Raw genomic sequence first — 115343 nt, forward strand, 5'->3', positions numbered from 1 at the left:
CTAATTTACAGTCTTTCTAACCAGCGGCTCATAAAAACATTGTAAACGGAATAGCTTTTGCCTTCGAGTGAAAGTTCTTCTAGCAAAAGTTCCTTATCGACAAGGGACTCAACTATTCTCTTTACTGCTGCAGAGGTTCCTAGCTTGTATTTAGATATAAATGCTCCGGAAGTCGGTTGTGACACATAACCTTCTTTCGCAACAGCTTTCAAAAAAAGCCACTGTTTATCCGTAATCAAATTACGCCGTTCCAAGAATCCAGGAATTCCTTCATCCAAAAGCTGTGCACAAGCTTTTTTTACCGTCTCTAAACCAATGGCTCCTGTTGAAATTTTGAAAATTCGATGGCACAGACTCTGCGTATAAAAAGTATGTCCCCGAGTCCATTCCATAATAAAATCCAAACTTTCGTCATCTATTGTGAATTTGCCCATTGCAAATAATTTTTTGATAAAACGAACATACTTATCGTGCTCAATTTTGCCTAAATAAATACAATGGGTGCTTTCATAAAAAGGACTTTTGGCGTTAGTAAACATGTCTGTCATCACATGTTTTTTAATTGCCCTTGTTTAACAAAATGTAATATACAAAATGTTAACTCCAAAGTCAATAGTAACGAAAAACAAATACCCTTTAATTCAGCACCACGAACGGGACCCAGCGTTTGTAGAATTTCTCTTGGAATTTTAAGGGAGAAAGTATGGGGTTATGGTCACCCTGCACAATAAAGCGTACATCTGGATGCCTTTTCGCAAGGTCTGCAACGAGTTGCAATGTGCCGGCCAAACGTTCGGTATAGACAGAATCCACTGCGGCAACATCTATCCTATAGGGATCCTTGAAGCACGGCAACGGGAACTTGGTATCTAGCGTGGTCCAGGCGATAAAGCGCAAGGCGGAATCACCGAAGCTCACGGCAGCCGCAGAACCGAGCAGGCTATCGAGTAAGGCTGCAGACTCGCGGTCTGTGCGCGACTCCACCCCAGAATTAGCCGAAATACCGAAGAACGTTTCTTCAAAGCCCACGTTGCGAATGTACTTGTTACGCATTTGCACTAGGCTATCGCCACCATAAATAAACTGCGTCTTTACGCCTTGCGCCCGCAGCACCTGCGGTAAGAACACAGTATCGCGGCGGCCCGTTGAATCACGCGTGACGCTATAAATCAAGTCTTCACGTTCGGCGGTCCTTGTGCGGCTATACATGCGGTGGTGCGCCCCATGCGCCGGCATCGGGATTCCATCGAAAATCTGCAACTGTCCTGCGAAGCGGTTGCTGTCTAAGGGGATTCCCCAGCTTTCTACGAGTACCAACACATTCGTGCGGGTCGAATCGATAAAGCCGCGCGTAATCGTCGCCGAATCGGTCGTAAAATACTTTGCTTTAAACGATTCAGGCAAACTATCGCGAGCGACCGGCTTAGGAGCGGTGCGGCTCATATAGTCCACCACCGGGAACTGCGCCAAAGGCTGCGCCGCATAATGGTTATAGGCAAACAGGTGCGCAATCAACGCCACGAAAAGAATAAACGAAATGGCGCTTATGCTAAAAGGCTTTACCTTCCACATCATGGCAACGGCGAGGCCACATGTGACAAAAGGCAACACGCCGTACCAGCCCGTAGCCCAGCCCTTAATGGCAAGCAAGTTTTGCAAATCTAGCCAAGCGACAGCAAATAGCGCTGCGACGACAATGCCCAATACTATTGTCATGCCCGCGAAGGCGGGCACCTCCTTTTTATTTGCAAAAGAAATTTTTGTTAGTTTATTCTTAACGTATACAAACAGCAACAGCAGCGCAAATTCTTCAAAGCCAAAGAGACCACGAACAATATCTTGCCCCTTTTCGAAAGTCAACAGGAACGGCACAATCGTAATCAGGGCACTCGCAATTAACGGGTATAGGAGTCTATTCATTATTCAGCCTCCTTTGCCGCAGAGTCGGTCTCTACCAAGCGGTACTTGAAGAATTCCATTTCTCCGATAACCCTGAGAGTATCCACCGCTACGCTATCGTAGTAATGGCGCTGCAAAAAGTCCTTCAATCTACCCTCATTAATCACAATCACGTTGTCATGAACAACATCTTTCATGGGGTTCGTGACGCCGAACTCCGCAAGTGCCCGAGTAATCTCCGGCAAGTACGGGGTCCAGTAACCCAATGACACCGTGCGGCGGTAACTACCGATGGGTTCCGCCAGGTAAGGCGGATTCTTATGATGGCTAAAACGCATGTAGGCGTTCATGCTCAGCAAGAACATCTTGTCAGGTTGGCTATCAATGTAAGCGAACACCTGTTCGTAGTCCGTAGAATCTTCAATGGCCAAGGTGCGCAATTCGCCAGAACCCGGACCGCGCACCAAATCACCGCTAGTAGCATAAACAAATACGTTCGCAAGAGCAATCACAGCTATCGCTGCAACCATCAACTTGCGTGGCAACTCATAACGGAACCGCCCCCACAAAGGCACTGCAAGCACCGCCGCATAAAGCCAAAAGCCGCTTTCTACGCGGTACACCAGGCGGTTCATGGCGAGCAGCATGGACATCAGGTACAAAATCACGCCAAGACTTGCCCACAGATACAAGAACTTTTTGCGGTCGGTCGCCCCTATCAGCAAGCAGAAAATGAACCAAGTCCAAAACAACGGCGAACGCAACGAATGCCCCAACGCACTCAACAAAAGCCGCGGAATATCGCCCCGTTCGATTTTGTCGCGATATTGTCCGATAACATCGACTATAGCCTGCATACTGTCGACAGCAAACGTCTCTGTATCATAAAACGTCCATTCAGTGAGCATCTGGTAATCTATACCGGACTTCCCCATTTCTTCTAGATCTTCATAAACCGCATTCTGGTTATAATTAGACACATCACCGAGTACCACACGGGGACCTTGAATATCTATATAAGGCGCATATTCCGCATTTCTATATAGCGAAACATCAAAGTTGTGCATGGCGTACGCCCCTGCAAACATCACAGCAAAGCCAACCACCATCGCCCATTTAAACTTCCAACACTGTTTCAGGTTGAACAACAACCCCACCCCAAAGAAAGGCATTCCCATCAAGAACGCCTCCCAACGCATCACCGAGCCCCAAAGCAACAGAACAACTCCGATTGACAACACTAGAGCCTGCCCCGGACTTGATCCGGGGGCATTGCGAGCCCCTTTAGGGGCGCGGCAATCCACCACTCCATACCCAAAGAGCAGCATTCCCGCAGCGCTCAAAATCGAGGCGCACTGCGTAAACTGCAAAACCAAATAAAAATCGCTAGCGAACATGGCTGTAAAAAGCATCGCCAGCAGAAGCCCCCAACGTTCGCCACACCGCCGCAACAGTACATAACCGACAGCTGTAAAAGACACGAACACCGCAGTCATTTCGCCAATGTAATACCACCCAATCTTCGGGAACAAGTGGTACAGCGGCAACAACGCGTAGCCGTAAATTGCGTTCACAAAAAGTAAGTGCGGGTTATAATCCGTGCCGTGGGCACCGGTCAGCACCGCCGCCATAAAGTAGTCGTCTATCGCCCCGAACTTGATGTCGCCAAAAACAAGGCAAAGTACCAAAAAGAACAGGTTGATTGCGACCGAATACAAAAACGCACGTTTAAAAGGCATGTGAGAAATATATATTTTGTAACGTATGGATACACAATGGACCACCGTCATCAAGCCCAAAGCAAGCCTTCTCTCGGTAGACTTTGGCGAACTTTGGCAATACCGCGATTTGTACCGCATGTTCGTCAAGCGCGACATTGTCACTTGGTACAAGCAGACCATTCTCGGGCCGCTGTGGTTCTTTATCCAACCCATCATGACGACTATTATGTTCATGGTCGTGTTCGGCGGTATCGCGAAAATCTCGACCGACGGATTACCGCAGCCGCTGTTCTACCTCGCAGGCATTTGCCTGTGGACCTATTTTTCGGAATGCCTGAACCAGACCAGCAAAACGTTTATCGAGAACGCGAACATGTTCGGCAAGGTGTATTTTCCGCGACTCGTGGTGCCGCTCGCCACCGTCACGAGCAACCTCGTGCGACTCAGCATCCAGATGGGCCTATTTTTCCTGGTGTTCGCGTACTACCTGATTTTTACCGACGCTCCGGTGCACCCTAATTTGTACGCACTGCTCACGCCTGTACTTATCGTGCTCATCGCCGCGCTTGCCCTCGGTTTTGGCGTGCTGTTCAGCAGCCTCACCACCAAGTACCGCGACCTCACATTCTTGCTCACCTTCATTGTGCAGCTTTGGATGTACGCAACGCCCGTGATTTACCCGCTCAGCACCATCGAAGACCCGCGCCTCAAAACGCTCATGCAGGCAAACCCGCTCACCAGCATCATGGAAACGTTCAAGTTCGGCATGCTCGGCGTGGGCGAATTCAGCTGGGCCGCCCTCGGCTACACCGCCGGCTTCGCCGCCTTCATCCTCGCGCTCGGCGTTGTCGTATTCAACAAAATCCAGCGCACGTTTATGGATACGGTGTAATATTACACTGCATAAAGCGGAATATTGGTAAGGGAATCTTGTTCCTTATAGGGGCGCAGCGAATAACGGATAGCCCTAAGCCCAGGTGTTTTTTGCAATAACATCGAAAGTGAGTTTGAACGCACAGATTCACCCGATTTTACTTCAATGGGTAAAAGGTGACCATCCGACTGTATTAGGAAATCCAATTCTAACCTTGAATCATCCGTTGAGTGATAGTAAATCGGATCAATTCGTTCACTTTTCATTTGTTGCAAAATAAATTGTTCCGCAAGTCCGCCATTGAATTCTGCAATTAAGTCGCTCTTAATTAGAATTTGAGAAGAGTCCGTATTCGCCATCGCACCCAACAGTCCCACATCCAGCGTATACAGTTTGAAAATGTTCATTTCTTCGTATATGCTTAATGGCAGAGCTGGCTTAGACACGCGAGACACCTTGTATAACAGGCCTGAATCAACCAACCACTCGATAGCCTCTTCGTATTGCGTTGCACGAGCCCCTTTACGGAGTGCCCCATAAAAAAACTTCTTATTTTCCTTGAATAGTTGCGAAGGGACACTTTTCCACACGAGCTTTATTTTTGCAACTTGATCTTTGGGAGCGTGTTTAGAAAAATCCTGCTCGTACCCGCGCAAAATACTTTTCTGTATTTCACGCACGCCTTGCAAGGCTTTCGATTCGGCATACAACTTAACCGCTTCGGGCATTCCACCCACATAATAGTATTGCCTAAGCAGGTCCACAAATTTCTCGTGCAACGGGGCAATTCCGTCAAAGTCACTATTTTCCAACAACTTTAGCGACTCTTGTTCGCCAATAGCATCAAGGAACTCCATAAAATTCATCGGAAAAACGTTCAGTTCGTCAACCTTGCCAACCGGAAACGAAACACCCTGGTGGAGCGATATTCCAAGCAGTGATCCCGCTACGGCAATATGGTATTCGGGAGCCTGTTCGTAAAAGTATTTCAAAGCCTCAATCGCCTCGGGAATATCCTGCACCTCGTCTAATATAATCAGCGTATCGCCAGGGGTAATATCAACCTTGCTCAAGGCACTCAAATCACGTAAGATTCGACCAATATCGAAATCCCGGGCAAAAACCTGTTTGGCAAGATCATTCTTTCGGCAAACAATATAGGCTTCCTTTTCATATGCAGTCTTGGCAAATTCACGCAAAAGCCAGGTTTTTCCAACCTGACGAGCCCCGTTTAATATTAGGGGCTTGCGGTTTGCGCTACTTTTCCATTCAAGCAGATTTTTTAAAGCAATTCGCCGCATATTACATTTTTCCACACGTACTTTCAATTCAAATATACATTTTTCCACACATAAAAGCAACAAAAACCATCATTTTTAGACAGATAATGATGTCCAAACCCCTCTATTTCGAGGGGTTTAAACCCAAAGAGGGGTCGAATTCGATCCCTTAAAATGTACCGAATTCGGTATAAATAGACCTACACAGCAACCTAAGGATTCCTTACTTTTGTCAAATCCAGCATCTCCTTAGCGCAATCAACAGCCTGCGATAAAGTTATCCCTTTGGCAAACGGGTTCTTGGTAACAAATCTTCTCCAAAAGTCATTTTGAACCAAATCCACTTTAATCGATTCTAGGATTTGCGGATATCCTTCCAAAGTTTTGAACGTATTCCGCCGGCGAGAAGTCGCTTCAAGAGCAATCCTTAGCGTTTTGAAGTTTATTTCATCTTTCTTCAATACATAAAGCATATACACATCATAAAAGTCTCTGGTTCGTGTATTAGCCGCACCTCTCGAAACAATTGTATCAAGTTTTTCCGCAAAAACATTCTCTAGTGGATAAGCCAAAACCGGAATTGCCTTATCGTCAAACACGCACTTATACATGTATTCTACTTCCCGGGGAATGATGGTATCTCCAGTTGTAAGGTCGACAGTCAAAGGAACTTTCATCTTTCCATAATGGCATTCAATAAAAACCCTGAGTCCTAGATAATCATCTTTTTCCCGAATTTCCTCGATACGACCGAACAAAAAAATCAAATGGTCAACAATATCTATGCTGCAAATTTCCTTAAAAACTTTATCGACATTTTCAGAGCTGACGCTAAAGTCTTTCACAGTCGCATCGATGTCCATCGTAGAGCGGCTCCCGATTCCAAGAATAGAAGCAATCAAGAAGCCACCCTTAATAACAAAATGTTTGCGAAACCTAGAAGCAGCAATTCTGTCCAGTAAACGTTCAAGGCAATACATTTGCAAAGTTGCCTGAGGCGTGATTCCATACTTTGATGACAAATTCTTCAATAGCGCCTTTAGCTGCATTTCGTTATTCGCAATCACAGCAGCACCTCTAAATACGCTCTGAGTTTTTTTTCTACATGAAAAGTCTTTGCAAGTTGCATCAGTTTCGGAATATTCTTTTCTTTACGGCCGACGTACGTTTTAATTGCATAGGTTATTGTCTGGATATCGGCCGCAACTTTGGCCGTCATGATTTCGCACAAGGTTCTTTCGGCAGAATAGGTGCGCACAACGTTACCTAAGGGTGTTTTGACCTCTACGATCTCAAGCGGATAAAGATTCTTCGATGAATGCTTTACCACAATTCCATTTTTTGCTAGAGAGGGCGAATGGTAGAACCCCTTAAACGTCATGGTCCACATAAACGGCGCACGTTCTGTCAGAGAATGCAAGAACAAAGCCGTTTCGCACGAGAATACGCCCGTCGGGCAACGATGCTGCAAATTCAGGAGTTCGTCCTCTTGCGCCGTTTCCAACTGATACACTCCTCGCGCAACCCTTACGATTTTCCCGGCATCGGAAAGCTGTTTCAGGAACATCCTGTGGATACCCGCAAGAGAAGCCTGCTTCGCGGTAATCCGCCCACCCTTTTCCAAGAGAAGATTCATTAGTATCTTTTCTTTGTTATTGACAATCATACTAACAAATATACAAGATATTAGTACAAACGTCAATATATCCGTTTCCTTCATCTTTCACTCCTCCCCGCAAACAGGCTTGAAATTGCGGGTCTTCAGTCGGTTTTTGCGAGTAAAACTACTCACTTGTGCACTAAATATAATTTCTCAGGGTATCTTTGTCAATAGGTCCGATACATTTTTTTTGAACAGCCCTCCCGGCAGCCCCTTTTAATCTATATTACTCAACAAGATGACCGCCATCGAGTTGCAGAAACCCTTATCGCTCGACCGTGTCCAAGCAAGCTTGGCCGTGACACTCGCTCATAGGGTTTTCGAGAACATCAGCAAGCAGTACCGCCTGGGGCTAGTGGGCTCCGGGTTCCACCCGGCGAAGCCGTACGCGAAGCGATTGTCAACGCAATATGCCACCGAGACTACACAAGCAACGCCAGTGTACAAGTGATGCTGTTCAAAAACCGTCTCGAGATTTGGAATCCAGGACAGTTGCCATATGAATTGACCACGCAACAGCTTTACAAGCCTCACAAATCGCACCCCAACAACCCATTGATTGCAGAACCCCTGCAGCGTTCGGGGTTCATAGAAAAGGCTGGAACAGGCACCGGCGAAATCGTAAAACTTTGCCTACAGCATGGCCTGAAAAAGCCCCTATTTGAGCAAGATGGCGACTTCAAGGTGATTATTTGGCGACCTGTCCCCCAAGATGGCACCCAAGATGGCACCCAAGATGGCACCCAAGATGGCACCCAAAAGCAACTAGAAGAGAAAATCATCAGCCTTATAAAAGTAAACCCTAAAATTTCTAGAAAAGACATCGCCACAGCAACTCAAACATCGCCACGCACAATAGCAAGAAGAATAAAAGAAATGAACGATAAAATTCGTTTTGTAGGAAGCGGCTATAGCGGTCACTGGGAAGTGATTGGTTCAAAGGATTAGGTGTTTCATATGCTAAAAAACAGAAAAGCCATACCCTTCCCTCGAAAATGAAAACATACGAGAAATATTTTCCATATCTGATTCTTCTCGCTGCGGGATTTATCATTTTTTCGTTTTTTGCTCCTGCCATCTTTGGCAACAGTAATGGCATTGATCACATGATTCCCTTTATTGCTATTGCTGCAGCAATATTGACTTTTCTAGCGTTCTTAATACAACATCAAGCAAACGTTCAGCTTTCAAACGATAACAAAAAACAGCAACTTGAACGTCAATTTTACGAAATGCTCAAAATACACTGCGATAACGTTAAAAATTTGCATGCGGAATCACTTTATACAGATCCAACTACTGGAAATCATTCTCAAAAGACCGCCACTGGTCATGATTTCTTTAAATGCTTACTTGAAGAATTCGATTTAATCTACGCCAAGATCTACGAATCAGAAAAAAAAGAAGATATTTTTAACAAAGCATACCGCACATTTTTCTTTGGAATAGACTCTGCGGCAAGGGAACTAAAAAAGGAAACCGTTGAAACCTTTCGCAGTTTCGTCTTTCAAAACACCAATACACTTTTTTGGCAGAATCACCCTAAACTAATTCCTATAAGAGATTCTCTTTTCACGGGACGCATGGACCAATTGGTTCCATATTATAGGCATCTCTTTTTGATGGTGAAAACCGTTGCCCAATTCAATGACGAATTATTCTCTTACGCAGACAAACGCCAATTCTTGAGAATTCTTCGCGCCCAATTATCCAGCGCGGAACAGACCTTGCTATACTACAACTGGAAATCCGGTTGTGGCGAGAAATGGGAAGAAGATTCTTCCATAACAAACGGCAATCACTTTTTCACTGATTACCGAATAATCCACAACATCATTCCTAAAGACTGCCGGGTGTTCAGTTCTGATGAAATCCTGCAATCTCTATTAGAGAAAAATCCCAACTATATGAAAATTAATGACAATGACACTCTATTCGAACTGATTTCTTAATTTTATCAAAATTTTCGACAACATCATTCCTACAGTTCAACCCCCAACTTGTCCTTGCTGCCGAAGGCTATGTGGCTTTCGGCGTTCTTTAGCAATAGGATGTTCAAGAACTCGACATCCTTGCCGCATAATGGTTTAATGTCGAATCCGTAATCTATGGGCTTTTTGTCTTGATTAAACGAGACTTTTGCCGGCTTCAGCATATAGCCGTTTCCAAAACCAAGTACATCTTGAATAGAATTCTTGGCAATCGTGAATCTAGGATTGTCGGCCGTCAATTTAAAAAAAGGACTCATGCACAAAACAGCCATGTCTTTTGAGAGCGGGAAGACGGTATAATCATGAGGCGTTAGCAAAGAAAGAATTTGATAAAAAGAACTTTCACGATACTTCTTCACCATTTCACACATCATATTAAGTTTTTCCCACGCAAGGCGACCTTCAAACCAAGCATTTCCTTTATCCGGAATTAGAAACTCCTTGCCGCAATCTGTAGATTTAACAAATATTAAGTAGGAACCGAGAATATCTTTGACATAGGCTGTTAATGATAGATTTGTGTCACCATATTCATAATTGTAGAACTTGGTAATTTCTGTTATCGTTTTGCATGTAAGAATTTTACTTATATTCTCAAAAAAATCACCAAATAACTTAAGTCTATTGGCATCACCTATTTCTGAATAAAACTTTTTATCATTTTCATCAACCAGATTGTAACGAAGAACGGAAATAAGCAGGAACTTTTTTAACAAGAACATTTCTGCCGCAGATAAAGTCAACTTCCCCGCAGACGAGACAATCTTTTTGTGGACAACGGCAAAATCCCGTTCAATCTTATCGCAAAGGTCATGTTCCAACTGTTCCGGATAATAGCCATACTCACAGAAAACAGACCGCGTATTTCGGGACTCCATCTTTTTTGATGAAATATCCATGTATTGAATCCGGTCGTCTTCGCAAAAGGCTCGGAGAATAAATTGTGGGATATAATGGGAACGAAGCATAGATGAATGAGTTTTGGGTTCAGCCTACATAAAATATACACCCTATTCCTGCTTTTTTCTTTTTTTTCAAAAAAAAACGGACATTTTCTTGCCGGTGGTACCCCTCTTTGGTGGCATAAATCTATATTACTCAATAGAATGACAACCGCGATCGAATTCGAGAATATCAGCAAGCAGTACCGCCTGGGGCTAGTGAGCACCGGGACGCTCAGCCACGACCTGAACAGGTTCTGGCAGACCAAGGTACTGCGCCGCGAGGACCCCTATCTCAAAGTAGGCGAAGTCAACGACCGCGCGCACAAAGGCGAAAGCGAATACGTCTGGGCTCTCAAGGACATCAATTTCAAAGTGGAACAAGGCGATGTCGTAGGCATCATCGGCAGGAACGGAGCTGGCAAAAGTACGCTCCTCAAACTCCTCAGCCGAGTGACCGCCCCCACCACCGGCACCATCCGCGCACGGGGCCGCATCGCAAGCCTCCTCGAAGTGGGCACCGGATTCCACCCCGAGATGACCGGCCGCGAGAACATCTACATGAACGGCGCCATCATGGGCATGAGCCGCGCCGAGATTACCCGCAAGCTCGACGAAATCGTAGACTTCAGCGGCTGCGAACGCTACCTGGACACTCCCGTGAAGCGCTACAGCAGCGGCATGACCGTACGCCTCGGGTTCGCCATCGCGGCACACCTGGAACCCGAAATATTGGTGGTGGACGAAGTGCTCGCCGTGGGCGACGCCGAATTCCAGAAAAAAGCCATCGGCAAGATGCAGGACGTAAGCCGCGGCGAAGGCAGAACAGTGCTGTTCGTGAGCCATAACATGGCGGCAGTCAGAACATTGTGCAAAAGAGGAATTGTTCTGAAAAAAGGCACTTTTGCTTTTGACGGAGACGTTGAAAACGCTATATCTCTTTACTTGGAAGGTGTGAGAACCGGAACTTTTGCACACACCTTAGTCAGTGACGATGTCCGCGTAGGCGGTCACAACAATAAGCACCGATTTGACTACCTTGAAGTATCCATGCTCAACGATCCCGAGAACATGGCAACAGAAGAACCTCTAAAATTGCGATTAAAAATTAAGCACAATGATTGGAACCAAAAGTCTTTCCAAGTTGGAATTTTTATTGCCAATCAAAGCGGTCAAAGAGTCGCATGCTGCTATACGGATCCAGTTACGGCCCCACCAAACAAGGAAATTTTCGAAGCGCTAGTTAGTGTTCCCCATCACAATTTGGCCAAAGGTTTTTATACGGTCGATCTTAAACTATCCGAATTCAACTATATTAATTACGGAACTGAATACGACCAAATAGCAAAAGTTTTGGCCTTTGAAGTTAATTATGTTGACGAAGCCCATACAAAACCGTTTGGCAACTGGATTCCAAATTATGGTAGCAGTTGCATGCGTGATGTATCGGTAGAATTATTGGAGAATTGAAATGCTTCCTATAAAGTTAGATTTACCAAAAAATTTTCTTGATGAGGAAGTTCGATGCGGATTCACTGTATCACACAAAATGAAAAAAGTGTGGGCGGTAGAGCTAGACTTACTCAACGAATTTACCCGAGTTTGCAAAAAAAACAGCCTTCAATTTTTTACTGATTCTGGAACAACCATTGGCGCTCTTCGTCATCAAGGGTTTGTGCCATGGGACGACGACATAGATGTAGTTATGATGCGAGATGATTATGAAAAATTGAGGCGCATTGCAAAAACTGAATTCAAACACCCTTATTTTTTTCAAATTGAAGATACTGATCCAGGTTCAGCTAGAGGTCATATACAACTTCGCAATAGCGAAACAACTGGTATTTTAAAACACGAACTTGAGCACAAATATCAATTCAATCAAGGAATATTTATAGACATTTTCCCACTAGATGCCGTTCCTGACGATGACCAACTATTCAAAAAGCAAATAGAATTATGCGAAGATTTAAAACAAAAAATGATGCAAAAGAGATTTTTGGTAGAAGAGTATTTTCTGTTTAAACGATGGAATTTTATAGCTAAATTTATCAATAAAATTAGATACAATCGCTTCCACAACCCTCAAAAATTCCCTGTAGGATATAACTTTTTTTTCCAAAAATATGATCGAGCAATTTCTCAATACAATGGCGAACGCACAAATCGTGTTGCAAATTTGAGTCTTATGCCATACCAAGAACATAGATTAAGATGGAGAGAAGATTACAAGTCTTTTTTAATAAAGCCTTTTGAGTTTATGAGTGTGCCCGTTCCTGTAGGCTATGACAGAATTTTATCAAAAGTCTATGGTAATTGGAGAGAACCGAAGCATTCTCCATCAGGACATGGTAACATAATATTGGATGCAGATCAATCATATCTATATTTAATAGGGGGAAAACATCAGGTATGACAAAAGTACTTACGGTTGGTGTATTTGATTTGTTACATCTTGGCCATGTTCTATTATTCAAAAGAGCAAGGGAACTTGGAGATTTCCTCATTGTCGCAGCGCAAAGAGACGAATTTATAACAAAATTTAAGCCAAATGCAAAAGTAGTTTACGACATTAACGAACGTTTATTTATGATAAATTCAATAAAGTATGTTGACAAAAGCGTCGCGTACACAGATATAAGCAAGTTGATGTACGAAGTCGATTTTGATATTTGGGCGAAAGGTCCTGACCAAAACAACTTTGCTTGCCAAGCTTTTGAGCAGTGGTGCATAAAAAATGGTAAAACAATCATTGTTTTACCAAGAACAGAAGGCGTATCTTCTTCTTCGTTACGAGAATACCTCAAAGACAAATAGGCTATTTATATGCGAATAAAGAAAAATATAGAAAATATAAACTACGACGAGACGCAGTTTTTTTTCCAGAATAGAGCTAAAAAGTATAATTCAAGCTATCCATATTCAGTCACAATGTATCAGGATTCACACCCTGAACTGACAGAAAAACGAAATATCCAAGAAGTAAAAAAATTAAGGGACTTATTAAGATTAGATAGTTCATCAAGAATTCTTGATTTAGCCTGCGGTATTGGACGATGGGCAGAGCAAATTGATTCAAACATCGATTACTACTATGGAGTTGATTTCGCAAGCAATCTCATTGAAATTGCCAAAAAAAGAATCACAAGTGAAAAAAAACATTTTTTAACCGGGGCAATTACAAATATTCAGAAAGTTATTCCAAACAAAACGTTCAATAGAGTTCTTATAATTGGAGCTCTTGTATATTTAAATGACAACGACATTATCCAGATGTTTACACAAATAGAACATCTATGTGAAAGCAAATGCATCATCTGCATTAGAGAACCTATTGCACTAGAAGAACGGTTAACTCTAAAAGACTTTTTTTCTGAAGAATTAGCGTCTAATTACAACGCAATTTACAGGACAAGGCCAGAACTAATAAATCTTCTAACGCCTTCTCTATTAGAAAACGGCTTTTCAATTTCGCATGAAGGGTTTCTTTTCGAGAATGAGACGCAGTTAAATAACCGAAAAGAGACTTCGCAATATTTTTTCATTTTGCAAAGATGATTTTTACCCCAAATTACCTGTTTTGATGATATGATACTACAAAATATACTTTTCCCTAAAGAAGATATCTGTAAAGAAACAGAGTTGTATTACAGGCATCCATCAAAACAATTTGGCAAAAAAATCATTCTGCCTCCCAACCAAACAATTTCTTTTGATACATATTTTAACAGTTTCTCTATTCAAAAATGGAAAGAATATACAGTCATTCAAAATCTGAACTTAAACTTAAAAGTTTCAGGACAATGTAGAATATCTTTATATGAAGCAACTTTAATCAAGGACGAAGTACATACACGATTGCTTTTAAGCAAAGATAAAAATTCTAAAGAAAACGAAATTACGCTTTCTTTTCCAGATGTTCGAAATCTTCATGGAATCTGTTATTTTACAATAACCTCTGATGATGGTCATTGCGAAATAATAGATGGATTTTATGGAACAGAAATTGATTCAAAATCGATTAACAGAGTAAAAATTGGAATAGGAATTTGTACCTATAAAAGAGAGCAATTCATTTTAAAAAACCTAAAAGCCATTCAAGATGCAATATTTGACAATCCAGAATCAGAATTACACGACAACTTGGAGATAATAGTTTCTGACAATGGTGAAACGCTACAAAATTACAATTACACCCATCCAAAGGTCAAAATATTCCCCAACATAAACGCCGGAGGTTCCGGTGGATTCACGAGATGTATGATTGAGGCGATTAAAGCGCAAGAAAACCTCAATTTAACGCACTTTCTTTTGATGGATGACGATATAGTCCTTGATCCAGCCGTTTTGACTAGAACATACAAACTTCTTCAATTGTTAAAGAGTGAACACCAAGATAAATTACTTGGTGGTGCTATGCTAAAAATTGAAAAACCAAACGAACAACTTGAATATGGGGCGAGAAGATCGTCAAATCTTAACAAAAAATGGATTAATCAAAATAATTATAACTTCAACCTGTCTGATTTTTTTTATGTATTAAAAAACGATTTAACACACACCTTCCCACCAGAATATAATGCCTGGTGGTTCTGCTGCATTCCTTTTAAATTGGTCAAACCAAATAATTTACCATTACCTTTGTTCATTCATGGAGATGACATAGAATATGGCTGCAGAATAGGAAAAAAAATAATCCTTATAAACGGAATCGTTGTGTGGCATTCATTTCAAAACAAATACACTCCATCTATTGTCTATTACGACTCAAGAAATAGACTCATTACTTCTATAATTAGAGACCCATCAACAAGTACTACGACCTATCAATTATTAAAATTTATTTTAGCAAACTATATTTCCTTTGTATGTCGTTACATGTATAACGATTGGGATTTTTTTTCCTTCGCCATAAAGGATTTATGCAAAGGAGCAAAATTTTTTCAGGAAGCTGATCCTATTCAGTTGCATTTTTCTCTTATGAAATCTGCTGAAACAAAAAGGAAAACTTGTGAAGGATTGCCAAGGAGATTCCTTTCTGAGGAGAGGATCGAAAAGACGTACCCAAAAATGCAGGATTTTACAATTTCTCAAAAAATTTTACTAATGTGTTCAATTCTAAACGCATTTTCTCCTTTAGGAAAATGGGCGCCTATTTGCACAAACAATCTCTGTTTTCAATCGCTTCTAGGACATAATTTTATCGTTTGGAAAAATACCGAAAACGCAACCGAAGGAATTCGCCTAAAGAAATCCCCGATAAAGGCAATAAAGGCATTTGTTAATATGCTTGCACTGCAAATATTAATCATGCGAAAATGGAATAAAATAAAAAAGGAATATATTGCAGTAGCCCCCGAGCTCACTTCTATCGATTTTTGGGAACATTACTTGAAATTAAAGAAGGAATAACTTTACACGTCTTTTATTTGGAACACATGTTCTTTTAAGGGATTTATTTTCAATACAATTAATGTAAATCCCGCCGCTATAATTATTCTCATGAAAATTTGGAAGAACGGAAGATGTTCCAAAGGAATATGATGTAGTATGGCAAACCCTCTCCAATTACTAAGGTTCACCTCAATGCAATGGATGCAATAAATCACTAAGCTGTAGCGTCCACCCCAGTGGATTATTTTCCAAAAAAGCGATTCCTTACGATATAAATTTTTCACAACAACATATAGTGTAAAGAAAGCACCAAGAGCACCAAACAGACTAAACACATAGCCAGTTGGAAAACGACAATGCACCATGGAAATGGTTTCTTTTTGAACCCAACAATACAACCAAAGGAGGAGGAGGAATGGAACGATTATTTTGACTCTGTCCATTTCAAGTAATCTAAATTTTTTTACAAGAAATCCGGCGTAGATAAATCCTGTAGCAGATATGCCCTGCGGTATGCAATAAGGGACGAAAAAGAATCTCTCAAGATACATCCCTAAAATTCCCAAAAGAAAGAATATAAAGAAAAGTAGTCTATTAGACTTTATTTTACTGACAAGGGGGACTGTAATACATCTTGCAAAAAACATGGCAAGAATGAACCTGCACGCGCCAATATTACCGTTTAGCCACTTTGGAGTGACTTCTCCGTTATATCCAAGTAAGAGTTTAATGATAAAACCCTGTGAAAAAGAACCGTCTGCCCATGTGTAATTAGATAAGTCTATGCAAATTGCTATCACGCTTATGCAAACGGCCGAAAAAATATATGGTACAATAAGTCTTCGTATATTTAGACGTAGTTCATCTCGGAATGGGCGGATTTTCAAAAAATATCCAGCAACGAAGAAAAAAAGTGGCATGTGAAAGGAGTAAATGAACGGATATAAGGGATAAACCTCGCAATGGCCTAATATCATTAAAAAAATGGCGATTCCCTTTAAAACATCAAAAGTTTCGTCTCTTCCTCCGTTTGAATGCTGTGCCGCCCCCACTTCGTTCATTGAAGAGCAAATGGGCTCATGTCCTTGATTCAGAAGGAGTGGTTGATTGAGTCCATTAAACCAGTTCTTGAGAATTTTTTTCATTTTCGTAAAATTCATTCTATAATAAACACAGCGAGGCTAATTCATTCAATATATAACAATATCTAGTGAAAAATATGATCTAATCGTCTTTAAATACATGCCTTTGCGGCATGTCCTCATATAATTCAAATCCAAAACACATCCCAACTAGCTTGTTGGCTGTATTTTATATATTTAATCTAGCAAGACCTCTCAATTTATCGTCTTATCTAGGTGGACTATGTACTGCTATCTCATCATCGGCGCAGGTCTTTTCGGAGCAACTTTTGCTAATCTGGCCAAGAAGGCGGGCAAAAGCGTTCTCGTCATTGACAAACGCCCGCACATTGCAGGCAACTGCTACACTGAAAATGTTGAAGGAATCAATGTTCATAAGTATGGTGCGCACATTTTTCATACCTCCAATAAGGAAGTCTGGGATTTCGTCAATTCCTTCGTTGAATTCAACCGCTATACAAATTCGCCTATAGCCAAGTCAAAGGGGCGGTATTACAACTTGCCCTTCAATATGAATACGTTCAACCAAATGTGGGGTACGGCAACGCCTGAAGCGGCAAAGGCAATAATTGAAGAACAAAAAGCGGAAATTCTTAAGCGACTCAACGGACGAGAACCGGCAAACCTTGAAGAACAAGCACTAAGCCTTGTGGGTCGAGATATTTTTGAGACGCTAATCAAGGAGTACACTGAGAAACAGTGGGGGCGCAAATGCCGCGATCTTCCGTCGTCCATCATCAAACGCCTTCCCGTTCGCTATACATTTGACAACAACTACTTCAACGATTTATACCAAGGCATCCCTTGTGGTGGTTACACACAACTAGTGGCAAGGATGTTGGACGGAATCAAAATCCATTTGAATACAGATTTCTTTGAGCATCGCTCCGAACTGGAGGGTGTTGCAGAAAAAATCATCTACACGGGCCCCATTGATGAATTCTTTGATTACCAATTTGGGACTTTAGACTACCGCTCGCTAAATTTTGAAACAGAAGTTCTTGACAAAGACAATTTCCAGGGAAACGCAGTAGTGAACTATATTGACGAAGATGTTCCCTACACTAGAATTATTGAACACAAACACTTTGAGTTTGGTCAGCAAGTAAAGACTGTTATCACACGCGAATACCCCCAGGCCTGGACTCTAGGTAAGGAACGCTACTACACTATTAATGATGAAAAAAATTCCGCCCTATATGCTAAATACAAAGCATTGGCGGAACAGCAATCTAAGGTCATTTTTGGCGGAAGACTTGCCGAATACAAATACTACGACATGGATGACGTCATTGAACGGGCGATGGTCGTCGCAAAACGGGAATTGGGGATTTAAGATGTCAGAAAAACTTCTATCCGTAGTCATCCCCACTTACAATATGGAAGCTTACTTGCGTAGGTGCTTGGATTCCGTTACTCGCGACGACGTACCACCTAGCTTGGAGTTGATTGTTGTCAATGATGGAAGTACTGATAATTCCCTTGCCATTATGCAAGAATATGCGAAAAAACGCCCCGATATTGTAAACATCATTGACAAGCCTAATGGTCACTATGGATCATGCGTGAACGTTGCACTCAAGGTTGCGACGGGGAAATATTTCCGCATTTTGGATGCCGACGACTGGTTTGATACGGATGGATTGATAAAGCTATTAAACGAAATTGAAAATATTTCAACAGATATTATTGTCACACCATATAAAAAAATTCGTAAGACAAAGACTATAGAGTATAAACCCAAACAAGTATTATACAACCACGTGTATAGTCTTTTGCAAGAATCTATTTGGACGAATCAGGATTTTGAATTGTTTGTTATGCATTCTATGACCTTCAGGACATCTGTATTGCGAGATGTCGATCTTCATCTTTCTGAAGGAATCTGCTACACAGACAACGAATTTCTAATTTATCCCACCCAAATGGCTGGGTCTATCATTTTCTTAAAATCCTTACTCTACAACTACGACATGACAAGAGAAGGCCAGTCAATGGATCCTGCTGTTCAAGCGAAGAATAGCGGGCACCTCGCTATAATAATAAGACGTTTTACAGAAAAGATTGACAAACTTGGAGCATTTTCAAGGCGATTCTGTTCGCGAGTCCTGATTTCTTATTATTACAGACGCCTGTTTGCATGCGTTGATGATAAAGAATTAAAAGAAATGGACCGCTTGGTAAAAATAAGTGCTCCCTATTTGTTCAAAGATGTTGATGCCGCGTTATTGCATGCGCCTAGTCTTTGGCGAAGATTCGGTTTGCACTTCGTATTTTATGAGAAACTAAAAAGACTCTTCAATATAGATCGATAAAGATTACGAAGTGTAAATTGCTTTTAAAATAGGCAATTGCTTCATGATATCGTAATCAGAACTGAGTTTTTGTAAAAAACGCCTTTCGCTTTTTTGTGGACTGATTCTTGAAACCCACAAAGACAAATCAAGTGGGAGACATTCTGTTTTTGGGGATATTCCAGCTTCCTTTGTGATATATTCGCTCACAAAACATGGCAATCCAGCGTATTGCGCTTCAACAAGCGTTAAAGGCAGCCCTTCCCACAGCGAAGGAAAAGCAAACACATCCATAACGCTATAGAACGGAGCAGGCTCTTTCTGAAGTCCAGCAAATATAACAGCCTCAGCAAGCCCCAAAGATTCTACTTTCTGTTTAATCTTTTCTTGCAGAGGTCCGTCACCGAGTAAAAGCAACTTGGCATTCGGTTTCTGTTTGTGGACCTCACTAAATACATCTATCAAAAAATCGTGATTCTTTTGCGGATAAAAGCGTCCCACATGCCCCACAACAAAATCATCTTCGGCAATTCCATATTTTGCGCGGATTTCGCGGCGGGCAGATTCACTAAACTTGAACCGTTCTGGATCGATTGCGTTAGGGAGCATCGTCACCTTGCCTTTTTTCACGGCACTTTTTCCCCAACCATTGATGGCAGCAGCTTCGCCGCAGGCTAACCAATGGGTGGCAAAGAGTTTGCAGGGGATGCGGAATAAAAAACAAAGAAAATTCTTTACAAGGTGGTTCGGCAGGCTCACCAACCTTGTTTTCGGCCCTTCGACGGGTTCTTGAGCAGTATAAGCTTGGTGATGGTGGGCTATTCTTTTTTTGATTCCGGCGAGCATCGCCAGAAAGCACACGTAGCTGTTCATGAACCAATCCAGGTGACTATGGACTACATCGTATTTGCCTTTTCTAAAGATTCTGAACATCGTCCATAAGTGCTTTAGCGGATGATGCACCTTGTCGGGAATCTGGATGCAGTTGATTCCGGCCTCATTGAACCGTTCCAAAATTTGCGGATTCGGTTCGTACTGGTACAGCAAATCAAAATGTATGTCCCGCATGCGCGAACAGTAGTTCAGAACCACCTGTTCCGAACCACCGCCCACAATCCCGTGCAGCACCTGACAAACGAGAATACTCATAACAGAAATAAATATATATTTTCTATATGTCCTTCAAAAGAGCCATAACCTATTCCGTAGCCATCAACCTATTCTTCTTGGCGTTGTGCCTGATTTTTGGTGACCTCAAGTTCGGGGCGATTGACGACTACTTCATGGCAGCAAGACTCACCGGCGCCCTGGGCACGGACTACAACCCACACCTAATTTTCGTGAACGCCATCTACGGCTATGCGCTGTTGCCGCTGTACCACCTTTTCCCGAAAATTGGATGGTACTATATAGGCGAGATGTTTTCGGTTTTCCTGTCGTTCACTGTCATCGGCTATGTGTTGCTACAGCGTTGTGGCGAGCGGTGGGGAGCGATTTTGGCGGCGCTATTTACGGCTCTATTCGCGAGCGACTTTTATTTGGTGGTGCAGTTTACTCAGTGTGCCTCGATACTGAGCGCGGCAGGGATGCTGCTGTTTGCGTACGGGGTGGTTGAAAAACGCGCTACCGCACCTTTCGTTCTCGGCATAATCCTAATGCTGTGGGGTTCGGTGATGCGATGGCAGGCATTCTTGATGGGGATGCCGTTTTTCTGCCTCGGGATGCTGTTTATAATTAAAGATTGTTGGAAAGCCAAGTGGCATGTGACCGCAGGCCTCGCCGTTATGTTCGCAGGCGCTTTTGCCATGCACTGCTGGGACCAGAACATCTACAAGGCTCCTGAATATCAGGATTTCGTAGAATTTCAGGGGCCGCGAGCCACATTGGGCGACAAAGGCAATTATAATGAGAATGCTGTATACGAAGATGCTGAAGAAATGGGATTAAGCGGACAAGACTATCACATGCTCACACAGTGGATATGGTACGATACAGAAGTTTTCTCGGTCGACAGTTTAAAACATTATACAAACATGATTCATCCCTATACGAGGGAATATCATATCCGGGAATTCCCCCACAAGATACTTGACGCCATTACGCACGCATCCCAAGCCCCCCTATTCTGGACATGGGCATTCTTCTGTCTCGCGCTCTTTCACACGCGTCGGTCAAAATCACTTTATATTTGGGCGAGTCTTGCACTAATAATCGCATTCATGCTCTATCTGTTATCCATGGGGAGACTAGTCTATCGAGTTGAAAATGGTTTCTGGCTCTATTCAGCAATTCTTGCAATTCCCCTATTCGGCAGATTCACATTCAACATTTCCCCAAAAATTGTCGCTTTAATTATAACCATTATTTTCCTTTCCAATATTGCAACCTACGCAAACTCAGGCAATATCGTTCGTGATCCATCCTCAGGCGAAAAACGAACATTAGTAACGAAAGATTCTACAGACTACAGCCAAGTCTTTGAATACATTGACCAAAATCCAGACAAGTTATTCCTCTTGAGCATGGACGCCTTTATGAAGTTCAGCCACCACAAAAATCCTCCATATTTGGCTGAACCAATCGGGAGTTATCGCAGAACCATATCTTTAGGCTACTGGACTCCCTATCTTCCAGAAATAGAAGCAACTCTGCGCGATTTTAATGTTGCAAATCCGATAAAAGATGTAATCAACGATAACGTAATAGCCCTTGACGCATCTCATCTAACAGGTTTCTTGCAAAGGCACCACTACGACAGTGTTGCAGTAAACACCTTGAAAACTTTCGGTGAAATGAGTTTCTGCAAATACAGGCTCGTCAACAAGGAGGAACAATGAAGAAAATATTGTACTTCTTGGTTGCAACCGCTCTTATAACGATAGTCCCCTTTCTGTTCACCTTCGAAAAGGGACAAGACCTCGTTCGCGGACTTTTCGGGTATGAATATTTCGCCTTATTGCTGTTTATTGTTTTTGTTAAAGGGAAATTATACAGAGCAAAAACGTCATTGCGATTGGACAAAGCCACATGGCTATTCCTTTGTTTACTAGTCTTAATCATCGGCCTTGTCTCCGTCGCTTGGATCGATTTGCAGAACCTTCTAGCAATAAAAGGATGGTGTACCAGCTGGTATGCGATTCTTCCATTTGTCACTTGCGGATTAGCAATCGTGATAGTCTGGAAAATTCCTACCTTCCATTTAACAGATATCAGCCTCATTCTTTTCGTAACGCTGATAACATATTTTGCCGCATACAATCTCTTTCCGTCGCAACCTCTAGTACAATTTCCCATAATAGACTATTTTGTCCGCACATCACCGCAACCGCCCCAACGCAAAGAAATAGACGATATTTTTAAAGACAAGTACATAGTGACCGATTCTGCCAGCATTACACGAAATTTTGTAGACACAACAAGAAGCAACGTCATAATCCTTATAGAAAGTTGGGGCGTTCCACTCGATATAAATCGTTTTGATAAGCAACTAAAAATATTCGATGGGAAAATTGCCGCTGCCGGTAGCCATCATCGCATGTACAGCAGGACAAGGACTGCAGAACGCGAGGACCTCATACACGAAATACATCGAGACTCAAGCGGCCATCGAGACACAACATTTTTACCCCAAATTTTCACTGAAAAAAATTGCAAGACAACATTCTTTTTCGGGGGAGACAGTTTAAAACATCAACGTTTCAAATACATTCATAATTTGGGATTCGAGGATATTCACTTTATAGAAAAATCTTCCGATGCCGAAATCGCCAACCAAATTGACGACCTATTGAACGACTCTTTAAAACATTTCATCGCATGGACTACAAGAGATACTAAATTCCCAATCATCGAAACAAAGTCCATCTATTATGCGAATACAAATGTGGTCGATTCAATATACTCAAATCGTCTAGAGATGTCATTGCGATTGATTGCAAATCTAGCGCAAAAGCACCCTAACGTCCGTTTCATTATTCAGGGCGACCACAACCCAATTCTTTCACCCGTTCCGTTCCAGGAAAAATTTTACAAAAGATGGGTTCCATACATTGCATTAAATTAAGATAATCTAGTTCAAAATCACCAATGGGACCCATCTAAAATAAAAGGACTGTACAAAATCCGATTGCTCAAGCGACCCCATCGGACGATGATCTCCACGAATTACAAAACGATAATTCGGATACTTCTGAGCCAGTCGAACCAGATATCGAGCCGTATTCTGTTGTAATGTAAAGTAAGTACAGTCAATGTCAGAAAGGGCAAGAGATTCACAAGCAATCGATTTTTCTCGAATCTTCGCAAATTCATACGGTGGATGGGCATCAAGAGTCGTCCAATAAATAAATTTAGGCAATGAATCCGCAAGCAACGAATCTATAAAGACTGCTACAGACGAATCACAAATACCTTTAAATCCATATTGACAACTCGAAAAATTTCGTTCCTCAAAATCTTTTTTAAAAAGAAGGTGATCGAAACCGAATTTATCATAATTCTCATCGCGTTCGTAGAAATCTCCATCATATCCATGAAGGAACCATGTTTCTAATCCATTTGCTTTAAATTGTTGAGGAACTATTTTTTCATTTAAACTTCCTTGCGGAGCGCCAAAATCCTCCCATTCAGCCCCCTGTGTATGAGCCGCATCGCGCGGGAAAAGTCCAATAAAGGAAACTTTTGAATTTTTATACAGAGCAAGCAAAGAATCCGTATAAGCCATAGATTTGTTAACACCAAAACTTTCAATGAGCACAACAACCGTTGGCTTTGAAAAATCAGTAATCACCGCTTTTTCTTTTTCCCAGACAGGAAATGCCGCCTTAATATCTTCTTGCAGATACAAATTATGCCCAATAATCCCAGGAGTACAAAGTTGCCACATCCATTTTTTTACTGAAAAATCTAGAATGGGCTGTTTAAGCTGTAACGCACTTATGCTAAAATTAAGTCCAATTACCAAAGTCGCAATGACATATGCCGTCAAATGCGAAATTTCCAATCGTTCTCCCCACAAAATTTTGCGAGCAAAAAAAACTTCCAATAAAATTTGCAATAACGGTATCAGCAAAAAAAGACACGGACCCCACCAAAAGAACTTTGCCAACCCCCAAACATCTGACAAAGTAAGGACAAATGTTGCATAAAAGAAATTTGCCCAATCAGCAATCGAAGAAAACAAGGCAAGCACAATGAATGCTGGCAACAAAAATTGGCGATTACGCGGAATCGCAGCCGACAAAACAACTAGGATGAAGACAATTCCTGCTGTAGCATAAGCGTCAATAGAGTTCGACGCAATGGCGTAAATCCATACGATGATGACAAACGGCATTTTCCATAAAAACTTTCCCCGTGGCAATAAAAAGAACAGCAGCAAAAAGAGCACATCAACGGAAAAGAATCCATGCCCTTGCGGCGTAACAAACAAGAAAGAAGCTACGCCAGTAAGAAAAGACGCACAAACAGGGATAATAAAGAAATAAATTTTTCTCATTGACGGAAGAACACTCAGCATTTATACGAAAAAAAAGAACCCCCCTCTTTTACAGAAGGGAGCTCTTTCATTTTTTTTCGAACTTAGTTCAACGTAGCTCTGTCAGAAGAGAACGCAGCAAAGTTCGGCGTGAGAGACAGGCACTTGGACTTGTTGGTCAGGCCAGCATTATAGACAACGGAGCCGCCAGTAGAGCTATTAGCAGCGATGTCGAGATGCCACTTGCTCTGGGCCGGACAGTCATTCAAAGTAGACTTTGCAGTAGCCTTCCATGCATCAGTCTTAGCTGTCGTAATGGAGGTCTTGTCGTTAGCGCCCTTATAGCCATCATAGTCGAAGTTGGAAGACTTCGGCATCGTGAAGCCAATCAGTTCCCAAGAACCATAGAACACGCCAGTTTCAGCAACGTAAGCGTCCTGGAGCTTGATGTATTCGCCAGCAGACGGGCCGACTTCGGAAGCCTTGGACTTAGCGATCATGCCGAACAGTTTCGGTACTGCGACGGCGGCCAAGATGCCCATGATCACGATCACGACCATCAATTCGATAAGGGTAAAACCTTGCTTTTTCATAGTGTACTCCTTGTTGTTTGTTACACACTTGTTTGGTCTTAGGCCCGTCAGTGGGCGTTCAACCGGTTTATGTCTGTAATATAAACAATTTTTTTCAGAAAAGCAATAGTTTTGCAAAATTTTTTGCATTTTTGTGTAAAAATTGTCAGACTTTTGTCACTAATTTTTACTTTGTTCGCAAAATTCTATCGTTTTCACATCAAAATCGCCATATTCCAGCCAGAACTTTGATGATGTATATATACAAATTTTTTTGAAAAAAAACATTTTTTTAAGAAAAAAACTGAAAATTTTTTATTCCAACTTAAATTGAAAAAGAGAAAAACCCGGCTTTCGCCGGGTTGTCAAGGTAATTTCAAGTGAACATGGAAGCTATTTCAAGGCAAAGCCTTCAGCGATAATCTCTTCCGGAATACCTTTAGAACGAAAGAATTCTGCCATTTTCAACTTTTCAGCATCATTCTTTTCACGTTCCTGCCGTGCGCCATTTGCTTGGCCCTTCAAGAAGGCTTCGGCTTCGAGAGCTTCGTATTCATGACGGTCGAACATGTTTGCCTCCAGTGCTTTCAAAAGTTCAGGGTTCATGCGGCTTACGCGCAGGCGGTCAAGTGCATTCGCAAAGATCGGGTCTTCCGTTTCGGGAACCTGGAGCGGTCCTCTTGAAATGAGCCGGAGCCAGAAATCTTCGCGGGTTTTTACGCCTTTGCGCAACTGCAAAAAGTTGGGCAGATCAACGATAATATACCTATTTTTCCGAGAAATGGGAAGGGCGTTCCCTAACTTGACTTCGTATTCGCTATAGGTGGTCCACACATCCTTGTAGATTTCCTTCGACCTGAGTACCGGATTGTTGCAGAGCTAAATGGATACCGTTTCCGGAAGTTCGTAGTACCGGTACCGGCGTTCTTCTTCCGGCAGGCCCAGGAAATAGTCAGAACGGTTAAACTCGTACTTGCCGCGCAGCGTGAGGTACGAATTGTAGAGCTGCATGCGGTCGAAAAAGAACGAGTGCACTTTATTCTGCATCTCAATGTTGAGATACCGATTGTCCCGGGTGTGTACCCAGACGTCGAGGCGCGCGGGGTCGTTTTCGGGCATAAAGATGTCGATGGGTTTCTCGAATTCATATTCGAGGTCAACAATTTCATGGTCATGGTCCAGCTGAAGCAGGCTGTTGAGTACGTCGCGGATTGTGTCCTTGTCGTCCATCAGGATGCGGAAAGTCGCCGCGTATTTGGGCAACAGAAATTCTTCGCCCTGTTCGTTCGTGACGATGTAGTTTTTTGTAGAATGATTGGTATTGTCAGACATGTGTTTCCTTTCGTGTTAAGTTACGGGCACCCCCTATTACTTAACACGCTTTTTTAGGGCGTTTGAATACCAATTCTTTGTAAAACTTTTGTAAAAACGGAAAGATGCACATTTTTCCCAACGTCCCTATGTTCCAAGTTGGAATAAGAAAAAAATCATATTTTTGTTACAGATCACAGACTCGTGTAAAAAATTGTTTTATATTTACGCTGTTAGGCCTCAGTTAAGAAGGAGGTTTTTATGCTGATTGGAATTTTAAAGAAAATTGGCGAGTTCTGCTCGCTCAAGGTCACTAAAGACGCTGACCGGAACAAAAGGAAGGCCGGTTTTACCCTCGTTGAATTAATGGTGGTAATCATTATTGTAAACCTGCTTTCAGGCGTTGCAGTGCCCCAGCTCACCGACTACATTGAAAAGACAAGGCAAAAAATTGACCTAATGAAGCTTTATTACCTTCGCGACGCCCTTAACAGAGCCTTGTACGAAGATGACGTATTTCGTATGGACGAATCGAACTCCTGTGGTAGCGGAAAGAACAACAAGGATAATTTACGCAATTGGTTAGCCAGCGATAACGGTGTAACACTGTTTATTATCGAACTGCACGACATTCTCCCAGCCAATTTCCAAGCAAACAACACGCGTAGAATCAACGACAACCAAAATATGTGTGGGCTCCTTACAAGTGACGGATTTTGGAGAGACGCTCTTAAAGACGCCGGATTCGGCGCTGTCGCCGACATTCTCTACGCCAGACAGCACAGCGGCAACAACATCAAATCTACCAGTACTTTCACCGCCTATCAAACTAAAATCAATAACGAAACATGGTGGAGAACGTTCCCCACTAAGCCTCTTTTTGTCAGTAGAGCAATGAACGGAGACTCAAACGCCGCAAAAACCGGAGTCGGCGGACAGAATAGATATAATTTTAAAATTAGATGGTTGAACAAAAACGAAAAGACCCATTCTCTTGAAGTTTTCGTACAGAGCGCCCAGGGCTCAGATAAAGGAAAGCCGTTCACGACGCGTCAAGGAGTCTGTTTTTCGACTGAAACAGGCCTCTGCAATTAGAATTTCTACCAACAGCCCATTCCCCTTTCCAGCCGCCCTAAAAACGGGCGGTCTCTCTTTTTACTACTTTATAGTCACTATGAGTGAAAACTGTCTTTTCTGCAAAATCATCAAGGGTGAAATCCCTTCCAAGAAAATCTACGAAGACGACGACGTGTTCGCCTTCTACGACATTGTCCCGCAGGCCCCGGTGCACTTTCTGGTAGTGCCCAAGCGCCACATTTCGACCATCATGGACATGCAGCCGACTGACTGCGAACTGGTGGGCAAAATGCTTTACCGCGCACAAATTATCGCGAAAGAACTGGGTATCGAAGAATCGGGCGCTCGTTTTGTGTTCAACTGCAAGGCCGACGCAGGCCAGACGGTGTTCCACATTCACCTGCACGTGCTTGGCGGCCAGGTCATGGGTTGGCCTCCGTTCCCTGCTAAGTAAAACAAATCAATTTCCCAATATCCACTCACCGAAGAACGGGTCTTCAAGTTCATAGCCGACTGTTTTGATTACGTACCCCTGCTTCAACAGGCGTTTGATAGAACTGAACGAGGTGCTAGTGGGTACAGACCTGTCTGTTATGGGGTTTTTCTTGTTGGCAAGCGAGAGCATCACCTTGCGATCGGTACGGTTCATGTTCGCCCAAAGACGTTCGTAGTCCAGGGAATGTTCCTCCACCTGCCTCTTTACGGCATAGACGACGACATTTTCCGTTATCTTGCCATACACCAAAGCGTTATAAACTGCAGCAGCCAGCTGTTGCGTGTAGTAGGGGTGAACATCCGTAAACTTGAGAATTTCTTCGGTGATGGAAGCCTTCTGCGAAGCGGGCATCTTTGGCAGGCGACTTTCGACATAGCGATAAAAATCGTCGTACGGAATTTTCTTCAAATTCATGCGTTCACCAAAATGGAAGAACGGGGACTTTTTCTTCTCGAAAATTTCCTCCATCATGGACTCTTGACTCCCCATGAATATATAGTTCAGCCCCTTCTGCCGTTGCATAATGGCACGCAGCTGCTTCGCCAGCGTCTTGTCAATGGAGTTCACCTCTTGGAATTCATCGAACACCACAATGAGGCGATTCTCAGCAGAAGACACCTTCTCCAACAATTCCAAGGAGTCTTCCAACATCGCAGAAGATTTGCCCACTGAGGGGACAAAACTCACGTCCATGCCATCTGTCATCGGATTATAAGAGAGTGTGGGCACGACGCGGAAATGTTTCATGAAATGTTTTACCTTCTCAAACTTATGAAGACGGAACACCTGACGCAAAACTTGTGCTGCCAAATCCTCTACATTCAAGACCTTCATGAAATCAATAGTAATGGACGGGCGACCGATTTGTTGCAAGGCCTTTGCCACCAGGCTACTCTTGCCAAATCGACGGGGAGATATCAAGACCAGGTGGTTCTCGCTATCCAACATCTGCTTGATTTGTTCCAGTTCGTTCACGCGGTCTGTGAAGAACTCATCTTCTACGATTGTGCCGAATTTAAAAGGATTCATAGTCGCTCCAGCGCCAAAAGTTTCATTGCGAAAAAATTCGTTGCGAAAATTTTCGCATCATACACAATATAATATATTCACCCCTTTTTCGCAATACAGTCTAGCGTTTTTTTGGATCAACTGCCTTTCTTTTTTCTACCTTATACTCATTATGAGTGAAAACAGTCTTTTCTGCAAAGTAGAAGGCCGTAAATGATCAAAACTCAGGCGATAGTGCTGCACCGGTTTGCGTACAGCGACTCGAGCTTTATAGTGAAAGCGCTCACGGAAGAGTGTGGCGTGGTGAGTTTTATTATCAAGGGCGCTAAGCGCAAGGAGTCTCCCTTTAAAGGGGCGCTCGACCCGCTCGCCCTTTCAGAGGTGGTGTTCCGGCAAAACCCGGCCAAGGAGTTGCAGTTCATTAAAGAGGCGTCTATCGTGAACTGGCATGCGCACTTGCGGGCGTCGCTGATGGACTTGGCGATTGCGCAGGTGATGGCTGAGATTGTGCTGCGTTACGCGCCACCGGCCACTCCGATTCCCGAGGAGTTCGCCTTGCTAAAGCAGGCGCTTGCGGAGTTCGACTCGCCCGCTGCAAGTGAGAAGGATCAATCATCCGCCGACTCGGTATTCAGCCGCTGGTTGCTGGACATTTGCGACTTGTGGGGCTACCACCTGGAACTTGGCGTGTGCAACCGCTGTGAAAAGGTGCTTACGGAACCCGCAGCGGACTTTTTCCCGGAATCGGGCGCGCTCATTTGCAAGCAGTGCCAGGGTGTACAGAGCGCACGTGCCCGCGCAGAGACATTGCAGGGACTCTGGGAACTGAATTTAACGCAAAACAACCCCGAGCAGGCGCTACAAAAACTCACGGGGCGCGTCTTTGTGGAGAATGCTTTGCTATCTTATCTGCGCAATCACATCGGATTCCTGAAAGAAATCCATTCCCTTTCATGGCTACAGGAGGTTCGTAAATTATGCTCAGCCCAATCGACATAAAGAACAAGAAAGCTAAAGGCGAAAAAGTTTCAATGATTACTGCCTACGACTACGCTTTTGCCCAGATGGCAGAGGCGGCAGGCGTGGACCAGATTTTGGTAGGCGACAGCCTTGCAAACACGATGCTCGGCTACAAGAGCACTCGCGAAATCGGCATGAACGAGATGCTGATTTTTGTGGCGGCGGTTTGCCGCGGGGCACCGAACACCCACGTGGTGGCCGACATGCCCTACTTGAGCGACAAGGATCCGCAAACGGCCTACGATAACGCTCGCCGCTTTATGGACGTGGGAGCTTCTTGTGTAAAAATCGAGGGCACCCCCACGGGCGTGCACGAATATTTGCTGAACCACGACATTCCTATTTGTGCGCACCTCGGACTTTTGCCGCAGACGGCCGAAAACTTTAAGCAGAAGGGCCGCACCGAAGAAGAAGCGGCCGCAATCATCAAGGCGGCCAAGTACGTAGACGACCTGGGCTGTTTCGAGATTGTGCTGGAACACATTCCCGAAGAGCTCGGCACCAAGATTACCGGCATGGTGAACGCGGTGACGATCGGTATTGGCGGCGGAAAGTTCACCGACGGTCAAGTGCTCGTGATGCACGACGCCTTGGGCATGCACCCGCGCAAGCTGCCACCGTTCGCAACGAAGTTCGTCGACATGTATAGTCTTGGTGTCGAAGGATTCAGGAAGTATATAGATAGCGTGCAAAGCTCAGGAAAGTAATTTCGCAAGAAAAACTTAGGAGCAAAATTGATGGTTCGAAGTTCGTATCTGATTGATATTCTTTAAGTTACGAACTCAACCAGCGTTTTGCAGCCCCTTTACGAGCCCTTTATTTACGCGGTTCCCGGCGATGTCGGGAACTTTTTTGTTTGAGTGTATTTTGGTTGACAAAAACTATTTTGACGCGTTACAAACAAACTAACAAAACGTTTTAAAAGTGAATTGCATCACTTGCATAATCTTTTTTTTGTAAAAAAACAACTTTTTTTTAATTTTTTTTGAAAAAGGTGTTGATTATTTGTGAAAATAAGTTATTTTATACACAGCTAATTCACAACATAACCATAAGGAAGAAAAAAATGGCTACTACAAAGACTGCAAAGAAGCCGGCTGCTAAGAAGCCCGCTGCTAAGAAACCCGCTGCCGCTAAGAAGCCGGCCGCTGCTAAGAAGCCCGCTGCTGCTAAGAAGCCGGCTGCTAAGAAGCCCGCCGCCAAGAAGCCGGCCGCCGCTAAGAAGCCTGCTGCTGCAAAGAAGCCCGCCGCCAAGAAGCCGGCCGCCGCTAAGAAGCCCGCTGCTGCAAAGAAGCCGGCCGCTGCTAAGAAGCCGGCCGCTGCTAAGAAGCCCGCTGCTGCAAAGAAGCCGGCCGCTAAGAAGCCCGCTGCTAAGAAGGCTGCAAAGAAGTAATCAACATAATTCTCCTTTGTTGGCGAGCCTCGGATTACTCCGAGGCTCGTTTTCTATTTTTGGGTTATGATTTCTGAAAAAGACCTTGCCGAATTGGAAAAAATCCCCTATGAACAGCGCATCGAGCGCGTGGAAAAACTTTTAGAAGGCAAAACGGAACCCCGCGCCTTTGAGCTGGGATTGCTGTTGGCCTTGAAAATGGGGCAAGAACTCCGCGAAGGTAAAGAACTGGGTAGCGAATCCGGCGATTTGGTCGCCAGCTGGAACGGCAAGCACCCGAATTCTATTATAGAAGAAGCGATTGCATTTGCAAAGGAGTTCTTGATGAACCCGGCGAAAATCGCAGAGAAAATTAAGAGCGGTATGCTGAAAGCCAAAGACGAAGCGGTCTCTGGCTCCGATGAGGCATCACCCACGTGTCATCCTGAGCGAAGCGATAGCGAAGTCGAAGGATCTAGCGAGGCTTCCAATGGATAACAAACTGGTTGCCACAGTCGACATCGGGAGCCACAGCTGCATTCTCTTGATTGCGGCGTTTGAGGAGGGGATGCTAGTTCCCAAGCTCCAGAAAGTCGAAGTCTGCCGACTGGGCGAAGACATTTACGAACACGGCGCCATTACCGAAAAACGAATCAAGGAACTGGAAGCCATCATGACGAAGTTCCGCATGGATTTGCACGCCTTGGGTGCAAACCTCAAAGCCGCCGTGATGACCGAAGCCATGCGCAACGCTGAGAACCCGGACGAAGTCATTGCCGCAGTCGAAAAAGCCTTATGGATCAAGCCGCGAATTATCAGTGGCGAAGAAGAAGGCAAGCTCACCTACCGCTCGGTCAAGGAATGGCACGGCGAAGGCCTCGTCACGATTGACATCGGTGGCGGTTCGACCGAACTCAGCAATGGGGACAATACGTTCTCGATTCCGGTGGGCGCCCTCAAGATGTTCAAGGCCATGGGCCCGATTCCTGGCCCGGAATACAAGAAGTTCGTGAAGGAAACCTTCAAGGAAGTCAGCTTCAAGGGCATGACCAAGAAGCCGGTTTACCTGATTGGCGGCACGGGCACTGCCCTCGCCATGGTCTACCTGAACAAGCAACAGTTCGACTATAAGGCCATCGAAGGTTTGGAACTTTCGATCAGCGACTTGGACGCTATCACTACGCGTATTTCCAACTTGTCCAAGGAACTCCGCGCCATGCTCCCGGGCCTGGAAAACGGCCGACACGAAGTCATTATTTGCGGGCTTTTCTGGCTCAAGTCGCTCTTGGAGAAGCTCCGCGTCGAAACATTTAAAATCAGCACTGCGGGTCTTAGGTTCGGACTGCTTTATGAGGATAAAAAAGCTGATGCCGGAAAAAGCTGATTCCGGGTCAAGCCCAGAATGACAATCAGCCTGGATGACCTAATCACTAACCACTGCCTACTGTCTACTTCCTACTGCCTACTTTCCTATGCGTATCAACAAATACATCTCTCTCTGTGGAATTGCGAGCCGTCGCGCCGCCGACACCTTGATTGAAGAAGGCCGCGTGCAGGTGAATGGCGAAGTCATTAAGGACCTCGGCCACCAGGTTGACGAAAACGCCGACGAAATCCTAGTCGACGGCAAGCCCGCCAAGCTCCCCCGCAAGACGACGACCATCATGTTCCACAAGCCGGCCGGCTGCGTTTGCACCAAGACCGACCCGCAGGGCCGCCGCACCGTGTACGACTACTTGCCGCCCGCCTACCAGAGCCTTAAGTATGTGGGCCGCCTGGACTTGCAGAGCCGCGGACTGTTGCTATTTACCGACGATGGCGAACTCTTGCACCGACTCACGCACCCGAGCTACGAAATTCCGCGCAGCTACTACGTGTGGACAGACCGCCCGCTCAGCGAGCACGCCGCGCAAAAGCTGGTGGACGGCGTAGACATCCGCGAAGAAGGCGCCGAGCAAGAAGAAATCGCATTCGCCACCGACATTTATTTGGAAAAAGGATTCGCCGAACTCGTGCTGATCGAAGGCAAGAACCGCGAAATCCGTCGCATGATGCGCGCCGTAGGCTACGAAATTCGCGACCTCAAACGCGTGAGTTACTGCAAACTCACCTTGGGCGACTTGCCCGCCGGTGAATTCCGCGAACTCACCGCCGACGAACTCAACAAAATCCGCCAGGCAGTTCACGTTTAGATCCTTCGACTTCGCCTAACGGCTTCGCTCAGGATGACACTTTAGTTATGAATAGTAGGACTCTTTATATCGGTGATGTGCATGGTTGCGCGGATGAACTCGAGCACATTGTAGACGCATTCGGTTTTGTGCGCGGCAAAGACACCTTGTACCAGACGGGCGATATCATCAACAAGGGCCCCGACATGTTGCGGGCACTGCAGTTCGTGAAAGACAACGGTATTCTCACCGTGCGCGGCAACCACGAAGAGCATTTGATTCGCGCACTGGAACTGCCCGAAAGCGGCTGGACCGAAAAGCAACGCGCCCGCTTCGCGAAGCTCCCGATGGAAACCTGGCACGCCATTGCCGCCGAGGTAAGCACCTGGCCCCTGTGGCGCGACACTCCACACGCGCTGCTGGTTCACGCCGGTTTGGAACCGGGCAAGGTCAGACTAGAGGACATGGACCGGGAAGTTATTTTGTCCGTAAGATACTGGAACGACCGTCCGTGGTTTGAACAAATTAATTGGAACAAAACGGTCGTTTTCGGACATTGGGCCAAGATGGGATTCGTGAACCGCCCCGGATTCATTGGGCTTGACGCGGGTTGCGTTTACGGCAAAAAGCTGATGGCCTGGTGCCCCGAAGAAGACAAATTCTACGAAGTGCCCGCCGCCCGCGAATATTCGCCGGTCAAAGACAAGGCGAAAACCGCCATCGATGCACCTTGCATTGTGCCGGGCGATCAACTGCCCGAAGCCAAGCAGCCCAAAACATTCGAAGATATCAAGGCAAAAATTGCAAGCGGCGACATCACACTCGCCGACGACAGCGAACACGCCAAAGAAATCCGCAAAGCCTCGCCCAGCGTTGCCGCCGAGTGGGCCGGGTACATTTAAAAGTCGCAGTTTTTAACGCAGCGGTTCTGTTCGAATACAGCTTCAAGAACTTTCAAGCCTTTGCTATAGCGGCGGTACGTTCCGTGCCGAAGCCCATGCTCCAAAGTCATTTCTTCTTTGAGGCTACCTAGTTCGTCGAAAACTTTTGCAACGCCGTGCAGATGCCCACGCACATACGGCAGTTTACGTCGAAGAGTTCCCTTGTCGTCCCACTCTTCGGTGAGGCCATCCAAGATTCCGTTCTTGTAGGATTCACGGGATTTTTTCATTCCGTTTTCGAAGTAGACTGTCGTGAACCCTTCTTCGATGCCATCTTTGTAACCAACGGTTTGCCAAAGTTTTCCGTTGTCGTAATAACTCCTGAACACGCCGTCGAGTTTGCCGTTTTTGTACGGAGCCTCGATTGCGATTTTGCCGTTCGGGTGATAACTATAAGCTATACCCTCGCGGACATCTGTTCCCTTCTGCACCGTATAGATGCGGGACAGCGAATTGTCTGCGTAAAATTCTTTTATCGTATCAAGCGCCACCGCCGGCGAATTTTGCGCCAGCGCAATCGAGCAAAGCCCGCATAGAGAAATACACAACGAAATCAACGCTTTCATCGAAACCAAATGTAGCTTTATCATCGATAATTATGTATTTTGCCATTGCTTATGCGCATTACTTTTTTAAATCCCCCATTTCATCCGATGTTCAGTCGCGAGTCGCGCAGTCCGTGCGTGACCAAGTCTTCTACCCTTTACTGGCCCATGTTTTTGAGCTACGCCGCTGGCACTGTCGAAGCCGACGGTAACGAGATTCAGCTCATCGATAGCCCGGCCATGGAACTTGACCTCGCGCAGACTCTGGATGGTATCAAGAAGTTTGACCCCGAGCTCGTGGTTTGCAGCACGAGTACTCCGAGTATTTTGAACGACCTCAAGGTGGTGCACGCCATTAAAGAAGCGCTTCCGAAAACGAAGATCGCTATTATGGGTACGCACGCTACTGCCGAGCCACTCGAATCTATGGAAATGGAACCGAGCCTCGACTTCGTGATTATCGGCGAGGCGGACTACACCGCCAGGAATCTCGCCCGCTACCTGCGCGGCGACATCAAGGACATTTCTAGCATCGCGGGCCTCGCCTTCCGCAAGGCCGACGGTACAGTAGATTTTCAGCCCGAAGGTCCGAAGATTGAAAACCTCGACGAAATCCCGTGGGTGTCCAAAGTTTACCGCAAGTACCTGTACAGTTGCTACAAGAAGTATTTCTACGGCGCGAACCTGAACCCGCTGATTGTGATTCTGTCGGGACGCGGTTGTCCGAACCGCTGCAGTTACTGCGTGATTCCGCAGACGCTGAACGGCCACAAGTTCCGCCGCCGCTCTCCGAAAGATGTGGTGGACGAACTGCAGTATATCAAGGAAAACTTTGACGACCTCGGCGAAGTCTTCTTCGAAGACGATACGTTTACCGCAAGCCACGAACACGTTCGCGAAATCTGCAACCTGATTCTGGAACGCGGCCTCAAGATTACTTGGAGCTGCAACGCTCGCGCCGATGTGCCGCTCGACTTGCTCAAGCTCATGAAAAAGGCCGGCGGCCGCGAAATGTGCGTGGGATTTGAAAGCGCTTCGCCTGTGGTTCTCGAAAACATCCACAAGGGTGTCAAGAACACCGACAAGGCAATCGAATTCACGAAGAACGCCCGCAAGGCGGGACTCCTGGTGCACGGCTGCTTTATGGTGGGTAACCCGGGCGACACGCCGGAAACGCTCCGCATGACGCTCGACTACGCCAAGAAGTTGAACCCGAATACGGCTCAGTTCTACCCCATTATGGCATACCCCGGCACCGAGGCTTACAAGGAAGCCTTGGAAAGCGGCGCATTACAGACAAAGGATTACAACCAGTGGCTCGACAAAGACGGTTTCCACCGCACCACCATCCAGCGCGGCGAACTCACCAGCCAGGCACTTGTGGACTTCTGCGACAAGGCCCGCCGTGAATTCTACCTGCGTCCGAGCTATATTCTGCGTCAGGGCATCATGGCGATCAAGAATCCGCGCGAACGCTACCGCGTGATGCGTGGATTCGGCACGCTCGTGAAGCACCTGTTCCGTAAGCATGGGCAGCTCGCCCCTGTGGCTCGCCAGGCCCCGACGGTGAAAGAATAAAGCGCACGGCTTTGCTGCGTATCGCTTTTGGCGGTGGAAACAGACGAAAGTTTGATTTTCCACCGCCAATTTTTTATTGATGGCTCCGTTTTGCATTCGCCACAGAAGTTATCAGCGGTGAAAACAGCCCTTTCCAACAAAACACACCGCTAAAAAGCGGCAATAAAAGGCAAACAAACTCAAGTTGGTACTTTTTGGGCGGTGGAAACGGGTATTATCAAAAAGATTCCACCGCCTTTCGAGGCATTTTCACCGCACTAAAGAAGAAATTTCCTCACCACGCGTTCCACATACACCGTGTTCAGCGGATGCTCATACGATTCCTGAGATGTCAGCAAATTCACGCCTGCAAAAAAATCGTTCGCCGCATACAATTCCAACTTGGCAATCATATTCTTGGCGTAGCCACTATCTTCAATCAAGCCAAAATGCTCCCAAATAAACTCTTGGCGCGTTCGAACATTCAGGCATGTAAAATCAGGGTAAACTGTTATACGACGATTTCCATCGCGCATCTTGTACGGAAATTCATAGCGATAAGGAACTCCAAGTCGAAACAAGGTGTCAGCGATAATGATTTCTGACTTTGAACGGACTCGCTCGCCCTTTGCAGACATTAGCTGCGGCGCGGCGTCATCAAATCCGCGACCCTTGTACTCAATGCTCATCCACAAGCGGGAATATTCATCGTCAGGCAACACGTAAGGCTTGACTAAGGCGCGCCGCGCCGGATGCAGTTTTTGCCAAAGCAAGCCAAATTGCTCCGGTTTGCACGCAGGAATACATTTGTCAATCGCTTTAAGTTGTTTTTGCAATTCGACAAGCAGCGCCTTGTCATAATCACGCTGCGAGAGTTTTTGGGCGAGCGAGCGTTGCTCTTTTGAAATATAGCGCCCCTTCTTCCCGGTACTAGGCAACACCCGATAGTACTGAAATGTTCCTTGGTGAGGTGAGACATTGAGCGTTCCCGCTGGCGCCGCCTTCAAAGATTTCTTCAGGGTTTCAATCAACGAAAGCATTTCTTCTGCATGTGACTGGAGAAGATTGCGCAAGGAACTTGTGACAAAACGATAATTCAAACTTTCCATAAATTTTAATGAGGTATTGAAGATTTCAAATTACATTACGACAGTTATAGCAGGTATGTTTTTGAACATGTTTTTACAAAACGAATCATTTTGTCGCATATAGTTGACATCTAGAAAATGTACGCGCAAAGTACATGAACAAAAAAAGACCGCGGCATATTCGTCGCGGTCCCTATAGTCTTTATGTTATGAATGTTACTTCACTGCCTTGGAAGCTGCTTCAAAAGCCTTGCCGAGTTTCGCAAGCGCCTCTTCGCATTCCGCGGCGCTCACGTTCAGCGGCGGAAGCATACGCAGCACGTTACCCTTGGCAGAAAGCACCATGAGCTTTTCTGCGCGAGCGGCGGCGATGATGTTACCGACCGGCATGGATTCGTCGAGAGCCACGCCGAGAATCAGGCCTTCACCGCGGATTTCCTTGGCGAAGCTGTACTTTTCCACAAGGGCCGCCAAACCCGCCTTCAGCTGGGCGGAACGTTCGGCGACATTCTTCAACAGGCCCGGAATCTGCTTCACGACAGCGAGACCTGCGGCGCATGCAATCGGGTTACCGCCGAATGTAGTTCCGTGGTCGCCGGCCTTGAGCTGGTCGGCAATTTTCTGGCGCAGCAGCACCGCACCGAGCGGGAGACCGCCGCCGATTCCCTTAGCCAAAGAAACGAGGTCCGGATTCAGGCCGTACTTTTCGAAACCGAGGAAGGTTCCGAGACGGCCCACACCCGCCTGCACTTCGTCAACGATGACGAGGCAGCCGAATTCCTTCTGCAGGCTATTGATAGTCTGCACCATTTCGGCAGAGAGAGTCATCACGCCACCTTCGGCAGCCAGCGATTCCAGCATGATGGCACAGGTATTGCCATCCACTTCAGCCTTCAAGGCAGCGCAGTCGTTCCACGTGACGTGCACAAAATCACCCGGCATGGAGCCGAAGCCTTCGCGGATAGCCGGCTGACCCGTCGCAGAAAGTGCGGCATACGTCCTTCCGTGGAAACTGTTCACGAACGTGATTATCTTCTGCCGATTCTTTTCGCCCTTCCGGTCGAAGTACTTACGTGCAAACTTAATTGCACCTTCATTAGCTTCGGTACCGGAGTTGCAGAAGAAGGCCTTATCGAACTTGGTGATTTCAAGGAGGGCCTTGCCGAGATTAATCTGCGGGTAGTTCGGGTAAAGGTTGCTGATGTGGTTGAAGTGGTTCATCTGTTCCACCACCGCATCCTTAATCGCCTGGTTCTGGTGACCGAGCGCGTTCACGGCGATGCCTGCCACGAAGTCCAGGTACTTGTTGCCCTGGTCGTCGTAGAGGTAAGAGCCCTCGCCCTTCACGAAGTTGATGTCTGCCTTGCCGTAGAGCGGCGCGATAATTTGTTTATCCTGTTCGAGCAGGTTAGCGCAAGATTGTGCCATAATTTAAATCTCCATTAATTTGTTTGCCAAAGTGTTCCGCGTCCTTCCAACCCACGATGTGGATGCTCTTGAGTCCTCGTCGGATCGACTTGAAACTCTCGCGGACTTTGGGAATCATACCGCCGGAGATGACGCCAGCCTCGATCAGCTTTTCGGCGTCCGCTTCGCTCAGTTCGGGAATTACATTCTTGTTTTCGTCCATCACGCCCGGCACGTCGCTCACCAGCACAAACTGGTCGGCTTCGAGCGCCACAGCCAGTTCAGATGCAGCCGTGTCGGCGTTCACGTTCCAACTCACGCCGTTGCCGTTAGCATCTGGACCGATTGAAATCGGGCTCACCACGGGAACAAACCCCGCACCCCAGAGCGCGGTCACAATGCCCGGGTTCACCTTCTTGATTTCGCCCACCAGGCCAAGGTCCACCTTGCCCTGCTTCTTGACCACCTGGAACAGGTTCGCATCTACGCCCGAAATACCGACGGCACCGCAACCGTTGTTCAGGAGCATGCGCACCAGCTTCTTGTTCACGTGGCCAGAGAGGGTCATCTCCACCATCTTCATGATACCGGGGGTCGTGACTCGGAGGCCGTCGATGAATGTCGGTTGTTCCTTGAGCAAGGCGATATTCTCGTTGATGTCCTTGCCACCGCCGTGAACCACGGCAACCTGACAGCCACTACCGGGGAGGGTAGAGACTGCCGACACAAAATCAGCCAGCTTGGCTTCGTCGATTGCCAGGCTGCCACCAATTTTTACAACCACTTTTTTCATCGTGTGCGAGTTCCTCTCGTTTTATTTTTACGGAGACAAATTTAGAAAAGTAGACAGTAGGCAGTAGGAAGTAGACAGGAAAAAGCCCTCATTATCCCTTTTTGAATGTTTTTTGTAATTTTTCAACTTTTCCTTTTTTAACAGAACAAGATTTTGTTATATTGCATATATAAATTCAACCTAAGACACAAAGAGGTATATTATGGCAATCACGAAAGTTTGGCTGGACGAATCCAGTGACGAATGCGTCTCCTGCGGCGCTTGCGAAGCTACTTGCGACGCAGTGTTCAGCGTTCCCGAAAAAATGCAGGTGAAGGAAGGCGTTGACTATTCCGCTTACGAAAGCGAAATCAAGGACGCTGCTGACAGCTGCCCGGCCGGCGTTATCAAGTACGAGTAGTAAGTTGCGACGAGAGTCGCCGTCTACCGAAAACTTTTAAAGCTCTGTCTTTTAGACAGAGCTCTTTTTTTATTTGTGAATTAGATCCTTCGACTTCGCGCCACAGCGCTCCGCTCAGGATGACACTTTCTTACTTTGCGTATTTTTCGTATTCGGCTTTGACCCATTCAGCGGAGCGGGCGACCGATTCAATCTTAACTTCGTCGATGGCGCCATTCCAAGTATCGTTCGGCACTTCGGAGCCGCCAATACGGAACGGCAGCGAGGCAGCAACTTTCTTGGGCGTAAACGGAACACCGGCCTTGTTGCTCACGAGTTCGCCGTTAATGTAGAAGTACAGTTTGCCACCTTCGTTAACGAGCACCAGCAGCGACCATTCATTCATAGGCAGCGTGCCACCACGTTCGACATTGCCCTTGGCAAGCCATGCATAGCCATAGCCCGACAAGTCCATGCCATCGCCCACAGCAACAAAGGAACTCGTCATAAATTCATACTGCAGCTGGAACCTGGACAATCCGGCAACCCAGTCTTCACGTTCTGCAAAGAGAAGCTGGTAAATGCCATCGCCACGGTAACCGCTCCACTTGGTCCATGCGCTCATGGTAAAGTCACCTGCACAGGGGTCAATATCGCCCACTTCGACGAACTGACCAACCTTGAGCAGAATGCCCTTGCCCGACACACCTTCCACGTAGTTCACGGAATCGGCGACCGAGCCGTCATTGTTATAGACCTTAGCAACACTATCAGAGCCATCCATGTGGAGGTTCAAGGAAATCGCAAGTTCTTCCGTAGTATCGACAGCGGAAGTATCTTTTGCAGTAGTGTCAGGCGCCACCGGTTCCGGCGTAGCGGTATCTTGCGGAACAGAGATACCATCGGGCACGTTCACCATAATGCCACCGTAAGCGGCGCCACTATAGTAATGGTAATCCGAAATCGTGAGCCAGCCTTCGTTCTTGTTTTCAAGAGACGGAATCTTGAGAGTGTCGCCCACGACAGCCGTCATGAAGTTGAAACGGGCCTGTGACTGATCGCTTTCCACATACACCAGCGAGATTTCGCCCACGGGCATGGATTCAAATGCAAACGAACCATCGGAATTGACGGGAGCGACTTCGCTACGGCCCACAATGCGCATGTAACCGGACTTGGCCTCGGCAACACTGCTTTCGAGTCTGCGCGGGTGACCGACCATCACGAGGGCTGCACCACTATGCTGAATACGGGAAAGGCCTGATTCGGAACCGTTCTCGGCGAACAGCACCACAGAGCGCGTACTGTCAAACTTCAAACTGAAAATACCGTTGTCGTCGGCTTCCACCACCACAGAATCTTCGATGGAGGTTTTATTCCAGTTGTCGTAATAGGCTACCACGCGGGCACGGGCCACGGGTTGATTCGCCTCGGTCACCACGATTCCGCTTGCAATGGAGTTACCGATATCGGTCACGCCACCGGCAGTTTCGTCACTCTTGGAACAAGATGTCAAACCAGCCGCAAAAAGAGCTAAAGCCACACCAGAGGCATATTTGAACAAAGTATCCATTATTTTGCCTCCTTTTCAATCTTCTTACTCATCGGGAACGCCACAAGCATCATCTCGTAAACCCGCTCCACATTAGGATCGTTCGCCGCCTTCGCAATAATCTTCTTGCGGGCGTCTTCAAGAACTTCGACAGCGTAATTATAAGAACTTTCACTCATGGCCAAGGTGGTGAACGCCGCAAAACGTTCGTTCTTGGGCATGGATTCTACAGCACCGATAGCATGCTGAATGTATTCGCGGCGAATCTGGCGCAAAGAAATCGGCGGAATTTCGGCGGCATCGAGCATTTGCGAAGTTTCTTCGTAATGGTCGCCCACCTTCTTGATCAAATTCCATTCCAGAAGTTTCTTGACAGCGTCGCGGGCCTCTTCGGTCGTGATTTGCGGCGTAAGCATGCGGGCAAGCACCATATAGTCGTCGTGCCAGTCGGCATTCACCGCCATTTCGCGAACCACCGGATAGTACCACTTGCTAAAGTAGGCCTGTTCACGAGTAGTCACGTGTGTAAATTCGATTTGTTTGCGGATTTGGACAATCTGTTCCCAGGCGTTTTCGCGCTCGTTCACCTGTTGCGCCTGGTTGTACTGCACCAGGGCCTCGAAATACGCCTTCTGCAACGGCTCGAAATCCATCGCCTTCGCAATTTTATCGATAGACTTTGGCGTGAGGTTAAAGCGCCCGCGGATGACGTTCAGGCAGTAAGACGAACTGCTGAATCCCGCCTTCGCCGCGAAGAATCGGTGCGAAAAGACGGCGCGCATCTTTTTCTGTTCCTCGAAGTAGTCTTGCAGGAACTTGCGGAAGTCGTCGTAATCAAACAGATGTTCTAGCGCAATACACATAATCCTAAAATAAATAATTTTTACACACCAGGCAATAGCCCGAGAAAATTTTTACACACCCCAACGACCCTTAATGGGCATATTTTGATGTTCGTCACACAACCGAGACGAATCATGCCACAGAGGAAATTGTAAGAAAAGTTTACACAGCCGCTTTTGCCAACGTTTCGATTACATATTCACTGTACTTGACATCGCCCTTCGCGGCATTGCGCTTGAGGCCTTCAATTATCCAAACAGGCAAACGGAAAGACGCCATTTTGGTCTCGTTGCGTTTATGGCGCTCCTTGATCGCCTTGACGGTTTCTTCCCAGGGGCCGTCCGACACGATAGTTGAACCATTAGCAAGCCCTTCACGGAACTCGTCGGCCATATTACCGGCATATTCAAGAACTTCATCCTCAGTCATTATAGGATTTTGAGCTATTTTAAATTTTTCCATAGAATTTCCTCATCTTTATGAGCTCTACGAGCCGTAACGAATCTTTCAAAAGCGTGGTCTATGATTTTCATATTAAATTTACAATTTGTAATACATTTTGTCAATATTTTTGTAAAGGGGCTCAAAATAGTCACTCCATATACTATACACGCTTTTTTCGGGCCTCCGAGCACCTTCTTAAACAAAATTTTACAACCATACAGAAAAAGCCCGCATCTAAAATGCGGGCTCAGTCTTTTTGGAGTAGGTATTAGTTAGGTATTACCTACATTCCCTTCTTCATGTTTTTCAACAAGGCGCTCATCTTGCCGGGCATGGCAGCGGCTTTTTTCGGAGCTGCACCGGGGCGGTCCTTACCAGCGATTTTCGCCTTAAGGTCTGCGAGGGTTGCATGGCCCTGAATGCCGCCCTGCGGGCGGGCATTGCCGCGACCATCGCGGCCGTGGCCACCGAATCCGCCGCGGTTACCGCCTGCGCGCTGGCCACGCGGGCCATTTGCACCGGCACCGGCGACGCCGTCGGCAGTTTCCTGCTTCATCGAAAGGCTAATGCGCTTCTGGCCCACATCGACTGCGACCACGCGCACCTTCACGATATCGCCCACGGTAAGCACCGTCTTGGCGTCTTCCACGAACTTGTCGCTGATTTCAGAAACGTGCACGAGGCCGTCCTGGTGAACGCCGATATCCACGAAGGCACCGAAGTTTGCCACGTTGGTGACAACACCTTCCATCCAGCTGCCCGTAATCAGGTCCTGAATGGTGCGAATCTTGTCGTCGAATTTGGCGTAACGGAATTCCTTACGCGGGTCGCGGCTCGGCTTCTGGAGTTCCTTGATAATGTCGTCCAAAGTAGCCTTACCCACTTCGTCGCTCAAGAATTCTTCGAGGTTGATCGCCTTCACGGCTTCGGCGTTACCCACCATGTCCTTCACCGACACGCCGGCCTTTTCGGCCATCTTTTCGACAAGGGCGTAGTTTTCGGGGTGAACGGCAGAATCGTCGAGCGGGTTTTCAGCACCCGGAATGCGCATGAAGCCGGCGGCCTGTTCAAAGGCCTTCGGGCCGAAGCCCTTCACGTTCTTCAAGGCTTCGCGGCTAGCGTAGGCACCGTTTTCTTCGCGGTATTTCACGATGGCTTCGGACAAAGTATTGCTCAGGCCTGCCACGTGGGAAAGCAGCGGAGCAGAGGCGCTGTTCACGTCGACACCCACCATGTTCACGCAGCTTTCCACCACTTCGTCCAAGCGCTTCTTGAGTTCGCGCTGGTTCACGTCGTGCTGGTACTGGCCAACACCGATAGACTGCGGGTCCACCTTCACCAATTCGGCCAGCGGGTCCTGCAAACGGCGGCCAATGGAAATCGCACCGCGAGTGGTCACGTCTTCCTTCGGGAATTCCTGGATAGCAATCATGCTTGCGCTGTACACAGATGCACCTGCTTCAGAAACGATCACGCGCGGCGGAACCTTGCCCTTGAACTTGGCAGACATTTCGGCGCAGAAGGCATCGGTCTCGCGGCTAGCGGTACCGTTACCAATAGCAATCAAGTCAATCTTGTACTTGTCGATAAGGCCCATCAGGTACACGGCGGCACCGGCCTTGTCGTTCCACGGTTCATGCGGCTTAATGATGCCATGGTCCATGAACTTGCCGTTTTCGTCGAGCACGGCCACCTTGCAACCCGTACGGAAACCCGGGTCGAGAGCGAGCACAGCCTTGTGGCCGGCAGGTGCGGCGAGCAACACATCCTGAAGGTTCTTGCTGAACACCTTGAAGGCTTCTTCTTCGGCGGCGTCCTTGAGCATCAAGCGCACTTCGCTTTCCATGCTCGGCTGGAGCAAGCGTTCCCAGGCGTCCTGGCACATGGCTTCCAGGTAAGGAGTCCAAGTGGTGTTGCCCTTGATAATCTGCTGCTTGAGGTAGCCGACCATTTCTTCGTTCGGCACTTCGATAGAGAGGCGGAGCACCTTTTCCTTTTCGCCGCGACGCAACGCTAGCATACGGTGGCTCGGAATCTTGGACACCTGTTCGCTGTAGTCGTAGTAATCCTTGAACTTGGTTTCCTGGCCTTCGAAATCTTTCTTGACTTTGGAAATCATGACACCGGTCTTTTCCATCTTGTTGCGCAGGTACTGACGGAATTCGGTATTGTCGGCCACTTCTTCGGCCAGAATGTCGGCGGCACCCTTGAGGGCGGCCTTCGGGTCGGCAAGGCCCTTTTCTTCGGACAAATAAATTAACGCAATCTGTTCTGCCGTGTTGCCGGTTTCTTCTTGCGCCCACATGAGGCGGGCCAAGGGTTCCAGACCCAGTTCCTTGGCGGCCGTGGCGCGGGTGCGCTTCTTGGGCTTGTACGGGGCATAAATATCTTCGAGGAGGGTTTTGTCCTTACAGGCTTCGATCTGGGCCTTGAGTTCGGGCGTGAGCTTGCCCTGTTCTTCGATGCTCTTGAGAATCGTTTCTTTACGGTCTACCAGTTCTTGCAGGTAGTCGCGACGGTGACTGATGTCGCGCAGTTCAATTTCGTTCAGCGTACCCGTCTGGTCTTTACGGTAACGGGCGATAAAGGGGATGGTACCACCCTGGTCCATCAGTTCGAGCGCCTTGGCGACGCGCCATACTTCAAGGTTAAGCTCTTCGGCAATAATTGCAGAAAAATCCATAATATGTAGTTTCCGTTTTATATTTCGGTTTGAGGGTCTTAAAGCCCTAAGTTCAACCCAGCACCGCAGTGCGAGGTACCCCGGCAATTTTCCCGAGGTAAAGGGAATATAGATAATTTTCTATCTTTGGGTCGGTCAGTTCGAAACCCATCCTGACTTAAAACAAAACTAGGAGACATCATGCGTTCAGATGCTGAACTCGAAGGCGTCACGTTGCTTGGCAACAACAAGACCCAGTACAAGACCACCTACAGTCCCGAAGTCCTTGAAAAGTTCCCGAACAAGCATCCGGGCAACGACTACATGGTCACCTTCAACTGCCCGGAATTCACGAGCCTGTGCCCGAAAACCGGCCAGCCGGATTTTGCCGAAATCAAGATCAACTACATTCCGGACCAGTTCCTGGTAGAATCCAAGTCCCTCAAGCTTTACATGTTTAGCTTCCGTAACCACGGCGACTTCCATGAAGACTGCGTGAACATTATCATGAAGGACTTGGTAAAGCTTCTGGATCCGAAGTATATCGAAGTTGAAGGCCTCTTTATGCCGCGCGGCGGCATTTCGCTTTACCCGTTTGCCAACTACGGCAAACCGGGTACCGAATTCGAAGCACTCGCCAAGAGCCGCCTGTTCACCGCCATCGATAGGAGAAAGTAAGATGCCTTTCCAGAACGAACTCATCCTTATCGCTTCTATCTTTGTATTCTTTGGCGGACTCGTTGCCTTTTTCCGCTTCTTTGGCAAGCAGGGCATTTTCGCCTGGACGGTCATCTGCACCATCGCCGCAAATATCGAAGTGCTGATTCTGGTGCACGCCTTCGGACTCGACACCACGCTCGGCAACGTGATTTTTGCATCGTCGTTCTTGGCTACCGACATCATGAGTGAAATCTTCGGCAAAAAAGACGCCAGCCGCTGTGTCAAAATCGGCATCCTCGCAAACGTAACCTTCATCCTGATTTCGCAAAGCTGGTTCCTGTATATTCCGGCCGCGGGAGACACCATGGCAGAACCGATCCGCACCGTGTTCGCCAATACCCCGCGCGTGATGCTTGCGAGCCTATTCGCCTACGCCATTTGCGAAATGTACGATGTGTGGGCCTACCACGCCGTCTGGAAATGGTCCGAAAAGAAGTTCGGCGACAAGCGCAGCTTCTTGTGGTTGCGCAATAACGGTTCTACGCTGGTAAGCCAGCTGATTAACGTAGTCGTATTCAACCTGCTTGCCTTCGCCGGAGTTTTCCCGTGGAATACGATCGGCGAAATCCTGATTTTCGGTTACGGAATCTTTATCGTGACATCGCTGATGGATACCCCGTTCGTGTACCTTGCACGCCGCATCGCCGAAAAGCACCCGGAATTAATCGCGGAATAATTCTTTAGGCAGGGGCTTGCCAGCCTTACGCCAAGCGGCATATTCGGCGGTCGCCGTAAAGATGGCGTCGGTCGAAGAATTCAAGGCCGTTTCCATACTGTCCTGAATCACTCCGATGATAAAGCCAATCGCCACCACCTGCATGGCAACGTCGGTAGAAATGCCGAAGGGGGCGCATGCCAGAGGAATCAAGAGAAGCGAACCGCCCGCAACACCGCTGGTACCGCAGGCGCCAATCGTTGCAAGCACGCACACGATTAATGTCGAAGTAAGCGTCACCGGAATACCAAGCGTATGCACCGTCGCAAGAGTCATGACCGTAATGGTAATGGCGGCCCCACTCATATTGATAGTCGCGCCCAGCGGAATAGACACAGAATAAAATTCGCGGTCGAGCCCGAGTCTTTTACAAAGGGCCATGTTTACCGGAATGTTCGCCGCGGAGCTGCGGGTAAAGAAGGCCGTAACGGCACTACTCTTGAGGCACTTGAGCACCAGCGGATACGGGTCATGCCGCAACACAAGTCCTACAAGAGCCGGCACCACAACAAGCATCACGAAAAGCATGGTTCCCACAAGAACCAGAATGAGCGAACCGTAAGTCTTGAAAATTCCGATTCCGTTCGTAGAAACCGAGGTATACATAATACCCATGATACCGAGCGGGGCCAAATTGATAATCCAGCGAACCACCATCGAAACCGCATTCGACACATCCTGCAGCACGGTAAACGTCACCGGACTTGCAATTTTCTTGATAGCAAAGCCCATAAAGGCTGCCCAAACCAGAATACCGATATAGTTCGCATCGGAAATAGACGCAAACGGATTCGACACCGCATTCACCAACAAATTATGCAGGATTTCGTAAATATCGGTCGGCACGGTCGAAACGTCTGCCGACACATTCAACTCTAGATTCTGCGGGAACATGATGCTCGACCCCACGGCGGCAAAGGACGCTAGCAGCGTACCCACCAGGTATAGGACAACCACGCGGACAAAACGACGGTCCAAGCGGGACTTGCCATTGGCAAGGGAACAGATAATCAAAATGAACACCAGTACCGGCGCCACGGCCTTAAGCGCGCCTACAAAGAGCACGCCGAATTCGGAAATCCATTTTTGCGACGGCAGAAACACGCCCAAGAGCGCACCCACCACAATCGAAATTGCGATACGGAGCACCAAGTTTGCACTATTATATTTATTGATTACAGCGCTTACTTTCATAGCGTGCCTCCACTTTTCAGTGTGTAATATAAATATAATTTTGCCGATTTTGGGACAAAAACGAAAGGTGCGCAAAAAATCAAGGCCATTTTGGCGGGCGTCTTTTTCCAAAGTCGCCCCGATGAACTAAATTTTGCGCGGAAAATGTTTTTTACGGTGCTCACATACCTGGTCATCGGCCTTTTGGCTGTGTTCGGACTATTCTATATAGTCTTGGAGGCGCGGTTCTTCCGTGCGCTGGGTTCGGTGCGCGTAGGGAACTCCGACGTGGAGCCCGCCCCCAAGGTGAGCATCTTGATTGCCGCACGCAACGAATCGGAGGGAATACGCGCCACTTTGGACTCGGTTCTCTCCCAGGACTACCGTGGCGAATGGGACGTTTGGGTTGCCGACGACAGGAGCGACGACGATACGCCGAAAATTTTGGCCGATTATGCTGCCAAGAACCCCAGACTGCATGTTCTGACTATTAAACAGATTCCGGAAGGGGTCAGCCCCAAAAAACACGCCCTTTCACTGTTGATTGAGGCCTGCGAGGGCGAAATCCTGTGCCTGACCGACGCCGACTGCATCGTAAAGCCCACCTGGGTCACGGGCATTGTGGCCGAATTCGAACCGGGCATTGAGCTGGTAGCCGGACATTCCTACATCCCCACAATCCCCGGTAAGTCGAGCATTCTCATTTGCATGCAGGCGGTCGAGACCCTGATTTACCGAGTGGCAGGCACTGCGGGCCTCGCCATGCGACTCCCGCTCACAAGCACCGGCAACAACCTCGCCTACCGCAAAAGCTTCTTCAAGAGCGTGCACGGATTCGACAACGTCATCAAGATCCAGAGCGGCGACGACGACCTCTTGATGCAAAAACTCGCCGCCGACCGCCCCTGGGCCATGCGCTACTGCATTGCCGAAAGCACCTTCGTGACCACCAACGGCAAAGAAACCTTGAAGGAACTCTGGGAACAACGCAAGCGCTGGGCGTCGAAGACTATATATTATACACCGAAAATCGTATTTGTACTCAGCATGGTATTTCTGTTCCTTACCATGCAATGTATCGCAGCAGCATTTGCACCCTTCAGTTCTAGCGTTTTAATTGCGACAATCATCGCATTTATCGCCAAGTGCATTGGCGACCTGGTTCTGATACTCCGCGGGCTTAGGATATTCAGACAGGAACACCTCTTAAAATGGTGCATTCCTGTGGAATTTATCCACGCCCCCTTTACCGTGCTAGCCGTGCTTTTCGGCCTGTTCGGACGATTTAAATGGAAATAATGATGGCAACTACGACAAAAAAAGCAACGACAAAGAAAACGACAACGAAGGCAGCAACAAAGGCCCCGGTCGAAGGCAAGACTTTAATTATCGCCGAAAAACCGAGTGTGGCACTCGACCTGGTCCGCGTACTCGGCCAAAAGAACTTCAAGAACGAAAAGACCCACTACGAAAGCGACACCACCATCGTGAGCCATGCCATCGGCCACCTGGTTGAAATCGCCGACCCGAAAGAAATCGACGAAAAGTACAAGAAGTGGGAAATGAGCACGCTCCCCATGCTCCCCAAGGAATTCCCGCTGGTCGCAACGCCTGCGACCAAGGGTCAGCTTTCGGCACTCTCTAAGCTCATCAAGCGTAAGGACGTGACGACCATCGTGAACGCATGCGATGCGGGCCGCGAAGGTGAACTGATTTTCTTCTACATATTGCAGTACGTGCTCAAGGGCAAATTCACGGGCAAGACGATCAAGCGCCTGTGGATGCAGAGCATGACCCCGGCCGCCATCAAGGAAGCTTTCGAAAACATGCGCGACGGCGCCGAAATGGAAAACCTGAAGGCAGCCGCCCTTTGCCGTAGCGAAGCCGACTGGCTCATTGGCATGAACGGTAGCCGCGGCCTTACCGCCTACAACAGCAGCATGGGCGGATTCCAGGTGACCCCGTGTGGCCGCGTGCAGACGCCGACGCTTGCCATCATTGTGAACCGCGAAGAAGAACGCATGCAGTTCGTACCGCAAAAGTTCTGGACCGTAGAAGCCGAGTTCGACAACGACGGTAGCCACTACCAAGGCAAGTGGTTCACCGCCAACAAGGAAGACGGCAAGGACAAAATCAAGCAGATTTTTGACGAGAGTAAAGTCAAGGATATCTTGAAAAAATGCAAGGGCAAGGTAGGTACCGTCGAAGAAACGTCCGCGCCCTCGCTCCAAAAGTGCGGTCCGCTGTACGACTTGACCACGCTCCAGCGCGAAGCGAACAACCGCTTTGGCTTTAGCGCGAAGACAACCCTCTCGATTGCGCAGGCTTTGTACGAACGCCACAAGGCGACCACCTACCCGCGTACCGACAGTCGCTGCCTGCCCGAAGACTATGTGGCTCCGGTGAAGGCCACCCTCGGCAAAATCGAAGGCCCGCTCGCAAAATTCGCTGAGACCGCCCTCAAGAACAACTGGGTCGTGAAGACTCCCAAGGTGTTCGACAACTCGAAGATTTCGGACCACTTCGCCATCATCCCCACCGGCGTGATGCCCTCGGGACTCACCGAAGCCGAACAGAAGATTTTCACGATGATTTGCCAGCGATTCATCGCTGTGTTCTTCCCGCCCGCCAAGTACGAAAACACCACCCGCGTAACAACCGTGGAAGGCGAAACCTTCCTCACCGAAGGCAAGGTGCTAATTGATCCGGGCTTCAAGGCCGTGTACGGCAAGGACAGCGACGAAGAATCGAACATTCCGGCACTCAAGGGCAAGTCCGCCAAGACGGTCGCCCTCGAAGAAAAGGAAGACTTTACCAAGCCGCCCGCACACTATACCGAAAGCACGCTCCTTTCGATGATGGAAAGCGCCGGTAAGCTGGTGGAAGACGAAGAACTCCGCGATGCCATGAAGGAACGCGGCCTTGGAACGCCGGCAACGCGCGCCGCCATTATCGAAAAACTCGTCAGCGACAAGTACGTGGTTCGCGACGGCAAGGACATGATCCCGACCGCCAAGGCATTCGACCTCATCAAGGTGCTGAAGGCCATGGACATCGAAGCGCTCACCAGTCCGGAACTTACCGGCAACTGGGAATATAAAATGGAGCAAATCGAGAAGGGCAAGGAAACCCGCGAAAAGTTCATGGAAGGCATCGTCGACATGACGCGCACCATGGTGAAAAACATCAAGAGTTTCAAGGAAGAAAGCACCACCGGCGAAGCCCCGTTTAGCCCCGTGAACGGCAAGAAGGTTTTTGAAACCGTGAGCCGCTACACCACCGAAGACGGCATCGTGATCCGCAAGATGATTGGCGGCAAGCGCCTTACTCCGGAAGAAATCACCGAGCTTTTGACCAACCGTAAAATCGGCCCACTCACCGGCTTCCGCAGCAAGCGCGGTGCCGAATTCTCGGCCGTGGTGATTATCAACGACGAAAACAAGATTGAATTTGTATTCGACGAAAAGCCCGAAGAAGTCGAAGTCGGAGCCGAGGTCGGCAAGTCGCCGGTCGATGGCGCCGCCGTGTACGAAACCATGACCGGTTACGTGAGCGATTCTTACCTCAAAAAGGAACCCAGCGGCATCACGCTTCCGAAGATTTTGCTCGGTAAAGAAATCCCGCTCGAAGAAATCAAGAAGATGCTCGCCGGCGAAAAGACGACGCTCCTCAAGGGTTTCCGCAGCAACAAGACCCACCGCACCTTTGACGCTTACTTGTATCTAGATAAAGGCGGCAAGCTCAAGTTCGACTTCCCGCCGCGCGAATTCAAGCCCCGCCGCTTCGGAAAGAAGAAGGCAGAGTAGCCCGCGGCATGCACCTAAAAAGAGCAGTCACCATTTTTCTTGCGGCATTCGCCTTTTTGCAGGCAGAGGATTCTCTGCCTGAATACAGGTTTGTCCCGCTGAACTCGCTCACGGAATCGATAGAAGTCGAAACACCTTACGGGCTCCCCCGCGAGCTTATGCCGTTATGGGATTCGCTCTCTATCAAGCAGAAAGCGGCGCAGATGGTGATGGTCTACATGACGCCCGCATCGTTCATGCTGGAGCACGAATTCGGCGGATACCTGGTGATGAAAAATCACCTGAAGAACCTGGACAAGTTCACCGAAAACATCCGCACCGTGAACGATTCCATGCGAATCAAGCCGCTGGTGGCTGCTGACCAGGAAGGCGGCCTCGTAAACCGAATCTCGGTCGTGGCCCCGCGCTGGGAGCATACCCCCAGCGCCAAGCAAATGCGCAACATGAGCGAAGATTCCATCCGCACTCTGGCAAAAGAAATCGGCGCCGTCCTCGATAGCGTAGGAATCAACCTGAATTTGGCGCCCGTGCTCGACCCCGCCAAAGACAGCCGCGGCAAGCATTCCTTTATGGAAGAATCCAAGCGTTCTTGGGGCGAAGACACCACGAATGCGACCAAGGTCCGCGCCTTTGTGCAAGGCATGCGCGAAAGCAACGTGGCCTGTGTATCGAAGCATTTCCCCGGTTACGATTCCTGGACCAACAGCGACCACCAAATTGCCGTGAGTTCAACACCCAAGGCTAAAGTGGCGAAGAACGTGGAATTTTTCAAGACACTCGCCAGCGACATTCCCGTAACCATGATGAGCAGCGTGAGCTTCGTACGCATTTCAAGCCGCCCTGCCGTATTCGAACCGAAAATCGTGAAAATGGCCCGCGACATGTCACCTGAAACAGTCATCCTTACCGACGACCTGTGGGGCGTCAGCCTACGCGCCTGGATTAGCGGCAACGAACGCGTGCGCAGCAAGAACTATCCCGCCAAGGATTTTAGGAAACTCGTGCGTACCGCCTTGATGGCCGGCAACGACATGTTCATGATTACATATCCGCAAAAAGCGGTTGAAATGGTGAATTACCTCGCAGCACTTTCTAAACAAAGTAAATACTACCGCGAACGAATTGAGGAATCCTCCGCCCGCATACTTAAGATGAAATTTAAGGCGGGGATAATTAAGTAGGAAGTAGACAGTAGACGGTAGGAAGTAGGAAGGGGTTAACTAATGGCGATATTCCATCAAACTACCTTCGCCTTTTTCGGAGTTGAGAGGTTCTTCACTTCCTTAAGAATCTTTTCCGGCCCGACCTTGTTGTAGGCGAGCTTCAGAATCTCGGCCGCCGCAAGAGCGTCATCTAAAGCGCGGTGATGATTGAATTCAGGCAGTTCCAGCGCCTGCGTCAACTTATGCAAGCTGTAGCTCGGAAGCCCCGGGAAAAACCGGCGCGCTATCTTGACGGTACAAAGCCTCGGCGGATCGATCTTGATGCAGCAACGCTTGAGTTCAGTGCGCATGAACTTGCTGTCGAACTGCACATTATGCGCCACAAAGATTCGGTCCTTCAAAAGTTCGGCCACCTCTTCGGCAATAGACGCGAACTGCGGCTTGCCGCGAACCATTTCGTCCGTAATACCCGTCAGGTTCTGCACAAACGGCTGAATCGGCATGCCCGGGTCCACCAGCGCCGAATAAGTCTTGACCACTTCACAATCATCTAAAAGAACAATACCGATCTCGGTAATGCGGCCAACCTCAGCCGTCCCCCCCGTCGTTTCTAGATCTACAACTGCAAACTTCATGGGAGTTACTTTATCGGGATATCAAACTCCAGAGTCTGGCGGGCAGATTCGCTCACCACCTTCGCCTTGAGCACCTTGGACTTGGGCTTTGCATAAAGCGGCACGACCATCAAATTCGAGACCTTGCTGCTTTCGACTGTGGGTTTAGCCTCGCTATCGCGAGCCGTCTGCGAGAAAATCGGCTTTTTGCCCTTGTCGTAAATGTAATACGTCAGTTCACGAGTGTAGCCCGGCTTGATCTGGCTCGTGGGCACCTGAAAATACACCATGCCGCCCTTCGGCACCTTGCGCAAACTGTCACGGATTTCTTCTTCGGTGGCAAACTCGCCATCCATCATCATGCGAATATCTTTCTTGATTTTGTTTGCACTTTCATACTGGACCGTTATCTGGAACTTGGCGTCTTCGGGAATGGCACTCGGGCGCACATCGCGAATTTTTGAATTGTTCTGGTGGTATTCCCAACGGCCGTTGTCGTGCAGAATCACCGTTGAACCGTTCGAAGCCGTGGCAATCATGTCTTCAGCAAAGACCCCTGTCGCCGAAAGCAACAGAATCATCGCTACAACCCATAAAAATCCAACCGACCCACATACCCAAACGTTAAACTTCATGGGATCCTCTTACACTAAAACTCCATAGCGTAATATAAATGAATACCAGCAAAAAAGACCCCAAAGAATCAAAAAAAAGCGAAAAATAAGAAAAAATCTCCATTCCTATCTCAAAACATCACTTTTTTTGAATATTCCGAAATTGTTTTATTTATTTTAGTGGTATGAATTTCCCGATTTACGCTATTGCTATCGCCGCGCTATTCTTTTGCGCATGCAGCAACAGCGAAGGGGAAGTTTTCGTAACGCAAGAAGAGCCCGTCTCGACGAATGATTATCTCCCGCTAAATGATTCGGAATACCCTTACGCAGGCATCCCGAGAATCGTAATCGAAACCGAAAACAAAAGCCCTGTCAAAGACCGCAAAACCGAAATTCCCGCCAAGCTGCAAGTATGGGGCGAAAGCGCCCCCGTAAGCGAAGTGTTAGACATGACCATCAGAGGGCGCGGCAATTCCACCTGGGACATGCCCAAGAAAGGCTATAAAATTGAATTCGTCGACAAGCAAGAAATGCTTGGAATGCCCGCCGACCGTGATTGGGCACTCATCGCAAACCACGCCGACAAAACCTTAATGAAAAACCACATCGCCTTCCGGCTTTCGGCCGGGCTAGGCGCTTATTACTCGCCCCGGTGTGAATTTGTCGAACTGTACCTGAACAAAGAATACCTGGGCGTATACCAACTCACCGAAACAATCAAAATCGGGAAAAACAGAATCAGGGTCCCGTCGCCAAGCACGACCTTTCTTGTCGAAATCGATGCCAAATCCCACAAAGACGACCACGTTTACCTTACCAACCTGGGCAGAGCTCTCAACATTCATCACCCCAAGGAACTCAACACGCTTTCCCAGGATACGCTGATTTCGTTTGTCAACAATTTCGAATCTTACGTTCTGCTCATGAAGCAGTACAAGAATTTGTCTTTAGACAGATGGATCGACGTAAACGAATACATTTTGTATTACTGGGTTCAAGAATTCGCCAAGAACCTGGACGCCAATTTTTACACCAGCGTCTATTTTACATGGTCCACAGACAGCCGCATTTTTATGGGCCCCGTATGGGACTTTGACCAGGCTTTCGGAGGCCAAACTGATTCAAACGACAACAAGCCCACGGAATTCGGCATTCGAGACCGTTACTGGAACAAATACCTGTTTGAAGATGCCGATTTCTTGCAAAAAGTCCAGGAATTTTGGGAATCGCACAGGAAGGTCTTTCTGTCTGTCCTAGACACAATAGAACACGACCGCGCCATGCTGGAAAAAGCCGCGCAAAACAACTTTAAACGCTGGGACTTGCCCTATTCAAGCTATGACGAAGCAGTGCATGAGCTCAGGAACTGGACCGCCCTGCGTTTTATCTGGATTGACCAAGAAGAGTGAAAACATATCAATAGGTTCAGCGGTCTCTAGCCGCCCATATTCATTGACAACAGGACTCCATCAGATGTATATTTTAACATGAAGTTCTGAGTAAAACAACATTATATGAAAAATCAATAAAACAATTAGACATCTTCAGTTTTCAGAGAAATAAAATATTCGTAACACAAAGGATTTTTTATGGCAAAGACCGTTTACCTAGGAATGATTGGCGACATCATGCACCCGGGCCTTATCAACATTATCAATGAGGGCACAAAATACGGCGACGTAATGATTGGACTTTTCACGGATAAAGCGATTGCCACACACAGACGCTTGCCGTACCTGAACTACGAACAGCGCAAGAACGTCATCGAGAACATCAAGGGTGTTTCTCAAATTGTTCCCCAGGATGAATGGAGCTATGTTGAAAACTTGAAAAAGTACAAGCCCGACTACATTATCCACGGAGACGACTGGCTTTACGGGCCGGATAAATATATCCGCGACGAGGTGCTGAAGGTAATGGAAACTCAGGGCGGCAAAGTGATCGAAATTCCCTACACCAAGGGAATTACCTCTTCTGGACTCAAGAAGGAAATTGATTCTTTGGGAACCACGCCGCAAGCACGCCTTTCTTCACTGCGTCGCCTGATCGCAGCCAAGCCAATTGTTCGCATTCTAGAATCGCACAACGGCCTGACCGGCCTTATCGCAGAACACACGAGTGTTGAAATAGATGGTTGCGTTCGCGAGTTTGACGGCATGTGGTCTTCTTCCCTTACCGATTCTACCAGCAAGGGTAAGCCCGATATCGAGGCAGTGGACCTCACGACCCGCCTGCACGACCTGAACGATACTCTTGAAGTGACGACCAAACCGGTCATTTTCGACGGCGATACGGGCGGAAAGGTGGAACATTTCGGTTTCACTGTCCGCACACTCGAACGCTTGGGCATTTCGGCGGTCATCATCGAAGACAAGGTGGGCCTGAAACAGAATTCCCTGTTCGGCACCGACGCCATCCAGACGCAGGACACCATCGATGGTTTCTGCACCAAAATCCGTGCGGGCAAGGAAGCGCAAGTCACCGAAGACTTCATGGTAATTTCCCGCTGTGAATCGCTGATTGCGGGCAAGTCCGTGGACGACGCCCTGGAACGCTGCCACGCCTATGTTGCAGCCGGAACCGACGGCATCATGATCCACTCCAAGGACAAGAGCGGCGAAGACATCAAGGAATTCTGCAAGCGTTTCCGCGAAAAGGACGCACACACGCCGATCGTAGCCGTGCCCACCACCTACAACCAGTTCACCGAAGAGGAACTGGCCACCTGGGGCATCAACATCGTCATCTATGCAAACCACATGCTTAGGTCTGCATACCCGGCCATGGTCAAGTGCGCAGAATCCATTTTGACGCACAGCCGCAGCCTTGAAGCCTCGAACGACTACTGCATGCCCATCAAGGAAATTCTGAACCTCATCCCCGGCACGATGAAGAAGTAACGGTATTTTACCTATGATCAGTCCGAAGTTTTTTATTGACACGCTCGGCTCCTACGGCATTGACTTTTTTGCCGGAGTCCCCGATTCTTTGCTCAAGAACATCTGCGCCTACATCGCCGACAACAAGGATGCCAAGCATAACGTGATTGCCGCGAACGAAGGTGCCGCCGTGGGCCTTGCCGCAGGCTATCACCTCGCTACAGGAAAGATTGGCGTTGTCTATATGCAGAATTCCGGCGAAGGTAACATCATCAATCCGCTCGCCTCGCTGACGGACAAGGAAGTGTACAACATTCCCGCCCTGTTGCTCATTGGCTGGCGTGGACGCCCCGGCGTGCACGACGAGCCGCAGCACGTGAAGCAGGGCAAGGTGACTACCGGCATCCTGAACACCATGGGCGTGAACTACGACGTACTCTGCAAGGAAGAGGACAAGGCGGCAAAGCAGATTGCGAAGGCCGTCAAGACGATGAAGGAAACGGGCGAGGTCTATGCGCTTGTCATCGAGAAGGACACCTTCGAGGATTACAAGCTCCAGAGCGTCGAGAAGAACGACCTCACGATGAGCCGCGAAGAAGCCATCCAGACGGTGGCCGCCGTGCTCGAGCCAAAGGATGTCATTGTCTCTACGACGGGCATGATCAGCCGTGAACTTTTTGAATACCGCGCCCAGAAGGGCGAAGGCCACGAACGTGACTTCCTTACGGTGGGCTCCATGGGGCACGCCTCGCAGATTGCGCTCGGCATCGCAATGGAAAAGGACGATCGCAGGGTCTGGTGCTTCGATGGCGACGGCGCGACCATCATGCACATGGGTTCCATGGCGATTGTCGCGAACAAGTCTCCTGCAAACTACGTGCATGTGGTATTCAACAACGGCGCGCACGACTCCGTGGGTGGCCAGCCGACGGTGGGCCTCAAAATTGACCTGCCCGCTGTTGCGAAAGCCGTGGGTTACAAGGATGCCTTGACGGCCGACAGCAAGGAATCCCTTGCTGATGCGCTGGGCAAGGTGCGCAATATCGAAGGTCCCGTGCTCCTCGAAGTCAAGGTGAAGAAGGGCAACCGCAAGGATTTGGGCCGCCCGACCACGACTCCTATCGAGAACAAGAACGCCTTGATGGAGTTCCTGAGGAAATAAAAATGCGACTTGCCCTGCTGTCGGACATCCATGCGAACGTGACGGCATTGAAGGCCGTTCTCGAAGAACTCGCCCGCCGCCATGTCGATAAGTTCGTGCTGCTGGGTGACCTTGTCAATTACGGCATGCGCCCGAACGAGATTGTGGACATGGTCCGCGATATGGACGACCAATTTGTCGCAAAAATCTGGGGCAACCACGAGAAGGCGGTCATGGACAACGACACGACCCGTTTTGCGACAGACCGCGGACGCGCTATCCTCCATTACACACAAAAGCACCTTTCGCAGGAATCCATCGACTTTATCAGTAACAAGATGAATCGCGATGGCACTTGTTCCCTGGAAATCGACGGCAAGAAGTTCCTGCTGGTGCACGGAATCCTGGGCGACCCGTACTGGGGAAAATTTACGCCGGCAGAACTTTCCCGCGAGGAATATGCGGAATTCGATTTCGTGCTGACGGCGCATTCCCATGTGTGCCATTACTTCGAGGTGCTTTTCAAGGCGGATTCCCCGAGCACGAGGAACAAGAAGAAAACGGTTTTTATCAATCCGGGTTCCGTAGGGCAGCCGCGCAATATCAATCCCTGCGCACAGTTCGGAATTCTCGATACCGAGACGACGGAATACGAGCATGTTTGTGTCCCGTACGATATCGTGGCGGAACAGGAACTTTATACGGACGAGGTAGATGTGTTCTACAAGGATCGTCTGACTTTAGGAATTTAAACAGAGGCTTAACATGAAGAAAAATCTGTATGTCATAAGTGGTGCCACCGGCATGACCGGCAGTGAACTTTCGCACCAACTGTTGAAAGACGAAAACATCGTTGTCGGTTTTGACAACTTCTTTGCCAGCTCCATCGATACGGTGAAAGACCTGGTTGACCGTGACGATTTTATCTTTTACGAATACGACATCAACAATGCCGAAAACATGGCTTCTATCGCCGACAAGGTGAAGAGCCTCAAGGGATCGTATTCCGGCCGCCTGATTTTCATCAACTGTGCTGCGGTTGTCCACACCAAGCATTTCTACGAAGTGGAACATACGTTCCAGACGAACGTCATCTCGATGAAGACCTTCCTCGAAATGGCAATCGCCCTCGGTGCCGACACCTACGTCAACTGCTCGACCTCCGAAGTGTATTCCATGCAGTCGTGGAACGCGAACGGCGGTGTTTGCGAATCTGACTTCCTGGTCATGGCTACGGCGGAACACAGCCAGCGCACGAGCTATGCGGTGGGCAAGCTCCTCACGGAGTTTTTCATAAAAGATGCCGTGGACAAGGGCAAAATCAAGGGCTGCTCTATCCGCTTTGCAAACGTGTACAGCAAGCATGAACGTTTTGCCGACCACATTATCCCGCACATCATCAACAACCTTCTCGAAAAGCCCGAAGTCACGTTGCTCGAAAACTCGAAGGTCAACAAGCGCACGTTCCTCCACAACATCGACAGCTGCCGCGCCGTGATGGAACTCATGGAATCGCCCGAGGCTCTTGACGGTACCGTCTATAACGTCGCGACCAATGAGGAAATATCCATTGTGGATTTGACCAAGCTTATCGCGAAGAAGATGGGCATGGATGACGTGAAAATCAGGTTTGAAGGTTTCCGCAAGTCCGACCCGGAACGTCGCTTACTCAATACAGACAAGATTCGTACGCGTACGCGCTGGAAACCGATCGTTACGCTTGACGAAGGCCTCGAAATGTGTGTGAAGAGTATCGAAAGATGAAATACCTGATAATTACTGTTGCCGGTACGGCGACCCGCTTTAACAGGGACACGGAAAAGGAAACCCTGAAGTGCCTTTATTACAAGGATTCCCCGAAGTTTGCGCTGCTGAACCAGCTTATCAAAAACTGCGGCGAATACGACAAATACATCATCGTGGGCGGCTACCTCTATTCCGCACTCGAAGAATATGTGAAAGAAAACCTCCAAGCCTACGGCGACAAGATTGAACTTGTCTACAACGAGCACTTCAAGGACTACGGCTCGGGCTACAGCTTGTACAAGGGCATCGAGGCCGTGAAGGAACTGGGCGATGTCACCTTCGTCGAAGGCGACCTGTTTTTCTTGAAAGAAAATTTCAAGAAGGTCTACGATAGCGAGAAGAGCGTGCTCACGATAAACCGTGAACCCATCTATTCGAACAAGGCTGTGGCGCTTTACGTATCGACGGATGGCCGCCCGCATTACCTGTACGACACGAACCATTCTTCGCTCACGATTCCGGAACCGTTCCTCGCGGTATTCAATTCTGCGCAGATGTGGAAGTTCCAGTCGGCAGAAAAACTGCACGAGGCCGTCGCTTCCCTGACCGAGAAACAGCTTCAGGGCACGAACCTCGAGATTATCCAAGCGTACTTCAACAAGCTTTCCCGCGAAGAGTACGACGTAGTCACATTCGACGCTTGGTTCAACTGCAACACCGTTGCGGACTACAACATTGTCCACGAACTTATGGAGTAAGATATGGAAATCCTGAACAAGAAAATTGCCTTGCTCAAGTCCAAGGTCGAAAAGAACGAGACGATTACGATTATGATTATCGGGCTCGGAAGCGTCGGTACGTTCCTGCTCGACTTTTTGGTGAGCCTCCGTGACCCGCAACTGAAAATTGTGGTTGCGGGCCGCAATGCCGCCAAGATGCAGATGGACGTGAACATCGTCCGCACGGCAGCGACAATCCGTCGTGAACTGCGCAGCCAGATTGAAATTCTCGGTGACTGCGACCTGAACGATGTCGACAGCATCGTAGCGACCATCAAGAAGGCGAATCCCGACTTTATCGTGAACAGCAGCCGAGTGTATTCGGGCCTCAAGTACGGAAGCATCTCGTGGAGCAACCTGCGTGCCTACGGCATCTGGTCTCCGCTCTCTATCCGTTACGCGAAGAACATCATGGCCGCTTACGAGAAGACTGGCTCCAATGCGGTGACCATCAATACCTCGTATTCCGACGCGGTGATTCCCTGGCTCAAGTCCGCCGGCAAGACCTACTTCGATTTCGGTAGCGGCAACCTGAACCACCTCATTCCGCGCATGAAGTTCTTCATGGCCGAAAAGTACGGCATCGACAACCTGAACGATATCGATGTGACGCTTGCGGTAAGCCATTTCCACGACGTGGTGATTTCGAAGGAAGGTCACGCCGAAGGCCAGACGCTGCTCCTGAACTTCAAGAAGGACGGCAAGGACTTGCCGTTCGACCAGGCCGAAGTGCTAGCCGCCTGCTCTATCCCGATGCCGGTGGACCAGAAGCGCAACATGATGAACGCTTCGAGCAATTTCAACATCATCAATTCCATCTTGACGGCTCTCCGCGAAAAGAAGGTGACCAAGGTGCATGCGCCCGGTGTCGATGGCGAAATCGGTGGCTACCCGGTACTCATCGATGGTGCGAAGGCGGAAGTTTCGTTCGATACGTCGCTCTTCAGCATGGATGACATGCGTGCGGCGAACCGCAAGTCCATCTACTGCGACGGCATCGAGAACGTGGAAAACGGCACGCTCGTCTATACCGACGAACTCGTCGCGAAGGTGAAGAAGGCTTTCAACGTCGACTTGCCCAAACGTGTCGCATTCGAGGATATCGAGAAGACGGCCGACTTTATCATCAAGAACATCATCGAACCGTTTGCACCGAAGAAATAATAAGATATATGATTATTCGTAGCAAAGCACCTCTTCGACTTGGCCTTGCCGGTGGCGGCAGTGACGTGTCTCCTTACAGCGACATTTTTGGCGGCCTAATCCTAAACGCAACAATCAATTTGTATGCGTACACCACTATTGAAGAAACTGACGACGGGTTGATTACCATACAGAGCTACGACAGCGACTATTTTGAAAGTTTTCCGCTTACAAAAGTCATCCCAATTGACAACAAAGCCTCTTTGATCAAGGGAACCTACAACCGCGTGGTCAAAGATTTTAACATCCCACTAAAATCATTCAAAATTACCACCTACAACGATGCGCCTGCAGGCTCTGGACTTGGAACATCTTCGACAATGGTGGTCAGCATCCTCAAAGCTTTTGTTGAATGGCACGGGTTACCCTTGGGCGATTATGAAATTGCCCGACTCGCTTATGAAATCGAAAGAAAAGACCTTCGACTGAGCGGAGGAAAGCAAGACCAATATGCAGCAGCATTCGGCGGATTCAATTACATGGAATTTCTTCCGCAAGACGTGGTCATCGTGAATCCTCTCAAGGTAAAACGCTGGATTCTTGACGAACTAGAAGCCTCCATCGTTCTTTATTTTACAGGTCGTAGTCGTTCTTCTGCACAGATTATCGACGAGCAGAAAAAGAATACCGAAAAAGGCAATACCAAGTCCGTCGAAGCAATGCACCGAATCAAGCAGGGTGCCGTAGACATGAAACTCGCCGTATTGAAAGGCGACATGAACGCATTCTGTAAAGTCCTTGGGCAGAATTGGGAAGACAAGAAGCAGATGGCAAATGCCATTACAAACCCTGTAATCGAAGAAGCTTTTGAAATCGCAATAAAGGCAGGAGCCAAATCCGGCAAGGTCAGTGGCGCTGGTGGCGGCGGATTCATTATGTTTTTCGTGGAACCCACTCGCAAAAAAGAAGTTGTTGACGCACTCAAAAAATTAGACGGTTTCGTAATGCCATTCAACTTTACAGAAGGCGGTGCTCATGGCTGGAAAATTTACGACACAGACAATATTGAGTCCCTAAAGCATTGAGGTTCCCATGCTGAATAGTAACGTAATGAGCCATCTGGAAACACTTGTTTCCCGCTATCCAGAATTAGACGCCTGCAAGGAAAGTATTGTAAGCGCATACCATATTCTTGAAAGCTCTTACACAAATTGCAGGAAAATGCTTGTCGCAGGCAACGGCGGTTCTGCGGCAGACTCGGAGCACATCGTCGGTGAATTGATGAAAGGTTTTGTCAAACCACGAAAGCCTTCAGAAAAATTTATCAATGCCCTAACAGCTGTCGATGCTGAACTCGGTCCAATTCTCGGGAAAGCTCTTCAAGGAGCACTTCCCGCCATTGCATTGGATGGCCACCTCGCATTGACTACAGCCTACATGAACGACTGCGAACCATTACTCTGTTTTGCTCAACAGTTAAATGGATACGGCAATGCTGGCGATGTATTTTTAGGGATTTCAACTTCTGGTAATAGCAAGAACATTCTATTCGCAGCAACAGTCGCCAAAGCAAAAGGGTTAAAGGTAATAGGACTTACCGGAGAAAAAGAAAGCAAATTGTCCGCAATAGCCGACGTCTGTATCCGCGTTCCCCAAACGGAAACATTCAAAATACAAGAATTACATCTGCCGATCTATCATTGCCTTTGCCTAATGTTGGAAGAACATTTCTTTTAATCAAGGATTGATATGGAAGTCATCATTTTAGTAGGAGGGCTTGGAACCAGGCTCCGCAGCGTTGTAAGCGAAGTTCCCAAATGTATGGCACCTGTTGCAGGCAAACCATTCCTTTGGTATTTGCTGAAATACCTAACACGTTTCGACGTTTCTCGAGTTGTCCTGAGTGTAGGGTATCTCCGTGAAGTGATTTTCAAATGGATTGACCAAAATAAAAAAGAGTTCCCTTTTGAATTTGAATACGCAATAGAAGAAGAACCGCTTGGCACAGGAGGCGGAATTAAATTGGCACTAGGCAAGGTACACGAGGAGTCCGCCTTCATATTAAACGGTGATACATTCTTTGATGTAGACTTGAACGAACTTGCAAAACAGCACGCACAAAATCAAAAGGCCATTACCATTGCACTAAAGCCCATGCGAAATTTTGACCGTTATGGTTCAGTCAATTTCAATACGAATACATCTACAATTGAAGCATTCAACGAAAAGAAGCATTGCGAGCAAGGTCTTATAAACGGCGGAATTTACCTAGTCTCAGCCAAATCCAACATATTCGACGGACTACCCGCAAAATTCTCTTTTGAAACCGCAGTCCTCGAAAAGCAATGCCAACTAGGAAACGTAGGTGGAATCATCCAGGACAAGTATTTCATTGATATTGGCATCCCAGAAGATTACCACAAAGCCGATTCAGAATTCAATACGCTATTCTAACTTCCATGAAACTAATCGATATAGATATCGCCCCATATGACACATTATTATTGGACCGTGACGGGACAATCAATGTTCACATTATTGGCGATTACGTCCGTAAATGGTCCGATTTTGAATTCATTCCAGGCGCATTAGAGGCCCTGGCCAAATTCGCCAAACATTTCAAGCATATCTTTATCGTTACCAACCAACGAGGTATCGGCAAAGGGAAATACACGGAAGCCGACCTAGCGGACATCCACAATAAAATGTGCGCAGAAATAAGCAAAGCCGGCGGTCGCATTGATAAGATATACTATTGCACTGCGCTTACGGAAGAAGACATTCGACGCAAGCCAGGCCGAGGAATGTTCGACGACATTTTAAGGGATTTCCCAGACGTCAAAGCATCAAAATGCCTTATGTTGGGTGACGGCGATGTCGACATGGAATTTGCCAAAAACTGCGGCATCAAAGGAATAAAAATCGATTCCTTAAAGAAAGAAAGCGGACAATACAGATTTGTTGAACAGTAAAACCACGCCTAAATTACGATTCCGTTTTTTTCCAAGGATCGCGGTATAAACCAAGCATCTGTTTTAGCAACAGGAAAAAGAACGGCATGTCCTCAACAAAATATCGATGCCAAAGACGTTTAGGTTCTTGAACAAATCGATAAAGCCATTCTAGAGCCAACTTCTGGAAGAAAACTGGAGCACGTTTAACATTCCCAGCCTCAAAATCAATCGTCGCTCCAAGAGCCATAAACACATCGATATTGGGCAAACGGTCTTTGAATTTATAAATCCACTTGGTTTGTTTTGGATTTCCCAAACCGACAAGCACCACATTCGCCTCAGACGCATTTAAAATTTCAAGAATTTTTTCGCACTCTCCGTCGTTCTTTTCAAACCCAAATGGTGGTGAATACGCACCGACAATTATTTTGCGGCCGATACGGGTGTTAATCCGGTCCATCGCCTTAAGTCCGACCCCATCTTTTGCACCCAGCAAAAAAATCTTAATATTTTCATTCTTGGCATGATAATCGCAATACTGCGGGAAAAAACTGGAGCCCGGAATAGACTCTTTCAAAGACATTCCTCGTAATTTTGCCGCTAGCAAAACAATTTTGCTATCACAAACGGAAAATTCCGCCCGGTCCGCCATTCTATGAAATTCTTCATCACGTTGATGCTTCATAATGTCATCAACATTCGGAGTTACCAAAACCCCTTTATCGAGTTTTTCTAACAATTCCTGAACCGTATAATTATCTATACGAGTATTTAGAAGCATTACAGACGTTTTTTTCATATCAACCAACAATCTTCCTCAAACGACGCACTCCCTACACTATTGTTTTCCTCTTATTCTCTTATACATTTTATATAGTTTCCGGAGCAACCAAAATCTAACACAATAATTACAGGTTATTTCCCTTCTTAAAGTAATATCCTTGTGCTTAAGCCAATCTAGCAAACTTAGCCTAGTCGCCTTGCTCCTATTCAACGGCTTAAGCGGCGATTCCTGTCCAGCAATAGCCGCATCTAAGACATCTAACATTTTCGGGATACAAGTTCCAATATTCGAAAAATGAGAATTTGAATACTGCTGAGCCTCGCCTTGGTACTTATCGTAATCTGCAATTATTCCCGCGATACATTCAGTCAATTTTTCCTTCGTTGTCTTGATGACATAATCATAATCATTAGCAGGTTTTCTACTTGGCGTCGTATCAGGAATCAGCCAATTGTCAACAGAAACGGCAGGCTTTCCTAGCATGACCGATTCGCTCATGGTACTAGATTCCTCTGACACAAGAACATCGGAGAGCATTATTGCATCCAAAATACTGGTTTTCGGATTCATTTGTATAACACGAGGATTCCCCTTATGAAGCTCATACATCTCTTTAATGTTCGCCACTTGCTCTGGATAACAGTCCGGCCACGGAGCCTGTTTTATGAGAATATTGACATCCAATGGGAGCATCGACTGCACAAATTCATCTTGTTTGTGATCGTTCTCCCACGCAGGAGCATACAGAATCGTTCTTTTTTGAGGATCAAGGCCGACTTTTTCAGCCAACATTATTCTTTTCGCATCGTCTTTATACTCAGCAAGTCTATCTGCCTTAGGCCACCCAGTAAGATACACGCCCTTTCTCGGGTTTGCGTAATAAAGCTGAGAGCATCGGTTCCAATTGTCCACCCAAACCTTACTCGGAAGAAAACCAACATCATACTTGTCCCACGGTTCCCTTAACCAAATATCCGGCCAATTACCATACTGCTGCATGATATCATGGAGCATTATAACAGAGAATTTACTGAATTGGGGATGATTGATATGTTCGCAATACCATCCTATTTCACATTTTGCAAATTTATCATCTGTGATACGAGTCTTGTACCCTCTCTTCTTCGCTTCTTCCGCAATCATCTCATATACTTGTTTCTGAACAGTATCTAAGTATACAAAAGTTATTTCCTTTTTAACCATTATTTTCCTCACTTCACAGAGTTCGGTTCTCCAATTAGAACAAATTTAAGCTATTATAACATCCATGTCAAGTAGCCTTGAGACCTTTCAGCATATTCACAAACTTTCTACGCTTAAACAGGATCAACAATAAAACAAACACAGCTGCAATCCAACGAATATAATCGTAATCATACAAAATGGCAAATAATAATGACGAAGCAAAAACAACCGAACAAATTACAATCATCCCCTTGATGTCGAAAACCCTTTCTTTCGTCATCTTTTTCATAAAGAAATAATGAAGAACCATAAACGCCATATAACACACTTCTGTTGTATACGCAGCCGCAATAAATCCATATTTGGGAATAAACAAAAAGTTCAACGCCACATTAAGCACGGCGCCAGCAAAAGAGGCGACAGCCACATAGGAAGTTTTCCCGATGTAAAATTCCACCGTTGAAAACAGACCATAGCAAAAGGTAAAATACGTTCCCATGACAACAGGAGGAATACACCATTTTGCTGGCATATACTCCGAGCCACCCATAATGAGAACAACTTCTGGAGCAAGAAGCATGACTATAGCCGACATGAGACCCAACAGAACACACAACATATTTGAAGTAACTGCTATGGAATGGTATTCGCCCGATTTAAGTTTCTTGTACATCCAGGGCACAAGGGAGCCATTTATGGAAGCAATTACTATAAGGATAATCTGACCGATATTGTACGTCAAACTATAAATGCCCGCAAAAGACGTTCCACAAATATGGTCAATCATCAATCTGTCCGACTGAGCAAGAACAATCAATGATAAATAGTGGGGAATCAAAGGAATGTTAAATTTAAGACTTTCCCACCAAACTATTTTCGAGAAAAACGCACGGCCATCAACGAACTGTTTTACAAAAAAAATCATTCCTACAGCGATTTGCACATAAAGAAAGCCGTAAATAAGCGCATTAGCCCTAATATTCGTCAAGAAGAACATCAAAAGGCTTACCGCGGGAACAAGTATAGAGGCGAGTAACGTGATCGCGACCATACTCTTATACTTGTTTTCCACTCGCTGACGCACCGACCAAAATAAAAAGGACGGATTAAATATATAGTAAACAAACAGAGCTATTATAAGTTTTTCATCAAAGCCCGTGAGCCTGCGAAAAGGCTCAATGAACAGCATGACAATCAAAAAAGTCAATGCCGCTATCGCAGAACTTAACCCTTGCATTTGAGCGGTGTACTTGTCTTTCGGCTCATCGTTTTTTACTAGCCCCCGAGTAAACACACCTGCAGACAAATTAAGCGTAGCAAATATCAATATCAAATCACGCCACGACTGAAAAACAGTATATGCACCATATTCCGAAGTGGTCAACAGACGAGTATACAAAGGAATTACAATAAAAGAAATTCCCTTTTGCACCAGATTGCAAAATAAGTACCAAAGAGAAGCTTTCGCTTCAATTGACAAGGAATTGTATTTCCTTAGGGCGCCGATCATTCCTTCTTATCCAATTTTTGTAAAATGAAATCCATTATTATTTTACAACTATCATTCGATTCATAAGCAATGAATTTATTTCGATTTTTTTGGCGACGCGCCTGTTCTAAATTGGGGTCGCAAATATTGTCCTTAATGGCGGCAAGCACTTCATCATGATTTGTCGCAACGGTTCCACAAGCAACATCCTCTATATCGTAATATAGGCCCCGATCCTTATTCTTGTAGTACTCATAATCGTAGGCAAAATGGATAATAGGCCTATCGCAAATCAAGAAATCAAAAAAGCAACTAGAATAATCCGTTATCAAAACGTCTGTCCCTGCCAATAAAGTTTGCGCATCCAAATTAGGACATAAGAAAACTCGTTCATTAGAAAGTAACGACTCTTTTTCTCTGGAAATATCCTGATAATGCGATTTTTCAATAAGGACAAAATCAAGGGTTTTTGCCAATTGATTCACAGACTGGCATAACGACGGTTCAAAAAAGGATTCCGCCTTTGCTTTTTTATCCCTAAAAGTCGGCATGTACACTACAATCTTGTGATCGTCATTCATTCCACAGGCTTCCAGCAAGGCCTTTCTAGATTTTTCACGAAAGGCGGCATCAAAGAGCACTTGATTTCGAGGTTGCCCGACCTTAAGAATCGAGTCTGTCGACGCATTAAATGCGGATTGAGCTATTTTCGCATAACTATCAGAAGGCGTAATATAGAGGTCGTAATTGGCTAACTTTCGAACAAACCATTGCGTTAATTTCTCCATGAAATTCTTAGGCAAATCTACAGTATCATTACAGATTCTTTTCCAAGGAACTCCATGCCACAATTGCACTTTATACGCCCCGGCCAACAAATTAAAGGAGCATAAGTCAAAATATCCCTGATTAACAAAAGCCACTCTTGCAGTAGCTACATAAAACATGCCCTTGATAGAATTTCTCTTAACAATTTTGCAATCCAAACTGAATTGTTCCGGATTTCTTACCAGCCAAATCAATTCCAACTGAGGATTACTGTTCTTGATAAAGTTATACATCGCCAACGAATTATCCGAAATCTGGTTACCGAACCAGGAGCCAAATACCCAGCGGTTTTTCTTTCGAGGCGAAAATTTCGAAATACAATATAGTAGATAATTAAGCAAATTATAGAAAAGCCAAAGATACTTATTTGTAATTACCATAAAACTAATCTTTTCCTTTCAATTATTTTTTCTTTGAATAATCAAGACATGGCAAGCTTTGAAGCCCGTCTTTATACAAAATACAGAACAACAGGAACACCCAACACCAGTTGAACATAACATTATAGGTAACGCCTTCTACTAGCAGACCCAAGAAAAACAAGCCATACCTATAATTCATCTTCGCGCCCTTAATAAAATGATAAAACAACCAAGAATAAAGCAAAATAAAGCCCAAATAGCCTCGGCTCCACAAATTATTGATAAAATCACATTCCACGACCCACGCATACTTACTATCAGCATACTGTCCGTAATAAAGGACCTGAGAATAGCCACTAGATTTCAGTCCAAACCCCAAAAGATTTTTTTCTAAGGAATTGTTTTTCGTTATAAGCGGAATCGACGTCCAATACCTCGCATGTAGACGTGCACTTGATTCAGAATCCAAAACGTTACTAGTCAAACTATCACGGACACCAAGAACTTTGCCAACAACAATCTGATTATGTGCCCCCACAAAGATCACAGCAAGAATCGCAACAGCAAAAAGTACCATTTTACGACGAATCCTTACTCGAGAACGAAAAAAATCATTGTAAACGGTTCGAATAAATTCACAGGCCGCTACCGCAACAAATCCCAAAAAGAGCGTTCTACTACCGCTCATGCAGCACATTCCGGCAAAGAGCAACTTCATCCACATTTTTTCACTAAGACAATAGCCCAACAACATAAGAGGTGCAAAATTACCAGAATTCCAGCACATGCCACTAATTTTTAGATTTTCTTCCATTATCTGGCTGGCATTAGGCACCATATTCAAAATATTAACGAATATGATGTTGTTTATATCGATATGAGCTAAGTAATAAGAAACAAATTGGAAATACCCCCAAGCCATCTGAAATACAGCAGCAACAAAAACCCCCCTCATATAATTGATTATCAAAGAGCTATTCTGCTGACCTGTATAAGCAAGAAAAAGGAATAAATAGAAAAAATCCCACAACAGTTCTGTCCACTGAGCATTTTTCCACCATTCCGGAATATTACTCGTCAAGCAAGACACAACTGTACAAACGCTGCATATAACTATTAGCACATAAGGCACACATACACTGCGAACCCTAATCTTTCGAGTCACCAGCAGTTTAAACAGAACAACTGAAAACAGCAGAAACGTGAATATCGTAAAACCACCAATCTGAATGATTGGCATGGTTCCCAAAAAGCCGAATAAAAACAATAATTTTTTTTCTAAGCCACGAGAACGATCTTCATAGTTCATCGTCCCATCAAACAAAACTACTGATTCTTCTGTTCGCATGATTTCAATTCTTGTTTGATTTGAGTCGTGCTAATTTCCGGAGTTCTAGGCAAGTAAACTACGTCAACGCCTTCATCCTTCAAAAAATCAAATTTTCCATCCCAATCATCGCCCATAACAAAAGTATCTATATGATATTCATGTACATCGGTTCTTTTTTGATTCCAATTTTCCTCAGGTATAACCAAATCAACATAGCGAATAGCTTCTAACAAAGCCTTTCTTTTTTCATAACTGAAGTAGCATTTCTTTCGCTTTTCATTCCAGTTAAATTCATCCGTCGACAAAGCAACAACCAAATAATCACCTAAAGCTTTCGCCCGCTTCAGCAAATTGATATGGCCATAATGCAGCAAATCAAAGGTGCCGTACGTGATAACTCGTTTCATTCTATAACCTACCTGTAAAATTTTAAAAGAGATGAAATAATATTTTGCAACGAATAGATAGCGTTGTTCGATCCCAAGGCTTATCGTGAGAATCCGAATGTTTCAAAAGCTGGATAGTCTTTTTATAGTTTCTTTTATAATCCCGAATCAATTCGACATCTTTTTGATACAGAGATTGCTTTTCACAAGCATTCAAACGAATAAACTGCTCCGCCAATTCGCTAATATCGTACGGTTCTTTTTTTACCAAAAGCTTAATTTTTTCAGCAATCCACTTGTGCGGGACAATTTTTTTATGACCAGCACCCACAACATTATTTCCATGAATACGATGTAAAATACTAGGCTGACAATCGTACTTTACAGAGCCAATATATGAGGCCAAGGACAGCAACATACTATCATGCATCATGACATTGTCCACATCAACCTTTTTTAACAAATCCATCATGGATTTATTGAAGGCCATGCAACAACCGGGTATTTGATTATACAACAAGCTTTTTATTGGCGTAAACAACGGAGTTTCTTTTATAAAAGCTTCTTCCTTAACATTCAATGCTTCATCTGTAACAGTATAATTTGAGCAATACACAGCGGCACTTTCAACATTTCTTAGAGAAGAAGCTCCCCTTTCAATTTTGTCAGACAGCCAAACATCATCTTGATCAGCAAAAAAATAGTAGTCGGCACACCCAGCATCTTTAATCAACTTCAAGAAGCTTTTTTGTGGCCCGACATTTTCGGCCCGTTGAACGACAATTTTCCGTAAATCGGTCTTAGGATATTTTTCCAAAAAAGAAACCGTATTGTCTGCGGAACCATCATCACGAACAAGTATTTCAATTTCACCATCATAAATCTGGCTGAAAATACTGTCTATCTGTTCCTGAATATGGAGCATTCCATTGTATGTCGACATCAACACTATAACTTTTTCTTTCACTTTACGCCTCTAATGAAGACCATGCGAGCCTTTAGCCTTCCAACACTTTTATTTTCAACCCATTGAAGACACAACAAATCTTTACCAAAAAAGCATTAAAACGTCTGTATTTTCTCAAGTAATACGCAAAACTCTCATTGTTTATGGAAATAATTTCCTTTAGTTTAATATTAGACTTTACCACTTTTGAATGGTTATGAATTATGGACGAATTCAAACAGCAGGCACACTTATACCCCAATGAACTCATTTTTTCAGCCAAAATAAATTCTTCGCAATACAAAAAGGTTGTTTCATCCATATAGTCCACAGCATTCATAACATCTAATTTCAACATCATACAGCAGCCCTGCGGACGATACACATATCCATAGCCACCTAAATCAGCAACCCTGCGACCTTTTCTTTTATAATTCAACAACCCTAAGGTAAAATCCCAAAATGAAGGTTTGACGCTATCCCTATTAAAGAGATGCCCTTCTGGGGAATAAATATCAGGACTCACCGCACCGACTGTCTTATCTTTTTCAAAAACTGAAACAAGCTTGTCTAGTAAATATTCATCATCCACAATTATATCATTGTTTATAACCAATGCATAATCATATCCATTCTCATAAGCATATTTCAAGCCGATGTTATTTCCTGCTGCATACCCGCTATTCCTTGACGATTTAATAAAAACAAAATTGTCCTTTGACTCTTTCTCAAGATTTTCCGCAGATTCATTAGGAGAACAATTGTCAATTACAATGACATCCTGGGATTGAAGACCAAGTTTTTTTTTGCAAACTTCAACCTCTTCTAAAGTATCCATCCATGACACATAATTCAAAATAATAGCCGCAATTTTTCTTTTCATAAACAATCCCTAAAGCAACTCTAAACCTCGTCCGTAAACAAGGCCTTCAACGCAGACATCACTTGCCCCCACTTCCATGAAACGGGAGCTGCTTACAAGAGCTACATTGACAGATCTAGCAATCGCAATATTCATCAAAAAGTTTCAAGATACCTAATGGGAAAAATACATATTTACAAGAAACTCTCACGGGTAAAAACCAGACAAATCACCTTTTTTCATAAAAGACATGCGGCATAAACAGACCGCGCGCCGTGGTCAAAGAAAGTAAGGCGAGTCACTTTTTTTATCAACCCATAAAAAACACCCCGGCTCTTGCGAGTCGGGGTTGTTTTCAGCCGAAGTAATTGATTACTTCTTCAGGAATTCGTTGATGCCTGCAGCAGCGCGACGACCTTCGCCCATGGCGAGGATCACGGTTGCGGCACCCAGCACGATGTCACCACCGGCATAGACCTTTTCCATAAAGGTCTTGTTGGCGGTTGCATCTTCGAGAAGGATGTGACCCTTCTTGTCCACAGAGAGTTCCGGCGTGGTGTTGCTGATAAGCGGGTTGGAACCGTTACCGATAGCAACGAGCACGGTGTCGCATTCGATTTCGAAGCTTGCACCTTCGACCTTGACCGGACGCGGACGGCCCTTTTCATCGGGTTCGCCGAGTTCGTACTTGTCGACGAGCATGCCGCGCACGTGGCCGGCTTCGTCGCCAAGAATCTTGGCCGGGTTCTGCAGAACGCAGAATTCGACACCCTCTTCCTGGGCATGGAGAACTTCTTCCTTACGGGCCGGAAGTTCGTTCATGCTGCGGCGGTAAATGATGCGGACCTTTTCGGCACCCAAGCGGAGAGCCATACGAGCAGCGTCCATAGCGACGTTACCACCACCGAGAACGACCACGTTCTTACCGGGCCACATCGGAGTATCGGCATGTTCCTTGTCGTAGGCGCGCATGAGGTTGGCGCGGGTCAGGTATTCGTTAGCGGCGAACACACCGACCAGGTTTTCACCTTCGATGTTCATGAAGAGCGGGAGGCCTGCACCGGTACCGACGAACACGGCATCGAAGCCATCCTTTTCAATCAAGTCCTTGAGCTTGCGGGTACGACCGATGACAAAATTTGTCTCGAACTTCACGCCCATGGCTGCGAGAGATTCGATTTCGTTGTCCACGATCTTCTTGGGCAGACGGAATTCAGGAATACCATAGCGGACCACGCCACCGAGCTTGTGGAAAGCTTCGAAGATGGTCACGTCGTGGCCTTCGCGGCGAACGTCGGCAGCGACGACCAAGCCGGCAGGACCGGAACCGATCACGGCAACCTTCTTGCCGGTAGCAGGCTTCACGGCCGGCACAGAAGCACCACCGTTGTTGCGTTCATAGTCGGCAGCAAAGCGTTCCAGGCGGCCGATAGCCACAGCCTGGTTCACGTCCTTGTGCATCTTGCCCATGGTGCAGTTCATCTGGCACTGGCGTTCCTGCGGGCAAACACGGCCGCAGATTGCCGGCAAGAGGCTCGTTTCCTTAATCTTGGCGATAGCGGCCTTGAAGTCACCTTCGGCAATCTTTGCGATGAAGGCCGGAATGTCGATGTGCACCGGGCAGCTTTCGACGCAAGGCTGGTTCTTACAAGCGAGGCAGCGGTTAGCTTCCACGATAGCCTGAGCTTCGGTGTAACCCTGAGCCACTTCTTCCATCACGCGGGCACGGTAGGAGGGTTCCAGCTGCGGCATCGGCTGGGCCGGAATGGCATTCTTGTCCTTCGGCTTGAGCGGCTTCGGGAGGGCGTTAATCTTTTCAAGTTCCACCTTGGCGGCGGCGTCCAACTGTTCACGAGTCAAATGTTCAGACATTACTTGCTCTCCTTGGCCTTTGCGTCAGCCATCTTATCAATGTTGCACTTGTGGCCGTCGTTGGCACCGAAACGGTGCAAGGCTTCCTGTTCCTGGGGCTTGAAGGCGCCCATGCGCTGGAGCATGTTGTTCCAGTCGACTTCGTGGCCGTCAAATTCCGGGCCATCGACGCAGACGAACTTCGTCTTGCCGCCGATAGTCACGCGGCAGCCACCGCACATGCCGGTTCCGTCCACCATGATGCTGTTGAGGCTAACCACGGTCTTCACGCCGTAGGGCTTGGTGGTGAGGGCGCAGAACTTCATCATGATCGGAGGACCGATAGCTATGACCATGTCCGGCTTGCCCTTGGTGTCTTCGCAGAGTTCCTTAAGGGGTTCGGTCACGAGACCCTTGCGGCCATAAGAACCGTCGTCGGTCATGAAGATGATGTTGTCGGCGAGAGCGGTCATTTCGTCCTTCATGAGGAACAGGCTTTCGTTACGGGCACCCATGATGATGGTGACCTTGTTGCCTGCAGCCTTGAGGGCCTGAACAATCGGGTGCATCGGGGCGATACCCACGCCACCGCACACGCAGACCACGTGACCAAAGTTTTCGATATGGGTCGGGGAACCGAGCGGGCCCACGAGCACCGGAATATCGTCACCGACTTCGAACTTGGAAAGTTCGGTGGTGGTCTTACCGACGGTCTGGAAAATCAAAGTGATAGAGCCTTCAGTCGTGTCGGCATCGGCGATGGTGAGAGGCACGCGTTCGCCGTTGTCCTTGTTCGTCTGGAGGATGATGAACTGGCCGGCCTTACGCTCTTGGGCGATCAGCGGGGCCTCGACGCGGAACATATAGACCGCGGAAGACATTTGTTTTTTAAAGAGAATTTTTGCCATAGTGGGGAGAAATTTAGAAAAAAGGCACCCCGAACGAGGTTACCTTTTTAATAAAAACATACTCCATTTGGACCGATTCGGCCCGAAAAAGGACTATTTGTCACTAGAAGTAGATGAAGGCGCCGAAGCTTACGAACACACCTTCACCGTTGAAGATGGACTTGGTGTCGGTGAAGAAGGAATCGCCAAAGGCAAATTCGCAGGCGGCCCAATCCTTGTACTGGTAACGGAATCCCAAGGAGGCCTCCACCTTGTCGGAGACACTCTTCTTGACTTCTACCTCATCATAAGGGGTCTTGCTATCCACATAGCGGAAAGCCTCCCAGGTATAAGCGGCTTCACCAAAGAGCATCAAGGATTCAGTCAAGAGGACCTCACCCAAGATATTCGGTGTCAAGCTCAAGCCTACCGTAAAAAGCGAAGCTTCCTTGAGTTCGCCAGAAACAGAGTCACGCATGTCGGCCTTGTCGTAAATGGTAACAGGAACAGCCGCATTTACGCCCATATAGACATTGGCATAACTAGCGCGGAGCACCGGAGAACCGTAACTGAACACCGGAACAATCGTAACGTTCGACGTCAGGGAATCACCAATCAAGGTGCCATCGATTTCCATTTCGTCTTCATGGCGATTAAAGGCCACACCTGCGGACCAGAAATGCTTCTGGGCAGAAGGACCATTGCTCAAAATCAAAGATGCATCCAAATCACGATAGCGCTGTTCCGTTTCGGGACCCTTCTTGGGTTCCGTATTCGTCTCCTTAGCGTAAGTAGTCCAGTCGCCAGCCAAGGTCAACGAATAGCCGCCGAGCGTTTGGGACAACGTAAGTCCCCAGTCATCGCCTTCCACTGTTTCCTTGATGTCGGCGCCCTTGGTTTCAGTCTTAATCTGTCCTAAGCCTACGCGGGCCGCTATGGCAAAGCCGGGAGTAGCGTAACCGGCCGTAGCGCGGCCCAGTTCACCGGAAATATCCATTGCGGCAAAGAAACCGCCCAGCGATACGACGCCCTTTTCGCCAGCGGGTTCAATGTAAAAGAACTTGTTGAAAGCCATCTTGGTCAAACTTTTGTTCAGCAGCGTATTCACATTGTCGCCAGCGGCTTCGTTTTCGACACGGTTATAGGCATTGCCGTGAAGTACGGTAAAAGGAGTCTTGGGCGGCCCCTTGCGGACGACACCTTCCGGTGCAGCTTCAGGAGCGGCAGCGGGGGCGGCAGCCACTTCGACAGGAGCCGCGGTAGCGGCGGGAGTGGCAGGCGCTTCGGCTGCTGCGGCAGGTTCTGCGGGCTTCGGCTGTTCAGCAGGCATTGCTTCTTCGGCAGCAGGCTGAGCAACGGGTGCCGCAGTTTCAGCGGAGGCGGCCTCCGGAGCAGGCTGCGGTGCTTCGGCGGCCGGAGCTGCTTCAGCAGCAGGATGTACTTCGGCAGGGGCCGCAGGCTGAGCCGCTTCGGCTGCGGGCTGAGCCGCAGGGGCTGCAGTTTCAGCAGGGGCAGCGACTGGCTGTTCTTGCGCCATAGCCAAAGCTACAGTCATAAGAGTCATAGCAACGGTTTTCTTCAGATTCATACCATCCTCACTGTTAACTTTCATTTGCAATTATACTTTAAAAACAACGAAAAAGCAAGAATTTATTTACAAATCCTGCGGTTTTTACAATCCCTTAGATGTCATTTCAGCTCTTGGCCGAAATAACGAACATTGCTTTATCGGAGCATATCGCTGATTTCAGGGCCTATAGCCCCATTCTGGATTGTCGTTACCAACAAACGTTGTTCAATTTCGCTGGGCGGATCCTGCACGCCTATGAAGGGTTCGGTTGCGCAGTCTTGCAACAAGCGTTCTCCCAAGGCCGCATGCAGCGCGAGGCTTGCGTCGATATACTTGAGGTGCGTAGGTTCATCCAGCACAAAATTCAGAGGAGACTTCCTGTTCAGAACTCTTGTATCGGGAACAAGTTCACCGAATTCGTCTTCGACACCCATATTCGCGACCACTGCCTTGGTGTTAGCAAGAATCGCCGATACGGCAGACTTGGTCAATGCGTTCTTGAGACCGGTCGCCGTCACCACGAAATCAGCCGTCGAAATCACCTTCGCCACCATTTCGTCGTCCATGTAGTCTTCGACGCGGACTTCATTGTTCAACAGCACGCTACTGAAATTCGAGTTGGAATCATCGTTACGGGTATTGGTGATGGTGCAGACGTTCATGCCGCGACGCACGCCATGCAGGGCAATGCCGCAGCCGACTTTGCCACTACCGAACACCACCAGCGATTTACCTTCAAAGTCACCCAAACCCAGCGATTCCAGCGCGCGGAAATAGCCGTCGCCTGTACCGAGCACAGTTTCGATCCGCTTTACGATTCCGCTGTCAGCCACATACACCGGGTGTTCCGACTTTTCAAAAAACTGCACGCCGCTGCGGGTAAGTTCAACAAATCCCTTACGCGGGTGGCAAAAGGCAAACTGACCGGCACAATCCAGAATCAGGTCGAAATCATCGGCAACTTTACCGCTCTTGATATCTTCATCGGTCACGACGGGAACGTCTTTTTCTTTCAGCAAATCAATGATTTTCTGGTCGCAAGGCATTGCCGCCCCCGATGTTCCGACAGAATAGCCCACATACAGGCTCGCCCCGCCAGCCATCAGCGCACGGTATTCTACCAACGTATTCCTGAAAATCGGTGTTGCCACCAAGACCTTACATCCCCAAAACGGGCGCGTCTGTAGCCACTCATCTGAAAGCTGGGCCAGCGCCGGATATTCACTCGGCTCGTAAGATTCCTTGATGATTTCGGAAAAAAGCATGCCGCCGAATTTAGAAAAAATTTTTCGGATAATGTGACCTAGTCACAGATAAGCGGACGCACATTAGGTAAAATATAGGTGTAAACAAGAATAAAAATAAGAAAGGTAAAAATGACCGAAATGAACATCACCAAGGAAAACTTTGAAGCTGAAGTCATGAACTCCGACAGGCCCGTTCTGATCGACTTTTGGGCACCCTGGTGCGGGCCCTGCCGCATGCTTTCGCCCACCATCTCCGAAATCGCCGAAGAGTACGGAGACAAGGTAAAAGTCTGCAAGGTAAACGTCGACGAACTGGGCGAACTGGCATCCACCTTCGGTGTCATGAGCATTCCCACGCTCGTCGTCATCAAAGAAGGCAAAGTCGTGAATTCCGTGACCGGAGTTCGTCCGAAAGACCAGATCGTAAGCATGTTCAGCTAAACGCACATTCCACTTAACTATACTCCTTGAGGCGATGCACCTTTTTTGTATATTACAGGGAAGGTGCATCTTTTATGAGCTTAGGTCCATTCAGTCACTTCCTTCCGAATCTGCCGTTTTGGCAAAAACTTTCGCCCGAAGAAAAGGCGATGGTTTCGGACCGTTGCGTTACAAAGCGCTTCGGCAAGAACCAGATGATTCACAACAGCAAGACCTCTTGCCTCGGGATTATCTTCATTCTGAGCGGAGGGATTCGCGTGGGACTCATCTCGGACGAAGGTCGAGAAATCACCCTGTACCGCGCCAAAGCAAACGAGTTTTGCGTTTCGACGGCCTCTTGCGTGATTCACCAGCTAACCTTCGAGACACAGGTTACTGCCGAAGAAGACACGACCGCATTGGTGATTCCGGCCGCCCTGTGCGCCAAGCTGATGGATACGAATATTCATGTGCGGGCTTTCATTTTTGAAAAAGAGACCGAGCGTTATTCGCAGACCATTTGGGCGATTCAGCTCATGCTGTTCAAACGGTTCGACCAGCGTCTGGCTTCTTACCTGATTTCGGCTTTTGAAAGCACCGGCAAAGACGAAGTCAAGAAAACGCAGGAAGAAATCGCCCGCGACGTGAATTCTGCCCGCGAAGTAGTGGCCCGCATGCTTCAGGAATTCGCCGCCAAGGGCCTTGTCGAAATCAAGCGGGGAAAAATCCTGCTCCGCGACATCGACGGGCTGAAAAAATTGATCTAATTTGCTAAATTTGCGCGCGAACGACGCAAGTTGCGCCGCATTTAACCGGAGGCTTAAAATGGCACTTCAATTCTACAACACTGCATCGCGTAAGAAAGAGATTTTCACACTCCCCGAAGGCGTTCCCGCCGTGCGCATGTACTGTTGTGGCCCGACGGTGTACCATTTCGCCCATATCGGTAACCTCCGCACCTACATTTTCGAAGACTTCCTGGTCCGTACGCTCAAGTACTACGGCTACAAGGTGAACCACATCGTGAACATCACCGACGTGGGCCACTTGACCAGCGACGCCGACTCCGGCGACGACAAGATGGAAAAGGGCGCCGCCCGCGAAGGCAAGTCCGTCTGGGACATCGCGAAGTTCTACACCGACGCCTTCATGGCCGACTGGCACCGCTTAAACATCCAGGAACCGACCCGCTGGACTCCTGCCACGCAGCACATCCAGGAACAGATTGAACTGGTGAAAACCCTGGAAGAAAAGGGCTACACCTACCGCACCAGCGACGGCATCTACTTCGACAGCCTCAAGTTCCCGCGCTATGCCGACTTTGCCCGCCTCGACGTGGAAAACCTGCGCAAGGGTAGCCGCATCGACATGGGCGAAAAGCATAACGCCACCGACTTCGCGCTGTGGAAGTTCAGCCCGAAGGACAAGAAGCGCGCCATGGAATGGGACAGCCCGTGGGGCGTCGGATTCCCCGGCTGGCATATTGAATGCTCTGCCATGGCCATGAAGTACAATGGCCCGACCCTCGACATCCACTGCGGCGGTACCGACCACATCCGCGTGCACCACACGAACGAAATCGCCCAGAGCGAATGCGCCAACGGCGTCCCGTTCGCCCGCTTCTGGATGCACGGCGAATTCCTGCGCACCGCCAGCGAAGAAAAACTGGAAGACGGCACCACCGAGACTAAGTTCGGCAAGATGAGCAAGTCCAGCGGCGAATTCCTGACAGTATCCCTGTTGATGGACCGCGGTTTCAACCCGCTCGACTACCGCTTCTTCGCGATTGGCAGCCACTACCGCAACTACCTGAACTTCACGTGGGAAGCCCTGGAAGGCGCCAAGGATGGCCTCAAGAGCTTGCACAAGAAGACGGATCCGCTGATTGGCAAGGCTACCGCGATTGAAAGCGATGCCGCCAAGGCTTTCCAGCAGGAATTCAAGGACGCTATCGGCGACGACCTGAACATGCCGCGTGCCCTCGGTATCATGAACACGATGCTCAAGAGCGAAATCGATGACGGCGAAAAGGCCGCCCTCGTTGCCGACTTCGACCAGATTTTCGGTTTGAAGCTGGACGAACCCCGTGAAGAATACGCCAAGAAGGGCGCAAACGACGGCGTTGATGTCGAAAAGATTGAAGCGCTGATTGCCGCCCGTAAGGAAGCGCGCGCCGCCAAGAACTGGGCCGAAAGTGACCGCATCCGCGACGAACTCGCCGCCATGAACGTGGTCATCAAGGACAGCAAGGAAGGCACGACCTGGGAAATCAAGGGATAGTAGACAGTAGGCAGTAGACAGTGGTCAGGGCAGCATCCTAAAGCCGCTGCGGCCTCCACAAACATTATCATGCCCGCCATCGTGCGGGCATTTCCTTTTTTTATATTAAAGAGAAATGATACTAAAGGCTTTTACATTCAATTCCTTCGGTGTGAACGGTTTCGTTTTAAGCAACGACGCCGGCGATGCGATTCTCATTGACCCGAGCGTTTCGAGCGAGCAGGAGGAAGCGGCATTGGCGAACTACATAGCCACAAATAACTTGACCGTGCGACACCTGCTGAACACGCACCTGCACCTGGACCACGTGCTAGGCAATGCGTTTGTCGCCCGCAAGTACGGCGTGCAGCCCGAAGCCCACGAAGAAGACGCATTCCTTTTGGATTTGCAAGAAGAACAGAGCCAAATGTTCGGGCTCCCGATGCGAGAACATTCGCCCGGACTCGGCAACTACCTTGCCGAGGGCGATGCCGTCGAGGTGCCCGGCATTCGCTTGCAGGTGATTCATGTGGCCGGGCACTCCCCCGGCGGCATCGCGTTTTACTGCGAAAACCCGGGCGAAGTCAACGGCCAGAAGAATGTGCCGCCGCTGCTGTTCCCCGGAGACATTATTTTTGCAGGCAGCCGCGGGCGCAGCGATTTATTCGGCGGCGACGAAGAAGCGCTCGTCAGCGGAATCAAGAGCAAACTCCTCACGCTCCCGAAAGAAACAGTCGTATTCCCCGGACACGGGCCCATGACGACGATTGCAGATGAAAGCAGGTGGTATTGATTAAAAGCAACACTGGATTGCCACGTCGCTAACGCTCCTCGCAATGACGAACGAACAGAAAAGAATTGGGTGGATTGACGAGTTCAAGGGATTCGTTTTGTTGCTCGTGTGCCTTTATCACGTGGAGCATGCCTTTCCGCAGGCACAAATGGGGATGTTACACCTGAGTACGCTCCGCATGTCGGCCTTCTTCTTCATTTCGGGAATGCTTTTCAGCACGCGGCGCTTTCCTGATTTCAAAAGCTACCTTGTTCACAAGACGCGCGTCTTGCTCGTTCCCTACATCCTGCTTTCACTCCTGTTTCTGGCACTGGACCCGGTGCTTTACAATTTCGACTTGTTCCCGAAGGCGCCGCGCATGACGGTCATGAATATCAAGCCCGAAATCGCGACCGTGTGGGATTACATCTACTGGAACCTCGCAAAAATTTTCGTAGTAGGGAAATCTTCCATCGGGTCGGGGCCACTCTGGTTCGTGTTCACGCTGTACTCGGTAAGTTTGATGTTTTACGGGGTGCAGAAGCTGGCGGTTTTGACGGCGAGAATGCCAATGCTGAACCGAGTTCAGCATGACAGGAAAGCAAAAATCGCAACCGCTGTCACAGCAATCGTAAGTCTCGCAGGCGGCTGGATGCTTTACAAAAATCACATTCGCTTGCCACTCGGGATAGAACGCGACTTGACGGTGTTGTTCTTCTTTGCAAACGGATGGCTGTGCAAAGGCGCGTTGAAAGATCCCCGCCTACGCGGGGATGACACGCGAGGCAAAAACATCTTGGCTCTCGTCGTAGCCACCATCGTCGCATTCGCGGCCTACGCGTATCTCGAAGTTCCCGACCCGAATTTCAGCATCATGAACAACATCCTCGGGAAATCGCTCCCCATTTTTGTCGCCAGTTCTTTCTTCGGCATCGCGGGCCTTGTAGCCGCCTTCATTCTCGCCGACAAACTCCCGGATATCGCCCCCATCCGTATCGTCAAGGGAATACTGCGGAACATCTCGCGCAATGCGCTTGTGATTCTCGCCGTGCACTGGTACATTCTGCTCGTCATGCGTCTGCTCTTCCGCGACACATTCAACAAGCCGGGCATTGTCTACTTATCCATCGCCATCGTCGCAGCAGGAGTCATCGCCGCCATTCCATTATTCCGTTGCAAGCTCTACCGCCTGCTCGGCAAGCAGCCTGCTAGCGTGCGCGACGCTTTAAACATACAAGAGTAATGGACCTCTTCGGGCTTACGCCCTCGCAATGACGCAGGAATTGAGCAGTCATCAATCCACAATGCAGCGGATGGTGTAAGCGTCTTCTTTCAGCGCTTCGACTTGGTAATTGACATTGAGCAGCGTATCGACGTAAACGGCGCTTCCCGTACTCGTTGTCTTTCCCGCATCTGTCGTCCAATAATAAAGAGACTTATAATCAGCCGAACCAACCAAAGGGTCGTTGCCAAGCGGATAATAATCCATATCCATAAAGCCGTTTCTTCTTAGACCAAGATTAAAATAATCTTTCCCCTTTCTACTCACTCGCCAATCTTCCATAAGTAAAGAATTCACACCCTCACCAGGATTCAAACTCTCCGCAAATTCAAAAAGCGTCTTCCAGTCCGCTTTGGACGGGATCCGAGTCCCATCGGGGCAAATATTTGCACCACCCAGGGCATCACTCCACACATAGTAAAACGAGTGATACATGTCTGGTTCAAATACATATGGATTCTCTCTCAATTTATACCCGTCGCTTCCATAAGCGCTCGTAGTCCAATATTGCAAATCCCGGTTCAACCATTTTTGCGTACCAAAAGTCAACACGCCATACACGGCTCCGTCACGCTTATCCGTGATGCTTTCGCGCACAATCGTTTCCCAAAAATATCCCGTTATATTGTATTTGCCACATATTTCCGTATCTTTTCCATTATAGGCGTAAGTTCTTTCACGAACTGTGCTACATGAATTATAAATGCATACAGCCGTATCTACGCCATTAAACACGCGACGTCCAAGGTTGTCCTTATCGCACTTTCCTCTATAATCCTCAAATGTTCCAATAGTCCAAGTTTTCTTGGTCTTTGATTCGCTATCGACACGGCACACGTAAATGGCATCATTGTGTTTCAGCGCTTTACCCAAAATGGCCGTTCTGCAGTATTCTCCCAAGGCTGAATCAAGAGCCGTCATGGCATACCAGGCACCATTACTCTTCAGGGCAGTCGTATCGCAAACGTACTCCCTGCCATTAAAAACCTTTTTTTCCCCTTTAGCGGAATTACAAGATCCAAGGACCTCTCTCTGCGACGCCTCTTTCCAAGTTCCACGGTCACACTTGTAAAACTCTCCGTCAATTTCCTTGATATATGTCGTATCCCTGGGGCAATAGCCCCACTTTTCTTCTGCTTCCGTAGCGCGAATCCATTGGCTACCGATTTTCACTTGGCAATAGTAAACGTTGCCCGCGTATTCGCCGCGTGCACCATAAATACTTTCGTGGCATACGCCCATCACAAGTTCAAGGCTATCTACATAATCCCAGAAGCCATCCATGCACACAAATAATGAATCCCTGTACGTTGCCGAATCGCCTTGTTCACTTTCCTTGCAGCGTCCCAAGACTTCAGCCGAATTGGCCACGTGCCATCCGCCATCCTTGTAACAACGGAAATAATTTCCGAGCGAATCATGGCGAACAGAATCCCTTAGAGAGGGAGTACAGGCTCCCAGCTCCATTTCGGTTGCCGAAGCGCTCCGCCACCCGGTCATCGAACAGATTAACTGCTTACCCTTAAAAATTTCAAGCTGTCCTAAATTCGAAGTTCCGCAACCACCATAAAGATCATCAGGCATGGCGATAACCCACAATTTGTTTTTGCAAAGGAAAATTTCTTCTTCAAGTTCAACCAAGGAGCCTCTTCGATCGGGAGTACAAAGGCCCAGAACTGAAGCTGGGAACTTCAACTTCGTCATACCCGTATCGGTGCAAGCATAACGGATGCCGTTCACGACATATTCTTCATACAAATTTTCATCGGTGCACTTTACATCGGTATCTTCGATGGTCGTCTGCTGCCAATAGCCATTTTTGCAAATATAGACGATGTCCTTAATCGAGTATTTTTCGCCAGCCTCTTCGCTGCGGCAAGAGCCCAGACCAGAAGAATATTTCCATTCCCCGTTACCGCAATAGTAGCTGGAATCTTTTGTAGCCACATATATCGTAGAACGACTATCATAAGTTCCGTTACTGCAATTGGGCAAATCCGACATTTTTTCGACAATGGTGCGGTACTTGACGCAACGCAGCGAATAGAATCCATTATCCACCGTCTTTGTCGCCGAAATATGCCCGAAGCGGTCAATCACCACGGCACTGTCACCCGCCGCAAAGTACTGCGCCGAATCTTTAAGTCCCGTACATTCCAGGGAATCTCCCTTGAAGCAAATTCCCGAATAGACGATCGACTTGGATTCTGCCTCCATGATGTATTTCCAGTCCGACACCGTCGGGAAAGAAAATCCGGAAGGACACAATTCGTCCGCATTCTTTTTCATGTAAAGCCTTCCGTACGAGGCACAATAAGAGTCATCGTAGGCGTAACAGGTGCTCTTGACAGAGGCATTTTTATCATTGATATTATTTGTCCATGTATAGACGCCGATCGAACGCGTACTATAGACATTTCCGGAGGATGTATCGGTCACCTCGCCATAGATAGGCTCGTCGTCGCGAAGATCCCTCGCCTCGTCATCAATCACCGTTGTCGCACTTGTAATCGTGTACGAGCTAGAATAACGCTGCCGATTCCCCGAACTAGAAGAACTCGGATTATCCTCCGAACTTGAATACGCGTCATCTTCAGGAGCGGGATTCGAAGAATTTCCCGAATCGCCACCGCACGCCGTAAGCGACAGAAGAACAGTCATCAACAAAGCAAAAATCATCGGCATACAAGCTCCTTATTTCTTAACGCACCTTACGGCAGCGCCCACAAGATCGCCACCCATTTTCGGATAACCCGCTAACATGGTTATATAAGTATGAGAACCATCGGAATTCCAGAAAGAGGCCGCGTTACTCGTATTGAACTGCGAAACAGTTTTCTTACCTCCCGACATATAGGATTCTACATACCCTGTCGGATAAATTCCTACACCAAAGAAGTCATCAACAGAGTATCCATTAAGGTCGGTCCAATTGCCCGCAAACATGCCAGATGGACTATAATCATAATACATTGACAAGGCCCCAATGAACTCATTCCATTCTGTTTGAGTCGGCAAGCGCCACCCTGACGGGCACACCTTCTTTGCCGCAGTCAAGGAATACAGACGCGCATCACTTCTAGAATTCATCGCCCAGCTGGTATCGCTAGATGATGGCACATAGTTCAAATCTTGGGCCATCCAAGTCAGTCCCTCGAACGTAACCACCTTGTATTTTGTACCATCACGGCTATCGGTCATATAGTCATTGACAATGGCAACCCACTTGCCAGAAGTACACTTGCTAGTGTTGAGCCCGTTAAACATTTCATGCCCTTCTCTAGCAGATGTACACGTTCCCATATACTGCTTGTAACTGGCATATTTCCAGGCAAAGCCATCGCCCCATATACCGCAAATGAAACGGTCACCTCTATAGCTTACCGTATCGTCGACCGTAGCCCTGCTGCAGACACCCCCCAGAGAATCCATGCTCGTCATAAGGTGCCAACCTGGTTCTATGTTGTTATAATCGCATATATACTCTTGTTTGTTAAATATGACCGGTCCTTTCGGCATACCGGGTTCACAGTTGCCATATATTTGAGAAATAGGAACCGTATACCACTTGCCATAGTGACATTCATACAGAGTATCCTTATATTCCTTGTAGAAAAGCGTATCCGTGTAGGGGCATTCTCCCATTACATACTTGAACTCATTCGTTTTCTTCCAATATGCAGTCGTAGAAGTGAGGGTGCATTCATAATATTCGGAGCCCACCTTAATGTTCTCGCCCACATTCTTTTCGCTGCAGAATCCATTAGCAATTTCGAAGTCGCTCATCTTCAGCCAGGATTTTTTGCAGCAACCATACATCGTCCCCATGAACGAGCCTGTCTTCCCTGCAGCAAGAGAATCACAGACGCCGTACATATCCGTAATCGACCCCAGCTTCCATGAGCTCTTGCTGCATACGTAAACGGAATCATGAGCCACCTTTTTTGCACTGTCATTTGCAGCATCGCAAAAACCGAAGCGGAATTCCAAATCGCTCATTCTCTTCCACCCGGTCGCCCCACAGTAATAATGGACCTTTTCTACAGAATCAATCTTGCCGACAATCGCTCCCGTACAGAAACCGAGCGTACTGTCCAGAGTACTTATTCTACTCCAGCTAGAACCGGTGCAGTAATAGCCCAACCCGCTGACATTTACCGTCTTGTACTGTTTCGTGCTGTCACAGACACCACCCAAATCGGCGGCAACGGCCTTGCTCCAACCCGAAGAAGCGCACACATAATCTACGCCTGTTTTCGTTTTGGCAAGGATACCCACAACGTTCTCGTAACATACACCGATTTCATTTTCCAAGTCACTCAATTGGTTCCACCTGCTGTTTTTACACAGGTATCCATTATCGGCATGCTTCTTGACCGTTCCGACTTTAGAAGAGTCGCATTCCCCAATAAAGTCTTCCAGCCTTGTCGTTCGCCATTTCCATGAGGTACTATCGCAGATATAAGTCGACCCCGTTTCGGTCGAATCAATCACCTGTTTCTTTTTCGGAGAACATACGCCGATTTCTGTTTCCAGCGAACTGAACTTTTGCCACGAAGAATCGCGGCACACAAAAGATAACCCCGTATACTTTACCGTTTCAAAAGTTCTCAAGCTGTCGCAAAAGCCCACGTGGTCCGTCATCACGGAAAGACGCCAGCCGTTCGTGTCACAAATATACTCCTTTGTTTTCACAACCGTATCTTCGCGAGACTTCAAGGTTTCAAAGGACCCTATCAATCTGCCGCGGCAGTACCCCAATTTTTCTTCAAGCTCCGTGAACGCTCTCCAGGAGCCGTTTTCGCAAGCGTAGCGAGCCCCGTTAAACAACAGCGTCGTAGAATCATTTTCCGACGTACATTCTTCGCGGGCATCCGATACATCGGCTACCTGCCATTCCTTATATTTGCAGATATACATCGTATCATTGAATGTCGCCGCCGTCCAGTTGATCACGTGGCTGCAGTCATCGGAAAAGTCGTCTTCCCAACGGTTTCCAAGGCACTTGTAGTTGGATTTTTCGTTCACCACGTAAAACGGCTTTAAAGTTTCCTTACTCACACTATCGCAAGTGGGCAAATCCTTGACACTTTCGACAATGTAGGTGTAGTTCACACAGCGCAACAGGTAAAAATCATGGAAATCCGCAGTCTCGGAAGTCGGCTTCATGTTCATCGGATAAAGTGTCGCAATGCCGTCTTGAGCCATGTACTTGCCGTAATCGTCCAGCCCCTTACAAACCAGCGAATCTTTGACTCGGGTGCAATAGCCGCCATACTTCATTTGCAAGGCGCTCACGACCTCCGGGTACTTGCTGCTATAATTGCTAAGCCAGCGCCAGTCATTCATCGACGGAACAAAGAATCCGCTCGGGCATGCAAAAACAGCCGAAGCAGTATCGATAAGCGCGCCGTATTTTTCGCAATTAGATTCATCACTGTCGTAGCAGACACTCGTGGTACTTCTTCCGACATTCGACACGTTCTGGGCCATCCAGATATACCTGCCGATTTGCACCGTCTGGATCGAATCTCCGGAGTAGGAATCCCTGACGCTACCCTTTATAACCGGTTCGTCGGTCGCCTTGCTGTCGACTTCGGCGTTCCTCGTCGACGTCCCGGAATTCGAAGAACCGGAACCGCCATTATCCTTGGAGTCGCCATTGTCCTTGGAACCTTTTTCGGAAGCGTCATCGGAGGAAACATCAGAAGGCGTAACAGAATCAGATCCAGAACCTGAACCGCATGCGGTCACAAGAAACGCGCACACAGCAAAAAGGAGAAATGCCTTCAAAAAGACTCTCATGTTTTCCTCTCAAATTAACGTCTGAGGCGACAGCCCGACATTCTAAATGTAGCAAAAAAAACTGGCCGCCCCGCGAGGGACGACCAATTTAATTGTAGCTAGGATGGGGCTAAAGCCCCAACTCTTTGGTTCGGTCATGTCCAAGCAAGCTTGGCCGCGACTCTCACCTTACGCGTTTGTCCTACTGTCTACTAATTCACTTGACAGTAAGCATTCGATATCGACTTCCGGAATAGACGATATACAGACCTGTAGTCGGCAGCATAATATTCAGTTCTCTTCCATTGGATACCATCTTAGAAATAACCTTGCCTTGAGCGTCTACAACACGGACGGCATGTCCATTGGGAATATTGACGACAGTCAACATATTGCCCGAGACCTCCGCAGAGAAATTCGGTTCTTCAAGAAACTGAGCTTTCGGTTCCGCGACATCGCTTTCAGCAATCATCTTGGCATAAGCCGGTCTCTTTAAAGGAGAATAGTAAACAACAGACTGCTCTCGAACAGATACCTTACCGCCCAAGAAGCGACCATAGGCCGAAATGCCCTTTGTTGTACCTAGGCGAATGGTTGATTTTGGAGCATAAATGGAGCCGTACCATTTGTTATCGATATTGACATTGTAGGTAGCATGCTGAATCAATACAAATTGTCCCGTCATATCCCCAACATCTGCATCACTAGGTTTCACGAACGCAGCTTTCCAATTTACAAAGCCACAGGTATGCAAGTTCGTACGATGCGTGTTATCCAAAAGCTTGACTTTAGAGCCAGCCATAAGCGTAATGGTACCAACATACAAATCGCCATTACCAAGAACCAGCGTTCCACCGCTTTCTACGATAAGGCTCCTAATCGGTGTCGACGGAGTGATCGTCAGAGTTTCGCCGCTATACACGTAAGCATCCCTTGTACCCGTATCATATACAGCATGCTTTGTCACAACATACTGCCATGCCCCGCCACCAAGAAACACATGGCCATAACCAATAGCAGAGTTACTTCTGGTCATGCTGCCTTCTTCATCCGCCCTATAGAAATATACGAAAGGTGCAACGCTTCCATCGCCCAATCTGACCTTGCCCTTGGAATCAATAAAGCCCGCATGAGCATTTTCACGAAGATCCACAGCATAATTATCATTGCCCTTATATTCAGAAGCGATGCGACATCCATTGTAACGAGGGCGGTAATCACGCCGCTCATTCTTATAGGAGATGTATGTAGGCCGGCTATCGGAGTTCCAGCATTCTACATTCTTTCCAAGTTCAACACGGCCCAACGAATAGATGGTATAGCTTCCCGGGACGTTATCCGAAACCGTGACTTTATCTATGTCCGGAAGATACGGATCGGTTTCTCCTTCATCCCAAAGGCCGTTCCTATTTTTATCTTCATAGCCATCTGAACGGTTATCCCCATCCGTATTGGACTTCTTTTCGGGAAGTATTTCTTCAATTTCCAAGGCCCGACCATTTTTTTTATCGTAGGCCGAGCTCAAGTTAAGGAACTCAATGGCCTTTGTATTAGGATCGTAAAGGTAATTAATGTCAATTTGCAAACGTATAATTTTGGCGTGAATTTCCTGAGAATCGCTCAAAGCATCGCGATCTGTCGACGCGCCATTAGGATTAGTTTTAAAACGATATTTTTCGTCAAAGTCACACAAGCCATCATTATCAGAATCCTTATCAACCGGAAATTCCGTATCAGATCCAATCAATTCACTTGGTTTTTCATAGGCAACCCAACCTTCAATATCTAGTTGGTCAAAGTATACATAACCTTCAGTTCCATGGTTGTCGAAATTTACACAATGAACCAATTTCCTTTTTTCTGAATCCTCGGCTACGGCATCAATCAACATAGCATGCTGAGGCACACTGATATAAACTGGTTTATCTTTTTTCAGGTCCGACAATATAGAGGCTATATCAAGCACATTTGGACGATATACACTTTGGGCATATCTATTAAACATTTTTCTGAAAACGGCCTCGAGAGAAGCGTCACTACCCCCATATTGTAACAAGAAGGCATCATATCCAGGATGAGTATAAATACTAGAATTGCCCAAAGCTGAATTTTGGCCCCAGAAGACCATTTCATCCTGTGTCATCGGCTTAAAATTAGACGGAAAGGTAATAGTTTTTTCAGCCTTGTACTTATTATAAAAGTAATGATACAGGTTATATGCAGCAACAGCCCAGCACCGATACATTAAGGGTTCCCTATTATCGCTCCAGCCGTTGTACATGTGGCCTTCTGTTGTCATTTCGGTATAGCCCAGTGCGTCAGAAGCTGGTCCCCAGGTCGTCACCGTCATCTTAGTGTCCTTGATGGCACCATAAGAAGGGGCCGCTAAGTCATAAAGGACCGTGAGTTTCTTAGTTACAGGCTGAGACAGTCCCGCAGTTCTGTAATTTTCATAGACGACATAATTTACAGAGGTTCCTGGCTTCGCCTTTGTTCTCGTATGAGGTATAATGCTCGCCGCAAAAGACTCTGCACTCCAAAGCCCTACAAGGGTTAGTGCAAAAACAACATTCCTTTGAATGTTCATATTGTTCTCTCCTATTTTTGATTGTACAAAACAAGTTTATCCAAAATTTCGTACAAATTCAAGACTCGGTGGAGAATAATAAAAAAAACATTTCAAAAAAACAAGTACATTTTTACATACAAAATACTTTTTTTACACAAATTAATCCAAAAGGAGCACTACAAATCCAAACGTATTCTATACTTGCCAGAAAATTTAAAAAGGCCGCCCCGCGAGGGAGCGACCAATTTAATTTCTCTAGCACACAGCGTTTTCAGCAGAGGCATCACTGTCTACTGCCTACTTCCTACTGTCTACTAATTAGTTACCGCGTTCGAAGCGGATGAAGTTCACGACCTTCAAGCTGGAAAGACCGAGAGCCTTAGCAACGACTTCCTGGAGGTAGTCCTTGACGCTGAGCTTCTTCGGGTTCTTTTCGGACATGAAGAATTCCTGGTCTTCGAGAACGATTTCCTTGAGCACCTTGGCGACGCGACCGTCAATCTGGCGCTGCAAGAATTCGGGCTTCGGAGCCTTGCCGGAAGCTTCGATCTGGGCCTTGGCGATTTCCTTTTCCTTTTCGATGGTTTCGGCCGGGACGGCAGCATCGTTCAGGGCGACCGGAGCAAATGCAGCGGCCTGCATAGCGATGTCCTTAGCAGCCTGCTTGAGAGCAGCTTCGTCAGAAGCGGTACCTTCGAAAGCGAGTTCGGTAATCACGCCGATCTTGCCCTTCATGTGGCTGTAAACGCCAAACACGGAGTTAGCGACCTTCTTGATTTCGGCGAACTTGCGGAAGTCGATGTTTTCCTGGATCTTGACGAGCACATCCTGGAGCACATCGTTGATCTTCTTGCCATCGACAACGGCGTTCTTGAGGTCTTCGACAGAGGCGATAGCCTGAGTTTCGACAGCCTTCACAGCCATGTTGGCGAGAGCGACGAAGTCGTCGTTGTTGGAAACCGGTTCCGTTTCGCAAGAGAGTTCGAAAGCGGCAGCCTTGTCGGCGGTTTCGATCAAGTAGATGCGGCCTTCCTTGGCGGCCTTGTCGGCGCGCTTGGCGGCAACGGCAGCACCCTGCTTGCGGAGGAGTTCAACGGCCTTGTCCATGTCGCCGTCAGTTTCGGTGAGGGCCTTCTTGCACTGCATCATGCCCACGCCAGTCTTCTGACGGAGTTCGTTAACGAGGGAAGCGGTAATCTGCATATTACTTTTCTTCCTCGCCGTTGTCGAACTTCTTCACTTCTTCCTTATCGGCCTTCTTGTCGGCGGAACGCTTTGCAACGTTAGCAGCGATGTAGTCGATGATGAGCGTGAGGGACTTCACGGCGTCATCGTTGGCCGGAATCGGATAGTCCACGAGAGTCGGGTCGACGTTCGTGTCGCAAATGCCGATGATAGGAATGTGGAGGCGGCGAGCTTCAGCCACGGCGATCTTTTCGTGAGCGAGGTCGGTCACGACGAGGAGGCCCGGGAGGTTCACCATTTCACGGATGCCACCGAACACGGAAAGGAGCTTTTCGCGTTCGCGGTTCTTGTCGAGGACTTCCTTCTTGGAGAGGGCCTGGAAAGTGCCATCGGCTTCCATGGCGTCGATCTTGTCAATCTTCTTGATGGACTTACGAACGGTCTGGAAGTTCGTGAGCATACCACCGAGCCAGCGGTTGGTCACGGAGAACTGGTTGCAAGAAGCAGCAGCGTCGAGCACGCACTGACGAGCGGTCGGCTTGGTGCCAACGAAGAGCACGGTCTTGCCAGATTCAGAAATCTTGGCAGCGGCCTTAGCGGCTTCTTCAAGGAGTTCGCGAGTCTTGGAGAGGTTGAGAACGTAGATGCCGTTCTTTTCAGCCAAGATGTAGGGTTTCATTTTCGGGTTCCAGCGCTGAGTCTGGTGACCAAAGTGGGAGCCTGCAGCAAGCAGATCTTCGACAGAAGGCAGATTTGCCATAATGTATTTTCCTTTTCGGTTGTTACTACCCGGACTGCAATTAAGCCGCGAAGCACAGAGCGGACCCAGGGGTCAGGACGGTGCCACCGAAGCGACTCTCGCAAGCCGGTGATTGGTTTTACCCGGGCGTAATTGCCCGAGCGGCGCAAAATATAGAAAAGTTCTAAATTTGTGTCCATGCCCGAATTCTCATAATGGTCGCAAACCCCAAAGAAGATCATTCTGCTTTCGAGCTGTGCCTGGATGGACCTGGACGTGGTCTACGAACCGATCCGCAAGCAGTTCGACATTATCTTGGGGCACGAGGGTTACACGCTGATTGCAGCCCCACAGATGCGCGCACTTGACCACCGCGGCGGCAACTTCTAGTTGTTCTTCTGTCCGAACCAATATGTCATATACAAACGGAAGCGCAATTCGCTGATGTCTGTAGATTTGTATTTATCGGATTCCTTGAACATTCCCAGGAACTCGTAGCCGGCTCTTAAGCCAAATTCAAAGCCGTCATATTTCCAGCCAAAGGCAAACATCGCATCAAACCAAAAATCGTTCGCATAGTCTATTTCATCATCTGAGTAGATTTCATCGTCGTCTAATTCGACTTTTTCTTCGACAAACGGGAACCGAAAAGACGGGCCCGCTGCCACGAAAAAATGGTCCGTCGCAAAATAGTCCCACAACACGGTAATTTCCCAAGCATTCGTCATGACAGAATCCTTAACCGTGCGGTGCTGGTATTCATATTCGCTAGAAAAACCGAAAGCACCATCGACACCTAGATCCACAAGCACCGACATTCTGCTTGCCACAGGGAAAGCCATTCGGAAAGCAACACCTCCCCCAGCCGACACATTTTCGTCGTAAAGGTCCGCGTCTTCCCCGGTCATATAAGACGGTCCAAGGCCCAACATGATGCCCATGCTGAATTTCTTGAACGCAGCATCACTTCCTGCAAAAGACGGAACCACCAAAATCAAGGAAAGCAATATGACAGCAATTCTATTTTTCATAATTCCCCACCGAAACATCAACAGTACTGTCATTTACTCCGCCGGACAAAATCAATTCATTCGAAAGCGGATTGACTTTTAGAAAAGCTTTGCTTCGAGCTTCAAAATTGATTTCCAAAGGTTCAACCGTAATCGTACGTGCACCTGCTCTCCAGTAGTCCCTGGTCTCGCGAATCGACTCTGCAAACACATCTTTCTTTACGATTGTTTTGGCATTGTTCATATTGAGAATTCCGCTCACATCGATCGAAAGCGCGGCACGGTTGTTCGCCGCATCAACCACAGAGAAACTAAGTTTTCCTTCCGCGTTTGCAAAAAGAGTGTCCTTTATCGCAATAGTCGTATCGTGTTTGACCCAAGCTTCCCCGACATAATAGCCCGACAGCGTAACGGCATCAATAGTCGAATCCTTTGCATTGTTCAAAGCCATTACAGTCGGTATATTGGCATCGCCTTTCGAATACGGGACATCCTTCTGGAAATACGAAATCAACGATTTCGCCTTTCCCGTATTTTCATCCTTGACCTGCAACGAAAGAATAGAGGCATCCTTGAACCCCGAATACGTTTCGTAATAGGTGCAGCCACCATAAGCCGCGCATCCCCCATTCCGAAACTCTTCCATGTCAAAACCGCCGAACACGATTCCGCAATTCTTCGATTCCGAATTGACCCGGCACACCAGCGAAAAACTTAGGCCAGGAAGATCCGTCAAAAGCACCTCGTTCGACTTTTCGACAAACGTGATGATATGGGAGTCACTAGAATTTGTGCCACAGGCCGCAAGCAAAAAAGAAACAGCAAATAAGAAGGCTAACTTTTTCATCAAAATTAAATATAAACTAAAATGCACAGAAAAGAAACGTTATTTACAAAAAAGAAAGGCCTCCGCAAAGCGGAGGTCTTTCGTAATAGCAATTTCGCAGATTAGCGCTTGCTGAACTGGAAGTGCTTACGAGCCTTCTTGCGGCCGAACTTCTTACGTTCAACGGCACGAGAGTCGCGAGTCATGAGGCCTTCCTTCTTGAGGGCAGGCTTCACTTCGGCGTCGTTAGCAACCAGGGCACGGGCAATGCCGAGACGGACAGCGCCCATCTGGCCAGCGATGCCACCGCCACGAGCGGTAACTTCGACGTCCCATTCTTCCGCGTTGCCGAGGATGGCGAACGGAAGGTTAGCGATCATGTTCTGCACTTCAGAATGGAAGTAATCCTTGAAATCACGACCATTGATAGTGCGCTTGCCGGAACCCGGCTTCAGGATCACAGCGGCGATGGCGTTCTTGCGACGGCCAGTGCCGCGGTAGATCTTCTTAGTTTTTGCGGTAGCGATAGAGGTATCCTCCGTTCTTAAAGTTCTACAACTTCAGGTTTCTGCGCGGCGTGCGGATGTTCGGCACCGGCATAGATTTTGAGCTTCTTGATCATCTTGTGACCGAGAGCGCTGTGCGGGAGCATGCCCCAAATGGCAGCTTCGAGCGGTGCAGTCGGGTGCTTTGCCAAGAGGTCGGCAAAGTTGATCCAGCGTTCACCGGCAATGTGACCGGTGTGGTGGAAGTACTGCTTCTGCAAAGCCTTGTTGCCGGTAACAGCAACTTTTTCAGCGTTGATCACAACCACGAAGTCGCCAGTGTCGACGTTCGGGGAGAAGATGGCCTTGTGCTTGCCCATCAGGAGTTTTGCAACTTCAGAGGCAACGCGACCCATAGGCTTATCGGCGGCGTCCACAAGCTTCCACTTGCGTTCGACGTTCTTCGGGTTTACCGTAATGGTCTTCATGTAAATCCTTTTTGAGTTATTCCGGAGCAAAGTCGCCCCGTGAAATGCTACGCTAAATTTAGAAGAAAAAACGCAGCTTTGCAAGGGTAAAAAAGTGCGATTTTTCGGAAAATCCGCGTCGTTTTCGGTATTTTCATTCTATCAATTATAACAATTCTAATAATTATTATAATAAATTGACGGAAAAAGCCGGCTATTTTCGCTTCGTCTTATAGAACAAGCTGCCCACCAGCGAAACGGCAAGCACCACGATCATCGCAGTAAGACCCATGTCGGCAAGGTTCTTATATTCACCCACACGCCCCGATTCTATAAGCATGATAATGATCAGTGCAATTACGGCGGCAGTCGCACCCATGCGATCGAACATCTTGATTTTGTCATCGATAGAGAACGGCTTTTTGGGGTCATTAGTAAAGGGCATCGACATTACCTCCCAAGCAAATCCATACAATAAGTCCAATCATCACGAGAACGCTAATGGCAACGTTGGCCAAAAAGAAGTCGCGGTTCATGGCATCCAAGTCATCGGATTTACGGAACAAGTGAATGTAGAGGATTGCGGCGGTCATGAGCCCCATTACCACCCACCAAGGCAGTCCCATGCCCCAGAACACGCCGAATGCGACACAGAGCACAAGCATCGCGACATGGCTCCAGAAGGCAATCTGCAAAGCACGTTTGCGTCCAAAGCGGGCCGGCACCGAATGCAGTCCCATGGCGCGGTCAACCTCTTCGTCCTGGGTCGCGTAAATGATATCGAAGCCGCCCATCCAGAGCATCAGAATCACGAGCAAGAAAACTGGAAACACCGCGAACTCGCCGCGAATGGCAATCCAGGCACCAAGCGGGCTCATGCCGATTGCAAAGCCTAGGAACCAATGGCAAAGCCAACTAAAGCGTTTCCAATAAGAATAAGAAAGCAGCAAGAGCCACACGGGTAAAGCAAGCAGACCGGCGAGCGGTTGCAACAGCGCGGCAAAAGCAACAAACAGCACCCCATTAACGGCAAGGAACGCAATGACCGACGCCTTGCTCAGGCGCCCCGCAGGCAAGTGGCGCTTTGCGGTACGCGGGTTCTTGGCATCGATATCGGCGTCGGCAATGCGATTGAAGCTCATGGCGCTGTTGCGGGCGGTGACCATACAGCCCACAATCAACGCAACTATCTTCACCGCCTCCGTGGCATCCATGCCACGGAAACCTGCAGCCGCCACCCACATGGAACCAATCGCAAAAGGCATCGCGAAAAGCGAATGACTGAAGCGCACCATGTGGCCGAATTCAAGAATCTTTTTCAGCATACCTATTTCTTTTTCGCTCTCACCTTAGCCAGGTGCTTCACCGAAGGCGTCTTGGACTTCGCCGCCGGAATGCGGATTCCCTTCCACGGTTTCACGATGTTATCAGCTGTCGTAAGCGCACCCAAGTGAACCAGGATTCTAGCGACTACGGTGTCAACCAATTCTTCGATTGTTTTCGGACGGTCATAAAAATGAGGCGCCGCCGGAATCACGATCCCGCCCATTCGCGTCAGACGCGTCATGTTGTCCAGGTGAACCAGGTTGTAAGGCATTTCGCGCGGCACCACAACCAGCGGGCGGCGTTCCTTGAGGCAGACATCAGCCGTTCGAATCAGCAAGTTGTCGGAGGTCCCGGCGGTAATGCGGCCAAGAGTTCCCATGGAGCAAGGCACCACCACCATTCCTGCATAATCGGCGCTACCGCTAGCGCACTCGGCAAAAAAATTCTTCACATCGGGTTGCTCGTCCACATACTCGAACAAGTCTTCTTGCCCTTCGTAAGCAACCACGCCCCTGCCCGGCGGAGTCACGAGCGCCGTCACGTGATGTCCCAGGCGTTTCAAATGCATGGCAGTGCGTGCGGCATAAATGGCGCCACTTGCACCGGTTACCCCCAAAATATATCGACTCATGTCCGTCTCCTCAGTAACACGCGGTAAGCCACCCCAAAAAAGCAGGGTTTCACATGCACCAGCTCAAAACCGTTTCGTTCCGCCAACGCCACAAATTCGGCAACCGGCAAAAAACGAAGCACCGAATTGACCAAGTACTCATAGGCCTCGCGCTTGCTAAAAAAGGCTCCCAGCACCGGAATAAACAGCGGCGCCAACCTCTTGTAGAAAATCTTGTTGAATACGTTTCTCGGCGAAAAGAACTCCAACACTTGCAGATATCCCCCATTTGCAAGTACACGCGCCGATTCCTTCAAGCCACCTTCGGCATCGGGCAAGTTACGCATTCCAAAACCATTCAGAATCACGTCAAAGGACGCATCATCAAAGGGCATCTTCATGGCATCCAGCTGCACGGGCACCGCAGTCATCTTCTTGCCAATTGCCCCCTTCAGCATGCCAAAAGAAAAATCACCAAGCACAGCCACGTCGGGCTTGCCGTTGATCTTTTCGTAAGTAACCGCAAAGTCACCTGTTCCCCCGCACAAATCGAGCAAGCGCTTGCCGGGTTTCTGCTTCCTGATTTCACGGCAGCAGCTGCGGCGCCACAAAATGTCCTGAAAGCAACTGAGCGTATGATTTAAAAAATCATAGCGGCTGGCAATCTCGTCGAACATCTTGCGCACGGGGCTTATCATGGCGCCAAATATAGAAAAAGGAGCCTAGGCTTCAAGCCACAGGCTCCTTTCCAAATGCTTACAAACTGCGATTACTTGAAGGTTGCCGTGATAGACAGGCCTTCTGCAACCGTCGCGATACACGATTCCGGTGCACCGGCCATAGGTTCGCAACCCGTCCATCCACCGAATACGGCACCTGCTGCGGGGATAGCCGTCAGCACCATTGCGTTTCCGGCAAAGAACTTGGCCTTGTAATTTGCACTCGGCAACGTCATGCCATCCATAACGATAGAGCCATTGCCACTGGCGGTAATCGAGACAGAAGTCATGCTGCCAACGCCAAATTCTTCCTGAATTTCAGACAGGAACTCCGAATCGCGGCTTTGTGCCCAAGTCGTAAGATCTTTGCCTTCCTTATCGAAATGGCCATACTCACTTCTTCTTTCCCTATAGGCTTCCACATCCATATCTCTAGCAACATCTTCCGAATTCAGCATGCCAGCAAGGAATGCTCTATTTTTCTCAACGTTGTCTGCGTTCAAGAATGAGCTAAGCATTACTGCAGCATGGTTCAGGAAGAGTCGCTTGAAGTTGGGGTTTTCAATCAAGCGCGTGTAAAGGACATGGAAGCAATGGGCCTTATCTCCAGTAAATTTATCCTTGCTACTTGTATAACAGGATCCATTAGAGCGCCCACCCTGCTTGACCCAGTTAAACATGTTTTCATGCTTGCCAAAGCCTTCGACGCCCCAATCCCAATCAAAGCCATGGTCAAGGTCATAAATCATGAACTTCCAAAGCGGAGATTCCGGAGCTTTCCAAACGCGCACGTTATTGTTCGGCCAGTCACCGTTATGAACGTACATTTCGGCAAGCATGTAGTTGGCAAAGTTGCCCATATCCATAAGTTGCGACATGTAGTTATACGCTTCTTCATCTGCAGAAAAATCGTGTGCAGCGGCATATTCCAGCATGGCAAGGTATTCGTCAGGGGTACCATTGCTGGCTTCCACTTTCAGTCCCAAATGCTTGAGGAAGGTGACCGACGAAGCATCGATTCCGTAATTCGTTTCTACAAAGTTCTTGTTGAAACGTTCACGCATATCGTGAATGCCGTAGTACTTACCATTGTAGAACACCACCACCTGGCGGCTACGCTGGTAATCCACGCCACTGCCTTCAAGAATGGCACCACCCACCGCATCGGCAAAGTAGTCGCTCACAAAACGGTTACCGTTGTTACGCAGGTTGAATCCCTTGTACTTGTCGTTCACGCCCTTGCGGGTTTCGAACAAAGGATACTTCAACCAGGTTCCGCCATACTCTTCGCGCATTACGATAGCGACAGACTTCTTGCGTTCCATACGGCTCCAGCCGCCCATCAAAGAAATGCCGCCATCGGCTTCCCAGGCCTTGCCCTTGCTGCTTCTGCCCTTTTCGTAGTATTCCACGTGAACCGGAAGTTCTCCAGAATCATTCGGATAAGACTCATTCGGAGCATACATCTGGTCATGATCCATATCGGGCGTACCGCCATTCGTCTTCTTGTAATACTTTTCAAAGAAGCTCGGATCTACGCTCACCGCCACCACAGGCATGTTAGCCGTTTCATCGATGAAGTAGGTATTGGTTGTCACTTCCTTGGTAAGGAGGCCGTCCTTGAATGCGGCGCAGCGAAGAACCGTGGTCGATTCAATCTTCATGTCCGATTCAAACTTTTCGGAATTCTTTGTCGGAACAGAACCGTCCTTAGTGCAACGTACAGTCACGCCTTCCGGAACGTTCGGCTTGTTCAAAGTCACAGAACCGTTATAGAATCCGCCGCCATGTTCGCCAAAGCTGATAGAAGGAGTAACACCTTCGTAACCATCAGACACATTATTCGGCTGTTCGGGAGTCGGCTTGTCAAAGAACTTCCAGGAACCGCCATCGACAATACCCCAGCTCATGCCCGCACCGATTTTCGAATACTTGACCGTGTCACGGATTCCGTAATACTGGTCAAGCAAGTAAACCGTTCCGCTGTCCTTATTCAGCTTCCAATTGGTATGGGTGCGCTGATGCAAGTTAGAACCATCATCGGGAGGAACTGCAGTCACATTGTTTTTGTCGCAGAACACGACACGGAAGGACTTGGCAGCAATCAGTTCATCACCAAAAACCCACTTGCGCGGCTTTTCCAGATTTTCGACAAGCGAATAACCCTTGAGGTTTGCAGAAACATCTCCTGCATTGTAAATTTCAATCCAACCCGGATCGTCGCCATTTTCATCAAGCCAGTTCAAGTTCACCGGGGAAATTTCAGTAATGATCAGGGCCGAGTTACCAACCCAATGGGGAGTCGTATCGGCAGGTATATACGTGGTATCATACACCGTAACCGTATCACCGGTAACCGGGTCAATCTGCCTTGTTGAATCGAGAACCTGGGGAATAGTGTCATAAATAGTTGTCTGGTTTCCGTTGCTATCGACAACAACCGTCGATTCAACCCTTGCCGGCAACGGTGTTTCGTGTTCTCTCGTCGAAGTTGTATCTTCGGTAGAACAAGCCATAATGCCCGTAAAAACCAAACCAAGTCCGCTCAACAAAGCAAGGCTATTCATTTTTCTGAATATATACACGCTGCCACCTGTGAAAAAACGTTTTACCGGAAACTCCCGATTTCCAGAGCCCTAATCTTTTTACACCCAGGTACTAAATTTAGAAGATTATTCCAAAAAAAGGGAAAAATATCAGTAATATTCTATTTACCCTTGACAGAGGTCACAAAGTGTTCTATATTTGGCCTACCAAGTCGGCGCTGTAGCTCAGTTGGTAGAGCAGCGGACTGAAAATCCGCGTGTCGTCAGTTCAATTCTGACCGGTGCCACGAAAAAAGACCTCGAGTTTCGAGGTCTTTTTCATTTCTCGAACCACTTTGTAAACGAAAATTAATCGGCTTGGTGGCGGTAAAGGCTATAAATCTCGTCCCAATGTTCCATCAGGACATCGACCAGCTCCGGCTGGAACTGTCCGCCACGCTGTTTCTGGAATTCTTCCTTCACCTTTTCTTCGGGCCAAGGCTGCTTGTAACAACGCGGGCTAGAAAGGGCGTCTAGCACGTCGGCAACGGAGCAAATACGGCCTGCCAGCGGAATCTCTTCTCCGGCAAGGCCCTTGGGGTAACCGCGGCCATCCCAGCGTTCATGATGGGAACGGGCAATATCAGCGGCAAAGCGGAGCAACTTGCGTTTGGAATTGTGGAGCATGTTGTAGCCGATTTCGGAATGCATCTTCATGATAGCGTATTCGTCGTCGGTAAAGCGACCGGGCTTATTCAAAATGGCATCGGGAATGCCGACTTTGCCCAAATCGTGCATCGGGGCAGCAAGGCGAATGCGTTCCACCTCGCTTTCAGGAAGCCCCAGGAACTGCGCGAGCATGTAAGAAATCTCGGCAACGCGCTGAATGTGGTCGCCAGTTTCCTGGCTGCGGTATTCAGAAACATCACCCAGAATATGAATGATTTCGCGCTGGGTCGCTTCCAGTTCCATGTTCAACATGGCAGATTCAACGGTCTTTGCAGAATAGACAGCCGTAAGGCTCAGGCGTTCCAAGTCCTGGATCGAAAACACGCCAGCTTCGCCCAACTCGTTTTCGCCCTGCTTGTTAATCGCCTGGTACACACCCATCACGCGACCCGCCGAATTCATCAGCGGAACCGTCAAAACAGAAGTTGTACGGTAATGCGTCTTTTCATCAGATCGACGGTCGAACCTAGGGTCTTGGTAGGCATCCTTAATCAGAAGCGGTTCGCCCGTCCTTACGGAATAGCCGACAAAGCCTGCATTATAGGGAATACGAAGTTCGCTTACGCCATGGGCCACCTTGGTCCACAATTCACCGCTATCTTCGTCGACAAGCCACAGGGAGCAACGGTCCGCCGCCACAATGGAGCGTCCCAAATCAGCCATCAGAACAAGCAAGCTATCCATTTTACGTTCTGCCGCAATCTTCGGCATATACGTAAACAATAGCTCCAGTATCCTCTGGGATTCTACAGCCTGTTTCTCATCCATTTCCGTCATACAATGTAAAATTTAGATAAACCTTGTTTTATTTACAACTCTGCTTGACAGAAAAGGGCGAATTTTTCTATCCTTGGGAAACCCTGGAGGAATAGGCTAATTGGTAAGTCAGCGGTCTTGAAAACCGCCGCCGTAAGGCTTGGGGGTTCGAGTCCCTCTTCCTCCGCTAAAAGCGCTCCCTAAACGGGGGCGCTTTTTTGTTTCCATCAACCCAACTGTCTGCTAGATTTCCCATTCAACGCGGTTGTCCGCCGCATAGTCCGCCACCGCAGAAGCAGGTTCGTCATAAAGCAAAGTACAGACCTTGAGCGGGATCGGAAAGTTTCGCCCGAACGCCGCAAGACACGCAGAAGTCGTCGCCCCCGTAGTAAACACATCGTCCACCACCACCACCGTCCCCGAAGCAGGGATTTCCTTCAGCACGCATTCAAAAGCGTAGGCGACATTCCGTTCACGCTGTTCCCTGGACAACTTGGTCTGCGAAACCACAAATGTCCGGCGTCTAAGCCATCGGCAGACCTTGCCGCCGAAAACAACCGCAAGGGCCGCCGCAATCTTTTCCGCCTGGTTGTAGCCGCGTTCCCTATACCTCGCCCGATGAAGCGGAACAGGAACAAAGTAGAGCGGCTTCGGGAATAGGGAAAGATCTTCACGCACTACCCCGCAACGAACCGCCGACGAATGCTTGACCAAATAAGTCGCCACCCCCGAAATCCCCCTGTACTTTAACGCATGTACTAGCTTTCGGGTCAAAGGCCGCATAGGGAACAGGCTATAGGTATCCGGCCCCGGGGCAAGTTCCACGGTAGACTCCCGCTCCAGTTCCGTGATACATTCCGGGCACAGCCACGGATCCAATTTTCTGGATGGTTTACCGCAGCCAAGACATTCCGCCCCGAAGACAAACCGTCCCACATTTTCAATCCAGCGCATACAAACTCCTGGGAGCAAGCAAAGCCCCTTTTATATATACGCCAGATTCGTAAAAAATGGTTAATTTCGGCTAAAGGCCAGGCCTTCTTATCTTCGACGTGCCTGGTAACGCAAGCAAAGCAAAAATCCCACCAACACCATACAGGTAAGGGCGAAGGATCCACCATAAGAAAGGAACGGCAAGGGAAGTCCCGTCACCGGCATAAGCCCGATGGTCATCGCAATGTTCACAATAATGTGGAACAAGAAAATCGTAGATGCCCCCATGACCATAAGCGTCACGAAGGGGTCCGAAGACAGCCTGCTGATAGAGGTGGCTCTCCACAGGAACAAGGCATAGAGCACAAGCACAAAGGCGCAACCCAAAAAGCCGAACTGTTCCCCCAGAACGCTAAAGATAAAGTCCGTATGTTCTTCGGGCAAAAAGGCAAGGTTGGTCTGGGATCCGTTTCCAAAACCCTTACCGATAAGGCCACCCGAACCGATTGCCGTCAAGGACTGCAACACCTGATAGCCATCGCCCAACGGGTCACTCATGGGGTCAAGGAAGGTGTTCACGCGCTTTTGCTGGTGAGGTTCCAGCATGTTCCACGCCATGGTGCTTGCATATCCTGCAAAAATGTTTGCCATCAAGATAATCGCCGTCAAGACCTTCGGAAGCTTTCTGCGGAACAGGGCAAACACAACTACGCAAATCAAAAGACCCCAGAGGATTTCAAATACAAGCGCCTGCGAATGGGAGAAAAACACCGAGAACACCGGACTTACAATCAGGAACATGTCAGTCAGGGTAAGGCCCGCAAAAAAGAATCCCACCATAGTCACGGCGATAAACACAAGAGCCGTACTCAAGTCAGGCTGCTTAAGCACTAGGGCAAAAGGCACAATAAACAAGAAGAATGGCACCACGAAGGTCTTCATTTTATACAAGCTAACAGGATGCTTCGAAAGCCAATAAGAGAACGTGAGCAGGTAAGCAATCTTTGCAAATTCCGAAGGCTGCAACTTGAAAATGCCAAAGTCAATCCAGCGACCGGCCCCCTTCACCACATCTCCGGCAAAAAACAGCACAACAACAAGCAACACCAAAGCCAACACGTAGCAGGGTATGGCAGCTCGCTTCAACCAGTCGATACGCACAAACACCAAAGCCGCTGCAAAAACACTTCCGAAAATGAAATAGACAATCTGCTTGAACCAGAACAATTCAACCACGGAGGTATCTTCGGCAATGGTCGCAGAATACACAAGAGCAACACCCACGCTCATCAAGGCAAGCGTAAGCGTAATGAACATCCAGTCAAACTTGATTGAACGGTTAAGGAGCCGATTGGGTTTCATTTTTTTTCGCCTCACTCAACTTGTTTTCAAAATAGGCTTCCATTACTTTCTTCGCAATCGGGCCAGATACAGCGCCACCGCCACCGGCCGCCTCCATAATCACTGCCACGGCAATTTCCGGGTCGTACAAGGGAGCTACCGCCGCATACCAAGCGTGGGTCTTTTCCCCCTTCTTCCATTCACCGGAACCGGTCTTTGCTCCCACTCGCACATTCGGGAGTGCGCCGCGTTTACCCGTACCGCCCGGATGGTTCACCACGGAATCCATGGCGGCAAGCAAAATACGATGGGTATACGGTTTCATGTTGCCGGGTCGAATGATTTCCGGTTCGTAACGGCGCACCACGTTTCCCTGGCTATCGCGCAGTTCCTTCATAAAGTGGGGCCTATACACGCCTTTGCCCGTCGCCAACGATCCAATCAGGGTCGCCTGCTGCAAGGGCGTCACAATCTGTCCCTGACCAATAGAAAGATTCAAAATCAATCCGCGGGCCCAACGCCAACCCAGGCGCTTGTTCCTCTGGTTAAACGAGGCCGAATCCGGAAGCCAGCCCGCCTTTTCGCCAGGGATATCGACACCGAGAGGTTTTTCGCCCAAGCCAAAGCGCCTGCCGAATTCATTGATTCGGTTCATGTCGATATCGAGACCGGCCTGGTAAAAGAACACATCACAACTCAAGCGGATGGCGTTCACCACGTTCAAGCTGCCGTGCGTGCCCCAGCATTTCTGGTAACGCGCGCCGTACTGGTAGCCACCCGTACAGGGTTTAGAATAGTACTTGTTCTCGGTCAGGATTCCATTTTCAAGGCCTGCACCTGCCGTCACCAATTTAAAAATAGATGCCGGCGGGTACGTACCCGAAATCGCACGGTTCGTAAGCGGTCTCATGGTATCAAGCGCAACGTGCGCCCAGCCCTTGTTGCGCTCTCTCTTCTTGAGCGAGAAAATATTCGGATCGAGCCTTGGCGACGATACCATCGCCAAGATTTCCCCGTTTCGCGGGTCAATCGCAACAAGCGCCCCTTTTGCCGTATCGGGAATCGCTTCTTCGGCCACCTTCTGCAAGCGCAAATCGATCGTAGACACCAGACGGAGTCCCGGAATCGGTTCGGTTCCCTCGACTCCGTCAACAGAACCCACCTCACGGCCGGAAGCGTTCACTTCCACAAGCTTCATCCCGTTTACGCCACGGAATTCCTTGTCGTAAAACTGCTCAAGTCCTTTTTGTCCAATGCGGTCCCCCTGCATATAGCCTTCGTACTCCGGCAACTTGAGCTGTTCTTCGGAAATTTCACTCGTGTACCCGAGTGCATGCGAAGCCATCGTCCCATAAGGGTATTCGCGGCGGGATTCAATCACCGTCATCACGCCGGGCAATTCCTCGGAACGTTCTTCGATAATCGCCACCTGTTCTGCAGTCGCATCTTCCAGCAAGCGAATAGGTCTAGTTTTAATCCAGCGGGAACGCTGGAAAGCCGTATCCAGCGAAAGCGAATCGAACAGGCGTTCACCAGCAGCGTCCTTAATGCCGAGCAACTTCATGAACAAGGAATCGCGTTCCGATTTCTTGCGGGGCATGTTTACCGAAGAAAGGGCAATCTGGTAAGACGGTCGGTTGCGCACCAACACTTCGCCATTGCGGTCATAAATGTAGCCGCGTTCGGCCACCAGCACCACCTTGCGAATGCGGTTGTTTTCGGAACGCTGGAGGTTTTCGTCGTAATGGGTAAACTGCAACGAAAACAGACGCATCAAAAGAATAAAAAACAAGACCACAACACCGGTCATGTAAATCAATACATTCCAGTTCCTGTTTTGCAGGGTCTCGTTTTCAGACATTCCCTTAAGCATGCTTCTTCTTTTTACTGCCTAGATCCAGGTAGAAGAATATTCCGCCAATCAACATCGTATAAATGCATTCCGGCAACGACTTCGTCAAGAACAGGTTCGTAACCACATCCTTTGAAAGTCCGGTAACGCCATAGTAAATCATGTCGCAAACAAAAAAACCTAAGCCGAGGACACCCACTTTGGCGGGCAAATTCAAAGACAGGAATCGTTCTTCAAGTTGGCCGACAGCATAGCCCACCACCGTCATGGCAATCGTATTTGCACCGAGCCATTCTATCGGAGCATACACATCTTGTGTAAAGCCTGCCACAAAGCCCCAAAGACAACCTGCTGCAGGGCCCCTTCTAATGGCCACCGCCACAATAAAAATCATCACAAAATCAGGAGCTACGTCAAAGAAGCTCAACCAATCGGCAACCGTCATTTGCAAGGCAAACACGATTACAAACAAAACAAATGTCTTTAGCCACCCAAAGTTATTCATCGAGCAGCTCCTTGATAATCCAATCCGTTTCCTTTTGCATCACGAACACTTCTTCAAGGATCGAGAAATCCTGGAAAGGACTCACTTCCATCTGGCGCATCACATCAAGGTCAGACTTGCGAACTTCTTTCACCGTTCCAACAGGAATTCCCTTAGGGAAAATTCCTCCCAGACCCGAAGTCACCAAGGTATCACCGGCATGGACTCCCGCATGAGTCGGGACCAGGGCCGTCAAGCGAACGCCATCTAGGGATTCCAAGAAGCCCACCACGCGCGTACGGCGATCCATTACAGACAACTTAAGGTTCGGATCCACAAGCAGCTGCACACGGGAATGGCTAATCGTTGCCTTCGAAATTTTTCCGACCAGACCATTCATCGAAAACACGGGCATGTTTTCTTTCACGCCATGTTCTGTACCGCGGTTAATCACCATGGTCGTCAGGAACCTTCCAGGATTATGGCCAATCACGCGGGCGGTCACAATCGGGAAATCCCATTTGTCGTCAAATCGGACTAGCGTGTGCAGTCGGGCCAGTTCCTGCAAGCCTTCGCGGGCATGGTAAGTTTCTTGCCGCAAACGTGCGTTTTCTTCTTTCAGCAGTTCATTTTCCTGGGCCACCGACTTGTAATGTCCCACCGCAGAAACAAGGCGCTGCGCCGGGAAATAAAGCGTCGAAACCGCCGTCGAAACAATGCTTTCGCGAATCGGCGTCGGAGACTGACGCATCAGCAAGCCGAGAGCCAAGAAAAAGACAAAGGCAACGATACCGTGCCTTTGCGTAAACAAGTCGACTATAAAGCGAATTGCCCTAAGCATCGAACCCTGTCAAGTTAGTTCGAGGAAGCAATCAAAACCGGACGGTATTTATCCAAGTCTTCAAGAATGCGGGCTGCACCCTTGCAAACACAAGTCAGGGCTTCATCAATCACGTTCACCGAAAGCCCCGTTTCCTTACGGATGCGTTCGTCAAATCCGCGCAGCTGAGAGCCACCGCCAGTCATGATGATACCCTTGTCGTAAATATCGGCAGAGAGTTCCGGCGGAGTAATGCTCAAGGCCTGCTTTACCGCTTCGATAATGGCGGTCACAGGTTCGTTCAGAGCTTCACGAATTTCAGCGCTGTTGATTGTCGTCGTACGCGGCATGCCAGCCAAGAAGTCATGACCCTTCACTTCCATGGTCAATTCTTCTTCCAGCGGGCTTGCAGAACCTATCTGAATCTTGATCTGTTCAGCAGTGCTATCGCCCACGCAAAGGTTGTACATCGTGCGCAGGTAGCGGACAATGGCTTCGTCCATTTCGTCACCGCCCACACGCACAGAAGCGTTACAGACAGTGCCGTTCAAGGCAATCACGGCAATATCGGAGGTACCACCGCCAATATCCACGATCATGTTACCCACAGGGTCTTCCACGGGAATACCCATACCGATGGCGGCAGCCATGGGCTCGTGCACCAAGTGAACTTCCTTGGCACCGGCCTGCTTGGCAGCATCAATCACAGCGCGCTTTTCCACTTCGGTAATACCGGAAGGTACACCGACCACCACGCGAGGTTTCACCATCCACAGCGGGTACTTCTGCACACGCTTAATAAATGTTTGCAAAAGGGTTTCGACCAACTCGAAATCGGCAATCACGCCATCACGCATCGGGCGTACCGCACGGCTTTCACCAGGCGTACGGCCAAGCATCTTCTTCGCTTCGAAACCGATGGCAGAAACACGGTTGTTCTTGCTGTCCACAGCAATAACCGTAGGTTCATTGATGACAATTCCCTGACCTCCTACATGAACAAGCGTATTCGCCGTACCGAGGTCAATACCGATATCGCAAGAAAAAAGGCCGAACAAAATCCAATCCTTGTTTAAGATTTAACTTCCGTAAAAAATATAGGAAATTTCTAATTCTTCAGCGTGTCCGCACCGAACTTCCATTCCTTCTTGTAACGGTCCCATCCGCGTGTACTGACGTCGTAACGATACTTGCGCTTTTCATGCATGGCGATGTCTTTGTAGATAAAGAAATCTACCTCGGCATAAGCGGCATAGATTCGAGCCTCGGCGCCATCGAACAACCTAAAATCCTTCACGCGGTAATAGGGCGTATCGAGCAAACCGTCGCGGCCCTTAGAGGCCTTCATGGTTTCAGCCACCATGAACTTCAAGTCATCCTGCAGGTAGTCCGTTAATTTATTTTCTATGCGTTCCGTCGGTTCGGAACAGCCTATCAGAAATGCCGTAAGAGCAAGTGTAATTAAGGAGAAAAATTTCATAGCAAAAATGTAGAAAGAATACATAAGCAAAAGACGCTCCCCAAGGGGAGCGTCTCCGCATTTAAGTCCTATGTACCAAATTAGAACGAGTAGGTAGCGTCAACTCTGGAGAAAATGCGGCCTTCACCCTGGAACGGGTTGCGGAACAGCACGTCTTCAGCAACGGTCACGTCGATTTTCAGGCGTTCTTCGATGTTGATGCCGAAACCGAAACCGACATGGTCATCGGCAGAGCCGTCAGCCAGCGGGTTGGTAGAGAAGAACGTACCGTCGTCCTTGCAAATGCCGTAACGGTCTGCAGAGTATTCGTTCTTGGAGTTCACATCGCAATCGGTGTAAAGAATGGACTTCTGGCCACCCACGCGAATCACGAACCAATCCCACCAGATATTACGTTCGATACCGAAGCTGATCTTGCCACCGACATCGGAACGCTTGTCCCAGTTCGGATCGTCTTCGTTACGGGAGTCATAAACCCATGCGCCGCCATTCAGAGACTTGTCATAGACCCAGTCGTGAGCCTTCATCTGGTTCCAAATGAAGTCCAGACCCATCCAGAAGAAGCCGCGATCCATAGCCACATTGAGGCCGAGACCGGCCTGAGTGCGCTTGTCATCAATACCAGGAGCCTGAGCGAGCTTCATAGAAACTGCCGGCACGAGTTCACCATCGATAGCTTCCATGGTGAAGAAGGCACGGGCCTTGGCGAGAATGGAAAAATCGCCGTCGTCAAAGAAGTCGTGGCGATCCGGGCCGTACTGGATACGGGCAATGCCACCGGACAATTCGTAAGAGGTGCCGCTGCCCATCTGGAAGTTCAAACCACCGTCCAACTGGACGAGGGAAGCGTAAGCCTTGCTATCCGGCTGGTAAACGCCACTTTCATCGAGGTCGCCACCGTCCTGGTGAGCGATATAAATGTGCAAACCCCAAGCGTCGCCGCTCGAGAAGGTGCCACCCAAGAATCCGTCGAAGTTGGTCACGGTTTCGGGAACAACCACGTAACCTCTCTTACCAACCTGCACATAGTCCGGCAGGTACATGGCGAGATCCTGGTTGAGACGGCCGAAAAGGCCACCGATCGTGAACTTCGGATCGGGATTGTTGTCATCGCCGAAAGAGACCGAGAAGATACCACCGAAAGTCGGATGCTGCGGATCAACGTTGCCACCTGCAGTCATATCGTTGTCGGTATAAGCACCAAAGCCACCGATCAAGTAATTGGAGTAAAGGTTTGCATTGGCTGGGTTGTCGAAAATGCTCACATCATCCATAATGTAAGTCGTGTTCTTGCCCATGGATTCCACACGTGCAAAGGTTGCGAATGCAGAACCGACGCCAAGAATACCGAATGCGGCACCAACCGCGGCAGCTGTTCTTAAGTTCATTGGAAAACTCCTATTGAAATTTCTGTTTTAAAGTTAGTTTAATTAAACGAAAAACGCAACAAAATTTTAAACAAAATGAACTTTTTTTCATACAAAAAAAGGCCGGACTTGGTAGTCCGGTCTTTTTTCAAGTTTTCGCCGAATTATTCGGAGAAGGTGAACGGGATCGTAACAGTGGTGTTACCAGACTTCACCTTGCTGAACTTCCAGCGGCTCACAGCGGTCTTGACTTCACCGTCAAATTCGCCGTAACCGGTCGTAGAAGAAGCAATGGAGATGCTGATGATTTCGCCACCCGGAGCGATCGTGAACTTCAAGGTAACCTTACCCTGGAAGCCCGGTTTCTTCTTCAGGAACTTGTTGTAGATGTGGCGGAGACCCGGAGTACGCTGACGCACAACCTTCATGATGTCTGCAGCGGAACGAGATCCACCACCGGCACCCATGTCGATATCGCGTTCAGACGGAGTTCTGATGGAGCCCTTAGCCTTGGTAGCGATACCACCGCCACCGCCGCCGAGAAGACCAGCGAGGCCGTCACCGATACCACCGGAACCACCTTCGGCATAACCTTCGTTAAAGCCACCGTCAGCCTTACCGCGACGACCACCGAGAACGGTCTTACCCGTCGTCTGGAGGCCTGCCACGTCCTTCAGCACCTTGTCGATATCCTTAGAGAACTTCTGGTTCTTCATAAGGTCGTATGCACCGGCAGATGCGTTCTTGGTCTGAGCAGTCAAGAGCTTAAGCACACCACGAGTCTGGGGAGCGTTGGGCTGACCCTTACCACGCGGCTTGCCGCCACCACCAGCCTTCTTACGAGGCTTCTTGGGTTCTTCCTTCTTCTTTTCTTCCTTCTTCTCTTCCTTCTTTTCATCGATGGTCATAGAAGCAGTAAGATCAGCAGCGGCAGAGTCGTCGAACACGACTTCGTCCACCACCTGTTCGTACATGGAAGCCCAAAGGCAGATAGCCAAAGCTACGACTAAAGAGATACCGGCAATAGCACCCATCTTCTTGTCGGATTCCGGCATCAGGGACGCTACTAACGGATCCATTTCGGGAGTATTCTTTTTAGCCATAATTATTCCTCCCCTCCGTTCTTCTGCATAACGGCGAATGCAATGTGCGTGTAGCCAGAGAAGCCGCAGGTGGCCATGACCTTATACATTGCATCGTAAGGGATGTTCTTGTCGATCTGCACAATGATGTTACCGGCTTCGTCAGCAGGAAGGCCCATCTTAAGAGCGTGTTCCTGTTCCGTTGCGCGGCGTTCCTTAAGAACGGAGTCCACCTTGGTCACAAGAAGATCTTCTTGCTTCAAGACGTCTTCGGTAGGAACGATCTTTGCGTTATCGACCACAACGTAGTTGTTATCGACCACGACCGTAAGAGCCACTTCCTTCGGCTGAACCTTAGAGGTAGACACCGGAAGGATGAGGTTTTCGGCTTGGGTCAAAAGCTGACCTTCAGCGTCCAAGTTCTTGATCATGAACACCAGAATGATGGTCATCATGTCCATCATGGACGTCAAAGAGAAAGGTACGTCTTCGCTAAATTTACGAGTCTTTCTAGCCATGATTAACCTCCCAGCTTAGCAAGGTTGATCTTGCTGAAACCGGCTTCTTTAGCACGGTCCATAAGTTGAATGATCTTGTCGAACTGGGTGTCGTCGTTAGCAACGATGATGATGTTATCGACGTCTTCGAGGTCAATGAACTGCGTATGGATCTGAATCAGGTCCTTAGCGATCAAGTCGTAAGCAGACAGCGGGTAGATGATGTTCTTTGCAGCCACATCCGGTTTCAGGTTACGAGCCGAGTTCGGAGTGAGGGTTGCGAGAACAGCACCAGCGCTCGGCTTCTTGAGCATCGGCGGCGGGGTAAGACCCATGGCGCCTTCGCCAGGAGCTGCGAGGAAGGCGTTGTTGCCGTCCACGTATGCGCTATCCGGTACATTTTCAGACTGAGAAGAATACACGGCCCAAATTACGCGGCCCGGGTCTTCTTCGGATTCCTTGTTGATGGCCCAGAGTTCGATGGTTTCGATTTCGTAGAGATACTTCTCTTTATCCATTTCGGATCCATCTTTGCACTTGGGACCATGACCGCTTTCCACGGCTGCTTTAACATCTTCCGGCGCATACGTAATGAGCTGCGCATCGGACTTGCAACGGAACGTCCACATTTCCTTGAAGTAAACGTTCGGCTGGAAACCACCGCGGGCACCAATCACCAGATATTCCGGCGTGATTGCGAGCGAGAGGTTCAGAGCCTGCTGGTCCGGTTCCGGAGGAGGATCGTCAGTCATATTCATCATGCTACGTTCGGGCATGTTGATTTCGACAATGGCGAGCTTAGAGAAAGCAGTCATAGACAACAGCATAGGAATCAGGATGGTGAACAAGCCCATCGCCGGCAACAGGTCCGGTTCTTCAGGCTTGGCTGGTTTCTTGAGTTCTTTTGCCATTTTTTTATAACTCCGTTAAAATTATCTCTCTATTACCAATTAAGCGAGGGAGTTGATAATCTTGAGGCCCTTTTCTTCCATTTCCTGGATGAGGCGTTCGGAGTTCATGTTGAGGAGGCCCACGATGACCAGAAGAGGCACAGCGGAGAGAAGGCCGAGGAGCGTGGTACCCATAGCGATAGCAATACCGTCGGAAAGAGCCTTAGCACGTTCAGCAGCCGGCTTGTTAGCCACAGCATCGAAGGTGTAGATCAGACCGTAAATGGTGCCCATAAGTCCGAGCAACGTAGAGATGGAAGCCATAACCTGGATGATGCTAATGTAACGAGTCAGACGGGGAGCTTCAGTCAGGAACACGGCGTCGCATGCGGCCTGCATGGTTTCGCGACCACCGTTACGGGCAGCAACGATTGCAGCCATCACGCGAGCGATCGGGAGCTTGGTTGCGTTGGCATAGCTGAGAGCTTCATCATAACGCTGAGCAGAAATATGAGTGCCGAACTTGGCCAAGAAATCCTTACGGCCCTTTGCGCTCTTCACCATGATGTAAAGGAAGCGTTCAACAGAGAAGCCGAGGCCAATCATGAACACCACGAGGATGATCCACATGAACTGGTAACCATCAGATTCCGGGCTGAAGGATTGAAGCATTTTAGACATTAGAGTACTCCTTGATTGAGTGTTTTGGTTTATTTTGAAAAATCTTTGTTCATATTTAATCTTTTTTAGGGCAAAATTGTGTAGTCGAGCCGGTAAAATCTTGTTTACCACTCAAAAAACGCCATTTTTACCCTAATAGAATAGGGGAACCCTATGAACTAGGTTCCCCGTAAAATTGTTTTTACCGCTACTTTTTCTTGCCCTTCTTCTTGGCAGCCTTTTTCTTGGCCTTCGGGGCAGGAGCAGCTTCCGGTTCAGCAGCAGCTTCCGGTTCATCACCCATGGACGAATCCATCGAAGAAGAAGTCGTAGATGCAGCACCACCAGCGAGTTGCTTCTGGAGATCAGCAAGTTCAGCCTTCAACT

111 protein-coding genes and 2 tRNA genes (2 of these 113 cut by a window edge) are annotated in these 115343 nt (G+C 48.0%); 48 read left to right on the forward strand and 65 right to left on the reverse strand.

Going from position 1 to position 115343, the window contains the following annotated elements:
* On the forward strand, window positions 1–4 hold the end of the coding sequence (locus B9Y58_RS05175) for a glycosyltransferase family 2 protein (RefSeq protein ID WP_073056939.1). It extends 917 nt beyond the left edge of the window; 4 of the gene's 921 nt are visible here — the last part of the coding sequence; its start codon lies off the left edge, out of view; the stop codon is at window positions 2–4.
* 1 nt (window position 5) lies between these two features.
* On the opposite strand, the gene B9Y58_RS05180 is transcribed toward B9Y58_RS05175, so the two are convergent.
* From B9Y58_RS05180 to B9Y58_RS05190, 3 genes are all read right to left on the reverse strand, one after another.
* Window positions 6–548 carry a hypothetical protein gene (locus B9Y58_RS05180; protein WP_085534780.1) on the reverse strand — a complete coding sequence of 181 codons (543 nt, stop codon included), beginning with the start codon at window positions 546–548 and terminating at the stop codon, window positions 6–8.
* A gap of 88 nt (window positions 549–636) precedes the next feature.
* The gene (locus B9Y58_RS05185) at window positions 637–1920 is read right to left on the reverse strand and encodes a hypothetical protein (protein WP_073056945.1); all 1284 of its coding nucleotides are present in this window, start codon (window positions 1918–1920) and stop codon (window positions 637–639) included.
* Entirely contained in the window at window positions 1920–3638 is a 1719-nt protein-coding gene (locus B9Y58_RS05190) for a hypothetical protein (RefSeq protein WP_073056947.1), read from the reverse strand. The genes B9Y58_RS05185 and B9Y58_RS05190 overlap by 1 nt, the downstream gene beginning before the upstream one ends.
* Window positions 3639–3663: 25 nt before the next feature.
* Here B9Y58_RS05190 and B9Y58_RS05195 point away from each other — a divergent pair, with 25 nt between their 5' ends.
* Window positions 3664–4512 (forward strand): ABC transporter permease, encoded by an 849-nt coding sequence (locus tag B9Y58_RS05195; protein ID WP_073056950.1) that lies wholly within the window; start codon window positions 3664–3666, stop codon window positions 4510–4512.
* Window positions 4513–4514: 2 nt separating this feature from the next.
* Here the strand turns inward: B9Y58_RS05195 and B9Y58_RS05200 are convergent, their stop codons facing one another.
* The 3 genes from B9Y58_RS05200 to B9Y58_RS05210 form a co-directional block, all read right to left on the reverse strand.
* Window positions 4515–5795 (reverse strand): ATP-binding protein, encoded by a 1281-nt coding sequence (locus tag B9Y58_RS05200; protein ID WP_073056952.1) that lies wholly within the window; start codon window positions 5793–5795, stop codon window positions 4515–4517.
* Between the two features lie 191 nt (window positions 5796–5986).
* Window positions 5987–6841 carry a nucleotidyl transferase AbiEii/AbiGii toxin family protein gene (locus B9Y58_RS05205; protein WP_083532328.1) on the reverse strand — a complete coding sequence of 285 codons (855 nt, stop codon included), beginning with the start codon at window positions 6839–6841 and terminating at the stop codon, window positions 5987–5989.
* Window positions 6838–7440, reverse strand: a complete 603-nt coding sequence (locus B9Y58_RS05210) for a type IV toxin-antitoxin system AbiEi family antitoxin domain-containing protein (RefSeq protein ID WP_158278326.1) — start codon at window positions 7438–7440, stop codon at window positions 6838–6840. The genes B9Y58_RS05205 and B9Y58_RS05210 overlap by 4 nt, the downstream gene beginning before the upstream one ends.
* Before the next feature lie 444 nt (window positions 7441–7884).
* Here B9Y58_RS05210 and B9Y58_RS14575 point away from each other — a divergent pair, with 444 nt between their 5' ends.
* Together B9Y58_RS14575 and B9Y58_RS05225 are read left to right on the forward strand one after the other, a co-directional pair.
* Window positions 7885–8382 (forward strand): ATP-binding protein, encoded by a 498-nt coding sequence (locus B9Y58_RS14575; RefSeq protein WP_158278327.1) that lies wholly within the window; start codon window positions 7885–7887, stop codon window positions 8380–8382.
* 47 nt (window positions 8383–8429) lie between these two features.
* Window positions 8430–9386 (forward strand): putative phage abortive infection protein, encoded by a 957-nt coding sequence (locus B9Y58_RS05225; protein ID WP_085534783.1) that lies wholly within the window; start codon window positions 8430–8432, stop codon window positions 9384–9386.
* A 29-nt stretch (window positions 9387–9415) separates the two neighbouring features.
* On the opposite strand, the gene B9Y58_RS05230 is transcribed toward B9Y58_RS05225, so the two are convergent.
* Window positions 9416–10393 carry a DUF4238 domain-containing protein gene (locus tag B9Y58_RS05230; protein ID WP_085534784.1) on the reverse strand — a complete coding sequence of 326 codons (978 nt, stop codon included), beginning with the start codon at window positions 10391–10393 and terminating at the stop codon, window positions 9416–9418.
* 138 nt (window positions 10394–10531) lie between these two features.
* On the opposite strand from B9Y58_RS05230, the gene B9Y58_RS05235 reads away from it, so the two are divergent.
* Genes B9Y58_RS05235 through B9Y58_RS05255 form a run of 5 tightly spaced genes read left to right on the forward strand, consistent with a single transcriptional unit; the run spans window position 10532 to window position 15778 of the window.
* The gene (locus B9Y58_RS05235) at window positions 10532–11836 is read left to right on the forward strand and encodes an ABC transporter ATP-binding protein (protein WP_085534785.1); all 1305 of its coding nucleotides are present in this window, start codon (window positions 10532–10534) and stop codon (window positions 11834–11836) included.
* Window position 11837: 1 nt separating this feature from the next.
* The gene (locus B9Y58_RS05240) at window positions 11838–12782 is read left to right on the forward strand and encodes a LicD family protein (RefSeq protein WP_085534786.1); all 945 of its coding nucleotides are present in this window, start codon (window positions 11838–11840) and stop codon (window positions 12780–12782) included.
* Window positions 12779–13183 (forward strand): FAD synthase family protein, encoded by a 405-nt coding sequence (locus tag B9Y58_RS05245; RefSeq protein WP_085534787.1) that lies wholly within the window; start codon window positions 12779–12781, stop codon window positions 13181–13183. The genes B9Y58_RS05240 and B9Y58_RS05245 overlap by 4 nt, the downstream gene beginning before the upstream one ends.
* Before the next feature lie 9 nt (window positions 13184–13192).
* Window positions 13193–13924, forward strand: a complete 732-nt coding sequence (locus B9Y58_RS05250; RefSeq protein WP_085534788.1) for a class I SAM-dependent methyltransferase — start codon at window positions 13193–13195, stop codon at window positions 13922–13924.
* A 30-nt stretch (window positions 13925–13954) separates the two neighbouring features.
* Window positions 13955–15778 carry a glycosyltransferase gene (locus B9Y58_RS05255; RefSeq protein WP_085534789.1) on the forward strand — a complete coding sequence of 608 codons (1824 nt, stop codon included), beginning with the start codon at window positions 13955–13957 and terminating at the stop codon, window positions 15776–15778.
* A gap of 2 nt (window positions 15779–15780) precedes the next feature.
* On the opposite strand, the gene B9Y58_RS05260 is transcribed toward B9Y58_RS05255, so the two are convergent.
* Window positions 15781–16905, reverse strand: a complete 1125-nt coding sequence (locus B9Y58_RS05260) for an acyltransferase family protein (RefSeq protein WP_158278328.1) — start codon at window positions 16903–16905, stop codon at window positions 15781–15783.
* A 220-nt stretch (window positions 16906–17125) separates the two neighbouring features.
* On the opposite strand from B9Y58_RS05260, the gene glf reads away from it, so the two are divergent.
* Entirely contained in the window at window positions 17126–18238 is a 1113-nt protein-coding gene (glf, locus tag B9Y58_RS05265) for a UDP-galactopyranose mutase (RefSeq protein ID WP_085534791.1), read from the forward strand.
* Between the two features lies 1 nt (window position 18239).
* Window positions 18240–19217: a glycosyltransferase family 2 protein gene (locus B9Y58_RS05270; protein ID WP_158278329.1), complete on the forward strand. Its 978-nt coding sequence runs from the start codon at window positions 18240–18242 to the stop codon at window positions 19215–19217.
* A gap of 3 nt (window positions 19218–19220) precedes the next feature.
* On the opposite strand, the gene B9Y58_RS05275 is transcribed toward B9Y58_RS05270, so the two are convergent.
* On the reverse strand, window positions 19221–20345 hold the full coding sequence (locus B9Y58_RS05275) for a glycosyltransferase family 1 protein (RefSeq protein ID WP_085534793.1): 1125 nt from the start codon (window positions 20343–20345) through the stop codon (window positions 19221–19223).
* A 26-nt stretch (window positions 20346–20371) separates the two neighbouring features.
* Here B9Y58_RS05275 and B9Y58_RS05280 point away from each other — a divergent pair, with 26 nt between their 5' ends.
* Both B9Y58_RS05280 and B9Y58_RS05285 read left to right on the forward strand, forming a co-directional pair.
* A complete protein-coding gene (locus B9Y58_RS05280) occupies window positions 20372–22033 on the forward strand; it encodes a hypothetical protein (RefSeq protein ID WP_085534794.1) in 1662 nt (553 codons plus the stop codon).
* Complete coding sequence (locus B9Y58_RS05285; RefSeq protein ID WP_085534795.1) at window positions 22030–23259, forward strand: LTA synthase family protein; 1230 nt, start codon at window positions 22030–22032, stop codon at window positions 23257–23259. The genes B9Y58_RS05280 and B9Y58_RS05285 overlap by 4 nt, the downstream gene beginning before the upstream one ends.
* 6 nt (window positions 23260–23265) lie before the next feature.
* Here B9Y58_RS05285 and B9Y58_RS05290 read toward each other — a convergent pair whose 3' ends face one another.
* From B9Y58_RS05290 to B9Y58_RS14880, 4 genes are all read right to left on the reverse strand, one after another.
* On the reverse strand, window positions 23266–24714 hold the full coding sequence (locus tag B9Y58_RS05290) for a sulfatase-like hydrolase/transferase (RefSeq protein ID WP_109639693.1): 1449 nt from the start codon (window positions 24712–24714) through the stop codon (window positions 23266–23268).
* A 62-nt stretch (window positions 24715–24776) separates the two neighbouring features.
* Window positions 24777–25265, reverse strand: a complete 489-nt coding sequence (locus B9Y58_RS05295) for a type IV pilin protein (RefSeq protein WP_085534823.1) — start codon at window positions 25263–25265, stop codon at window positions 24777–24779.
* Window positions 25266–25637: 372 nt separating this feature from the next.
* Window positions 25638–25982, reverse strand: coding sequence for a hypothetical protein (locus tag B9Y58_RS14875; RefSeq protein ID WP_233247850.1), 345 nt, complete (start codon window positions 25980–25982; stop codon window positions 25638–25640).
* 141 nt (window positions 25983–26123) lie between these two features.
* Complete coding sequence (locus tag B9Y58_RS14880; RefSeq protein WP_233247851.1) at window positions 26124–26576, reverse strand: Rpn family recombination-promoting nuclease/putative transposase; 453 nt, start codon at window positions 26574–26576, stop codon at window positions 26124–26126.
* A 240-nt stretch (window positions 26577–26816) separates the two neighbouring features.
* Here B9Y58_RS14880 and B9Y58_RS05305 point away from each other — a divergent pair, with 240 nt between their 5' ends.
* Together B9Y58_RS05305 and B9Y58_RS05310 are read left to right on the forward strand one after the other, a co-directional pair.
* Window positions 26817–27650 carry a prepilin-type N-terminal cleavage/methylation domain-containing protein gene (locus B9Y58_RS05305; protein ID WP_085534797.1) on the forward strand — a complete coding sequence of 278 codons (834 nt, stop codon included), beginning with the start codon at window positions 26817–26819 and terminating at the stop codon, window positions 27648–27650.
* Window positions 27651–27729: 79 nt separating this feature from the next.
* Window positions 27730–28086 (forward strand): histidine triad nucleotide-binding protein, encoded by a 357-nt coding sequence (locus B9Y58_RS05310; protein WP_085534798.1) that lies wholly within the window; start codon window positions 27730–27732, stop codon window positions 28084–28086.
* Between the two features lie 6 nt (window positions 28087–28092).
* On the opposite strand, the gene B9Y58_RS05315 is transcribed toward B9Y58_RS05310, so the two are convergent.
* Window positions 28093–29157 (reverse strand): AAA family ATPase, encoded by a 1065-nt coding sequence (locus B9Y58_RS05315; RefSeq protein WP_085534799.1) that lies wholly within the window; start codon window positions 29155–29157, stop codon window positions 28093–28095.
* Between the two features lie 192 nt (window positions 29158–29349).
* On the opposite strand from B9Y58_RS05315, the gene recO reads away from it, so the two are divergent.
* The 7 genes from recO (at window position 29350) to B9Y58_RS05350 (ending at window position 34601) form a co-directional block, all read left to right on the forward strand.
* On the forward strand, window positions 29350–30135 hold the full coding sequence (gene recO / locus B9Y58_RS05320) for a DNA repair protein RecO (protein ID WP_085534800.1): 786 nt from the start codon (window positions 29350–29352) through the stop codon (window positions 30133–30135).
* The gene (gene panB / locus B9Y58_RS05325) at window positions 30114–30863 is read left to right on the forward strand and encodes a 3-methyl-2-oxobutanoate hydroxymethyltransferase (RefSeq protein WP_085534801.1); all 750 of its coding nucleotides are present in this window, start codon (window positions 30114–30116) and stop codon (window positions 30861–30863) included. Before recO ends, panB begins: the two co-directional genes overlap by 22 nt.
* Before the next feature lie 359 nt (window positions 30864–31222).
* Window positions 31223–31549: a histone H1 gene (locus B9Y58_RS05330; RefSeq protein ID WP_085534824.1), complete on the forward strand. Its 327-nt coding sequence runs from the start codon at window positions 31223–31225 to the stop codon at window positions 31547–31549.
* Window positions 31550–31615: 66 nt separating this feature from the next.
* Entirely contained in the window at window positions 31616–32026 is a 411-nt protein-coding gene (locus B9Y58_RS05335; protein ID WP_199220949.1) for a hypothetical protein, read from the forward strand.
* Complete coding sequence (locus B9Y58_RS05340) at window positions 32019–32912, forward strand: Ppx/GppA phosphatase family protein (RefSeq protein ID WP_085534802.1); 894 nt, start codon at window positions 32019–32021, stop codon at window positions 32910–32912. The genes B9Y58_RS05335 and B9Y58_RS05340 overlap by 8 nt, the downstream gene beginning before the upstream one ends.
* An 88-nt stretch (window positions 32913–33000) precedes the next feature.
* Entirely contained in the window at window positions 33001–33720 is a 720-nt protein-coding gene (locus B9Y58_RS05345) for a pseudouridine synthase (RefSeq protein ID WP_085534803.1), read from the forward strand.
* A 47-nt stretch (window positions 33721–33767) separates the two neighbouring features.
* Window positions 33768–34601, forward strand: coding sequence for a metallophosphoesterase (locus B9Y58_RS05350; protein WP_085534804.1), 834 nt, complete (start codon window positions 33768–33770; stop codon window positions 34599–34601).
* Here the strand turns inward: B9Y58_RS05350 and B9Y58_RS05355 are convergent.
* Window positions 34598–35206 carry a toxin-antitoxin system YwqK family antitoxin gene (locus B9Y58_RS05355; protein ID WP_085534805.1) on the reverse strand — a complete coding sequence of 203 codons (609 nt, stop codon included), beginning with the start codon at window positions 35204–35206 and terminating at the stop codon, window positions 34598–34600. The two genes, B9Y58_RS05350 and B9Y58_RS05355, sit on opposite strands and share 4 nt — an antisense overlap.
* 87 nt (window positions 35207–35293) lie before the next feature.
* Between B9Y58_RS05355 and B9Y58_RS05360 the strand changes: the two genes are divergently transcribed.
* Window positions 35294–36763: a B12-binding domain-containing radical SAM protein gene (locus B9Y58_RS05360; RefSeq protein ID WP_233247852.1), complete on the forward strand. Its 1470-nt coding sequence runs from the start codon at window positions 35294–35296 to the stop codon at window positions 36761–36763.
* Window positions 36764–37020: 257 nt separating this feature from the next.
* Here the strand turns inward: B9Y58_RS05360 and B9Y58_RS05365 are convergent, their stop codons facing one another.
* The 3 genes from B9Y58_RS05365 to argB all read right to left on the reverse strand — a co-directional run bounded on the left by B9Y58_RS05365 (window position 37021) and on the right by argB (window position 40030).
* Window positions 37021–37851 carry a hypothetical protein gene (locus B9Y58_RS05365; protein ID WP_085534806.1) on the reverse strand — a complete coding sequence of 277 codons (831 nt, stop codon included), beginning with the start codon at window positions 37849–37851 and terminating at the stop codon, window positions 37021–37023.
* 195 nt (window positions 37852–38046) lie between these two features.
* A complete protein-coding gene (locus B9Y58_RS05370; protein ID WP_085534807.1) occupies window positions 38047–39258 on the reverse strand; it encodes an aspartate aminotransferase family protein in 1212 nt (403 codons plus the stop codon).
* Complete coding sequence (gene argB, locus B9Y58_RS05375) at window positions 39239–40030, reverse strand: acetylglutamate kinase (RefSeq protein ID WP_072812227.1); 792 nt, start codon at window positions 40028–40030, stop codon at window positions 39239–39241. Before argB ends, B9Y58_RS05370 begins: the two co-directional genes overlap by 20 nt.
* Window positions 40031–40232: 202 nt before the next feature.
* Here argB and B9Y58_RS05380 point away from each other — a divergent pair, with 202 nt between their 5' ends.
* Window positions 40233–40430: a ferredoxin gene (locus tag B9Y58_RS05380; RefSeq protein WP_072980280.1), complete on the forward strand. Its 198-nt coding sequence runs from the start codon at window positions 40233–40235 to the stop codon at window positions 40428–40430.
* A gap of 130 nt (window positions 40431–40560) precedes the next feature.
* On the opposite strand, the gene B9Y58_RS05385 is transcribed toward B9Y58_RS05380, so the two are convergent.
* The 4 genes from B9Y58_RS05385 to B9Y58_RS05405 form a co-directional block, all read right to left on the reverse strand.
* On the reverse strand, window positions 40561–41982 hold the full coding sequence (locus B9Y58_RS05385) for a LamG domain-containing protein (RefSeq protein WP_085534808.1): 1422 nt from the start codon (window positions 41980–41982) through the stop codon (window positions 40561–40563).
* Window positions 41982–42824 (reverse strand): TIGR02147 family protein, encoded by an 843-nt coding sequence (locus B9Y58_RS05390; protein ID WP_073055467.1) that lies wholly within the window; start codon window positions 42822–42824, stop codon window positions 41982–41984. Before B9Y58_RS05390 ends, B9Y58_RS05385 begins: the two co-directional genes overlap by 1 nt.
* Before the next feature lie 142 nt (window positions 42825–42966).
* Complete coding sequence (locus B9Y58_RS05395) at window positions 42967–43266, reverse strand: hypothetical protein (RefSeq protein ID WP_144066148.1); 300 nt, start codon at window positions 43264–43266, stop codon at window positions 42967–42969.
* Between the two features lie 265 nt (window positions 43267–43531).
* On the reverse strand, window positions 43532–45931 hold the full coding sequence (locus tag B9Y58_RS05405; RefSeq protein ID WP_085534811.1) for a Tex family protein: 2400 nt from the start codon (window positions 45929–45931) through the stop codon (window positions 43532–43534).
* Between the two features lie 180 nt (window positions 45932–46111).
* Here B9Y58_RS05405 and queF point away from each other — a divergent pair, with 180 nt between their 5' ends.
* Together queF and B9Y58_RS05415 are read left to right on the forward strand one after the other, a co-directional pair.
* Complete coding sequence (queF, locus tag B9Y58_RS05410) at window positions 46112–46588, forward strand: preQ(1) synthase (protein WP_073055461.1); 477 nt, start codon at window positions 46112–46114, stop codon at window positions 46586–46588.
* 1 nt (window position 46589) lies between these two features.
* Window positions 46590–47306: a queuosine precursor transporter gene (locus B9Y58_RS05415; protein WP_073055459.1), complete on the forward strand. Its 717-nt coding sequence runs from the start codon at window positions 46590–46592 to the stop codon at window positions 47304–47306.
* Here the strand turns inward: B9Y58_RS05415 and sstT are convergent.
* On the reverse strand, window positions 47292–48539 hold the full coding sequence (sstT, locus tag B9Y58_RS05420; RefSeq protein WP_073055457.1) for a serine/threonine transporter SstT: 1248 nt from the start codon (window positions 48537–48539) through the stop codon (window positions 47292–47294). The genes B9Y58_RS05415 and sstT overlap by 15 nt on opposite strands.
* A 144-nt stretch (window positions 48540–48683) precedes the next feature.
* Here sstT and B9Y58_RS05425 point away from each other — a divergent pair, with 144 nt between their 5' ends.
* The 3 genes from B9Y58_RS05425 to B9Y58_RS05435 are packed head-to-tail and all read left to right on the forward strand — an operon-like array spanning window position 48684 to window position 53505.
* Window positions 48684–49817, forward strand: a complete 1134-nt coding sequence (locus tag B9Y58_RS05425; RefSeq protein ID WP_073055455.1) for a glycosyltransferase — start codon at window positions 48684–48686, stop codon at window positions 49815–49817.
* On the forward strand, window positions 49817–52324 hold the full coding sequence (locus B9Y58_RS05430) for a DNA topoisomerase III (protein WP_073055454.1): 2508 nt from the start codon (window positions 49817–49819) through the stop codon (window positions 52322–52324). The genes B9Y58_RS05425 and B9Y58_RS05430 overlap by 1 nt, the downstream gene beginning before the upstream one ends.
* 8 nt (window positions 52325–52332) lie before the next feature.
* The gene (locus B9Y58_RS05435) at window positions 52333–53505 is read left to right on the forward strand and encodes a glycoside hydrolase family 3 N-terminal domain-containing protein (RefSeq protein ID WP_083532259.1); all 1173 of its coding nucleotides are present in this window, start codon (window positions 52333–52335) and stop codon (window positions 53503–53505) included.
* Between the two features lie 56 nt (window positions 53506–53561).
* Here the strand turns inward: B9Y58_RS05435 and B9Y58_RS05440 are convergent, their stop codons facing one another.
* Together B9Y58_RS05440 and B9Y58_RS05445 are read right to left on the reverse strand one after the other, a co-directional pair.
* A complete protein-coding gene (locus tag B9Y58_RS05440; RefSeq protein WP_073055450.1) occupies window positions 53562–54122 on the reverse strand; it encodes a 3'-5' exonuclease in 561 nt (186 codons plus the stop codon).
* Between the two features lie 5 nt (window positions 54123–54127).
* Window positions 54128–54736: a hypothetical protein gene (locus B9Y58_RS05445; RefSeq protein WP_143154662.1), complete on the reverse strand. Its 609-nt coding sequence runs from the start codon at window positions 54734–54736 to the stop codon at window positions 54128–54130.
* Between the two features lie 164 nt (window positions 54737–54900).
* Between B9Y58_RS05445 and B9Y58_RS05450 the strand changes: the two genes are divergently transcribed.
* The 11 genes from B9Y58_RS05450 (at window position 54901) to B9Y58_RS05500 (ending at window position 65378) form a co-directional block, all read left to right on the forward strand.
* The gene (locus B9Y58_RS05450) at window positions 54901–56127 is read left to right on the forward strand and encodes a CotH kinase family protein (RefSeq protein ID WP_073055446.1); all 1227 of its coding nucleotides are present in this window, start codon (window positions 54901–54903) and stop codon (window positions 56125–56127) included.
* A 180-nt stretch (window positions 56128–56307) separates the two neighbouring features.
* Window positions 56308–57618 (forward strand): phosphoenolpyruvate mutase, encoded by a 1311-nt coding sequence (gene aepX / locus B9Y58_RS05455; protein ID WP_073055444.1) that lies wholly within the window; start codon window positions 56308–56310, stop codon window positions 57616–57618.
* Between the two features lie 13 nt (window positions 57619–57631).
* Complete coding sequence (gene aepY, locus B9Y58_RS05460) at window positions 57632–58759, forward strand: phosphonopyruvate decarboxylase (RefSeq protein WP_073055442.1); 1128 nt, start codon at window positions 57632–57634, stop codon at window positions 58757–58759.
* Between the two features lie 2 nt (window positions 58760–58761).
* Entirely contained in the window at window positions 58762–59490 is a 729-nt protein-coding gene (locus tag B9Y58_RS05465; RefSeq protein ID WP_073055440.1) for a metallophosphoesterase family protein, read from the forward strand.
* A 13-nt stretch (window positions 59491–59503) separates the two neighbouring features.
* The gene (locus B9Y58_RS05470; RefSeq protein WP_073055439.1) at window positions 59504–60502 is read left to right on the forward strand and encodes an NAD-dependent epimerase/dehydratase family protein; all 999 of its coding nucleotides are present in this window, start codon (window positions 59504–59506) and stop codon (window positions 60500–60502) included.
* Entirely contained in the window at window positions 60499–61242 is a 744-nt protein-coding gene (locus B9Y58_RS05475) for a DUF6564 domain-containing protein (protein ID WP_073055437.1), read from the forward strand. The genes B9Y58_RS05470 and B9Y58_RS05475 overlap by 4 nt, the downstream gene beginning before the upstream one ends.
* Before the next feature lie 3 nt (window positions 61243–61245).
* Window positions 61246–62427 carry a Rossmann-fold NAD(P)-binding domain-containing protein gene (locus B9Y58_RS05480; protein WP_073055435.1) on the forward strand — a complete coding sequence of 394 codons (1182 nt, stop codon included), beginning with the start codon at window positions 61246–61248 and terminating at the stop codon, window positions 62425–62427.
* 8 nt (window positions 62428–62435) lie between these two features.
* Entirely contained in the window at window positions 62436–63491 is a 1056-nt protein-coding gene (locus tag B9Y58_RS05485; RefSeq protein ID WP_073055433.1) for a GHMP family kinase ATP-binding protein, read from the forward strand.
* A gap of 7 nt (window positions 63492–63498) precedes the next feature.
* Window positions 63499–64143, forward strand: a complete 645-nt coding sequence (locus B9Y58_RS05490) for a D-sedoheptulose-7-phosphate isomerase (protein ID WP_199220950.1) — start codon at window positions 63499–63501, stop codon at window positions 64141–64143.
* 12 nt (window positions 64144–64155) lie between these two features.
* Window positions 64156–64860, forward strand: a complete 705-nt coding sequence (locus B9Y58_RS05495) for a nucleotidyltransferase family protein (RefSeq protein ID WP_073055431.1) — start codon at window positions 64156–64158, stop codon at window positions 64858–64860.
* Window positions 64861–64865: 5 nt separating this feature from the next.
* The gene (locus tag B9Y58_RS05500) at window positions 64866–65378 is read left to right on the forward strand and encodes a D-glycero-alpha-D-manno-heptose-1,7-bisphosphate 7-phosphatase (protein WP_073055429.1); all 513 of its coding nucleotides are present in this window, start codon (window positions 64866–64868) and stop codon (window positions 65376–65378) included.
* 13 nt (window positions 65379–65391) lie between these two features.
* Here the strand turns inward: B9Y58_RS05500 and B9Y58_RS05505 are convergent, their stop codons facing one another.
* The 12 genes from B9Y58_RS05505 to B9Y58_RS05560 form a co-directional block, all read right to left on the reverse strand.
* On the reverse strand, window positions 65392–66159 hold the full coding sequence (locus tag B9Y58_RS05505) for a WecB/TagA/CpsF family glycosyltransferase (RefSeq protein WP_073055427.1): 768 nt from the start codon (window positions 66157–66159) through the stop codon (window positions 65392–65394).
* Between the two features lie 39 nt (window positions 66160–66198).
* Window positions 66199–67347 carry a CDP-glycerol glycerophosphotransferase family protein gene (locus B9Y58_RS05510; RefSeq protein ID WP_073055511.1) on the reverse strand — a complete coding sequence of 383 codons (1149 nt, stop codon included), beginning with the start codon at window positions 67345–67347 and terminating at the stop codon, window positions 66199–66201.
* A gap of 67 nt (window positions 67348–67414) precedes the next feature.
* Window positions 67415–68839, reverse strand: a complete 1425-nt coding sequence (locus tag B9Y58_RS05515) for an oligosaccharide flippase family protein (RefSeq protein WP_073055426.1) — start codon at window positions 68837–68839, stop codon at window positions 67415–67417.
* Window positions 68836–70026, reverse strand: coding sequence for a CDP-glycerol glycerophosphotransferase family protein (locus B9Y58_RS05520; protein ID WP_073055424.1), 1191 nt, complete (start codon window positions 70024–70026; stop codon window positions 68836–68838). Before B9Y58_RS05520 ends, B9Y58_RS05515 begins: the two co-directional genes overlap by 4 nt.
* Before the next feature lie 22 nt (window positions 70027–70048).
* Complete coding sequence (locus B9Y58_RS05525) at window positions 70049–71356, reverse strand: hypothetical protein (RefSeq protein ID WP_073055422.1); 1308 nt, start codon at window positions 71354–71356, stop codon at window positions 70049–70051.
* On the reverse strand, window positions 71335–71745 hold the full coding sequence (gene tagD, locus B9Y58_RS05530) for a glycerol-3-phosphate cytidylyltransferase (RefSeq protein ID WP_073055420.1): 411 nt from the start codon (window positions 71743–71745) through the stop codon (window positions 71335–71337). Before tagD ends, B9Y58_RS05525 begins: the two co-directional genes overlap by 22 nt.
* A gap of 22 nt (window positions 71746–71767) precedes the next feature.
* On the reverse strand, window positions 71768–72691 hold the full coding sequence (locus B9Y58_RS05535; protein ID WP_073055418.1) for a glycosyltransferase family 2 protein: 924 nt from the start codon (window positions 72689–72691) through the stop codon (window positions 71768–71770).
* Between the two features lie 31 nt (window positions 72692–72722).
* Window positions 72723–73553, reverse strand: a complete 831-nt coding sequence (locus B9Y58_RS05540; RefSeq protein WP_073055416.1) for a glycosyltransferase family 2 protein — start codon at window positions 73551–73553, stop codon at window positions 72723–72725.
* Window positions 73554–73904: 351 nt separating this feature from the next.
* On the reverse strand, window positions 73905–75404 hold the full coding sequence (gene gltA / locus B9Y58_RS05545) for an NADPH-dependent glutamate synthase (protein WP_073055414.1): 1500 nt from the start codon (window positions 75402–75404) through the stop codon (window positions 73905–73907).
* A complete protein-coding gene (locus tag B9Y58_RS05550) occupies window positions 75404–76291 on the reverse strand; it encodes a sulfide/dihydroorotate dehydrogenase-like FAD/NAD-binding protein (RefSeq protein ID WP_073055412.1) in 888 nt (295 codons plus the stop codon). Before B9Y58_RS05550 ends, gltA begins: the two co-directional genes overlap by 1 nt.
* A gap of 103 nt (window positions 76292–76394) precedes the next feature.
* Window positions 76395–77858 carry a hypothetical protein gene (locus B9Y58_RS05555; RefSeq protein ID WP_158278330.1) on the reverse strand — a complete coding sequence of 488 codons (1464 nt, stop codon included), beginning with the start codon at window positions 77856–77858 and terminating at the stop codon, window positions 76395–76397.
* A gap of 137 nt (window positions 77859–77995) precedes the next feature.
* A complete protein-coding gene (locus B9Y58_RS05560; RefSeq protein ID WP_085534813.1) occupies window positions 77996–79105 on the reverse strand; it encodes a Rossmann-fold NAD(P)-binding domain-containing protein in 1110 nt (369 codons plus the stop codon).
* A 111-nt stretch (window positions 79106–79216) separates the two neighbouring features.
* Here B9Y58_RS05560 and trxA point away from each other — a divergent pair, with 111 nt between their 5' ends.
* From trxA to B9Y58_RS05585, 5 genes are all read left to right on the forward strand, one after another.
* A complete protein-coding gene (gene trxA, locus B9Y58_RS05565) occupies window positions 79217–79528 on the forward strand; it encodes a thioredoxin (RefSeq protein WP_073055407.1) in 312 nt (103 codons plus the stop codon).
* Between the two features lie 74 nt (window positions 79529–79602).
* Window positions 79603–80274: a Crp/Fnr family transcriptional regulator gene (locus tag B9Y58_RS05570; protein ID WP_085534814.1), complete on the forward strand. Its 672-nt coding sequence runs from the start codon at window positions 79603–79605 to the stop codon at window positions 80272–80274.
* A gap of 58 nt (window positions 80275–80332) precedes the next feature.
* Window positions 80333–81787 carry a cysteine--tRNA ligase gene (cysS, locus tag B9Y58_RS05575; protein ID WP_085534815.1) on the forward strand — a complete coding sequence of 485 codons (1455 nt, stop codon included), beginning with the start codon at window positions 80333–80335 and terminating at the stop codon, window positions 81785–81787.
* 115 nt (window positions 81788–81902) lie between these two features.
* The gene (locus B9Y58_RS05580; RefSeq protein ID WP_085534816.1) at window positions 81903–82559 is read left to right on the forward strand and encodes an MBL fold metallo-hydrolase; all 657 of its coding nucleotides are present in this window, start codon (window positions 81903–81905) and stop codon (window positions 82557–82559) included.
* 43 nt (window positions 82560–82602) lie between these two features.
* Window positions 82603–83781 (forward strand): acyltransferase family protein, encoded by a 1179-nt coding sequence (locus B9Y58_RS05585; protein ID WP_085534817.1) that lies wholly within the window; start codon window positions 82603–82605, stop codon window positions 83779–83781.
* 51 nt (window positions 83782–83832) lie between these two features.
* Here B9Y58_RS05585 and B9Y58_RS05590 read toward each other — a convergent pair whose 3' ends face one another.
* The 5 genes from B9Y58_RS05590 to rpsB form a co-directional block, all read right to left on the reverse strand.
* Window positions 83833–86505 carry an FISUMP domain-containing protein gene (locus tag B9Y58_RS05590; protein ID WP_083532258.1) on the reverse strand — a complete coding sequence of 891 codons (2673 nt, stop codon included), beginning with the start codon at window positions 86503–86505 and terminating at the stop codon, window positions 83833–83835.
* A gap of 9 nt (window positions 86506–86514) precedes the next feature.
* Window positions 86515–89625, reverse strand: coding sequence for an FISUMP domain-containing protein (locus B9Y58_RS05595; protein WP_073055396.1), 3111 nt, complete (start codon window positions 89623–89625; stop codon window positions 86515–86517).
* 196 nt (window positions 89626–89821) lie between these two features.
* Window positions 89822–92191, reverse strand: a complete 2370-nt coding sequence (locus B9Y58_RS05600) for a hypothetical protein (protein ID WP_073055394.1) — start codon at window positions 92189–92191, stop codon at window positions 89822–89824.
* A gap of 300 nt (window positions 92192–92491) precedes the next feature.
* Entirely contained in the window at window positions 92492–93376 is an 885-nt protein-coding gene (gene tsf, locus B9Y58_RS05610) for a translation elongation factor Ts (protein WP_073055391.1), read from the reverse strand.
* A 1-nt stretch (window position 93377) separates the two neighbouring features.
* Window positions 93378–94118, reverse strand: a complete 741-nt coding sequence (gene rpsB / locus B9Y58_RS05615) for a 30S ribosomal protein S2 (RefSeq protein WP_072980006.1) — start codon at window positions 94116–94118, stop codon at window positions 93378–93380.
* 243 nt (window positions 94119–94361) lie between these two features.
* On the opposite strand from rpsB, the gene B9Y58_RS15035 reads away from it, so the two are divergent.
* Complete coding sequence (locus B9Y58_RS15035) at window positions 94362–94487, forward strand: hypothetical protein (protein ID WP_255370610.1); 126 nt, start codon at window positions 94362–94364, stop codon at window positions 94485–94487.
* On the opposite strand, the gene B9Y58_RS05625 is transcribed toward B9Y58_RS15035, so the two are convergent.
* From B9Y58_RS05625 to B9Y58_RS05665, 9 genes are all read right to left on the reverse strand, one after another.
* Complete coding sequence (locus B9Y58_RS05625; RefSeq protein ID WP_073055389.1) at window positions 94484–95128, reverse strand: hypothetical protein; 645 nt, start codon at window positions 95126–95128, stop codon at window positions 94484–94486. The genes B9Y58_RS15035 and B9Y58_RS05625 overlap by 4 nt on opposite strands.
* Complete coding sequence (locus B9Y58_RS05630) at window positions 95118–95954, reverse strand: hypothetical protein (RefSeq protein WP_073055388.1); 837 nt, start codon at window positions 95952–95954, stop codon at window positions 95118–95120. Before B9Y58_RS05630 ends, B9Y58_RS05625 begins: the two co-directional genes overlap by 11 nt.
* Window positions 95955–96055: 101 nt before the next feature.
* Window positions 96056–96460 (reverse strand): 30S ribosomal protein S9, encoded by a 405-nt coding sequence (gene rpsI / locus B9Y58_RS05635; protein ID WP_073055386.1) that lies wholly within the window; start codon window positions 96458–96460, stop codon window positions 96056–96058.
* A 17-nt stretch (window positions 96461–96477) separates the two neighbouring features.
* Window positions 96478–96906 carry a 50S ribosomal protein L13 gene (gene rplM, locus B9Y58_RS05640; protein ID WP_073055384.1) on the reverse strand — a complete coding sequence of 143 codons (429 nt, stop codon included), beginning with the start codon at window positions 96904–96906 and terminating at the stop codon, window positions 96478–96480.
* 193 nt (window positions 96907–97099) lie between these two features.
* Window positions 97100–97330 carry a hypothetical protein gene (locus tag B9Y58_RS05645; RefSeq protein WP_073055382.1) on the reverse strand — a complete coding sequence of 77 codons (231 nt, stop codon included), beginning with the start codon at window positions 97328–97330 and terminating at the stop codon, window positions 97100–97102.
* The gene (locus B9Y58_RS05650) at window positions 97317–98210 is read right to left on the reverse strand and encodes a 4-hydroxybenzoate octaprenyltransferase (RefSeq protein ID WP_073055380.1); all 894 of its coding nucleotides are present in this window, start codon (window positions 98208–98210) and stop codon (window positions 97317–97319) included. Before B9Y58_RS05650 ends, B9Y58_RS05645 begins: the two co-directional genes overlap by 14 nt.
* Window positions 98211–98212: 2 nt before the next feature.
* Complete coding sequence (locus B9Y58_RS05655) at window positions 98213–98842, reverse strand: UbiX family flavin prenyltransferase (RefSeq protein WP_073055378.1); 630 nt, start codon at window positions 98840–98842, stop codon at window positions 98213–98215.
* The gene (locus tag B9Y58_RS05660; RefSeq protein WP_073055377.1) at window positions 98839–99519 is read right to left on the reverse strand and encodes a ubiquinone/menaquinone biosynthesis methyltransferase; all 681 of its coding nucleotides are present in this window, start codon (window positions 99517–99519) and stop codon (window positions 98839–98841) included. Before B9Y58_RS05660 ends, B9Y58_RS05655 begins: the two co-directional genes overlap by 4 nt.
* 71 nt (window positions 99520–99590) lie before the next feature.
* Window positions 99591–102107, reverse strand: coding sequence for a CotH kinase family protein (locus B9Y58_RS05665; RefSeq protein WP_073055375.1), 2517 nt, complete (start codon window positions 102105–102107; stop codon window positions 99591–99593).
* Window positions 102108–102300: 193 nt separating this feature from the next.
* Between B9Y58_RS05665 and B9Y58_RS05670 the strand changes: the two genes are divergently transcribed.
* Window positions 102301–102373: transfer RNA gene (locus B9Y58_RS05670), tRNA-Phe, on the forward strand.
* Between the two features lie 61 nt (window positions 102374–102434).
* On the opposite strand, the gene B9Y58_RS05675 is transcribed toward B9Y58_RS05670, so the two are convergent.
* Complete coding sequence (locus B9Y58_RS05675) at window positions 102435–103571, reverse strand: HD domain-containing phosphohydrolase (RefSeq protein ID WP_073055373.1); 1137 nt, start codon at window positions 103569–103571, stop codon at window positions 102435–102437.
* Window positions 103572–103656: 85 nt separating this feature from the next.
* Between B9Y58_RS05675 and B9Y58_RS05680 the strand changes: the two genes are divergently transcribed.
* A tRNA-Ser gene (locus B9Y58_RS05680) sits at window positions 103657–103737 on the forward strand.
* Window positions 103738–103793: 56 nt separating this feature from the next.
* Here the strand turns inward: B9Y58_RS05680 and B9Y58_RS05685 are convergent.
* From B9Y58_RS05685 to B9Y58_RS05745, 13 genes are all read right to left on the reverse strand, one after another.
* Entirely contained in the window at window positions 103794–104504 is a 711-nt protein-coding gene (locus B9Y58_RS05685; RefSeq protein ID WP_073055371.1) for a ComF family protein, read from the reverse strand.
* A gap of 87 nt (window positions 104505–104591) precedes the next feature.
* The gene (gene rodA / locus B9Y58_RS05690) at window positions 104592–105845 is read right to left on the reverse strand and encodes a rod shape-determining protein RodA (RefSeq protein ID WP_073055370.1); all 1254 of its coding nucleotides are present in this window, start codon (window positions 105843–105845) and stop codon (window positions 104592–104594) included.
* Window positions 105823–107697, reverse strand: a complete 1875-nt coding sequence (gene mrdA / locus B9Y58_RS05695) for a penicillin-binding protein 2 (protein ID WP_073055368.1) — start codon at window positions 107695–107697, stop codon at window positions 105823–105825. The genes rodA and mrdA overlap by 23 nt, the downstream gene beginning before the upstream one ends.
* A complete protein-coding gene (gene mreD / locus B9Y58_RS05700) occupies window positions 107690–108181 on the reverse strand; it encodes a rod shape-determining protein MreD (protein ID WP_073055366.1) in 492 nt (163 codons plus the stop codon). The genes mrdA and mreD overlap by 8 nt, the downstream gene beginning before the upstream one ends.
* Complete coding sequence (gene mreC, locus B9Y58_RS05705; RefSeq protein WP_073055364.1) at window positions 108174–109001, reverse strand: rod shape-determining protein MreC; 828 nt, start codon at window positions 108999–109001, stop codon at window positions 108174–108176. Before mreC ends, mreD begins: the two co-directional genes overlap by 8 nt.
* A 14-nt stretch (window positions 109002–109015) precedes the next feature.
* Window positions 109016–110038, reverse strand: a complete 1023-nt coding sequence (locus B9Y58_RS05710) for a rod shape-determining protein (RefSeq protein ID WP_072801020.1) — start codon at window positions 110036–110038, stop codon at window positions 109016–109018.
* A gap of 50 nt (window positions 110039–110088) precedes the next feature.
* Entirely contained in the window at window positions 110089–110460 is a 372-nt protein-coding gene (locus tag B9Y58_RS05715) for a hypothetical protein (RefSeq protein WP_073055509.1), read from the reverse strand.
* A gap of 80 nt (window positions 110461–110540) precedes the next feature.
* Window positions 110541–111848, reverse strand: coding sequence for a hypothetical protein (locus B9Y58_RS05720; protein ID WP_073055363.1), 1308 nt, complete (start codon window positions 111846–111848; stop codon window positions 110541–110543).
* A gap of 143 nt (window positions 111849–111991) precedes the next feature.
* On the reverse strand, window positions 111992–112930 hold the full coding sequence (locus B9Y58_RS05725) for an AgmX/PglI C-terminal domain-containing protein (protein ID WP_072801022.1): 939 nt from the start codon (window positions 112928–112930) through the stop codon (window positions 111992–111994).
* A 2-nt stretch (window positions 112931–112932) separates the two neighbouring features.
* Window positions 112933–113427 carry a biopolymer transporter ExbD gene (locus tag B9Y58_RS05730; protein WP_072801023.1) on the reverse strand — a complete coding sequence of 165 codons (495 nt, stop codon included), beginning with the start codon at window positions 113425–113427 and terminating at the stop codon, window positions 112933–112935.
* A 2-nt stretch (window positions 113428–113429) separates the two neighbouring features.
* Window positions 113430–114317 (reverse strand): ExbD/TolR family protein, encoded by an 888-nt coding sequence (locus B9Y58_RS05735; RefSeq protein WP_073055361.1) that lies wholly within the window; start codon window positions 114315–114317, stop codon window positions 113430–113432.
* 39 nt (window positions 114318–114356) lie between these two features.
* Window positions 114357–114977: a MotA/TolQ/ExbB proton channel family protein gene (locus tag B9Y58_RS05740; protein WP_073055360.1), complete on the reverse strand. Its 621-nt coding sequence runs from the start codon at window positions 114975–114977 to the stop codon at window positions 114357–114359.
* Window positions 114978–115164: 187 nt separating this feature from the next.
* Window positions 115165–115343 carry the end of a tetratricopeptide repeat protein gene (locus B9Y58_RS05745; RefSeq protein WP_073055358.1) on the reverse strand. 3712 nt of this gene lie beyond the right edge of the window, so the window shows 179 of its 3891 coding nt (coding positions 3713–3891); its start codon lies beyond the right edge, outside the window; the stop codon is at window positions 115165–115167.

Origin of the sequence: Fibrobacter sp. UWB15 (genome assembly GCF_900177705.1) — a bacterium.
Taxonomy (GTDB): Bacteria; Fibrobacterota; Fibrobacteria; order Fibrobacterales; family Fibrobacteraceae; genus Fibrobacter.

Excerpts from the sequence above, each read along its gene's own strand:
- rplM (WP_073055384.1), bottom strand. The coding sequence starts at position 96,906 with ATGAAGACCATTACGGTAAACCCGAAGAACGTCGAACGCAAGTGGAAG.
- B9Y58_RS05515 (WP_073055426.1), bottom strand. The coding sequence starts at position 68,839 with ATGATCGGCGCCCTAAGGAAATACAATTCCTTGTCAATTGAAGCGAAA.
- B9Y58_RS05725 (WP_072801022.1), bottom strand. The coding sequence starts at position 112,930 with ATGGCTAAAAAGAATACTCCCGAAATGGATCCGTTAGTAGCGTCCCTG.
- B9Y58_RS05180 (WP_085534780.1), bottom strand. The coding sequence starts at position 548 with ATGACAGACATGTTTACTAACGCCAAAAGTCCTTTTTATGAAAGCACC.
- queF (WP_073055461.1), top strand. The coding sequence starts at position 46,112 with ATGCGTTCAGATGCTGAACTCGAAGGCGTCACGTTGCTTGGCAACAAC.
- B9Y58_RS05475 (WP_073055437.1), top strand. The coding sequence starts at position 60,499 with ATGAAATACCTGATAATTACTGTTGCCGGTACGGCGACCCGCTTTAAC.
- B9Y58_RS05230 (WP_085534784.1), bottom strand. The coding sequence starts at position 10,393 with ATGCTTCGTTCCCATTATATCCCACAATTTATTCTCCGAGCCTTTTGC.
- B9Y58_RS05720 (WP_073055363.1), bottom strand. The coding sequence starts at position 111,848 with ATGAACTTAAGAACAGCTGCCGCGGTTGGTGCCGCATTCGGTATTCTT.
- B9Y58_RS05650 (WP_073055380.1), bottom strand. The coding sequence starts at position 98,210 with ATGCTGAAAAAGATTCTTGAATTCGGCCACATGGTGCGCTTCAGTCAT.
- B9Y58_RS05330 (WP_085534824.1), top strand. The coding sequence starts at position 31,223 with ATGGCTACTACAAAGACTGCAAAGAAGCCGGCTGCTAAGAAGCCCGCT.
- B9Y58_RS05295 (WP_085534823.1), bottom strand. The coding sequence starts at position 25,265 with ATGAAAAAGCAAGGTTTTACCCTTATCGAATTGATGGTCGTGATCGTG.
- B9Y58_RS05305 (WP_085534797.1), top strand. The coding sequence starts at position 26,817 with ATGCTGATTGGAATTTTAAAGAAAATTGGCGAGTTCTGCTCGCTCAAG.
- B9Y58_RS05235 (WP_085534785.1), top strand. The coding sequence starts at position 10,532 with ATGACAACCGCGATCGAATTCGAGAATATCAGCAAGCAGTACCGCCTG.
- recO (WP_085534800.1), top strand. The coding sequence starts at position 29,350 with ATGATCAAAACTCAGGCGATAGTGCTGCACCGGTTTGCGTACAGCGAC.
- B9Y58_RS05730 (WP_072801023.1), bottom strand. The coding sequence starts at position 113,427 with ATGGCTAGAAAGACTCGTAAATTTAGCGAAGACGTACCTTTCTCTTTG.
- B9Y58_RS05275 (WP_085534793.1), bottom strand. The coding sequence starts at position 20,345 with ATGAGTATTCTCGTTTGTCAGGTGCTGCACGGGATTGTGGGCGGTGGT.
- B9Y58_RS05310 (WP_085534798.1), top strand. The coding sequence starts at position 27,730 with ATGAGTGAAAACTGTCTTTTCTGCAAAATCATCAAGGGTGAAATCCCT.
- B9Y58_RS05480 (WP_073055435.1), top strand. The coding sequence starts at position 61,246 with ATGGAAATCCTGAACAAGAAAATTGCCTTGCTCAAGTCCAAGGTCGAA.
- B9Y58_RS05465 (WP_073055440.1), top strand. The coding sequence starts at position 58,762 with ATGCGACTTGCCCTGCTGTCGGACATCCATGCGAACGTGACGGCATTG.
- B9Y58_RS05550 (WP_073055412.1), bottom strand. The coding sequence starts at position 76,291 with ATGGCAAAAATTCTCTTTAAAAAACAAATGTCTTCCGCGGTCTATATG.
- B9Y58_RS05490 (WP_199220950.1), top strand. The coding sequence starts at position 63,499 with ATGCTGAATAGTAACGTAATGAGCCATCTGGAAACACTTGTTTCCCGC.
- B9Y58_RS05425 (WP_073055455.1), top strand. The coding sequence starts at position 48,684 with ATGTTTTTTACGGTGCTCACATACCTGGTCATCGGCCTTTTGGCTGTG.
- B9Y58_RS14575 (WP_158278327.1), top strand. The coding sequence starts at position 7,885 with ATGCTGTTCAAAAACCGTCTCGAGATTTGGAATCCAGGACAGTTGCCA.
- B9Y58_RS05185 (WP_073056945.1), bottom strand. The coding sequence starts at position 1,920 with ATGAATAGACTCCTATACCCGTTAATTGCGAGTGCCCTGATTACGATT.
- B9Y58_RS05715 (WP_073055509.1), bottom strand. The coding sequence starts at position 110,460 with ATGAAATTTTTCTCCTTAATTACACTTGCTCTTACGGCATTTCTGATA.
- B9Y58_RS05660 (WP_073055377.1), bottom strand. The coding sequence starts at position 99,519 with ATGATAAGCCCCGTGCGCAAGATGTTCGACGAGATTGCCAGCCGCTAT.
- B9Y58_RS05590 (WP_083532258.1), bottom strand. The coding sequence starts at position 86,505 with ATGCCGATGATTTTTGCTTTGTTGATGACTGTTCTTCTGTCGCTTACG.
- B9Y58_RS05340 (WP_085534802.1), top strand. The coding sequence starts at position 32,019 with ATGGATAACAAACTGGTTGCCACAGTCGACATCGGGAGCCACAGCTGC.
- aepY (WP_073055442.1), top strand. The coding sequence starts at position 57,632 with ATGATCAGTCCGAAGTTTTTTATTGACACGCTCGGCTCCTACGGCATT.
- trxA (WP_073055407.1), top strand. The coding sequence starts at position 79,217 with ATGACCGAAATGAACATCACCAAGGAAAACTTTGAAGCTGAAGTCATG.
- gltA (WP_073055414.1), bottom strand. The coding sequence starts at position 75,404 with ATGTCTGAACATTTGACTCGTGAACAGTTGGACGCCGCCGCCAAGGTG.
- B9Y58_RS05665 (WP_073055375.1), bottom strand. The coding sequence starts at position 102,107 with ATGAATAGCCTTGCTTTGTTGAGCGGACTTGGTTTGGTTTTTACGGGC.
- B9Y58_RS05675 (WP_073055373.1), bottom strand. The coding sequence starts at position 103,571 with ATGACGGAAATGGATGAGAAACAGGCTGTAGAATCCCAGAGGATACTG.
- B9Y58_RS05600 (WP_073055394.1), bottom strand. The coding sequence starts at position 92,191 with ATGAACATTCAAAGGAATGTTGTTTTTGCACTAACCCTTGTAGGGCTT.
- B9Y58_RS05595 (WP_073055396.1), bottom strand. The coding sequence starts at position 89,625 with ATGAGAGTCTTTTTGAAGGCATTTCTCCTTTTTGCTGTGTGCGCGTTT.
- B9Y58_RS05510 (WP_073055511.1), bottom strand. The coding sequence starts at position 67,347 with ATGGTTAAAAAGGAAATAACTTTTGTATACTTAGATACTGTTCAGAAA.
- B9Y58_RS05560 (WP_085534813.1), bottom strand. The coding sequence starts at position 79,105 with ATGCTTTTTTCCGAAATCATCAAGGAATCTTACGAGCCGAGTGAATAT.
- B9Y58_RS05555 (WP_158278330.1), bottom strand. The coding sequence starts at position 77,858 with ATGAATCTGAAGAAAACCGTTGCTATGACTCTTATGACTGTAGCTTTG.
- B9Y58_RS05255 (WP_085534789.1), top strand. The coding sequence starts at position 13,955 with ATGATACTACAAAATATACTTTTCCCTAAAGAAGATATCTGTAAAGAA.
- B9Y58_RS05405 (WP_085534811.1), bottom strand. The coding sequence starts at position 45,931 with ATGGATTTTTCTGCAATTATTGCCGAAGAGCTTAACCTTGAAGTATGG.
- B9Y58_RS05655 (WP_073055378.1), bottom strand. The coding sequence starts at position 98,842 with ATGAGTCGATATATTTTGGGGGTAACCGGTGCAAGTGGCGCCATTTAT.
- sstT (WP_073055457.1), bottom strand. The coding sequence starts at position 48,539 with ATGAAAGTAAGCGCTGTAATCAATAAATATAATAGTGCAAACTTGGTG.
- B9Y58_RS05210 (WP_158278326.1), bottom strand. The coding sequence starts at position 7,440 with ATGATTGTCAATAACAAAGAAAAGATACTAATGAATCTTCTCTTGGAA.
- argB (WP_072812227.1), bottom strand. The coding sequence starts at position 40,030 with ATGAAAAAAGTGGTTGTAAAAATTGGTGGCAGCCTGGCAATCGACGAA.
- B9Y58_RS05495 (WP_073055431.1), top strand. The coding sequence starts at position 64,156 with ATGGAAGTCATCATTTTAGTAGGAGGGCTTGGAACCAGGCTCCGCAGC.
- B9Y58_RS05245 (WP_085534787.1), top strand. The coding sequence starts at position 12,779 with ATGACAAAAGTACTTACGGTTGGTGTATTTGATTTGTTACATCTTGGC.
- B9Y58_RS05270 (WP_158278329.1), top strand. The coding sequence starts at position 18,240 with ATGTCAGAAAAACTTCTATCCGTAGTCATCCCCACTTACAATATGGAA.
- B9Y58_RS14880 (WP_233247851.1), bottom strand. The coding sequence starts at position 26,576 with ATGTCTGACAATACCAATCATTCTACAAAAAACTACATCGTCACGAAC.
- B9Y58_RS05200 (WP_073056952.1), bottom strand. The coding sequence starts at position 5,795 with ATGCGGCGAATTGCTTTAAAAAATCTGCTTGAATGGAAAAGTAGCGCA.
- B9Y58_RS05365 (WP_085534806.1), bottom strand. The coding sequence starts at position 37,851 with ATGGAAAGTTTGAATTATCGTTTTGTCACAAGTTCCTTGCGCAATCTT.
- B9Y58_RS05500 (WP_073055429.1), top strand. The coding sequence starts at position 64,866 with ATGAAACTAATCGATATAGATATCGCCCCATATGACACATTATTATTG.
- B9Y58_RS05540 (WP_073055416.1), bottom strand. The coding sequence starts at position 73,553 with ATGAAAAGAAAAATTGCGGCTATTATTTTGAATTATGTGTCATGGATG.
- B9Y58_RS05395 (WP_144066148.1), bottom strand. The coding sequence starts at position 43,266 with ATGGAAAAATTTAAAATAGCTCAAAATCCTATAATGACTGAGGATGAA.
- B9Y58_RS05315 (WP_085534799.1), bottom strand. The coding sequence starts at position 29,157 with ATGAATCCTTTTAAATTCGGCACAATCGTAGAAGATGAGTTCTTCACA.
- B9Y58_RS05380 (WP_072980280.1), top strand. The coding sequence starts at position 40,233 with ATGGCAATCACGAAAGTTTGGCTGGACGAATCCAGTGACGAATGCGTC.
- B9Y58_RS05630 (WP_073055388.1), bottom strand. The coding sequence starts at position 95,954 with ATGAAAAAGTTAGCCTTCTTATTTGCTGTTTCTTTTTTGCTTGCGGCC.
- tagD (WP_073055420.1), bottom strand. The coding sequence starts at position 71,745 with ATGAAACGAGTTATCACGTACGGCACCTTTGATTTGCTGCATTATGGC.
- B9Y58_RS05225 (WP_085534783.1), top strand. The coding sequence starts at position 8,430 with ATGAAAACATACGAGAAATATTTTCCATATCTGATTCTTCTCGCTGCG.
- B9Y58_RS15035 (WP_255370610.1), top strand. The coding sequence starts at position 94,362 with ATGGACCTGGACGTGGTCTACGAACCGATCCGCAAGCAGTTCGACATT.
- B9Y58_RS05445 (WP_143154662.1), bottom strand. The coding sequence starts at position 54,736 with ATGAAGTTTAACGTTTGGGTATGTGGGTCGGTTGGATTTTTATGGGTT.
- B9Y58_RS05360 (WP_233247852.1), top strand. The coding sequence starts at position 35,294 with ATGTTCAGTCGCGAGTCGCGCAGTCCGTGCGTGACCAAGTCTTCTACC.
- B9Y58_RS05195 (WP_073056950.1), top strand. The coding sequence starts at position 3,664 with ATGGATACACAATGGACCACCGTCATCAAGCCCAAAGCAAGCCTTCTC.
- B9Y58_RS05370 (WP_085534807.1), bottom strand. The coding sequence starts at position 39,258 with ATGGCACAATCTTGCGCTAACCTGCTCGAACAGGATAAACAAATTATC.
- cysS (WP_085534815.1), top strand. The coding sequence starts at position 80,333 with ATGGCACTTCAATTCTACAACACTGCATCGCGTAAGAAAGAGATTTTC.
- B9Y58_RS05355 (WP_085534805.1), bottom strand. The coding sequence starts at position 35,206 with ATGAAAGCGTTGATTTCGTTGTGTATTTCTCTATGCGGGCTTTGCTCG.
- B9Y58_RS05525 (WP_073055422.1), bottom strand. The coding sequence starts at position 71,356 with ATGCGAACAGAAGAATCAGTAGTTTTGTTTGATGGGACGATGAACTAT.
- B9Y58_RS05740 (WP_073055360.1), bottom strand. The coding sequence starts at position 114,977 with ATGTCTAAAATGCTTCAATCCTTCAGCCCGGAATCTGATGGTTACCAG.
- B9Y58_RS05685 (WP_073055371.1), bottom strand. The coding sequence starts at position 104,504 with ATGCGCTGGATTGAAAATGTGGGACGGTTTGTCTTCGGGGCGGAATGT.
- B9Y58_RS05625 (WP_073055389.1), bottom strand. The coding sequence starts at position 95,128 with ATGAAAAATAGAATTGCTGTCATATTGCTTTCCTTGATTTTGGTGGTT.
- B9Y58_RS05585 (WP_085534817.1), top strand. The coding sequence starts at position 82,603 with ATGACGAACGAACAGAAAAGAATTGGGTGGATTGACGAGTTCAAGGGA.
- glf (WP_085534791.1), top strand. The coding sequence starts at position 17,126 with ATGTACTGCTATCTCATCATCGGCGCAGGTCTTTTCGGAGCAACTTTT.
- B9Y58_RS05390 (WP_073055467.1), bottom strand. The coding sequence starts at position 42,824 with ATGTGTATTGCGCTAGAACATCTGTTTGATTACGACGACTTCCGCAAG.
- B9Y58_RS05440 (WP_073055450.1), bottom strand. The coding sequence starts at position 54,122 with ATGAAGTTTGCAGTTGTAGATCTAGAAACGACGGGGGGGACGGCTGAG.
- B9Y58_RS05385 (WP_085534808.1), bottom strand. The coding sequence starts at position 41,982 with ATGGATACTTTGTTCAAATATGCCTCTGGTGTGGCTTTAGCTCTTTTT.
- B9Y58_RS05415 (WP_073055459.1), top strand. The coding sequence starts at position 46,590 with ATGCCTTTCCAGAACGAACTCATCCTTATCGCTTCTATCTTTGTATTC.
- aepX (WP_073055444.1), top strand. The coding sequence starts at position 56,308 with ATGGCAAAGACCGTTTACCTAGGAATGATTGGCGACATCATGCACCCG.
- mreC (WP_073055364.1), bottom strand. The coding sequence starts at position 109,001 with ATGCTTAGGGCAATTCGCTTTATAGTCGACTTGTTTACGCAAAGGCAC.
- mreD (WP_073055366.1), bottom strand. The coding sequence starts at position 108,181 with ATGAATAACTTTGGGTGGCTAAAGACATTTGTTTTGTTTGTAATCGTG.
- B9Y58_RS05505 (WP_073055427.1), bottom strand. The coding sequence starts at position 66,159 with ATGAAAAAAACGTCTGTAATGCTTCTAAATACTCGTATAGATAATTAT.
- B9Y58_RS05570 (WP_085534814.1), top strand. The coding sequence starts at position 79,603 with ATGAGCTTAGGTCCATTCAGTCACTTCCTTCCGAATCTGCCGTTTTGG.
- B9Y58_RS05280 (WP_085534794.1), top strand. The coding sequence starts at position 20,372 with ATGTCCTTCAAAAGAGCCATAACCTATTCCGTAGCCATCAACCTATTC.
- B9Y58_RS05520 (WP_073055424.1), bottom strand. The coding sequence starts at position 70,026 with ATGGTAATTACAAATAAGTATCTTTGGCTTTTCTATAATTTGCTTAAT.
- B9Y58_RS05435 (WP_083532259.1), top strand. The coding sequence starts at position 52,333 with ATGCACCTAAAAAGAGCAGTCACCATTTTTCTTGCGGCATTCGCCTTT.
- B9Y58_RS05470 (WP_073055439.1), top strand. The coding sequence starts at position 59,504 with ATGAAGAAAAATCTGTATGTCATAAGTGGTGCCACCGGCATGACCGGC.
- B9Y58_RS05260 (WP_158278328.1), bottom strand. The coding sequence starts at position 16,905 with ATGAAAAAAATTCTCAAGAACTGGTTTAATGGACTCAATCAACCACTC.
- rpsB (WP_072980006.1), bottom strand. The coding sequence starts at position 94,118 with ATGGCAAATCTGCCTTCTGTCGAAGATCTGCTTGCTGCAGGCTCCCAC.
- B9Y58_RS05450 (WP_073055446.1), top strand. The coding sequence starts at position 54,901 with ATGAATTTCCCGATTTACGCTATTGCTATCGCCGCGCTATTCTTTTGC.
- B9Y58_RS05290 (WP_109639693.1), bottom strand. The coding sequence starts at position 24,714 with ATGCTGAGTGTTCTTCCGTCAATGAGAAAAATTTATTTCTTTATTATC.
- B9Y58_RS05345 (WP_085534803.1), top strand. The coding sequence starts at position 33,001 with ATGCGTATCAACAAATACATCTCTCTCTGTGGAATTGCGAGCCGTCGC.
- B9Y58_RS05580 (WP_085534816.1), top strand. The coding sequence starts at position 81,903 with ATGATACTAAAGGCTTTTACATTCAATTCCTTCGGTGTGAACGGTTTC.
- rodA (WP_073055370.1), bottom strand. The coding sequence starts at position 105,845 with ATGAAACCCAATCGGCTCCTTAACCGTTCAATCAAGTTTGACTGGATG.
- B9Y58_RS05190 (WP_073056947.1), bottom strand. The coding sequence starts at position 3,638 with ATGCCTTTTAAACGTGCGTTTTTGTATTCGGTCGCAATCAACCTGTTC.
- B9Y58_RS05485 (WP_073055433.1), top strand. The coding sequence starts at position 62,436 with ATGATTATTCGTAGCAAAGCACCTCTTCGACTTGGCCTTGCCGGTGGC.
- panB (WP_085534801.1), top strand. The coding sequence starts at position 30,114 with ATGCTCAGCCCAATCGACATAAAGAACAAGAAAGCTAAAGGCGAAAAA.
- B9Y58_RS05350 (WP_085534804.1), top strand. The coding sequence starts at position 33,768 with ATGAATAGTAGGACTCTTTATATCGGTGATGTGCATGGTTGCGCGGAT.
- B9Y58_RS05335 (WP_199220949.1), top strand. The coding sequence starts at position 31,616 with ATGATTTCTGAAAAAGACCTTGCCGAATTGGAAAAAATCCCCTATGAA.
- B9Y58_RS05430 (WP_073055454.1), top strand. The coding sequence starts at position 49,817 with ATGATGGCAACTACGACAAAAAAAGCAACGACAAAGAAAACGACAACG.
- B9Y58_RS05285 (WP_085534795.1), top strand. The coding sequence starts at position 22,030 with ATGAAGAAAATATTGTACTTCTTGGTTGCAACCGCTCTTATAACGATA.
- tsf (WP_073055391.1), bottom strand. The coding sequence starts at position 93,376 with ATGCAGATTACCGCTTCCCTCGTTAACGAACTCCGTCAGAAGACTGGC.
- B9Y58_RS05645 (WP_073055382.1), bottom strand. The coding sequence starts at position 97,330 with ATGCCCTTTACTAATGACCCCAAAAAGCCGTTCTCTATCGATGACAAA.
- B9Y58_RS05240 (WP_085534786.1), top strand. The coding sequence starts at position 11,838 with ATGCTTCCTATAAAGTTAGATTTACCAAAAAATTTTCTTGATGAGGAA.
- mrdA (WP_073055368.1), bottom strand. The coding sequence starts at position 107,697 with ATGCTTAAGGGAATGTCTGAAAACGAGACCCTGCAAAACAGGAACTGG.
- B9Y58_RS05250 (WP_085534788.1), top strand. The coding sequence starts at position 13,193 with ATGCGAATAAAGAAAAATATAGAAAATATAAACTACGACGAGACGCAG.
- B9Y58_RS05735 (WP_073055361.1), bottom strand. The coding sequence starts at position 114,317 with ATGGCAAAAGAACTCAAGAAACCAGCCAAGCCTGAAGAACCGGACCTG.